107 protein-coding genes, 2 tRNA genes and 1 riboswitch (2 of these 110 cut by a window edge) are annotated in these 110,768 nt (G+C 67.6%); of the genes, 40 read left to right on the top strand and 69 right to left on the bottom strand.

Features of this window, described 5'->3' with window-relative positions; genetic code table 11:
* Together ACSQ9A_RS12640 and xseA are read right to left on the bottom strand one after the other, a co-directional pair.
* Nucleotides 1-287: the 5' portion of a superoxide dismutase gene (locus tag ACSQ9A_RS12640; protein ID WP_093107747.1), read on the bottom strand. 295 nt of this gene lie to the left of the window's left edge; the window shows 287 of its 582 coding nt (coding positions 1-287); it begins with the start codon at nt 285-287; its stop codon lies beyond the left edge, outside the window.
* A gap of 47 nt (nt 288-334) precedes the next feature.
* Nucleotides 335-1,645 (bottom strand): exodeoxyribonuclease VII large subunit, encoded by a 1,311-nt coding sequence (xseA, locus tag ACSQ9A_RS12635; RefSeq protein WP_436303887.1) that lies wholly within the window; start codon nt 1,643-1,645, stop codon nt 335-337.
* A 313-nt stretch (nt 1,646-1,958) separates the two neighbouring features.
* On the opposite strand from xseA, the gene ACSQ9A_RS12630 reads away from it, so the two are divergent.
* The 6 genes from ACSQ9A_RS12630 (at nt 1,959) to adk (ending at nt 5,709) form a co-directional block, all read left to right on the top strand.
* Entirely contained in the window at nt 1,959-2,591 is a 633-nt protein-coding gene (locus ACSQ9A_RS12630) for a MotA/TolQ/ExbB proton channel family protein (RefSeq protein WP_436303886.1), read from the top strand.
* A 5-nt stretch (nt 2,592-2,596) separates the two neighbouring features.
* Nucleotides 2,597-3,022, top strand: a complete 426-nt coding sequence (locus tag ACSQ9A_RS12625) for an ExbD/TolR family protein (protein WP_093107753.1) — start codon at nt 2,597-2,599, stop codon at nt 3,020-3,022.
* A 29-nt stretch (nt 3,023-3,051) separates the two neighbouring features.
* Nucleotides 3,052-3,999 (top strand): tetraacyldisaccharide 4'-kinase, encoded by a 948-nt coding sequence (gene lpxK / locus ACSQ9A_RS12620; RefSeq protein ID WP_436303885.1) that lies wholly within the window; start codon nt 3,052-3,054, stop codon nt 3,997-3,999.
* Nucleotides 3,980-4,162 (top strand): Trm112 family protein, encoded by a 183-nt coding sequence (locus tag ACSQ9A_RS12615; protein WP_093107755.1) that lies wholly within the window; start codon nt 3,980-3,982, stop codon nt 4,160-4,162. The genes lpxK and ACSQ9A_RS12615 overlap by 20 nt, the downstream gene beginning before the upstream one ends.
* A gap of 2 nt (nt 4,163-4,164) precedes the next feature.
* A complete protein-coding gene (gene kdsB, locus ACSQ9A_RS12610) occupies nt 4,165-4,929 on the top strand; it encodes a 3-deoxy-manno-octulosonate cytidylyltransferase (RefSeq protein WP_436303884.1) in 765 nt (254 codons plus the stop codon).
* A gap of 123 nt (nt 4,930-5,052) precedes the next feature.
* Complete coding sequence (adk, locus tag ACSQ9A_RS12605) at nt 5,053-5,709, top strand: adenylate kinase (protein ID WP_093107759.1); 657 nt, start codon at nt 5,053-5,055, stop codon at nt 5,707-5,709.
* On the opposite strand, the gene ACSQ9A_RS12600 is transcribed toward adk, so the two are convergent.
* From ACSQ9A_RS12600 to ACSQ9A_RS12590, 3 genes are read right to left on the bottom strand one after another with little or no spacing between them, the layout of a single operon-like run.
* Nucleotides 5,710-6,183, bottom strand: coding sequence for a DUF6152 family protein (locus ACSQ9A_RS12600; RefSeq protein ID WP_436303883.1), 474 nt, complete (start codon nt 6,181-6,183; stop codon nt 5,710-5,712). It abuts the gene before it with no gap.
* A gap of 21 nt (nt 6,184-6,204) precedes the next feature.
* A complete protein-coding gene (locus ACSQ9A_RS12595; protein WP_436303882.1) occupies nt 6,205-6,621 on the bottom strand; it encodes a hypothetical protein in 417 nt (138 codons plus the stop codon).
* Nucleotides 6,622-6,625: 4 nt separating this feature from the next.
* Nucleotides 6,626-7,621, bottom strand: a complete 996-nt coding sequence (locus ACSQ9A_RS12590; RefSeq protein ID WP_436303881.1) for an asparaginase — start codon at nt 7,619-7,621, stop codon at nt 6,626-6,628.
* Between the two features lie 74 nt (nt 7,622-7,695).
* Here ACSQ9A_RS12590 and lexA point away from each other — a divergent pair, with 74 nt between their 5' ends.
* The 4 genes from lexA (at nt 7,696) to ACSQ9A_RS12570 (ending at nt 11,091) form a co-directional block, all read left to right on the top strand.
* Complete coding sequence (gene lexA, locus ACSQ9A_RS12585) at nt 7,696-8,370, top strand: transcriptional repressor LexA (protein ID WP_093107767.1); 675 nt, start codon at nt 7,696-7,698, stop codon at nt 8,368-8,370.
* A gap of 116 nt (nt 8,371-8,486) precedes the next feature.
* Nucleotides 8,487-8,795, top strand: a complete 309-nt coding sequence (locus tag ACSQ9A_RS12580; protein ID WP_436290523.1) for a hypothetical protein — start codon at nt 8,487-8,489, stop codon at nt 8,793-8,795.
* 119 nt (nt 8,796-8,914) lie between these two features.
* Entirely contained in the window at nt 8,915-9,922 is a 1,008-nt protein-coding gene (locus ACSQ9A_RS12575; RefSeq protein ID WP_436303880.1) for a D-2-hydroxyacid dehydrogenase family protein, read from the top strand.
* Nucleotides 9,919-11,091: an MFS transporter gene (locus ACSQ9A_RS12570; protein WP_436303879.1), complete on the top strand. Its 1,173-nt coding sequence runs from the start codon at nt 9,919-9,921 to the stop codon at nt 11,089-11,091. Before ACSQ9A_RS12575 ends, ACSQ9A_RS12570 begins: the two co-directional genes overlap by 4 nt.
* Here ACSQ9A_RS12570 and ACSQ9A_RS12565 read toward each other — a convergent pair.
* Both ACSQ9A_RS12565 and ACSQ9A_RS12560 read right to left on the bottom strand, forming a co-directional pair.
* Nucleotides 11,081-12,391 carry a type IV pilus assembly protein FimV gene (locus ACSQ9A_RS12565; RefSeq protein ID WP_436303878.1) on the bottom strand — a complete coding sequence of 437 codons (1,311 nt, stop codon included), beginning with the start codon at nt 12,389-12,391 and terminating at the stop codon, nt 11,081-11,083. The two genes, ACSQ9A_RS12570 and ACSQ9A_RS12565, sit on opposite strands and share 11 nt — an antisense overlap.
* A 101-nt stretch (nt 12,392-12,492) precedes the next feature.
* Nucleotides 12,493-13,281, bottom strand: coding sequence for a hypothetical protein (locus tag ACSQ9A_RS12560; RefSeq protein ID WP_436303877.1), 789 nt, complete (start codon nt 13,279-13,281; stop codon nt 12,493-12,495).
* Between the two features lie 83 nt (nt 13,282-13,364).
* On the opposite strand from ACSQ9A_RS12560, the gene ACSQ9A_RS12555 reads away from it, so the two are divergent.
* Genes ACSQ9A_RS12555 through ACSQ9A_RS12535 form a run of 5 tightly spaced genes read left to right on the top strand, consistent with a single transcriptional unit; the run spans nt 13,365 to nt 18,853 of the window.
* Entirely contained in the window at nt 13,365-14,885 is a 1,521-nt protein-coding gene (locus tag ACSQ9A_RS12555; RefSeq protein WP_093107777.1) for a 3-hydroxyacyl-CoA dehydrogenase, read from the top strand.
* Nucleotides 14,886-14,897: 12 nt separating this feature from the next.
* Nucleotides 14,898-15,677 carry an oxepin-CoA hydrolase, alternative type gene (locus tag ACSQ9A_RS12550; protein WP_436303876.1) on the top strand — a complete coding sequence of 260 codons (780 nt, stop codon included), beginning with the start codon at nt 14,898-14,900 and terminating at the stop codon, nt 15,675-15,677.
* A 55-nt stretch (nt 15,678-15,732) separates the two neighbouring features.
* Nucleotides 15,733-16,452 carry a Crp/Fnr family transcriptional regulator gene (locus ACSQ9A_RS12545; RefSeq protein WP_093107781.1) on the top strand — a complete coding sequence of 240 codons (720 nt, stop codon included), beginning with the start codon at nt 15,733-15,735 and terminating at the stop codon, nt 16,450-16,452.
* 14 nt (nt 16,453-16,466) lie between these two features.
* Nucleotides 16,467-17,555 (top strand): phosphotransferase, encoded by a 1,089-nt coding sequence (locus tag ACSQ9A_RS12540; RefSeq protein WP_436303875.1) that lies wholly within the window; start codon nt 16,467-16,469, stop codon nt 17,553-17,555.
* 26 nt (nt 17,556-17,581) lie between these two features.
* The gene (locus tag ACSQ9A_RS12535; protein ID WP_436303874.1) at nt 17,582-18,853 is read left to right on the top strand and encodes an acyl-CoA dehydrogenase family protein; all 1,272 of its coding nucleotides are present in this window, start codon (nt 17,582-17,584) and stop codon (nt 18,851-18,853) included.
* On the opposite strand, the gene ACSQ9A_RS12530 is transcribed toward ACSQ9A_RS12535, so the two are convergent.
* The 5 genes from ACSQ9A_RS12530 to ACSQ9A_RS12510 form a co-directional block, all read right to left on the bottom strand.
* Nucleotides 18,854-19,321: a GNAT family N-acetyltransferase gene (locus ACSQ9A_RS12530; protein ID WP_436306289.1), complete on the bottom strand. Its 468-nt coding sequence runs from the start codon at nt 19,319-19,321 to the stop codon at nt 18,854-18,856. It abuts the gene before it with no gap.
* Between the two features lie 16 nt (nt 19,322-19,337).
* The gene (gene glmM, locus ACSQ9A_RS12525) at nt 19,338-20,672 is read right to left on the bottom strand and encodes a phosphoglucosamine mutase (RefSeq protein ID WP_436303873.1); all 1,335 of its coding nucleotides are present in this window, start codon (nt 20,670-20,672) and stop codon (nt 19,338-19,340) included.
* Entirely contained in the window at nt 20,669-21,529 is an 861-nt protein-coding gene (gene folP, locus ACSQ9A_RS12520) for a dihydropteroate synthase (RefSeq protein WP_436290528.1), read from the bottom strand. The genes glmM and folP overlap by 4 nt, the downstream gene beginning before the upstream one ends.
* 58 nt (nt 21,530-21,587) lie before the next feature.
* Nucleotides 21,588-23,501 (bottom strand): ATP-dependent zinc metalloprotease FtsH, encoded by a 1,914-nt coding sequence (gene ftsH / locus ACSQ9A_RS12515; RefSeq protein WP_093107792.1) that lies wholly within the window; start codon nt 23,499-23,501, stop codon nt 21,588-21,590.
* Between the two features lie 165 nt (nt 23,502-23,666).
* On the bottom strand, nt 23,667-24,335 hold the full coding sequence (locus ACSQ9A_RS12510) for an RlmE family RNA methyltransferase (RefSeq protein WP_093107794.1): 669 nt from the start codon (nt 24,333-24,335) through the stop codon (nt 23,667-23,669).
* A gap of 20 nt (nt 24,336-24,355) precedes the next feature.
* Between ACSQ9A_RS12510 and ACSQ9A_RS12505 the strand changes: the two genes are divergently transcribed.
* Together ACSQ9A_RS12505 and ACSQ9A_RS12500 are read left to right on the top strand one after the other, a co-directional pair.
* Nucleotides 24,356-24,835 (top strand): YhbY family RNA-binding protein, encoded by a 480-nt coding sequence (locus tag ACSQ9A_RS12505; RefSeq protein ID WP_093107796.1) that lies wholly within the window; start codon nt 24,356-24,358, stop codon nt 24,833-24,835.
* Nucleotides 24,836-24,837: 2 nt separating this feature from the next.
* The gene (locus ACSQ9A_RS12500; protein WP_436303871.1) at nt 24,838-25,602 is read left to right on the top strand and encodes a glycosyltransferase; all 765 of its coding nucleotides are present in this window, start codon (nt 24,838-24,840) and stop codon (nt 25,600-25,602) included.
* On the opposite strand, the gene ACSQ9A_RS12495 is transcribed toward ACSQ9A_RS12500, so the two are convergent.
* The 21 genes from ACSQ9A_RS12495 to rpsB all read right to left on the bottom strand — a co-directional run bounded on the left by ACSQ9A_RS12495 (nt 25,603) and on the right by rpsB (nt 47,184).
* The gene (locus ACSQ9A_RS12495; RefSeq protein WP_436303870.1) at nt 25,603-26,016 is read right to left on the bottom strand and encodes a DUF4149 domain-containing protein; all 414 of its coding nucleotides are present in this window, start codon (nt 26,014-26,016) and stop codon (nt 25,603-25,605) included.
* A gap of 8 nt (nt 26,017-26,024) precedes the next feature.
* Nucleotides 26,025-26,504 (bottom strand): transcription elongation factor GreA, encoded by a 480-nt coding sequence (greA, locus tag ACSQ9A_RS12490; RefSeq protein ID WP_436303869.1) that lies wholly within the window; start codon nt 26,502-26,504, stop codon nt 26,025-26,027.
* Nucleotides 26,505-26,570: 66 nt separating this feature from the next.
* Nucleotides 26,571-27,440 (bottom strand): Kdo hydroxylase family protein, encoded by an 870-nt coding sequence (locus ACSQ9A_RS12485; RefSeq protein ID WP_436303868.1) that lies wholly within the window; start codon nt 27,438-27,440, stop codon nt 26,571-26,573.
* Between the two features lie 10 nt (nt 27,441-27,450).
* Complete coding sequence (gene carB / locus ACSQ9A_RS12480) at nt 27,451-30,687, bottom strand: carbamoyl-phosphate synthase large subunit (RefSeq protein WP_436303867.1); 3,237 nt, start codon at nt 30,685-30,687, stop codon at nt 27,451-27,453.
* On the bottom strand, nt 30,680-31,864 hold the full coding sequence (gene carA, locus ACSQ9A_RS12475) for a glutamine-hydrolyzing carbamoyl-phosphate synthase small subunit (RefSeq protein WP_436303866.1): 1,185 nt from the start codon (nt 31,862-31,864) through the stop codon (nt 30,680-30,682). The genes carB and carA overlap by 8 nt, the downstream gene beginning before the upstream one ends.
* A gap of 136 nt (nt 31,865-32,000) precedes the next feature.
* Nucleotides 32,001-32,780: a TrmH family RNA methyltransferase gene (locus ACSQ9A_RS12470; protein WP_436303865.1), complete on the bottom strand. Its 780-nt coding sequence runs from the start codon at nt 32,778-32,780 to the stop codon at nt 32,001-32,003.
* Nucleotides 32,777-33,484 (bottom strand): ribonuclease HII, encoded by a 708-nt coding sequence (gene rnhB, locus ACSQ9A_RS12465; RefSeq protein WP_093107810.1) that lies wholly within the window; start codon nt 33,482-33,484, stop codon nt 32,777-32,779. Before rnhB ends, ACSQ9A_RS12470 begins: the two co-directional genes overlap by 4 nt.
* The gene (lpxB, locus tag ACSQ9A_RS12460) at nt 33,456-34,601 is read right to left on the bottom strand and encodes a lipid-A-disaccharide synthase (RefSeq protein WP_436303864.1); all 1,146 of its coding nucleotides are present in this window, start codon (nt 34,599-34,601) and stop codon (nt 33,456-33,458) included. The genes rnhB and lpxB overlap by 29 nt, the downstream gene beginning before the upstream one ends.
* Nucleotides 34,602-34,609: 8 nt before the next feature.
* On the bottom strand, nt 34,610-35,398 hold the full coding sequence (gene lpxA / locus ACSQ9A_RS12455; protein WP_436303863.1) for an acyl-ACP--UDP-N-acetylglucosamine O-acyltransferase: 789 nt from the start codon (nt 35,396-35,398) through the stop codon (nt 34,610-34,612).
* Nucleotides 35,399-35,411: 13 nt separating this feature from the next.
* Nucleotides 35,412-35,855, bottom strand: coding sequence for a 3-hydroxyacyl-ACP dehydratase FabZ (gene fabZ, locus ACSQ9A_RS12450; RefSeq protein ID WP_093107816.1), 444 nt, complete (start codon nt 35,853-35,855; stop codon nt 35,412-35,414).
* On the bottom strand, nt 35,852-36,838 hold the full coding sequence (gene lpxD, locus ACSQ9A_RS12445) for a UDP-3-O-(3-hydroxymyristoyl)glucosamine N-acyltransferase (protein WP_436303862.1): 987 nt from the start codon (nt 36,836-36,838) through the stop codon (nt 35,852-35,854). Before lpxD ends, fabZ begins: the two co-directional genes overlap by 4 nt.
* A gap of 14 nt (nt 36,839-36,852) precedes the next feature.
* Complete coding sequence (locus ACSQ9A_RS12440) at nt 36,853-37,383, bottom strand: OmpH family outer membrane protein (protein ID WP_093107820.1); 531 nt, start codon at nt 37,381-37,383, stop codon at nt 36,853-36,855.
* Nucleotides 37,383-39,797 (bottom strand): outer membrane protein assembly factor BamA, encoded by a 2,415-nt coding sequence (bamA, locus tag ACSQ9A_RS12435; protein WP_436303861.1) that lies wholly within the window; start codon nt 39,795-39,797, stop codon nt 37,383-37,385. The genes ACSQ9A_RS12440 and bamA overlap by 1 nt, the downstream gene beginning before the upstream one ends.
* A 38-nt stretch (nt 39,798-39,835) precedes the next feature.
* Nucleotides 39,836-41,206, bottom strand: coding sequence for an RIP metalloprotease RseP (rseP, locus tag ACSQ9A_RS12430; protein WP_093109253.1), 1,371 nt, complete (start codon nt 41,204-41,206; stop codon nt 39,836-39,838).
* A gap of 24 nt (nt 41,207-41,230) precedes the next feature.
* Complete coding sequence (gene ispC / locus ACSQ9A_RS12425; RefSeq protein WP_436303860.1) at nt 41,231-42,418, bottom strand: 1-deoxy-D-xylulose-5-phosphate reductoisomerase; 1,188 nt, start codon at nt 42,416-42,418, stop codon at nt 41,231-41,233.
* Nucleotides 42,418-43,263: a phosphatidate cytidylyltransferase gene (locus ACSQ9A_RS12420; RefSeq protein WP_436303859.1), complete on the bottom strand. Its 846-nt coding sequence runs from the start codon at nt 43,261-43,263 to the stop codon at nt 42,418-42,420. Before ACSQ9A_RS12420 ends, ispC begins: the two co-directional genes overlap by 1 nt.
* Nucleotides 43,264-43,267: 4 nt before the next feature.
* Nucleotides 43,268-44,002: a polyprenyl diphosphate synthase gene (gene uppS, locus ACSQ9A_RS12415; RefSeq protein ID WP_093109250.1), complete on the bottom strand. Its 735-nt coding sequence runs from the start codon at nt 44,000-44,002 to the stop codon at nt 43,268-43,270.
* Nucleotides 44,002-44,562 carry a ribosome recycling factor gene (frr, locus tag ACSQ9A_RS12410; RefSeq protein WP_093109249.1) on the bottom strand — a complete coding sequence of 187 codons (561 nt, stop codon included), beginning with the start codon at nt 44,560-44,562 and terminating at the stop codon, nt 44,002-44,004. Before frr ends, uppS begins: the two co-directional genes overlap by 1 nt.
* Before the next feature lie 14 nt (nt 44,563-44,576).
* A complete protein-coding gene (gene pyrH / locus ACSQ9A_RS12405; protein ID WP_093109248.1) occupies nt 44,577-45,299 on the bottom strand; it encodes a UMP kinase in 723 nt (240 codons plus the stop codon).
* A gap of 93 nt (nt 45,300-45,392) precedes the next feature.
* Nucleotides 45,393-46,316 carry a translation elongation factor Ts gene (tsf, locus tag ACSQ9A_RS12400; RefSeq protein WP_436303858.1) on the bottom strand — a complete coding sequence of 308 codons (924 nt, stop codon included), beginning with the start codon at nt 46,314-46,316 and terminating at the stop codon, nt 45,393-45,395.
* Between the two features lie 112 nt (nt 46,317-46,428).
* Nucleotides 46,429-47,184 (bottom strand): 30S ribosomal protein S2, encoded by a 756-nt coding sequence (rpsB, locus tag ACSQ9A_RS12395; protein ID WP_436292547.1) that lies wholly within the window; start codon nt 47,182-47,184, stop codon nt 46,429-46,431.
* Between the two features lie 183 nt (nt 47,185-47,367).
* Here rpsB and ACSQ9A_RS12390 point away from each other — a divergent pair, with 183 nt between their 5' ends.
* From ACSQ9A_RS12390 to ACSQ9A_RS12380, 3 genes are read left to right on the top strand one after another with little or no spacing between them, the layout of a single operon-like run.
* Nucleotides 47,368-48,699, top strand: coding sequence for an amidase (locus ACSQ9A_RS12390; protein WP_436303857.1), 1,332 nt, complete (start codon nt 47,368-47,370; stop codon nt 48,697-48,699).
* Nucleotides 48,700-48,753: 54 nt separating this feature from the next.
* A complete protein-coding gene (locus ACSQ9A_RS12385; RefSeq protein ID WP_436303856.1) occupies nt 48,754-50,010 on the top strand; it encodes a D-amino acid dehydrogenase in 1,257 nt (418 codons plus the stop codon).
* Nucleotides 50,011-50,029: 19 nt separating this feature from the next.
* Nucleotides 50,030-51,478: an NAD(P)H-hydrate dehydratase gene (locus ACSQ9A_RS12380; protein WP_436303854.1), complete on the top strand. Its 1,449-nt coding sequence runs from the start codon at nt 50,030-50,032 to the stop codon at nt 51,476-51,478.
* Between the two features lie 6 nt (nt 51,479-51,484).
* On the opposite strand, the gene ACSQ9A_RS12375 is transcribed toward ACSQ9A_RS12380, so the two are convergent.
* Together ACSQ9A_RS12375 and rnr are read right to left on the bottom strand one after the other, a co-directional pair.
* Nucleotides 51,485-52,246 (bottom strand): SDR family oxidoreductase, encoded by a 762-nt coding sequence (locus tag ACSQ9A_RS12375; RefSeq protein WP_093109242.1) that lies wholly within the window; start codon nt 52,244-52,246, stop codon nt 51,485-51,487.
* A 13-nt stretch (nt 52,247-52,259) separates the two neighbouring features.
* Nucleotides 52,260-54,515, bottom strand: coding sequence for a ribonuclease R (gene rnr, locus ACSQ9A_RS12370; RefSeq protein WP_170855681.1), 2,256 nt, complete (start codon nt 54,513-54,515; stop codon nt 52,260-52,262).
* 92 nt (nt 54,516-54,607) lie between these two features.
* Between rnr and ACSQ9A_RS12365 the strand changes: the two genes are divergently transcribed.
* Nucleotides 54,608-54,692: transfer RNA gene (locus ACSQ9A_RS12365), tRNA-Leu, on the top strand.
* A gap of 82 nt (nt 54,693-54,774) precedes the next feature.
* Here ACSQ9A_RS12365 and rimO read toward each other — a convergent pair.
* The 5 genes from rimO to ACSQ9A_RS12340 form a co-directional block, all read right to left on the bottom strand.
* The gene (gene rimO / locus ACSQ9A_RS12360; RefSeq protein WP_436303853.1) at nt 54,775-56,181 is read right to left on the bottom strand and encodes a 30S ribosomal protein S12 methylthiotransferase RimO; all 1,407 of its coding nucleotides are present in this window, start codon (nt 56,179-56,181) and stop codon (nt 54,775-54,777) included.
* A 39-nt stretch (nt 56,182-56,220) separates the two neighbouring features.
* Nucleotides 56,221-56,757 carry a polyhydroxyalkanoate synthesis repressor PhaR gene (gene phaR, locus ACSQ9A_RS12355; protein WP_436303852.1) on the bottom strand — a complete coding sequence of 179 codons (537 nt, stop codon included), beginning with the start codon at nt 56,755-56,757 and terminating at the stop codon, nt 56,221-56,223.
* A gap of 95 nt (nt 56,758-56,852) precedes the next feature.
* Nucleotides 56,853-57,221, bottom strand: coding sequence for a hypothetical protein (locus tag ACSQ9A_RS12350; RefSeq protein WP_093109239.1), 369 nt, complete (start codon nt 57,219-57,221; stop codon nt 56,853-56,855).
* 179 nt (nt 57,222-57,400) lie between these two features.
* Nucleotides 57,401-57,477 (bottom strand) — tRNA-Val (locus ACSQ9A_RS12345).
* Between the two features lie 51 nt (nt 57,478-57,528).
* Nucleotides 57,529-59,760, bottom strand: a complete 2,232-nt coding sequence (locus tag ACSQ9A_RS12340) for a RelA/SpoT family protein (protein WP_436292542.1) — start codon at nt 59,758-59,760, stop codon at nt 57,529-57,531.
* Nucleotides 59,761-59,875: 115 nt separating this feature from the next.
* Between ACSQ9A_RS12340 and ACSQ9A_RS12335 the strand changes: the two genes are divergently transcribed.
* Nucleotides 59,876-60,646 (top strand): 3-hydroxybutyrate dehydrogenase, encoded by a 771-nt coding sequence (locus ACSQ9A_RS12335; protein ID WP_436303851.1) that lies wholly within the window; start codon nt 59,876-59,878, stop codon nt 60,644-60,646.
* Nucleotides 60,647-60,738: 92 nt separating this feature from the next.
* Here ACSQ9A_RS12335 and ACSQ9A_RS12330 read toward each other — a convergent pair whose 3' ends face one another.
* Nucleotides 60,739-61,410 (bottom strand): SIMPL domain-containing protein, encoded by a 672-nt coding sequence (locus ACSQ9A_RS12330; protein ID WP_436292554.1) that lies wholly within the window; start codon nt 61,408-61,410, stop codon nt 60,739-60,741.
* A 104-nt stretch (nt 61,411-61,514) separates the two neighbouring features.
* Nucleotides 61,515-61,859 (bottom strand): hypothetical protein, encoded by a 345-nt coding sequence (locus ACSQ9A_RS12325; protein WP_436303850.1) that lies wholly within the window; start codon nt 61,857-61,859, stop codon nt 61,515-61,517.
* A 171-nt stretch (nt 61,860-62,030) separates the two neighbouring features.
* On the opposite strand from ACSQ9A_RS12325, the gene ompR reads away from it, so the two are divergent.
* Together ompR and ACSQ9A_RS12315 are read left to right on the top strand one after the other, a co-directional pair.
* Entirely contained in the window at nt 62,031-62,762 is a 732-nt protein-coding gene (gene ompR / locus ACSQ9A_RS12320) for an osmolarity response regulator transcription factor OmpR (RefSeq protein WP_028250078.1), read from the top strand.
* An 82-nt stretch (nt 62,763-62,844) separates the two neighbouring features.
* Nucleotides 62,845-64,260 carry a sensor histidine kinase gene (locus tag ACSQ9A_RS12315; protein WP_093109265.1) on the top strand — a complete coding sequence of 472 codons (1,416 nt, stop codon included), beginning with the start codon at nt 62,845-62,847 and terminating at the stop codon, nt 64,258-64,260.
* Here ACSQ9A_RS12315 and ispF read toward each other — a convergent pair.
* Both ispF and ispD read right to left on the bottom strand, forming a co-directional pair.
* Complete coding sequence (gene ispF, locus ACSQ9A_RS12310; protein WP_093109235.1) at nt 64,251-64,736, bottom strand: 2-C-methyl-D-erythritol 2,4-cyclodiphosphate synthase; 486 nt, start codon at nt 64,734-64,736, stop codon at nt 64,251-64,253. The genes ACSQ9A_RS12315 and ispF overlap by 10 nt on opposite strands.
* Complete coding sequence (gene ispD, locus ACSQ9A_RS12305; protein ID WP_093109234.1) at nt 64,733-65,446, bottom strand: 2-C-methyl-D-erythritol 4-phosphate cytidylyltransferase; 714 nt, start codon at nt 65,444-65,446, stop codon at nt 64,733-64,735. The genes ispF and ispD overlap by 4 nt, the downstream gene beginning before the upstream one ends.
* A gap of 102 nt (nt 65,447-65,548) precedes the next feature.
* Here ispD and mfd point away from each other — a divergent pair, with 102 nt between their 5' ends.
* The 6 genes from mfd to ACSQ9A_RS12275 all read left to right on the top strand — a co-directional run bounded on the left by mfd (nt 65,549) and on the right by ACSQ9A_RS12275 (nt 73,957).
* On the top strand, nt 65,549-69,079 hold the full coding sequence (gene mfd / locus ACSQ9A_RS12300) for a transcription-repair coupling factor (RefSeq protein WP_436303849.1): 3,531 nt from the start codon (nt 65,549-65,551) through the stop codon (nt 69,077-69,079).
* Nucleotides 69,076-69,789, top strand: coding sequence for a phosphoserine phosphatase SerB (gene serB, locus ACSQ9A_RS12295; protein ID WP_436303848.1), 714 nt, complete (start codon nt 69,076-69,078; stop codon nt 69,787-69,789). The genes mfd and serB overlap by 4 nt, the downstream gene beginning before the upstream one ends.
* A gap of 123 nt (nt 69,790-69,912) precedes the next feature.
* Entirely contained in the window at nt 69,913-70,884 is a 972-nt protein-coding gene (locus ACSQ9A_RS12290; protein WP_436303847.1) for a Bug family tripartite tricarboxylate transporter substrate binding protein, read from the top strand.
* Between the two features lie 22 nt (nt 70,885-70,906).
* Nucleotides 70,907-71,374, top strand: a complete 468-nt coding sequence (locus ACSQ9A_RS12285) for a tripartite tricarboxylate transporter TctB family protein (protein ID WP_436292538.1) — start codon at nt 70,907-70,909, stop codon at nt 71,372-71,374.
* 7 nt (nt 71,375-71,381) lie between these two features.
* Nucleotides 71,382-72,887: a tripartite tricarboxylate transporter permease gene (locus tag ACSQ9A_RS12280; protein ID WP_436306288.1), complete on the top strand. Its 1,506-nt coding sequence runs from the start codon at nt 71,382-71,384 to the stop codon at nt 72,885-72,887.
* A gap of 5 nt (nt 72,888-72,892) precedes the next feature.
* On the top strand, nt 72,893-73,957 hold the full coding sequence (locus ACSQ9A_RS12275; protein ID WP_436303846.1) for an Ldh family oxidoreductase: 1,065 nt from the start codon (nt 72,893-72,895) through the stop codon (nt 73,955-73,957).
* Nucleotides 73,958-73,961: 4 nt separating this feature from the next.
* On the opposite strand, the gene ACSQ9A_RS12270 is transcribed toward ACSQ9A_RS12275, so the two are convergent.
* Nucleotides 73,962-75,149: a PLP-dependent aminotransferase family protein gene (locus ACSQ9A_RS12270; RefSeq protein WP_436303845.1), complete on the bottom strand. Its 1,188-nt coding sequence runs from the start codon at nt 75,147-75,149 to the stop codon at nt 73,962-73,964.
* Between the two features lie 75 nt (nt 75,150-75,224).
* Here ACSQ9A_RS12270 and nth point away from each other — a divergent pair, with 75 nt between their 5' ends.
* A complete protein-coding gene (gene nth, locus ACSQ9A_RS12265; RefSeq protein WP_436303844.1) occupies nt 75,225-75,863 on the top strand; it encodes an endonuclease III in 639 nt (212 codons plus the stop codon).
* Here nth and ACSQ9A_RS12260 read toward each other — a convergent pair whose 3' ends face one another.
* Genes ACSQ9A_RS12260 through ACSQ9A_RS12245 form a run of 4 tightly spaced genes read right to left on the bottom strand, consistent with a single transcriptional unit; the run spans nt 75,864 to nt 79,715 of the window.
* A complete protein-coding gene (locus ACSQ9A_RS12260) occupies nt 75,864-76,415 on the bottom strand; it encodes a histidine phosphatase family protein (RefSeq protein WP_436303843.1) in 552 nt (183 codons plus the stop codon).
* On the bottom strand, nt 76,412-77,206 hold the full coding sequence (locus tag ACSQ9A_RS12255; protein WP_436303842.1) for an adenosylcobinamide-GDP ribazoletransferase: 795 nt from the start codon (nt 77,204-77,206) through the stop codon (nt 76,412-76,414). The genes ACSQ9A_RS12260 and ACSQ9A_RS12255 overlap by 4 nt, the downstream gene beginning before the upstream one ends.
* Nucleotides 77,203-78,246, bottom strand: coding sequence for a nicotinate-nucleotide--dimethylbenzimidazole phosphoribosyltransferase (gene cobT / locus ACSQ9A_RS12250; protein WP_436303841.1), 1,044 nt, complete (start codon nt 78,244-78,246; stop codon nt 77,203-77,205). Before cobT ends, ACSQ9A_RS12255 begins: the two co-directional genes overlap by 4 nt.
* Entirely contained in the window at nt 78,243-79,715 is a 1,473-nt protein-coding gene (locus tag ACSQ9A_RS12245; RefSeq protein ID WP_436303840.1) for a cobyric acid synthase, read from the bottom strand. The genes cobT and ACSQ9A_RS12245 overlap by 4 nt, the downstream gene beginning before the upstream one ends.
* A gap of 144 nt (nt 79,716-79,859) precedes the next feature.
* Between ACSQ9A_RS12245 and ACSQ9A_RS12240 the strand changes: the two genes are divergently transcribed.
* The gene (locus ACSQ9A_RS12240; RefSeq protein WP_093109221.1) at nt 79,860-80,093 is read left to right on the top strand and encodes a hypothetical protein; all 234 of its coding nucleotides are present in this window, start codon (nt 79,860-79,862) and stop codon (nt 80,091-80,093) included.
* Nucleotides 80,094-80,095: 2 nt separating this feature from the next.
* Here ACSQ9A_RS12240 and ACSQ9A_RS12235 read toward each other — a convergent pair whose 3' ends face one another.
* From ACSQ9A_RS12235 to ACSQ9A_RS12220, 4 genes are all read right to left on the bottom strand, one after another.
* Entirely contained in the window at nt 80,096-81,580 is a 1,485-nt protein-coding gene (locus tag ACSQ9A_RS12235) for an efflux transporter outer membrane subunit (RefSeq protein ID WP_436303839.1), read from the bottom strand.
* A gap of 42 nt (nt 81,581-81,622) precedes the next feature.
* Nucleotides 81,623-84,892: an efflux RND transporter permease subunit gene (locus ACSQ9A_RS12230; RefSeq protein ID WP_436303838.1), complete on the bottom strand. Its 3,270-nt coding sequence runs from the start codon at nt 84,890-84,892 to the stop codon at nt 81,623-81,625.
* Nucleotides 84,893-84,919: 27 nt separating this feature from the next.
* Nucleotides 84,920-86,158 carry an efflux RND transporter periplasmic adaptor subunit gene (locus ACSQ9A_RS12225; RefSeq protein WP_093109218.1) on the bottom strand — a complete coding sequence of 413 codons (1,239 nt, stop codon included), beginning with the start codon at nt 86,156-86,158 and terminating at the stop codon, nt 84,920-84,922.
* 141 nt (nt 86,159-86,299) lie between these two features.
* Nucleotides 86,300-87,172 (bottom strand): alpha/beta hydrolase fold domain-containing protein, encoded by an 873-nt coding sequence (locus tag ACSQ9A_RS12220; protein WP_093109217.1) that lies wholly within the window; start codon nt 87,170-87,172, stop codon nt 86,300-86,302.
* 168 nt (nt 87,173-87,340) lie between these two features.
* On the opposite strand from ACSQ9A_RS12220, the gene ACSQ9A_RS12215 reads away from it, so the two are divergent.
* On the top strand, nt 87,341-88,255 hold the full coding sequence (locus ACSQ9A_RS12215) for a LysR family transcriptional regulator (RefSeq protein WP_436303837.1): 915 nt from the start codon (nt 87,341-87,343) through the stop codon (nt 88,253-88,255).
* Between the two features lie 3 nt (nt 88,256-88,258).
* Here ACSQ9A_RS12215 and ACSQ9A_RS12210 read toward each other — a convergent pair whose 3' ends face one another.
* From ACSQ9A_RS12210 to ACSQ9A_RS12175, 8 genes are read right to left on the bottom strand one after another with little or no spacing between them, the layout of a single operon-like run.
* A complete protein-coding gene (locus ACSQ9A_RS12210) occupies nt 88,259-89,254 on the bottom strand; it encodes an aminotransferase class I/II-fold pyridoxal phosphate-dependent enzyme (protein WP_436303836.1) in 996 nt (331 codons plus the stop codon).
* Nucleotides 89,251-90,207: an adenosylcobinamide-phosphate synthase CbiB gene (gene cbiB, locus ACSQ9A_RS12205; protein ID WP_436303835.1), complete on the bottom strand. Its 957-nt coding sequence runs from the start codon at nt 90,205-90,207 to the stop codon at nt 89,251-89,253. Before cbiB ends, ACSQ9A_RS12210 begins: the two co-directional genes overlap by 4 nt.
* Before the next feature lie 9 nt (nt 90,208-90,216).
* Nucleotides 90,217-90,786, bottom strand: coding sequence for a cob(I)yrinic acid a,c-diamide adenosyltransferase (gene cobO, locus ACSQ9A_RS12200; RefSeq protein ID WP_093109213.1), 570 nt, complete (start codon nt 90,784-90,786; stop codon nt 90,217-90,219).
* Nucleotides 90,787-90,806: 20 nt separating this feature from the next.
* Entirely contained in the window at nt 90,807-91,595 is a 789-nt protein-coding gene (locus ACSQ9A_RS12195) for an ABC transporter ATP-binding protein (RefSeq protein ID WP_436303834.1), read from the bottom strand.
* Nucleotides 91,595-92,554 (bottom strand): FecCD family ABC transporter permease, encoded by a 960-nt coding sequence (locus ACSQ9A_RS12190; RefSeq protein ID WP_244503956.1) that lies wholly within the window; start codon nt 92,552-92,554, stop codon nt 91,595-91,597. The genes ACSQ9A_RS12195 and ACSQ9A_RS12190 overlap by 1 nt, the downstream gene beginning before the upstream one ends.
* Nucleotides 92,555-92,595: 41 nt before the next feature.
* Complete coding sequence (locus ACSQ9A_RS12185) at nt 92,596-93,456, bottom strand: ABC transporter substrate-binding protein (RefSeq protein ID WP_093109210.1); 861 nt, start codon at nt 93,454-93,456, stop codon at nt 92,596-92,598.
* Entirely contained in the window at nt 93,453-94,025 is a 573-nt protein-coding gene (cobU, locus tag ACSQ9A_RS12180; protein ID WP_436303833.1) for a bifunctional adenosylcobinamide kinase/adenosylcobinamide-phosphate guanylyltransferase, read from the bottom strand. The genes ACSQ9A_RS12185 and cobU overlap by 4 nt, the downstream gene beginning before the upstream one ends.
* Nucleotides 94,022-95,899 (bottom strand): TonB-dependent receptor domain-containing protein, encoded by a 1,878-nt coding sequence (locus ACSQ9A_RS12175; protein ID WP_436292528.1) that lies wholly within the window; start codon nt 95,897-95,899, stop codon nt 94,022-94,024. The genes cobU and ACSQ9A_RS12175 overlap by 4 nt, the downstream gene beginning before the upstream one ends.
* Before the next feature lie 80 nt (nt 95,900-95,979).
* A riboswitch (cobalamin riboswitch) is annotated at nt 95,980-96,217 on the bottom strand.
* Nucleotides 96,218-96,256: 39 nt separating this feature from the next.
* Between ACSQ9A_RS12175 and ACSQ9A_RS12170 the strand changes: the two genes are divergently transcribed.
* The 5 genes from ACSQ9A_RS12170 to ACSQ9A_RS12150 all read left to right on the top strand — a co-directional run bounded on the left by ACSQ9A_RS12170 (nt 96,257) and on the right by ACSQ9A_RS12150 (nt 100,303).
* Nucleotides 96,257-96,481: a DUF904 domain-containing protein gene (locus tag ACSQ9A_RS12170; protein ID WP_093109208.1), complete on the top strand. Its 225-nt coding sequence runs from the start codon at nt 96,257-96,259 to the stop codon at nt 96,479-96,481.
* Entirely contained in the window at nt 96,481-96,816 is a 336-nt protein-coding gene (locus ACSQ9A_RS12165; RefSeq protein WP_093109207.1) for a cell division protein ZapA, read from the top strand. Before ACSQ9A_RS12170 ends, ACSQ9A_RS12165 begins: the two co-directional genes overlap by 1 nt.
* 276 nt (nt 96,817-97,092) lie before the next feature.
* The gene (locus ACSQ9A_RS12160; RefSeq protein ID WP_436303832.1) at nt 97,093-97,908 is read left to right on the top strand and encodes a sulfite exporter TauE/SafE family protein; all 816 of its coding nucleotides are present in this window, start codon (nt 97,093-97,095) and stop codon (nt 97,906-97,908) included.
* Nucleotides 97,909-98,031: 123 nt separating this feature from the next.
* Nucleotides 98,032-98,457, top strand: coding sequence for a universal stress protein (locus tag ACSQ9A_RS12155; RefSeq protein ID WP_093109205.1), 426 nt, complete (start codon nt 98,032-98,034; stop codon nt 98,455-98,457).
* A gap of 154 nt (nt 98,458-98,611) precedes the next feature.
* A complete protein-coding gene (locus tag ACSQ9A_RS12150; RefSeq protein WP_436303831.1) occupies nt 98,612-100,303 on the top strand; it encodes an esterase/lipase family protein in 1,692 nt (563 codons plus the stop codon).
* 13 nt (nt 100,304-100,316) lie between these two features.
* Here ACSQ9A_RS12150 and ACSQ9A_RS12145 read toward each other — a convergent pair whose 3' ends face one another.
* The gene (locus ACSQ9A_RS12145; RefSeq protein ID WP_436303830.1) at nt 100,317-101,282 is read right to left on the bottom strand and encodes a helix-turn-helix domain-containing protein; all 966 of its coding nucleotides are present in this window, start codon (nt 101,280-101,282) and stop codon (nt 100,317-100,319) included.
* Between the two features lie 97 nt (nt 101,283-101,379).
* Between ACSQ9A_RS12145 and ACSQ9A_RS12140 the strand changes: the two genes are divergently transcribed.
* The gene (locus ACSQ9A_RS12140) at nt 101,380-101,763 is read left to right on the top strand and encodes a VOC family protein (RefSeq protein WP_436303829.1); all 384 of its coding nucleotides are present in this window, start codon (nt 101,380-101,382) and stop codon (nt 101,761-101,763) included.
* Here ACSQ9A_RS12140 and ACSQ9A_RS12135 read toward each other — a convergent pair.
* The 7 genes from ACSQ9A_RS12135 to ACSQ9A_RS12105 form a co-directional block, all read right to left on the bottom strand.
* Complete coding sequence (locus ACSQ9A_RS12135) at nt 101,760-103,310, bottom strand: malonate--CoA ligase (protein ID WP_436303828.1); 1,551 nt, start codon at nt 103,308-103,310, stop codon at nt 101,760-101,762. The genes ACSQ9A_RS12140 and ACSQ9A_RS12135 overlap by 4 nt on opposite strands.
* Before the next feature lie 2 nt (nt 103,311-103,312).
* On the bottom strand, nt 103,313-104,071 hold the full coding sequence (locus tag ACSQ9A_RS12130; protein ID WP_436303827.1) for an enoyl-CoA hydratase/isomerase family protein: 759 nt from the start codon (nt 104,069-104,071) through the stop codon (nt 103,313-103,315).
* Nucleotides 104,068-105,054 carry a Bug family tripartite tricarboxylate transporter substrate binding protein gene (locus ACSQ9A_RS12125; protein WP_436303826.1) on the bottom strand — a complete coding sequence of 329 codons (987 nt, stop codon included), beginning with the start codon at nt 105,052-105,054 and terminating at the stop codon, nt 104,068-104,070. The genes ACSQ9A_RS12130 and ACSQ9A_RS12125 overlap by 4 nt, the downstream gene beginning before the upstream one ends.
* 36 nt (nt 105,055-105,090) lie before the next feature.
* The gene (locus ACSQ9A_RS12120; RefSeq protein WP_436303825.1) at nt 105,091-106,569 is read right to left on the bottom strand and encodes a malonyl-CoA decarboxylase; all 1,479 of its coding nucleotides are present in this window, start codon (nt 106,567-106,569) and stop codon (nt 105,091-105,093) included.
* On the bottom strand, nt 106,566-107,234 hold the full coding sequence (locus tag ACSQ9A_RS12115) for a GntR family transcriptional regulator (RefSeq protein ID WP_436303824.1): 669 nt from the start codon (nt 107,232-107,234) through the stop codon (nt 106,566-106,568). Before ACSQ9A_RS12115 ends, ACSQ9A_RS12120 begins: the two co-directional genes overlap by 4 nt.
* Nucleotides 107,235-107,356: 122 nt before the next feature.
* The gene (gene lgt / locus ACSQ9A_RS12110) at nt 107,357-108,187 is read right to left on the bottom strand and encodes a prolipoprotein diacylglyceryl transferase (RefSeq protein ID WP_093109196.1); all 831 of its coding nucleotides are present in this window, start codon (nt 108,185-108,187) and stop codon (nt 107,357-107,359) included.
* Nucleotides 108,188-108,191: 4 nt separating this feature from the next.
* On the bottom strand, nt 108,192-109,142 hold the full coding sequence (locus tag ACSQ9A_RS12105) for a LysR family transcriptional regulator (protein ID WP_436303823.1): 951 nt from the start codon (nt 109,140-109,142) through the stop codon (nt 108,192-108,194).
* Nucleotides 109,143-109,237: 95 nt separating this feature from the next.
* Between ACSQ9A_RS12105 and ilvD the strand changes: the two genes are divergently transcribed.
* On the top strand, nt 109,238-110,768 hold the 5' portion of the coding sequence (gene ilvD / locus ACSQ9A_RS12100; RefSeq protein ID WP_436292522.1) for a dihydroxy-acid dehydratase. 164 nt of this gene lie beyond the right edge of the window; 1,531 of the gene's 1,695 nt are visible here — the first part of the coding sequence; it begins with the start codon at nt 109,238-109,240; its stop codon lies beyond the right edge, outside the window.

The raw sequence follows: 110,768 nt of genomic DNA, 5'->3' as shown, positions 1-110,768 counted from the left end.
GCCTTGGCCAGCGCGCCGGTGGGCTCGCCGCCGCCCGCGGGCTTCATGCAGTTCCAGAAGAAGGTGTGGTTCCAGATCTGGGCGGCGTTGTTGTAGATGCCGCCGCTGGACTTCTTGACGATCTCCTCCAGCGGCAGGCTCTCGAACTCGGTGCCCTTTTGCAGGTTGTTCAGGTTCACCACATAGGCGTTGTGGTGCTTGCCGTAGTGGTACTCCAGCGTTTCCTTCGAATACTCCGGCGCCAGGGCGTCCAGCGCGTACGGCAGGGGTGGGAGGACGTGTTCCATGTCTTTTCTCGCGGGTTGGTTGTGGGACGAAGCATTCTAGAAAGGAATCACGTGGCTCGCGTCGGACGCCGTCCCGTCGTACCCGTTCGATTGACCGTCATGTCGACCGTGCCGTCGGCGAGGCGCGCGCGCACCGCGTCGCCGGGTGTCAGGCCTCGCACGCTGGTGACGGCCTGTCCCTGTTCGTTCGTGAGCCATGCGTAGCCGCGCTGCAAGACCAGCGCCGGATCCAGCAGTTGCAGGCGCAGAGCAGCCCGTTCGAGCCGTTCCTTGCGCTGAACCAGGGCACGCGTGAACTTGAGCGGCAACTCGGCCTGCAACGCCTGCTGCGCTTGCGCGAGCCGCTGCGTCCTCGAGAGCACGGCGTAGTGCAGTCGTTGCGCATGGTGAGCCAGGCGCAGTTGCTGGCGCGTCACCAGCGTCGAGGGGCGCCCCAGCCGACCCGCGGCCAGATCGAGGCGCTGGCTCAAGACATCGAGGCGCGCGGAAATCGCGTCGCGCAGCCGCTCTTCGAGCAGATCGAGCGCGCCAAGCCACAGATCGCGCGGCGCAGCGACGAGTTCGGCCGCGGCGGTCGGCGTCGGTGCGCGCAGGTCGGCACAGAAGTCGGCGATGGTGAAGTCGGTTTCGTGGCCGACGCCGCTGATCACCGGCACCGGGCTCTGCACGATCGTGCGCGCCAGCGACTCGTCGTTGAAGGCCCAGAGATCCTCGATCGAGCCGCCGCCGCGCACCAGCAGGATCAAGTCGACCCTCGGCTGCAGCGCGTAGAGCGACTGCAGCGAGCGCACCAGCTCCGCCGGCGCACCGGCGCCCTGCACCGCGGCCGGCGCCAGCACCACGGGAATGTGCGGCACGCGGCGGCGCAATGCGCTGACGACGTCGTGCAAGGCTGCTGCGCCGAGCGAGGTCACGACACCGATCGCGCGTGGCATGGCCGGAAGCGGCCGCTTGCGGGCGGGATCGAAAAGGCCCTCGGCCTCCAGCTTCGCCTTGCGCTGCAGGAACTGCTCGAACAGCGCGCCCTGCCCGGCTCGACGCAGGCTTTCGACCACCAGTTGAAGGTCGCCGCGCGGCTCGTACACCGCCAATCGGCCGCGCACCTCGACCTGGTCGCCGTCGCGCGGCGAGAAATCGAGCAGGCCTGCGGCGCGCCGGAACATTGCGCACCGCAACTGGCCGGATTCGTCTTTCAGTGCAAAGTAGCAATGGCCGCTGGCCGCACGCGAGAAGCCGGAAATCTCGCCGCGCACCGCGACCGGATTGAAGCGCGCATCGAGCGCATCGGCCACGGCGCGACACAGTGCACCCACGGCCCAGACCCGCGGTCCCGCCGGAATTGCTTCACGCTCGCTCATGTCGAGGCGGTGTTACAGATGAACAGTCGTCCACAAGCGGGGCGGCGGTCTCCCGGCCGCACGAGGCATCCGCACGACACCCACGACTCCACGTACAAGCCATTGATTTGATTGAAAAAAGTGCTGCTCAAAATTCAGTCGATCCAGCGGAAAGCCCGCCGCGTGTGGCTCCAGATAAGTTGCTCCGCGGGTTAGCCACAAAGTTATCCACAGAAACTGTGCGTCTGAACCTACAGCGAATACAAATCGGAACAATGCTTCGCGCCGGTGGATAATCGCCGCGCATTTGCAGTCCACGGGGCCGGAGGAATACTTGTTTTCGATCATAGTTGCTGCGGGCTGGCCGATCTGGCCGCTGCTCGCTTGTTCGGTGATTGCGCTCGCGCTCGTCATCGAGAGATTCACCAGCCTGAAGACCTCCAAGGTCCTGCCGCCCAAGCTCCTCGACGAGGCCATCACGGTCTCGCGCGCTGCGGTCCCGGGCCCGGACGTGGTGACCAAGCTGGAAAGAAACTCGGGGCTCGGCGAGGTGCTGGCCGCCGGCTTCCGCACTTTGAACTCCAACCCCCTTTCGACCGAAGACGACCTGCGCGCGTCGATGGAATCGGCCGGCCGCGTGGTTGCGCATCGGCTCGAACGCTACCTGCCGGCGCTCGCAACCATCGCGTCGGCGGCCCCGCTGCTCGGGCTGCTGGGCACGGTGATCGGCATGATCGAGATCTTCGGTTCCCAGTCGCCCAGCAACGGCGCGGTCGGCACCGGCAACCCGGCGCAGCTGGCGCACGGCATCTCCGTGGCGCTCTACAACACGGCCTTCGGGCTGATCGTGGCGATCCCGGCTCTGATCTTCTGGCGCTATTTCCGCAGTCGGGTCGACGAGTACCTGCTGAACCTGGAGCTCGCCGGCGAACGTTTTGCGCGTCACCTGAACACGCTGCGATCATGAAACGAATGCATTTCAGCCACGGCTCGCGCGAGGAGCCGGAGATCAACCTGATCCCGTTCATCGACGTGCTGCTGGTCGTGCTGATCTTCCTGATGCTCTCGACCACCTACAGCAAGTTCACCGAGATGCAGTTGCGCCTTCCGGTGGCCGACGTGGAGGCCCAGCGCGACTATCCGAAGGAAGTGATCGTCGCCGTCTCCGCCGACGGACGCTATTCGATCAACAAGACCCAGTTGCCCGACCGCAGCGTGGAGACGGTGGCCGCAGCGCTGAGCGCCGCGGCGAACGGCGGCAAGGACAGCGTCGTGATCATCAGCGCCGACGCCAGCGCCGCCCATCAGTCCGTGATCACGGTGATGGAAGGCGCGCGGCGCGCGGGCCTCATGCAAATCACCTTCGCCACGCAGTCGGCCGCGCAGGCGGGACGCTAGTGCTGCAGCGGGCCTGGCTTCAGCGCGGAATGCTCGCGCGGCTGCTGTGGCCTCTCTCGCTGCTCTATGGCGCTTTGGCCGCAGTCCGGCGCGCGCTCTATCGCCGAGGCATCCTTCAGTCCGAGCGCGTCGGCGTGCCGGTGATCGTGGTCGGCAACGTCATCGCCGGCGGTTCCGGCAAGACGCCTGTCGTGATGGCGGTCGTGCGACACCTCCAAGCCCGCGGAATGAAGGTCGGCGTGGTATCGCGCGGCTACGGGCGAGCGACCGACGATTGCCGCGCGGTACAGGACGACAGCGATCCGCGCGAGGTCGGCGACGAGCCGGCGCTGATTCGCCGCTCGACCGCGGTGCCGGTCTTCGTGGCGCGGCGGCGTGCCGAAGCGGCGCGTGCCCTGCTCGCTCTTCACCCGGACACGCAGCTCATCGTGAGCGACGATGGCCTGCAGCACCTTGCGCTGGCGCGCGACCTCGAGATCTGCGTCTTCGACGACCGCGGAACGGGCAATGGCTGGCTGCTGCCGGCCGGCCCCCTGCGCGAGCATTGGCCGCGCCGCTGCGACCTGGTGATCCACACCGGCGCGCGACCCGCCTTCGCCGGCTTCACGGCACGACGTGCGCTGGCCGACCATGCGCTGCGCCTCGATGGCACGCCGGTCCCGCTCGCATCCCTGGCCGCCCGGGCGCTGGTCGCGGTTGCCGCGATTGCAAAGCCCGAGGCTTTCTTCCAGATGCTGCACGAACGCGCCCTGGTACCGCAGCAGTGCATTGCGTTGCCGGATCACCACGATTTCAGCGACTGGACCCCGCCGCCCGGCAGCGCCTACACGCTGATCTGCACCGAGAAGGACGCGGTGAAGCTGTGGCGCCGAGCCCCCGATGCGCTGGCGCTGCCGCTGGTGTTCGAACCCGAGCCGGCCTTCTTCGAAGCGCTCGACGCAAAGCTATCATCGCTCGATGGACACCAAGCTGCTTGAACTGCTCGTCTGCCCCGTGACCAAGGGGCCGCTCACGTGGAATGCCGAGAAGCAGGAACTCGCCTCGCGCAGCGCCCGCCTCGCCTATCCGGTGCGCGATGGCATCCCGGTGCTGCTCGAAACCGAGGCGCGCACGCTTTCCGACGAAGAGCTGGGACTTTGACCTTGCCTTTCGCCGTCCTGATCCCGGCTCGGCTCGCGTCCACACGATTGCCCGGCAAGCCCCTGGCCGACATTGCCGGCCTGCCGATGGTGGTGCGCGTCGCACAGCGCGCCCTGCAATCGAGCGCCGAGCGCGTGGTGGTGGCCGCCGACGACGCGCGCATCGTCGCCGCTTGCGAGGCACACGGTGTCCAGGCCCTGCTCACGCGCACCGACCACGCGAGCGGCAGCGATCGCCTCGCCGAGGCCTGCGCGCAGCTCGGTCTGGCCGACGACGCGATCGTGGTTAACGTCCAGGGCGACGAGCCGCTGATCGACCCGGCATTGATTGACGCCGTGGCCCACACGCTGGCCTCGCATCCCGACGCAGCGATGAGCACGGCCGCGCACGCGATCGAATCCCTCGAAGATTTCCTCAATCCGAACGTCGTGAAAGCCGTGCTCGACGCACAGGGCAATGCGCTCTACTTCAGTCGCGCACCGATTCCCTGGTGGCGCGACGGCTTCGCGAAAGGCGGCGTGACGGCGCTGCCGCAGTCACCCGCAGCGCTGCGCCATATCGGCATCTACGGCTACCGCGCCGGCTTCGTACGGCAGTTTCCCAGCCTGCCGCCGGCACCGGTCGAAGCCACGGAGGCACTGGAGCAGCTGCGCGCACTGTGGCACGGGCACCGCATCGCCGTGCACGTGAGCGCCCATGCGCCCGGGCCGGGCATCGACACGCCGGAAGATCTGGAACGCGTCCGCGCACTGCTCTCCAACGCCTGATTTCGTCCCCGCGCAGGCCAAGTCGGCCGCGGAGCGCGTGCTATCCTCGACGCAACTCCGCCCTGCGATCTCCCTCGTGAAACGCATGGCGCGACAGAAATCGAAGAACCGTCCGAGGACACCATGAGACTGATTTTGTTGGGCGCCCCCGGGGCAGGCAAAGGCACGCAGGCAGCCTTCATTTGCCAGAAATACGGCATTCCTCAAATCTCGACCGGCGACATGCTGCGCGCCGCCGTCAAGGCCGGCACACCGCTCGGGCTCCAGGCCAAGGCCGTGATGGATGCCGGCGCCCTGGTGAGTGACGACCTGATCATCAACCTCGTCAAGGAACGCATCGCGTTGCCGGACTGCACCCAGGGCTTTCTGTTCGACGGCTTCCCGCGCACCATTCCGCAAGCCGAGGCCATGCGCTCGGCGGGCGTCAAGATCGACTACGTGCTCGAGATCGACGTGCCTTTTGCCGACATCATCGAACGCATGAGCGGGCGCCGCTCGCATCCGGCGTCGGGGCGCATCTACCACGTCAAGTTCAACCCGCCGAAGACCGAAGGCAAGGACGACCTCACGGGCGAAGACCTGATCCAGCGCGAGGACGACAAGGAAGAAACCGTGCGCAAGCGGCTCGAGGTCTACAGCCAGCAGACCCGGCCGTTGGTCGACTACTACTCGGCCTGGGCCAAGGCGGACCCGGCCGCAGCGCCGAAGTACCGCGCCATCAGCGGCGTCGGCACGGTCGACGAGATCACTCAGCGCGCGCTGGGCGCCCTCGGCAGCTGATCAGGCCGGGCTGGAGCGCAGCCCGTAGACCTTGCCGTCGGCGAACAGGTATTCGACGCGCATCACCGGCTCGCCCTTTTCTTCCTTGAAGGTGAAGCCCACTGCCGAGATGGTCGCGCCGGACTTGATCTCCGAAACCTTCCAGGCCTCCATTCGCGTCAGCGGCGCGAGTTCGAGCGTCCACTGGCGATCGGCGCGGCGCGGCGCGGTCGCCTTGGCAAGAAGTCCGGGGCCATCGACCGGCGCGCTCTGCGCGGGCGGCTGTCGCGTTGCGAGGTCTGCCGGCACCTTGAGACCCGGCGGAACCTCGATCACCAGCTCGGCATGCGGGTTCTGCCAACGCGCGCGCACGACCTTACCTTCCAGGTAGAGCGGACGCTCCTGGTCGAAGCTGCTCCAGCCGTGGTGCGCCCAGGCGAACGGCGCCGCGACGGGAAGGGATGCGGCGGCGATGACGATGCTGCGACGTTTCATCGGAAAAACTCCTTCTTCTCTTCAGTACGCGATCCAGCGGCCGCAGAACACGACGGCCAGCCAGATCGCAGTGGCCAACAACATCTGTACCCGCGCCAGCGCATCGAGTTTGCGCAAGGACCTTCGCGCGTGGAACCAGCCCGCGTTGCATCCGGCGGCCAGCAACAATCCCATCTTGATCACGAAGGCCCGGTTGGCGAGCAGTTCGGCCGGCTGGGTCGCGAACATCAGCGAGCCGCTGGCCGCCGCCAGCGTGAAGCCGCAGAGCGCGATCGACAGCGACAGCCTGGCCATCGCCTGCACCGGCAAGGCAGCCGCACGTCCGAACACCCGCAGCTCGAGCGCCACGAGATTGCCGAGCAGGAGTGCGATGCCGATGATGTGCACCGCCTCCAGCGCCGGATAGGCCCACGAGTGCGATTGCAGAGCGCTGAACATGGCCTCAATCGGCGGCCGGCTGATCTGCCATCAGCTCCAGCACCAGCGCGATGCGCGCCTTGACGGGAGTCAGTGCGCCCGCGTCACGCAAGAGTGCATTCGGCGCCGGCAGGATGCGGCCCTGCGTGCATCGCGTGGCGCGCACGACCGCGATGCCGGCAGCCTGCGCCCGCAGCGCGGCTTCTTCCAGCGCACGGTGCAAGGTGCCGTTGCCGGTGGCCGCGAGCACCAGGCCCTCTACCGGCTCGGCGGCGCCGGACTGGCGCTCGCGAATCAGTGTGTCGATCAGGCTGCCGCGCGCCTCCGCATGACTCATCACGATTTCCACATGGGGCCAGCGGGCGGCATTCGTCATCCGTTCGAAGAGCTCGCGCGCATCTTGTTGCGGCGATACCGGCCAGCTTCGGAGGCCGCGCACCGCGCCCTCCTCCACATAGGCCACCGGTCCCGCATCGCCGGAGTCGAAGGCGTCGAGCCGGTAGGTGTGGACCTTCTGGACGTCGAAGGCGCTGTGCACCGTGCCCGCGCAGACGGCCACCACGCCCAGCGCGCCGGGGCTGGACGCGACCGCAATCGCATCGCGCACGTTCTGCGGGCCGTCTGGCGACAGCGCGGTCGCGGGCCGCATCGCGCAGGTCAGGACCACCGGCTTCGACGGAGCCAGCACCGACTGCAGGAAGAAGGCTGTTTCCTCCAGCGTGTCGGTGCCATGGGTGATCACGAGGCCCGCTACGTCGGGCTCGGCGAGCCAATGGGCGCAGCGCTCGGCCAGCGTACGCCAGATCGCAAAGCCCATGTCCTTGCTGTCAATCTGCGCCACTTGCTCGGCCGCGAGTGCGATGCCTTCGGGCGCCTCGATGCCGCCCAGCAGTTCCGTCACGCCTACTTGCCCGGCCGTGTAGCCGATGTTGTCGCCGGCCGCCGTAGCGCGGCCGGCGATGGTGCCGCCGGTGCCCAGAACGATCACGCGGCGCTTGCCTTCTCGAAGGGTATCGACCATGTCTTGCCAAACTTCCGGAAACTGGTTAAAAATACAGGTACTGGATATTCAGCCAGTGCCGCAAGGAGTCATCAATGCAGTTCGCCGTCAAGCTTACCGCCCGCCAGCAGCAGATTCTGGACTTGATCCAGAGCGCCATCGCACGCACCGGCGCCCCGCCCACGCGTGCCGAGATCGCCGCCGAACTGGGCTTCAAGTCGGCCAATGCGGCCGAAGAACATTTGCAGGCCCTGGCACGCAAAGGCGTGATCGAACTCGTGAGCGGCACCTCGCGCGGCATCCGCCTCAAGGGCGACGCACTGCGCTCGCTGAACGAATCGCGCAACAACCAATTCTCCCTGTCGCTGCCCGGCATGGCCCAGCTCGCGCTGCCGCTGATCGGCCGTGTGGCTGCAGGCTCGCCCATCCTCGCGCAGGAGCACGTCGACCAGACCTACTACGTCGAGAACACCCTGTTCCAGCGCCAGCCCGACTATCTGCTCAAGGTGCGTGGCATGTCCATGCGCGACGCCGGCATCATGGATGGCGACCTGCTGGCGGTGCAAGCCACCAAGGAAGCCCGCAACGGCCAGATCGTGGTGGCCCGGCTGGGCGACGAAGTCACGGTCAAGCGCCTCAAGCGCAACAAGCAGGTCATCGAGCTGCATGCCGAAAACCCCGACTACCCCACCATCGTCGTTCAGCCCGGCGAGCCTTTCGAGATCGAAGGCTTGGCCGTAGGCCTGATCCGCAACACGATGCTCATGTAGGGGGTCCAAACCCCGGCCGCGACAGGTGGCGGGCGTATGGCCGAGGGCCATCACCCTGTAGCAGCCGATGAAAGCAATCCTGCCTGTGTTCAACCTCTGACTTTTCTGGAGTTCACATGGGAATCGCTCTTCTCAGCCTTGCTGATCTGTTCATGCCGCTGCAATCGCTGGCCGATCGCTGGATGCCTTCGCGCCGCAGGCGTTCGTCCGGCCTTCGCTATGTCGGCATTCGGCCCAGCTGTGCCTCTGCACCCGCGCCGACGCGTCCCCTGCGCGTGGTGCGCACGGTCGATGCGCAGCGCCCCGGCCAGAACGCGGGCCGCGTCGTGATCTCGGGCCGCATGGCGGACGTCTGCGCCGAACTCGATCGGCTGGCCGCCCTGGAAGCGGCGGACACCGTGCCGCGCGCCAGCCGCCTGCATTGAGCGAGGCGATGCCGATCGGCAATTGAAGCCGTACCGAGCCTGGGTTATCCCCGGGCAGCGTGCGCCTGTGGAACGCAGGGCACGGAGTACGCGGATGGTGCGAGGCACAATGGCATGCCATGAACATTGTGATCCTCGACGACTACCAGGACGCGGTGCGCAAGCTGCGCTGCGCTTCCAAGCTCGACGCGTACGCGGCCAAGGTCTACACCAACACGGTCAAAGGCATCGGGCAGCTCTCGGTGCGGCTCAAGGATGCCGACGTGATCGTGCTGATCCGTGAACGCACACAGATCTCTCGCCAGCTGATCGAGAAGCTCCCCAAGCTCAAGCTCATCTCGCAGACCGGCCGGGTCGGCAGCCACATCGACGTGCATGCGTGCACCGAGCAAGGCATCGCGGTGGCCGAAGGCACGGGCTCGCCGCTGGCGCCGGCCGAACTCACCTGGGCGCTGATCATGACGGCGATGCGCCGCTTGCCGCAGTACATCAGCAACCTCAAGCATGGCGCCTGGCAGCAGTCGGGGCTCAAGTCGGCTTCGATGCCTCCCAATTTCGGGCTCGGCTCGGTGCTCAAGGGCAAGACGCTTTGCATCTGGGGCTATGGGCGCATCGGCCAGCTGGTCGCACGCTATGGGCAGGCCTTCGGCATGCAGGTGGTGATCTGGGGCCGCGAGGAGAGCTGCGCCAGGGCACGGTCCGACGGCTTTCAGGTGGCACCGAACCGGGACATCTTTTTCAGCGTGGCCGACGTGCTGTCGATCCATCTGCGGCTGGCGGAGGAAACACGGGGCCTGGTCACCCTCGAGGATCTGTCGCGCATGAAGCCCACCGCACTGTTCGTCAACACCTCGCGCGCCGAGCTGGTCGAACAGGACGCGCTGCTCGCAGCCCTCAACCGCGGCCGGCCCGGGCTGGCGGCCGTCGACGTGTTCGAGAGCGAGCCGCCGCTGCAAGGCCATGCGCTGCTGCGCCTGGAGAACTGCATCTGCACCCCGCACATCGGCTACGTCGAGCAGGACAGCTACGAGATGTACTTCGGCCAGGCCTTCGACAACGTCGTCAGCTTCATCAAGGGCAACCCCACCAACATCGTGAATCCGGGCGCACTGCAGGTCCGCCGTTGAAACAGCCTGCGCTGCCGGCAGCTTTGTGGGCCCTGCTGGCGGGCAACTTCGTGATCGGGACGGGCGTGATGGTGGTGCCCGGCACGCTCAACGAACTCAGCACCTCGCTGCAAGTCAGCGCGGCTACCGCCGGCCAGTTGATCACCGCGGCGGCCGTCGTGATGTGCCTCGGCGCTCCCTTGCTGGCGGCCGTGGTCGCGGGCTGGGACCGCCGGGTGCTGCTCGCCTGCACCATGCTGTGGTATGCGGCAGGGCATCTTCTCGCGACGCTGATGCCGAACTTCGGCGGGCTGCTGGTGGTGCGCATGCTGACGGTCGTCGCGCCCGCGATCTTCACGCCGCAGGCGGCCGCCTGCGTGGGTCTGCTGGTGCCGCCCGAGCAGCGGGGCCGCGCCGTCACCTTCGTTTTTCTGGGATGGTCCATGGCCTCGGTGCTGGGCCTTCCGCTCGGCACGCTGATCGGCGGTCATTTCGGCTGGCGCACCGCGTTCGCGACGATCGCGCTCCTGTCGATCCTCAGCGCAGCCTGGATCTGGCGCAAGCTCCCATCGGGCATCCGGCCGGCCGCGCTGTCGCGCGCGGCCTGGGCCCAGGTGCTCAAGAGTCCGCTGCTGATGGGCGTCGTCTCCGTCACCGCGCTGCAAGGCACGGGCCAGTTCGTTCTGTTCAGCTATTTCGCACCCGTCCTCAAGCAAGTGCTGGGCGCGGACGCCACGGCACTGGGCCTGATGTGGGGCTGGTTCGGCGTCTGCGGCCTGCTCGGCAACATGCTCGTGAGCCGGTACATCGACCGCATGGGCGCCTCGCAGATGGTGCTGCTCACGACCTCGCTGATCGCGCTGAGCCTTCTTCTGTGGCCTCTGGGCGTGACGCTCGCGGGGCTGGCGCTGATCATCGTGCCCTGGGGCTTCGGCTGCTTCGCCACCAACTCGGCTCAGCAGGCACGCCTGGTCTCGATGGCGCCCGCGCTCGCGCCGGGCTCGGTGGCGCTCAACAGTTCCGGCATCTACGTGGGGCAAGCGGTGGGTGCCGCAGCCGGAGGCTGGCTGCTGGCCCATGACGCGATCGCCTGGATGAGCTGGGCGGGCCTGGCGATGGTGCTCTGCGCGCTGGCGCTCAGCCTGGCCGTCGACCGGGCGCAACGCCGCGCCCCGGCGTTCAGCGCTTGACCGGCTTGGGAGCTATCTCCGCCTCGGTGGCCGGATCGAAGAGCTCGAAATCGATCACGTGGGGATCGCTGGACGGTGCGGGCGGCGGCTTCGGCGTTTCGATCGGCGCTCGCATGGTTTCGAAGGCCGTCTTGTCGAATTCGGCGAGGTCCAGGTCGATGTCGGGCTTGGCGCGCGGCACCGGTGCGGCGCCTGCGGGAGGCGCCGGAAGCGGCGCATCCGGCACCAGCACGGTCTCATGGTGCAGGTGGTCGTCGATGGCGCCGTAGATCGAGGGGGGCAGCGTCGGGGCGTACTCGACGGCCTCGGGCGCGCTCTCGCGATCGAGCGGCGCAGGCGTCGTGGCCAGCTGGTCGTGGCCGAAGGTATCGACGAAGGAGTGCGGCGTGACGGGCGCAGGCGGTGCGCTGTTCGGATCGATCACTTCCTTGGCCACGGAATAGAGCAGCAGCAGCTCCTGGTAGGCCGCCAGGTCGAAGGCCTCGTCCTCGTGCGCGCCGGGCTTGCGGAATATCAGCTCCTCGATCAGCGCCAGGGTGCCCGGCGCAGGCCACTGCGATTCGATGCGCGCGAGGGTGCTGCGATAGTGTTCGAGACCCTTGCCCGTCTCGTTGAAATTCTCGAACGCCGGGACGTCGGCGTTGAAGGCCCGTTCGAATTCCTCCGCCAGGCGCGCATAGTCCTCCTTGCGCCCCAGCGAATGAAAAATCCGCAGCAGGTCCAGGTAGGCCAACGCGCTGGTGCCGGGATTGGTGGCGATGTGTTCGCGCAGCACCGCGATTGCCTGGTCGTGCTGGCCGAGCGAAAGGAAGAAGTCCGACTGCTGCTGCACGTCGAACAGCTCTTCGGTGTTGACCGGCCGCACCGGCGCGCCATCGGGCGTGCGTGCCGGCTGGGGTTCGGAATCGCCGAAGCCGCTGTCGTCGTCGGGCTCCAGGGCTGCAAAGGTCGCCGCGCCGAAGCTGGTGGCGTTCGCGCTGCGCCGCGGCGGCGGTACGGAGTCGACGTCCGGCTCCTCGTCGAGCAGTGCGCGCAAGGAACTCGGCCGCGTGGGACCGCCCTCGCCCTTCGACGGCGTCTCGCCCCACCAGGCCGGCGCTGCGGCTCGGCGCGCCATGCGCCACAGCAGCACGATCGCCACCAGCGCGATCAGCAACAGGGCGATCAGCGCGTAGACCAGTGGATTGCGGTAGCGGCTGTCGTGCGCCTGCGCGAGCTCGCTGCGCATCTCGAGCAAGGTGCGCTGGTTCTGCGCCGTCTGCTCGCGCAGCGCGGCCAGCGTGGCTTCCAGCGCTTGCATGCGTTGGGCCTCGCGCTGCGCCGCTTCGGGGTCGATGTTGAGCGCGCGCCACTCGGCGGCGGCCGCGGCGCGGCGCGCGAGGTCTTCGCTGGCCGGCAGCGTCAGTTGCGGGCTTGTCTTGAGGCCGGGCTGCGCGACGGGAACCGGTTCCAGCGTTTCGAGTTGGAGCCGGGATCCACCGGCGACGGCCCCGCGCCTCGGCTCAGTGGCTGCGACCGTCGGGACGGTGCGCGGCGCGGCCGCACGCGGTGTGGCGGGCGGTTGCGCCGCGGCGGCCCGGCGCGGCGCGGGCGCAGAGGCAGCGCTGGGACGCGGCGACGACCCGTCGGCGTCGCGCGCGTGCGCGCGGCGGGCGCCGCTGCGGTGCTGCGCCGCGCCGGCGCTGCGGTCGGGCCTTCGAGGCCGGACGATGCGCCCCCTGCCGCAGCACGCGATGGCGCGCGCGCGGGCGCTCGCGCCGGGGTCTCGGACGATGCCCTTGCACCCGAAGGCGGCGCAAGGACGGGCAGCGCGGGTTCGGACGGAACGTCGGCCAGCAGCACATAGCTGCGCGTCGACTTCGTATCGCAGCCGGCACGCACGTTCACATTGACCACGGGTTCGTCCACGGCGACGGTGGAACGGATATGGATGCGCGGGCTGCTGGCCTTCGGCCCCGGCTCCAGCGATACAGTCAGGCTCCGATCGGCAATGCGGGTGTCCCCCTGCACGACCTCGGCTTCGAGGCACAACGCGCCCCCATCTTCGGCAGCATCCAGCGAAAGCGGAATCACCACATCCAGCGGCTTGCCGATCCAGACAGCCCCTTGGGGCCGCCCGATCGTCAAGGCAGGCGAGTCAAGTGCGAGCCCGAATAGAAAGAGGGCCGCCGCCAGGCGTGGGAGTTGCAAAATGGTTCGAAAAAAGTAATCGAAAGTAGACATATTCTGGCATGGGCATCCGTGCCAGCCATCCTCAGAGAGACAATTATCAAATGACTGTGAACTTTTCCAATGTGGGCATCATCGGTGCCGGTGCCATGGGGCGCGGCATCGCGCAGATCGCCGCGCAGGCCGGGAGCGAGGTCCTGCTGCTCGACAGCTTCGAGGGCGCCGCGGTCCGCGGACGCGATGCCATCCTCGCCCAGTGGCAGAAGCAGCACGAGAAGGGAAAACTGGACGAGGCGCAGCGCGATGCACTGTCCGCTCGTGTCCGCGCCGTCGAATCGGTCCAGGCGCTCGCCGGCTGCGAGCTGGTGATCGAAGCCGTGGTCGAAGACCTCGAGGTCAAGCGCAAGCTGTTCAGCGAACTCGAAGCGGTGGTCGCGCCCTCGGCCGTGCTGGCGACCAACACCTCATCGCTCTCGGTCACCGCCATCGCCGCGGTGATGGCGCATCCGCAGCGCATGGCGGGCTTTCATTTCTTCAACCCGGTGCCCCTGATGAAGGTGGTCGAGGTCGTGGCCGGCTTCAAGACCGAGGCCGAGGTTTGCCGCCGGCTCGCGGGCTACGCCGCGCAGATGGGCCACAGCGCTGTGCAGGCCAAGGACACGCCCGGCTTCATCGTCAACCACGCGGGACGCGGCTACGGCACCGAGGCGCTGCGCATCGCCGGGGAAGGCGTGGCGGACTTCGCCACCATCGACCGCATCCTCAAGGACCAGGCGGGTTTTCGCCTCGGGCCTTTCGAGCTGCTCGATCTGACGGCGCTCGATGTTTCCCATCCGGTGATGGAGTCGATCTACCGCCAGTACTACGAGGAGCCGCGCTTTCGGCCCAGCGTGATCACCGCGCAGCGGCTCGCAGCGGGTGCGCTCGGTCGCAAGACCGGCGAAGGCTTCTATCGCTATGTCGACGGTGCGGCGCAGTTGCCCACCGAAGCGCCGGTGCCGACGGTCGACGCCGCCCCGGCCGTCTGGGTCTCGCCCCGCGCAGCACGGCGGCCCGATTTGCTGCGGCTCGTGCATGCGCTGGGCGCGCAGCTCGAAAGCGGCGCCACGCCCTCGCCCGCCGCATTGATCCTGGTCGCACCGCTGGGCTTCGACGTCACGACCGTCGCCGCCGTCGAACGGCTCGATGCGACGCGCACGGTCGGCATCGACCTGATGGTGGACGATGCAGCCACCAAGCGCCGCGTGCTGGCCACCAATCCCGCGACGCGGCGCGACGTGCGCGATGCGGCCCATGCGCTTTTCGCGCGCGACGGCAAGGCGGTAAGCGTGATCCGCGACAGCGGCGGCTTCGTCACCCAGCGCGTGATAGGCACCATCGTGAACATCGCCGCCGACATGTGCCAGCAGCGCGTCTGTTCGCCCGCCGACCTCGACGTCGCCGTTCGGTTGGGCCTCGGCTACCCTCAGGGTCCGCTGGCGATGGGCGACCTGTACGGGCCGACGAATGTGCTGGAAGTGCTCTTCAACCTCCAGACCGTGTATGGCGATCCCCGTTACCGCCCGAGCCCGTGGCTGCGCCGTCGTGGCGCACTGGGCCTGAGCCTCACGCATGAAGAAGAGTAAGAGACACCGACCATGACCGCAGAACTGAAAAGCACGAGCGAAGGACAGACCTTGGTGCTCACGCTCTCCAACCCCTCGCAGCGCAATGCGCTGGGCCCCGAGATGTACGCGGCCGGCATCGAGGCGCTCAGCGGCGCCGAGAACAGCGACGAGATCCGAAGTGTCGTGCTCGTGGGCGAAGGCGCATGGTTCTGCGCCGGCGGCTCCTTGCAGCGCCTTTCGGCCAATCGCGAGCGCGAGCCCGCAGTGCAGGCCGAGAGCATCGAGTCGCTGCACAACTGGATCGATTCGATCCGCACCTTTCCCAAGCCGGTGATCGCGGCCGTCGAGGGCGCCGCGGCCGGCGCCGGCTTCTCGCTCGCCGCGGCCTGCGACTTCATCGTCGCCGCGCGCGATGCAGTATTCGCCGCCTCGTACAGCACCGTCGCGTTGTCGCCGGACGGCGGCTTGAGCTGGCATCTCGCGCAGGCACTGCCTCGGCAGCTCGCGAGCGAATGGCTCATGCTCGGAGGGCGCATCGAGGCACAGCGCCTGCATGCGCTCGGCCTGGTGAATGAGATCACCGAGAGCGGCCAGGCCTTGAGTGCGGCGCTCGCGCTGGCGAACCGCCTCAACGCACGCGCGCCCAACTCGCTGGCCAGCATCAAGGAGCTGCTGAGCGAGGCGCGAGGCGCAACACTGGCTTCGCAGCTGTCGCAGGAACGCGACCACTTCGTGCGCAACCTGCACCACCGCAACGCCGGCATCGGGATCGCCGCTTTCCTCGCCAAGGAAACGCCGCGCTACGAGTAGCGGCACGTCGCTCTCGCGACAACCCTCAGCTTTTCAGTCACGCACAGGACAGTCCATGGACGACCCCATTCTTACCATCGAAGAACGTGAAGCGATCAATGGTGGTCGCTGGTTCTCTTCTCTTTCTCCATCGCTTCGTCACGACATCCTCCGATGTGCTTTCGTCAAACGCTACAAGGACGGCGAGCTGATCGCTGCACGCGGCGACCCGCCCGAGCAGTGGATCGCTTGCGCCAAGGGCGCGGTGCGCGTGAGTTCGACGGCGGTCTCGGGCAAGCAGGTCACGCTGACCTATGTGGAGCCGGGCATCTGGTTCGGCGACGTGGCGATGTTCGACGGCGACCGGCGAACCCACGACGCCTACGCGCATGGCGAGACCACGATCCTTTGCGTGGCGCGCGCCGATTTCCAGAAGATCCTGTCGAACCATGTCGAGCTTTACGAGGCACTGATGCGCCTGCAGGCGCGCCGCATCCGCCAGCTCTTCGGGCTGGTCGAGGATCTCAACACGCTGCCCTTGCGCGCCAGGCTCGCCAAGCAGCTCATCCACCTGGTTCGCAGCTACGGCGTGCCGAACCTGGCGGACGGCAGCCAGATGCGCATCGGGCTGCACCTGGCGCAGGAAGAGCTGGCGCAGCTGCTCGGTGCCTCACGCCAGCGCGTGAACCAGGAGCTCAAGGCCATGGAGCGCGAGGATGCGATCCGCATCGAGCCGGGCGGCCTGGTGGTGCTGGACCGCGCGGCGCTGATGCGCATTTCCGAAGCCGATCAATAAAAGACAGCAGAGACATGACCCAGGACTTCGACAACTTCGTCGGCACCCGCGCCGTATCCAAGCAGCACGTCTTCGACGTCGATGCGCTGACCGCCTGGCTCAACAAGAACCTGGACGGCTTCAAGGGGCCGCTCACGGTCGAAATGTTCAAGGGCGGCCAATCCAACCCGACCTACAAGCTGGTCACGCCGACGCAAAGCTACGTGATGCGCGCCAAGCCCGGCCCGGTCGCCAAGCTGCTGCCTTCGGCCCATGCGGTCGAGCGCGAGTTCAAGGTCATGAGCGGCCTGGCCGGCACCGGCGTGCCGGTGCCGCGGATGTACCGCCTGTGCGAAGACGAAGCCGTTATCGGCCGCGCCTTCTACGTCATGGAATTCATGGCCGGGCGCGTGCTGTGGGACCAGTCGCTGCCGGGCATGAGCAATGCCGAGCGGGCCGCCGTCTACGACGAGATGAACCGCGTCATCGCGGCGCTCCACACCGTGAAGTTCGCCGAGCGCGGCCTGGCCGACTACGGCAAGCCCGGCAACTATTTCGAGCGCCAGATCGGCCGCTGGAGCAAACAGTACGTGGCCTCGATCACGCAGCCCATCCCCGAAATGGACCGCCTGATGGAATGGCTGCCCGCCCACATCCCGGCCAGCGCGCGCGACGAGAAGATGACCTCGATCGTGCACGGCGACTACCGGCTCGACAACCTGATGTTCCACGCCACCGAGCCGCGCGCGATCGCCGTGCTCGACTGGGAACTGTCGACGCTGGGCCATCCGCTGGCCGATTTCAGCTACCACTGCATGTCGTGGCACATCGCGCCGGGTTCGTTCCGCGGCATCGGCGGCCTCGACCTGAAGAGCCTGGGCATCCCGACCGAGAGCGAATACATCCGCAAGTACTGCGACCGCACCGGCATCACGACGCCCGAGGCGCTCGCGACCGACTGGAACTTCTACCAGGCCTACAACCTGTTCCGCATGGCCGCGATCCTGCAGGGCATCGCCAAGCGGGTCGAGGCCGGTACCGCGTCGAGCGAGCAAGCTGTGGCCTCGGGCCGCGGTGCGCGACCGATGGCCGAGATGGCCTGGCAATTCGCACAACGGGCCTGAGCCTTCCCCATTTCAAAGGAGACCCCATGGATTTCGAATATTCGGCCAAGACCAAGGACTTGCAGAAGCGCGTCACCGCTTTCATGGAAGACCACATCTACCCGGCGGAAGCCGAGTACGCGGCCGAATTGGCCGCCAACAGCGCGGCCGGCAAGCGCTGGACCGCGCTCAAGACGGTCGAGAAGCTCAAGCAGAAGGCGAAGACCAAGGGCCTTTGGAACCTGTTCCTGCCGGTCGACAGCGCCGCTGCCTCGGGCTACGAAGGCGCCGGCCTCACCAACCAGGAATACGCGCCGCTGGCCGAGATCATGGGCCGCGTGCCATGGGCCAGCGAGGCCTTCAATTGCTCGGCGCCCGACACCGGCAACATGGAAACCATTGCGCGCTACGGCTCGGACGAGATCAAGGCGCGCTGGCTCAAGCCGCTGCTGGAAGGCGAGATCCGCTCGGCCTTCGCGATGACCGAACCGGAGGTCGCGTCGAGCGACGCCACCAACATCGCCACGCGCGTCGAACGGCAGGGCGACGAGTACGTCATCAACGGCCACAAGTGGTGGATCTCGGGCGCGGCCGATCCGCGCTGCGCGGTCTTCATCACCATGGGCAAGAGCGACCCGGAGGCGCCGCGCCACTCGCAGCAAAGCATGATCGTGGTGCCGGCCGATGCCAAGGGCATCCGCATCGTGCGCCCGCTCAACGTGATGGGCTACGACGACGCGCCGCACGGCCACGTCGAGATGTACTTCGAGAACGTTCGCGTGCCGGCCGGCAACATGCTGCTCGGCGAAGGCCGCGGCTTCGAGATCGCGCAGGGCCGCCTCGGCCCGGGACGCATCCACCACTGCATGCGCCTGATCGGCCTGGCCGAACGCGCCCTGGAGTTGATGTGCAAGCGCGCCTCGTCCCGCATCGCCTTCGGCAAGGCCGTCGCCTCGCAGACCGTGACGCAGGAACGCATCGCCGAGGCGCGCTGCAAGATCGACATGGCACGCCTGCTCACGCTGAAGGCCGCATGGCTGATGGACGTGGCCGGCAACAAGGTCGCCAAGAACGAGATCGCGATGATCAAGGTGGTCGCGCCGAGCATGGCTTGCCAGGTGATCGACTGGGCCATGCAGGTGCACGGCGGCGGCGGCATGTCCGACGACTTCCCGCTCGCCTACGCCTATGTCGGCGCGCGCGCCCTGCGCTTCGCCGACGGTCCGGACGAAGTGCACCGCAATGCGATCGCCAAGTGGGAGCTGGGCAAGTACGCCCCCGGCAAGGGCGACAGCGACATGCCCGTCACGCGCTTCTGATCAGAGCTTCTTCTGCAGGAACAGGGCCGAGCCGAAGGCCGGGTCGAGCTGGTAGCCGGCAAAGCCTTCACGCTCGTAGGCGCGCAGCGCGCTGCGGTTGCCTGAGAGCACCTCGAGCGTGAGCTTGCAGGCGCCACGCGCGCGAGCCTCTTCCTCGACACGCGCCAGCATGCGCTGCGTGACCCGCTGGCCGCGGTGGCTGGCCAGCACGACCACATCGTGCACATTGACCAGCGGCTTGCAGGCAAAGGTCGAGAAGCCTTCGATGCAGTTGACGAGGCCGATCGGCTGCGCTGCGTCGTAGGCCAGCACGCTGAAGGCCTGCGGCCGCGCGGCCAGCGCCTCGGGCAGTTCATCCAGGACCTGGGACGCCAGCGGCGTGCCGCCGCCGGCGGGATCGCGCGCATAGCTGTCCAGCAGCTCGACCAGCGCACGCGCATGCGCCGGGTTGCGGTAATCGGCGAGCATGACGTCGATCACGCGTTCAACCCGCTTCGACGGCCGCCACCAGGCGTCTTGCACAGGCCTCGGCCTGCGCTGCGTCGCGCGCCTCGACCATCACGCGCAGCAGCGGCTCGGTGCCGCTGGCGCGGATCAGCACGCGGCCTGCATCGCCCAGTTCGGCCTCGGCGCGCCGGGTTTCGGCCGCCAGCGCCTGGTTGGCTTTCCAGTCCTGCCCCTCGGCCAATCGGACATTGATGAGCGTCTGCGGAAAGAGCGTGACATCGGCCAGCAGCTCGTCCACGCGTTTGCCGCTGCGCTGGCAGGCCTGCAGCACCTGCAGCGCACTCACGATGCCATCGCCCGTCGTGTGGCGATCGAGCGCGAGCAGGTGGCCGGAGCCCTCGCCTCCGAGCAGCCAACGGCGCTTTTCCAGCTCTTCCAGCACATAGCGGTCGCCCACGCGCGTGCGCACGAACTCGATGCCCTGCTTGCGCAGCGCAACTTCGACCGCCTTGTTGGTCATCAGCGTGCCGACCACGCCAGAAGGTTTCTCGCCGCGCGCGATGCGCTCCATCGCCATCAGGTAGAGCAGTTCGTCGCCGTTGAACAGGCGCCCGCTCGCGTCCACCAGCTGCAGGCGGTCGGCATCGCCGTCGAGCGCAATGCCGTAGTGCGCGCCCTGCGCCCGGACCGCATCGATCAGCGCCTGGGGATGCGTGGCGCCGAAGCCCTTGTTGATGTTTAGGCCGTCGGGCGCGCAGCCGATGCTGATCACGTCCGCACCGAGCTCATGGAACACTTGCGGTGCCACCTGGTAGGCAGCGCCGTGGGCACCGTCGACCACCAGCTTCAGACCGCGCAGCGTCAGGTCGTTGGCAAAGGTGCTCTTGCAGAATTCGATGTAGCGGCCCGGCGCATCGTTGAGCCGGCGCGCCTTGCCGAGCTGTGCCGAATCGGCCCAGACGGGCGGCTCTTCGAGCGCGGCTTCGACCGCCAGCTCCCATTCGTCGCTGAGCTTGGTGCCATGTGCGCTGAAGAACTTGATGCCGTTGTCCGGATAGGCGTTGTGGCTGGCGCTGATCACGACACCCAGGCTGGCCCGCTGTGCGCGCGTCAGGTAGGCCACGCCCGGTGTCGGCAGTGGCCCCAGCAGCACCACGTCGACGCCGGCCGAGTTGAAGCCCGATTCGAGCGCCGACTCCAGCATGTAGCCCGAGATGCGCGTGTCCTTGCCGATCAGCACGGTCGGGCGCGCCTCCGTCTTCTTGAGCACGCGGCCGACGGCATGCGCGAGCCGCAGCACGAAGTCGGGCGTGATCGGCGCCTGGCCGACCGTGCCGCGGATGCCGTCGGTGCCGAAGTATTTTCTTGTCATGGATGTGGCTCCTGCAGTGCTTGTTGTTGTCGTTTCATCGCGCGCCATACGGCCAGCGCGGCGACCGTTTCGCGCACATCATGCACGCGCAGGATCGATGCGCCGCGCTCGACGGCCAAGACCGCCGCCGCCACGCTGGGCACCATGCGCTCGGCCGCCGATTCGATGCCGGTGACGGCGCCGAGCGAGGACTTGCGCGACCAACCGATCAAGAGCGGCCAGCCGGCGGCGAGCAGCTCCTGCTGGCGTGCGAGCAAGGCGAAATTCTGCGCCACGGTCTTGCCGAAACCGATGCCCGGGTCGAGCACGATGCGATCCGAACCGACGCCCAACGCCAGCAGTTCCTTCGCACCCTGCGTCAGGAAGGCACGCACCGCGGGGAGCACGTCGCCCTCCATGGGGGCCGCCTGCATGGTCTGCGGGTCGCGGTGCATGTGCATCAGGCAGACACCGCACGAGGGATGCGCTGCCACGGCCTGCCGTGCGCCGAGTTGCCGCAGCGCCCACACGTCGTTGACGATGTCGGCACCGAGCTCCAGCACCGCGCGCATCACCTCGGGTTTGTAGGTATCGACCGAGACCGGCACGCCCAACTTCACCGCCTCGCTCACCACCGGCAGCACGCGATCCAGTTCCTCCGCCAGCGGTACGGCAGGACTTCCGGGCCTCGTGGACTCGCCGCCGATGTCGAGGATGTCGGCGCCCTCTTCCACCAGTTGAACGCAATGCCGCACCGCGGCTTCGGTCGAGGCATGGGCGCCGCCGTCGGAAAAGGAATCGGGCGTGACGTTGACGATGCCCATCACGCGCGGCTGCGCGAGGTCGATGGCAAAGCGCGTCGTGCGCCAGATCGTCATACGCCCTTCCAAAGAAAAAACGGGGCCAGAGGCCCCGTCGATAGCCAAAGCATCATGCTCAAGCCGCTGTCGGCGCCGGATCCGGGTTCACCGCCGGCGTACCGCCGCTGCCGCCGCCCGAGGGCGGGATGCGCGGCGTCCAGTCCTTGGGCGGACGCGGTGCGCGGCCGGCCATGATGTCGTCGAGCTGCTCGGTGTCGATGGTTTCCCATTCGAGCAGCGCCTTGGCCATGGCGTGCATCTTGTCGCTGTTCTCCTCGATCAGGCGGCGCGCCAGGGCGTACTGCTCGTCGATGATGCGGCGCACCTCGGCATCGACCTTCTGCATGGTCGACTCGCTCATGTTGGTGGTCTTGGTGACCGAGCGGCCGAGGAAGACTTCGCCCTCGTTCTCGGCGTAGACCATCGGGCCCAGCGATTCGGTCATGCCGTAGCGCATCACCATGTCGCGCGCGATCTGCGTGGCACGCTCGAAGTCGTTGCTGGCGCCGGTGGTCATCTGGTGCATGAACACTTCTTCGGCGATACGGCCGCCGAACAGCATGCTGATCTGGTTCAGCATGTACTCGCGGTCGTAGCTGTAGCGGTCCTGCGCCGGCAGGCTCATCGTCACGCCCAGCGCGCGGCCGCGCGGAATGATGGTGACCTTGTGGACCGGGTCGCACTTGGGCAGCAGCTTGCCGATCAGCGCGTGGCCGGACTCGTGGTAGGCCGTGTTGCGACGCTCTTCCTCGGGCATGACCATGCTCTTGCGCTCGGGGCCCATGAAGATCTTGTCCTTGGCCTTCTCGAAGTCCTGCATCTCGACCACGCGCGCATTGCGGCGCGCAGCCATCAGCGCGGCCTCGTTGCACAGGTTGGCCAAGTCGGCGCCCGACATGCCCGGGGTGCCGCGCGCGATGATGCTCGGGTTCACGTCCTGGCCGAGCGGCACCTTGCGCATGTGCACGTTGAGGATCTGCTCGCGGCCGCGGATGTCCGGCAGCGTCACGTAGACTTGGCGGTCGAAACGGCCCGGGCGCAGCAGCGCGGCGTCCAGGATGTCAGGGCGGTTGGTCGCAGCGACCACGATCACGCCGAGATTGGTTTCGAAACCGTCCATCTCGACCAGCATCTGGTTGAGCGTCTGCTCGCGCTCGTCGTTGCCGCCGCCCAGGCCCGCACCGCGCTGGCGACCGACGGCGTCGATTTCGTCGATGAAGATGATGCAGGGGGCGTTCTTCTTGGCGTTCTCGAACATGTCGCGCACACGGGCCGCGCCCACGCCGACGAACATCTCGACAAAGTCCGAACCGGAAATCGAGAAGAACGGCACCTTGGCCTCGCCGGCGATGCCCTTGGCCAGCAAGGTCTTGCCGGTGCCGGGCGGCCCGACCAGCAGCAGGCCGCGCGGGATGCGGCCGCCGAGCTTCTGGAACTTGGCCGGGTCCTTCAGGAAGTCGACGACCTCCTTCACTTCCTCCTTGGCCTCGTCGCAGCCTGCGACGTCGGCGAAGGTGACCTGGTTGTTGTTTTCGTCGAGCATGCGCGCCTTGCTCTTGCCGAAGCTGAAGGCGCCGCCCTTGCCGCCGCCCTGCATCTGGCGCATGAAATAGACCCAGACGCCGATCAGCAGCAGCATCGGACCCCAGCTCACCAGCAGCGTCATGAGGAGCGAGCCCTCTTCGCGCGGCTTGACGTCGAACTTGACGTTATTGGCGATCAGGTCGCCGACCAGGCCGCGGTCGAGGTAGGTGGCCGTCGTGCGGATCTTGCGGTCGTCATTGGTGATCGCGACGATCTCGCTGCCGCCCTGGCCTTCCTGGATGGTCGCGCTCTTGATGCGGTTGCTGCGGACTTCCTCGAGGAAGTCGGAGTAACCGACATTGCCGGCGCCGGCGACGCCGCGGGTGTCGAACTGCTTGAACACAGTGAACAACACCATCGCAATGACGAGCCAGACGGCAACTTTGGAAAACCACTGATTGTTCAAACGAAGCTCCAGTCGAAAGCGCGTGACACGAAAAACAAAAAACGCGCTAGGGCACGCAATTGGCACCCATTTTAGGCTTTTCAACCTGCGAAATGCCGGAATTTCCCTATAGCAGCCATAGGACGCGCACGGTTTTGGAGGCAAATGCCGGCCGGCGCCCGGGTATCAATTCGTATCGACGTTCTTGAGCCCGATGCCCACCATGAAGGTCTCCGACGATTTGTCGCGCGAAGCCTTGGGTTTCAAGGGCTTTACCACCCGGAAGTTGCTCTTGAACAGCTGCGTCAGCTCGCTGTAGCCGCTGCCGTGGAAAAGTTTGGCGACCAGTGCGCCTTCAGGCTTCATGTGGTGGCGCGCGAAGTCGATTGCAAGCTCGATCAGATGCGCGACGCGGGCTGCGTCGGCCGAGGCGATGCCCGACAGGTTGGGCGCCATGTCGGACACGACGACGTCGGCGAGCCGGCCGTCCATGGCCTGCGCAAGCCGCTCCAGCACTTCGGCCTCGCGGAAGTCGCCCTGCAGGAAGGTCACGCCCTCGATCGGCTCCATCGGCAGGATGTCGAGCGCGATGATGATGCCGTCCAGCTCGCCGGCCGCTGCCCCGCTCGGCGACAGCCTGCGCCGCACATACTGGCTCCAGGCGCCGGGCGTCGAGCCCAGGTCGACCACCAGTTGCCCCGGCCGGATCAGGCCCAGCGTCTCGTCGATTTCCTTGAGCTTGTAGGCCGCGCGGGCCCGGTATCCCTCCCGCGTGGCCAGCTTCACGTAGGGGTCGTTGATGTGGTCATGCAGCCACGCCTTGTTGAGCTTCTTGGCTTTGGGTTTGGGATTCATTGACGCTCGATAATACGGGGATGCCCGCCATTCAACTTACCCCTGCGCAGCGCAAGGTGCACCGCTCCGAAGCGCACCATCTGGACCCGATCGTCATGATCGGCGGCGACGGGCTGACGCCGGCCGTCAAGAAGGAAGCCGATGCCGCGCTCAAGGCCCACGGCCTGATCAAGGTGCGCGTTTTCTCCGACGACCGCCCGGCCCGCGAAGCCATGCTGCAAACCCTGGCCGAGGACCTGAACGCGGCGCCGATCCAGCACATCGGCAAGCTGCTCGTGCTCTGGCGCCCCATCCCCGAAAAAGCGCGCGAGATCGACGAGGACCGCATGCCGGGTCCGCGCGACGTCAAGGTGATCAAGTACAGCAAGCGCGGAGGACAGCGCCCGGAGATCAAGACGCTTCGGGTGCTCGGCAACCAGCGGCTGACGCCCGGCGGCACCATCAAGCGTGCCAAGGCCAAGAAGCCGCTGTCGGTCAAGAAGCGTCGCCAGGCGGACTGAGGATGCCGATCGAGCCAACGGCAGCGCCGCAGCGTCACATCCTCTGCATGAAATGGGGCACGAAATACGGGCCCGACTACGTCAACCGCCTCTACGCGATGGTGCGTCGCCACCTGAGCGGCGACTTCAACTTCGTCTGCCTGACCGACGACAGCCAGGGCATCCGAAGCGAGGTGCAGTGCTTTCCGATCCCGCCGCTGGACCTCGAGCTCAAGCCGGGACAGGTCGACCGCGCCTGGAAGAAGCTGACCACCTTCGAACGGGACCTCTACGGCCTGCGCGGCCGGGCGCTGTTCATCGATCTCGACGTGGTCGTCGTGGGCAGCCTGGACGCCTTTTTCGAGCATCCCGGCGAGTTCCTGATCATTCACGACTACGCCCGTCCCTGGCGGCGCCGGCGCATCACGGGCAATTCGTCGGTGTACCGCTTCGAGCTCGGCGCACATCCCGACGTGCTGGCGCATTTCCGCGAGAACATGGATGCGGTGCAGGCCGAGTACCGCAACGAGCAGACCTACCTGTCGGATTTTCTCTACCACCAGGGCAAGCTGGCCTACTGGCCGGCCGAGTGGTGTCCGAGCTTCAAGTACCACGGCATTCCGACCTGGCCCACCAACTACTGGCGCGAGCCCTTCGTGCCCGAAGGCGCGCGCATCATGGTCTTCCACGGGGAATGCAATCCGCCCGACGCGCTGGCCGGGCGGCGCAACCGGCGCTTCCGCTTCATCCGGCCGGCGCGCTGGATCACCAGCTTCTGGAAGGCCTGATCAGTCGGGGCGGCGCCCCATGCGCCAGAGCAGCACTCCGGCGCAGAGCCACTGGCCGAGGTACATGGCACTGCCGAGCGAGTGCCAGAGCCCGAGGTTCTCCCGCGCCAGGATGCGGGGCGCGACGGCGTATTCCTGCAGCAGCGCCAGCAGCAGTGCCACGACGATCCAGGCAACGGCGACGCGTGACGATCGATCCACGCGGTCTTGGATCTTCGACCTGAAATAGGTCAGGAGCGCCAGTCCGCAGGCCAACGCAACCCAGCTCTGGGCCGCGAACAGCCGTCCCGCGAAATTGCCCGCCATGGCCGGATTCCCGAGCTTGGCGAACAGCATCGGCACGACCAGGAAGCCGATCGTCGTCAGGCTGCCCCACCAGAGGGCTGCCAAAAGCAGCGCGACGCGGTCCTTCACCCGTGAATTCAGAGGTAGCTGACGCCGACGATCTCGTAGCGCTTCACCCCGCCCGGTGCCTGCACCTCGGCGGTATCGCCCTCTTCCTTGCCGATCAGCGCGCGCGCGATCGGGCTGGAGACGTTGATGAGGCCGAGCTTCAGGTCGGCTTCGTCCTCGCCGACGATCTGGTACTTGACCGCGTCGCCGCTGTCTTCATCTTCCAGTTCGACTGTCGAACCGAAAACGACCTTGCCGCCCGCATCGAGGTCGGAGGGATCGATGACCTGGGCGTTCGAGAGCATGCCCTCGATCTGCTTGATGCGGCCTTCGATCCAGCCTTGGCGCTCCTTGGCGGCGTCGTAGTCTGCGTTCTCGCTGAGGTCGCCCTGGGCGCGGGCCTCGGCGATCGCCGTGATGATGGCGGGCCGCTCGACGGACTTCAGGCGTTGCAGCTCGTCACGAAGTTTCTCCGCACCGCGCTTGGTAATCGGAATGGTGGTGGCCATGTTTTGTCTCTCCAGAAAGCGAAACCGCCGAACGCTGCCGTTCGGCGGTTCATGGAAGGAAAAAGATCAGACGAGTTGACGTCCGGTCAGCCGGCTCAGGATGGCGAGCGGGCTCGAATCGGGATTGTATTGCCTTGCGGCGGGCAGGTGCAGCGTCTGCTCGAGCATGTACTGGCCGGACATCACGGCATGCGAGGTCTGGTCCGAGAAGCACACCCATACCGATCCGGCCGGGAACGGCACGGTTTGCTGCTGCGCGTTCTTCTGGTACTCCAGGTCGGACTTCATGCCGTCGTGCAGTTGCAGCATCAGATGGTCGTATTCGCTGCGCAAGGACTTGGTGACGCGCAGCGCCCGCAGCATGCGGGCCTGCCAGCGCGAGTAAGGCTTGGCACGCGGCAGGAAGCGCTTGGCCACGGTCTCGAAGGGCTCACCGACCCGCCAGACGCGCGGCGCGCCCTCGGGATTGACATTGGTGAACACACGCAGGATGCGCTCGCCGTAGTTGGGGCGCGACGGGAACGAGTCGATGTGCAGCCGCCGGTCGTCGGCCCGCCACGACTGGACGCGTGTTTCCACCTGCGCCGGGCGGTAGCTGGTCGGCGCCAGCCGCAGGGCCGGCGTGTAGTGCGGCAGCAATCCGTGGATCAGCTGCTGCGACTGCGCACGAAAACGCCCGACCATTGCCGCCACGGCCTGCTGCACGCCCTCGTCGCCCGCCACGCCCTTCAGGCGCCCTTCGGCATCCAGACTGATGTTGCGGACGCCTGGCGACAGCACCGCGGGCGAGAACAAGGCCCGTTCTTCAGGCCGCAGCTCGAAGGGGAGCCGCGGGAAATACAGCACCTTGCCAGCCTCGAGCGCGGCGATCCACGCATCGTTCGGCGCAGCGCCGTTCCAGTCGGCCAGGTCGAGCTCGACGAGCTGCGTTTCCATGGACAACTCTTCAGGCGAGCGCGAACTGCGCGAGTTGCGCGTGCATTTCCTGGATCGAGATCACGTCGAGTTCGTCCATGTGCCGCATGCCTTCGACCGCGGCTTCGGCGCCGAAGATGGTGGTGAAGGTGGTCACGCGGGCCAGCAGCGCCGAGGTGCGGATCTGGCGCGAGTCGGTGATCGCGTTGCGGCGCTCTTCCACCGTGTTGATGACCAGCGCGATCTCGTTGTTCTTGATCATGTCGACGATGTGCGGGCGACCCTCGGTCACCTTGTTCACCACGGCGCAGGCGATGCCCGCCGCGTTGATGGCGGCGGCGGTGCCCTTGGTCGCGATCAGTTCGAAGCCCAGCGCAGCCAGGCCACGCGCCACTTCCACCGCGCGTGCCTTGTCGTTGTTCTTGACCGAGATGAACACCTTGCCCGACTTCGGCAGATGCGTGCCGGCGCCGAGTTGCGACTTCACGAACGCCTCGCCGAAGGTCTTGCCCACGCCCATCACTTCGCCAGTCGACTTCATCTCCGGGCCGAGGATGGTGTCCACGCCGGGGAACTTGACGAAGGGGAACACCGCCTCCTTGACGCTGAAGTACGGCGGCGTGACTTCGCGCGTGACGCCCTGCGAAACCAGCGACTGGCCCGCCATGCAGCGCGCCGCCACCTTGGCCAGCTGGATGCCGGTGGCCTTGCTCACGTAGGGCACCGTGCGCGAGGCGCGCGGATTCACTTCGAGCACGTAGATGACGTCCCGTCCGTCCTTTTCCTGGATCGCGAACTGCACGTTCATGAGGCCGACGACATTGAGCGCCTTGGCCATGGCGGCGCTTTGCCGCTTGAGCTCGGCCACGGTATCGGCCTTGAGGCTGTAGGGCGGCAACGAGCAGGCGGAGTCGCCGGAGTGCACACCGGCCTGTTCGATGTGCTCCATCACGCCGCCGATCAGGGTGTTGCCCTCGGCATCGCGCAAGCAGTCGACATCGCATTCCACGGCGTCGTTCAGGAAGCGGTCCAGCAGCACCGGCGAATCGTTGCTGACCTTGACGGCTTCGCGCATGTAGCGTTCGAGGTCGCGCTGCTCGTGCACGATCTCCATCGCGCGGCCGCCGAGCACATAGCTGGGGCGCACCACCAGCGGATAGCCCAGTTGGGCGGCTTTCTCGAGCGCTTCCGCCTCGGTGCGCGCGGTCGCGTTCGGCGGCTGGCGCAGCTGGAGCTCATTCAGCAGCTTCTGGAAACGCTCGCGATCTTCGGCCGCGTCGATCATGTCGGGGCTGGTGCCGATGATCGGCACGCCGTTGGCTTCGAGGTCGAGCGCGAGCTTGAGCGGCGTCTGGCCGCCGTACTGCACGATCACGCCGGTCGGCTTTTCCTTGTCGACGATCTCGAGCACGTCCTCGAGCGTGAGCGGCTCGAAGTAGAGGCGGTCGCTGGTGTCGTAGTCGGTCGAGACGGTCTCCGGATTGCAGTTGACCATGATGGTCTCGTAGCCGTCCTCGCGCATCGCGAGTGCCGCATGCACGCAGCAGTAGTCGAACTCGATGCCCTGGCCGATGCGGTTGGGGCCGCCGCCGAGCACCATGATCTTCTTCTTGTCCGTCGGCGCGGCTTCGCACTCGTCCTCGTAGGTCGAGTACATGTAGGCGGTGTTGGTCGCGAACTCGGCCGCACAGGTGTCGACGCGCTTGTAGACCGGGCGCACGCCGAGCGCGCGCCGCTTCTCGCGGACCGCGGTGTCGGTGGTCCTGAGCTGCCTGGCGAGACGGCGGTCCGAGAAGCCCTTCTTCTTCAGCGCGAGCAGGGTGCTCTTGTCGATGTCGTCCAGCGACTTGGTTTCGAGCTCGAGCTCGATCTTCACGATCTCCTCGATCTGCACCAGGAACCAGGGGTCGATCTTGGTCAGCGCGAACACTTCGTCGACGGAGAGGCCCATGGCGAAGGCATCGCCGACGTACCAGATGCGGTCGGGGCCGGGCTCGCCGAGCTCTTTTTCGAGCACTTCGCGGTCCTGCGTCTTCTCGTTGAGCCCGTCGACGCCGACCTCCAGCCCACGCAGCGCCTTCTGGAACGACTCCTGGAAGGTGCGGCCCATGGCCATCACCTCGCCCACCGATTTCATCTGCGTGGTCAGGCGCGAGTCGGCCTGCGGAAACTTCTCGAAGGCGAAACGCGGGATCTTCGTGACCACGTAGTCGATGCTGGGCTCGAAGCTCGCCGGCGTGGCGCCGCCGGTGATCTCGTTGCGCAGCTCGTCGAGCGTATAGCCCACGGCCAGCTTGGCCGCGACCTTGGCGATCGGGAAGCCTGTGGCCTTGGAAGCCAGCGCGGAGGAGCGCGAGACGCGCGGGTTCATCTCGATCACGACCATGCGGCCGTCCTTCGGATTGATCGAGAACTGCACGTTGGAGCCGCCGGTGTCGACGCCGATCTCGCGCAGAACGGCCAGCGAGGCGTTGCGCAGGATCTGGTATTCCTTGTCCGACAGGGTCTGGGCAGGGGCGACCGTGATCGAGTCGCCGGTGTGCACGCCCATCGGGTCCAGGTTTTCGATCGAGCAGACGATGATGCAGTTGTCCGCCTTGTCGCGCACCACCTCCATCTCGTACTCTTTCCAGCCGAGCAGCGACTCCTCGATCAGCAGCTCGTTGGTCGGCGAGGCTTCGAGGCCGCGCTTGCAGATGGTCTCGAACTCTTCCGGGTTGTAGGCGATGCCGCCGCCGGTGCCGCCGAGCGTGAAGCTGGGGCGGATCACCACCGGGAAGCCGACCGTCTTCTGCACCGCCCAGGCTTCGTCGAGCGAGTGGGCGATGCCCGAGCGCGCCGAACCCAGGCCGATCTTGGTCATCGCGTCCTTGAACTTCAGCCGGTCTTCGGCTTTGTCGATCGCCTCGGGCGTGGCGCCGATCAGCTCCACCTTGTACTTGTCGAGCACGCCGTTGCGCCAGAGGTCGAGCGCGCAGTTGAGCGCGGTCTGCCCGCCCATGGTCGGCAGGATGGCGTCGGGGCGTTCCTTGACGATGATTTTTTCGACCGTCTGCCAGGTGATCGGCTCGATGTAGATCACGTCGGCCGTGGCCGGGTCGGTCATGATCGTCGCGGGGTTGCTGTTGATCAGGATGACCTTGTAGCCCTCCTCGCGCAGTGCCTTGCAGGCCTGCACGCCGGAGTAGTCGAACTCGCAGGCCTGGCCGATGATGATCGGGCCGGCGCCGATGATGAGAACGCTCTGGAGGTCGGTGCGCTTAGGCATTCTTCTGTCCTTCTTTGTGACTTTGCATGAGTGCCGTGAAGCGGTCGAACAGGTAGCCGATGTCGTGAGGCCCGGGCGAGGCCTCCGGATGGCCCTGGAAGCAGAAGGCCGGCTTGTCGGTGCGTGCCAGGCCTTGCAGCGTGTTGTCGAACAGGCTGATGTGGGTGGGCCGCAGGTTGGCGGGCAGCGTCTTCTCGTCTACCGCGAAGCCGTGGTTCTGGCTCGTGATGCTCACGCGGCCGTTGTCCAGGTCTTTCACGGGATGGTTGGCGCCGTGATGGCCGAACTTCATCTTGAAGGTCTTCGCGCCGGAGGCGAGCGCCATGATCTGGTGGCCCAGGCAGATGCCGAAGACCGGAATGCCGGTTTCGATCAGTTCGCGCGTGGCCTCGATGGCGTAGTCGCAGGGCTCGGGGTCGCCCGGGCCGTTGGCCAGGAAGATGCCGTCCGGACGCAGCTTGAGCACGTCGGCCGCCGGCGTCTGTGCCGGCACTACCGTGATGCGTGCGCCGCGCTGGGCGATCATGCGCAGGATGTTCTTCTTGACGCCGTAGTCGAAGGCCACGACGTGGAACTTGGGCGTGATCTGCACGCCGTATCCGGCACCGAGTTTCCACTCGGTCTGCGTCCACTCGTAGGTCTCCTCGACCGACACCACCTTGGCCAGGTCGAGCCCGGACATGCTGGGTACGGCCCGGGCAGCGGCCACGGCCTTGTCGATCAGCGCCTGCGTCACGGCCTCGCCCGCAGCGAGGCCGAGGATGCAGCCGTTCTGGGCGCCGTTCGTGCGCAGATGGCGCGTGAGCTTGCGCGTGTCGATGTTCGCGATGGCGACCGTGTTGCCGCGCACCAGGTAGTCGGTCAGCGTGGCCGTCTTGCGGAAGTTGGACGCGACCAGCGGCAGGTCCTTGATGATCAGGCCAGCGGCATGGATCTTGTCGGACTCGATGTCTTCCTCGTTGACGCCGTAGTTGCCGATGTGCGGATACGTGAGCGTCACGATCTGCTGGCAATAGCTCGGGTCGGTCAGGATTTCCTGGTAACCGGTCATGGCGGTGTTGAACACCACTTCGCCAGTGGTGGCGCCTTGGGCGCCGATCGAGTTGCCGAGAAAGACCGTGCCGTCTGCAAGCGCCAGGATGGCGGGCGGGAAATTTCCCTTGAGAGACAAAAGCACTGGGATCTCCGGATGGATGACGCCCAAAGCGAACCCAAGAAGTGACTTTGGGCTGCGACTTTCGTCGAGGAGTTGGCTTGCGTGCGCTGTGGGCGGGGTGTGAGCGGGAAAGCCCTTGATTATAGCCGGCGCGGGCTTATCCCTTGGCCGCGGCGGCACTCGCATGCAGGCAGATCGCCGCCGCCGCCGCGACGTTGAGCGACTCCTCGCCGCCCGGCTGCGCAATGCGCACGTGCCGGGCGGCGCGCGTCTCCAGAATGGCGGAAACGCCCTGCCCTTCGTGCCCCATCAACCAGGCGCACGGGTACGGCAGCTGCGTGCGATGCAGCCAGTCGCCGCGGTGCGAACTGGTGGCGATCCAGGGCACAGTCAGCGCATCCAGCATCTGGATGTCCGCGCCCTCGATCAGCTGCAGCCCGAAATGCGCACCCATGCCGGCACGCAGCACCTTGGGCGCCCATAGCGCGGCGGTGCCCTTGAGCGCGATCACCTGGCCGAAGCCGAAGGCCGCCGCGCTGCGCAGGATGGAGCCGACATTGCCGGCATCCTGGAGGCGATCGAGCACCACGGTGGGCGCATCGGGGGTGACCGCCGGCGACGCCGGCAGTTCGAGTACGAAGCCCATCGGCGCGGGCGACTCCAGACCGCTCACGCCGGCGAGCAAGGCATCGGCCAGCACCACGGTCTTGGCCGCCGCCCCGCTCCATTCGGAGCGCGCCGAAGGCCACAGCGACTCGGCAAAGACCGCCACGGCCGGCCGGACGCCGCGCTCGCGCGCGGCGCGGCACAGGTGATCGCCTTCGAGCCAGACCCGGCCCGCCTTGCGGTAGGCACCCGGGTCGTGCGCCAGCTTGCGCAATTCCTTCAGGAGCGGGTTGTCCCGCGACGTGATGTGGCTGACCTCGTCCGCGGTCATGGGGCGATCCGCACCTCGATCTGGGTCGTTTCCGCGACCATTTCGCTCAACATCGCCGCCGTCATGGGCTCCGTCTGCCCCGTCGCGCGTGCGAGTACGGCAGCGACCGGGCTGAAGGATCTGCGGTGATGCACGCAAGCGCCGTGGCGCAACAGCGCCTCCAGGTGCTCTGGCGTGCCATAGCCCTTGTGGCCCGCGAAGCCATAGTGCGGGAATTCGGCGTGCAGTTCCTGGCAGAGCCGGTCACGGTGCACCTTGGCCAGGATCGAGGCGGCCGAGATCGCCTTCACGCGCGCGTCGCCGCCGACGACGGCCTCGGCCAGCACGTCCAGCCTGGGCAGCCGGTTGCCGTCGACCAGCACCTTTGCCGGCTTCAGCCGCAGGCCCTCGACCGCGCGCCGCATGGCCAGCATCGTCGCCTGGAGGATGTTGTGGGTGTCGATCTCCTCCACGCTGGCCTGCGCCACCGAGCAGCACAGCGCCTTGGCCAGGATCTGGTCGTTCAGGCGCTCGCGCTGCAGCGCGGTCAGGGTCTTCGAATCGGCCAGGCCACGGATCGGCCGCTCGTCGTCGAGGATCACGGCCGCGGCAACGACCGGGCCGGCCAGCGGGCCGCGGCCGGCCTCGTCGACGCCGGCCAGGAGCCCGGGAGCGTCCCAAGCGAGCGTGGCCTGCTCAGCCTTCAAGAACTTTCTGGATCGCATCGGCGCACAGTGTCGGCGTATCGCGCTGCAATTCGACATGCAGCGTGCAAAAACGTTGTTGCAAGGCGTGAACCTTGTCCGGCGAGGCAAGCCAGGCGAGCGTCGCGTCGGCCATCGCCTGGGGCGTCGCCGCCTCCTGCAGCAGTTCGGGCACGACGAATTCGCCGCACAGGATGTTCGGCAGACCCACCCAGGGCTGCAGCTGCTTGCGGCGCATGAGCGCCCACGAAAGCTTGTTCATGTTGTAGGCGATCACCATCGGCCGCTTGAACAGCGCGGCTTCGAGCGTCGCGGTCCCGCTGGCGATCAGGGTGGCGTCGCAGGCCGCGAGCGCGGCGTGCGAACGGCCGTCGAGCAGTTTCACGCGGCCGGCCATGCCGCTGGCCTGCAGCAGTTGCTCGACCTCGTCCCGGAGGCCCGGCAGCACGGGCGCGATGAACTGAAGTTCAGGCCGCTCGCGCAGCATCAGCGTGGCCGCTTCGAAAAAGCCTGCGGCGAGGTAGCGGATCTCCGAGCGCCGGCTGCCCGGCAGCAAGGCGACGACCGGCGCTTCCGCGTCCAATCCCAGCGCGGCGCGTGCGCCCGCCTGGTCGGGCGTCATCGGGATCACGTTGGCGATCGGATGGCCAACGTAGCTTGCTGCGATCCCGTGTTCGGCCAGCAGCGCGGGCTCGAACGGAAAGATGCACAGCACATGATCGGCCGCTGTGCGCAGCTTCTCCGCGCGTTCCGGGCGCCAGGCCCAGATCGAGGGGCAGACGAAATGCGCCGTCTTCGTGCCGCTGGCCCGCAACGCGGCTTCGAGGTCCAGATTGAAGTCCGGCGCATCGACGCCAATGAAGAGTTCGGGCCGGTCAAGCAGCAGCCGGGCACGGAGCCGGCGCCGGATGCCGGCGATTTCGGCGTAGTGGCGCAGCACCTCGACATAGCCGCGCACCGCCAGTTTTTCCTGCGGCCACCAGCTCTCGAAGCCGCGCGCCAACATCTGCGGGCCGCCGATGCCGACGGCCTTCATGGCCGGCCAGCGCGAGAGCAAGCCGTCGAGCAGCAGCCCGGCCAGCAGGTCGCCCGAGGGCTCGCCCGCGACCAGCGCAAACTGTCGCTGTACCTCCGACATGCGGTGCCCTAGCGCGCGATGCCGCGCGTGGCGCTGGACAGGAAGCCGCTCATCATCGCGACATCGGCGGCCGATTCGGGTACTTCGATGGCCAGGGCCTCGATGGCGGCACGGGCCTCCTCGAGCGTCTTGCCCTGACGGTACAGCAGCCGGTGCATCTGCTTGACGGCCGCGATCCGTGCCGCGGAGAAATCGCGGCGGCGCAAGCCGACCACATTGAAGCCGCGCACCGCCAGCGGATTGCCGTCGACCAGCATGAAAGGCGGCACGTCCTGCGCCACCGCGCTGGCGAAACCGATCATCGCGTGGGCACCGACCGAGACGAACTGGTGGATGCCGGTCAGCCCGCCCACCGTCACCCAGTCCGCCAGGTGCACGTGGCCCGCCAGCGTCGTGTTGTTGGCGAGCGTGGTGTGGTCGTCGACACGGCAGTCGTGCGCGATGTGCGTGTAGGCCATGATCCAGTTGTCGCTGCCCACACGCGTCACGCCGCCGGCCCCCGGCACGCCGATGTTGAAGGTGCAGAACTCGCGGATCGTGTTGCGCTCGCCGATCACGAGTTCGGTCGGTTCGCCCGCGTACTTCTTGTCCTGCGGAACGGCGCCCAGCGATGCGAACTGGAAGATGCGGTTGTCGCGGCCGATGGTAGTGCGCCCCTCGATCACGCAATGCGCGCCGATCGTGGTGCCGGCGCCGACCCGCACATGCGGACCGATCACGGCATAGGGGCCGACGCTGACCGTCGGGTCGAGTTCGGCCTTGGGGTCGACGATGGCCGTCGGATGAACCTGCGTCATGCCTCGAGCACGATCAATTGATCTGGCGCATGGCGCACATCAAGGTGGCCTCGCAAGCCAGCTCGCTGCCGACCAGCGCGCGCCCTTTGAACTTCGAGATGCCGGCCTTCATGCGCTCGATCTCGACCTCGAGCGTCAGCTGGTCGCCCGGCTCCACCGGACGCTTGAAGCGCGCGCCGTCGATGGCCGCGAAGTAGTACACGGTGTTGTCGTCCGGCACGATGTCCAGCGAATGGAAGGACAGCAGGGCCGCGGCCTGCGCCATCGCCTCGAGCATCAGCACGCCGGGCATCACCGGCCGGTGCGGGAAGTGGCCGTTGAAGAACGGCTCGTTCATGGTCACGTTCTTGAGCGCGGTGATGCGCTTGCCCTTTTCCATCGCGAGCACGCGGTCTACCAGCAGGAAGGGGTAGCGGTGCGGCAGCAGTTTGAGGATCTGATGGATGTCGAGCGTCATGATTTTCTGTCTTGCACCACCGGTTTTTCAAGCGCCTTCAGGCGCTCGCGCAGAGCGTGCAGTTGTTTGAGCGTGGCGGCGTTTTTCTCCCAGACGGCATTGTCGTCGATGGGAAACACGCCGGTGTACTGGCCGGGCTTGAGAATGGACCGGGTCACCACCGTCGCGGCCGAAATGTGCACCCCATCGGCCAGCTTCAGGTGGCCGAGCACGATCGCGCCGCCGCCGATGGTGCAGTTCGCACCGATGTCCGCGCTGCCCGCCACGCCGACGCAGCCCGCCATGGCGGTGTGCTTGCCGACGCGGACGTTGTGGCCGATCTGGATCAGGTTGTCGAGCTTGACGCCGTCTTCGATCACGGTGTCTTCGAGCGCACCGCGATCGATGCAGGTGTTGGCGCCTATCTCCACGTCGTCGCCGATGCGTACCGCGCCGAGCTGCTCGATCTTGACCCAGGCGCCCTCGTGCGGCGCGAGCCCGAAGCCGTCGGCCCCGATCACGACGCCCGGATGCAGCAGGCAACGCGCGCCGATGACGCAGTCCTCGCTCACCGTCACCCTGGACTTCAGCACCGTTTCTGCGCCGATGCGCGCGCCACGCTCGACGACGCACAGTGCGCCGATACGCGCGCTGGGGTCAATCTGCGCGCCGGGGTCGATCACCGCGCTGGGATGGATGCGCGCGCTGTCTGGCCTGGCATGAGATTGCTTCCAGAGCTGGGTCAGACGCGCGAAATAGAGGTAGGGGTCGGCCGTCACGATGAACGACCCGCGCTGGGCCGCCAGCTCCCGCATGGCAGGCGACACGATGACGCAGCCTGCTTGCGAGGCAGTGAGCTCCTTGCGGTACTTGGGATGGCTCAGGAAACTGAGCGCGTCGGCCTGCGCCGTCGCCAACGGCGCAAGCCGCTCGATCGACAGCGCGGGGTCACCCTGCAGTTCGCCCCCGAGGGCCTCAACGATTGCGCCTAGCCGCAGTGCCACGCCGGTTCGCTGCGCTATTTGCCGCCGGCAGAAGTGGACGCATTCAGCGCCTTGATCACCTTCTCGGTGATGTCGTGCTTCGGATTGATGTAGATCGCTTCCTGCAGGATCGCGTCGTACTTCTCGGCCTCTGCCACCTGCTTGACCACGCGGTTGGCGCGTTCGTAGACCTGCTGCAGCTCTTCGTTCTTGCGCGCGTTGAGGTCTTCCTGGAATTCGCGGCGGCGGCGCTGGAAGTCACGGTCCTGGTCGACCAGGGCACGCTGACGGGCCACGCGCTGGCTCTCGGACAGGGTCGGCGCCTCGCGCTCGAACTTTTCGGAAGCAGCCTTGAGGGCTTCGCCCTGCCCCGTCAGGTCCTTCTCGCGCTTCAGGAACTCGGACTCGAGCTTCGCCTGCGCGGCCTTGGCAGGCTGCGCTTCACGCAACACGCGATCGGGATTGACGAAACCGATGCGGAAAGTTTCCTGCGCGTGCGCGAGCCCGCCCGCGAGGGCGAAAGCGGGGATCAGCAGCGCACCGGCGGCGCGAAGCAATGGATTCATTAGAAAGAGGTTCCGATCTGGAATTGCAGGCGTTGAATTCTATCCTTCGGGATCGGATGCAGCGGGTCGGTCAGGTCTTCATCCTGCTGCCTGACCGGGATGGCGTAAGCCAGGCGCAGCGGCCCCAGCGGCGAGATCCAGCTGATGCCCAGGCCCACCGAGGCGCGGAGCTTCTTCGCCGCCTTCCACTGGGCGTCGGTCGAGAAGGCATCGCGCGTGCCGAACACGTTGCCGATGTCGAAGAAGCCGTAGAGGCGCAGCGTGCGGTCGTTGCCGGCGCCCGGGAACGGCGTGCTGAGTTCGGCGTTGAAGATCGCCTTCTTGGTGCCGCCCAGCGCCGCGCCTTCGGTCTGCCCCAGCAGCGGCACGTCGCGGGGCCCCAGCGAGTTCTGCTCGAAGCCGCGGACCGACCCCAGGCCACCCGCGTAGAAGTTCTTGAAGATCGGGTACGACTTGCCGCCGTATTCCTTGCCATAGCCGAGCTCGCCGTTGATCGCAAAGGTGTACTGCTTGCTGATCGGAAAGAACTGCTGATACTGGTAGTTGGTCTTCAGGTACTTCATGTCGCCGCCCACGCCCACCTCGAGGTTGGCGCGCTGCAGGCGTCCGCGGGTCGGCAGCAGCGCGCTGTCGCGGTCGTCGCGCGACCAGCCGATGGTCAACGGCACGCCCCAGACGCTGTCGTTGGTACAGCCGGTGACAAGACCCGCGGCACTGGTGCTGCAACCGAAGTACCTCCGGTACGACTGCGGTGTCAGGAAGGCGACGTTGCCGCCCGGGTCGAAGCGGTAGCGTTCCAATCCGATGCCGAAGAAGACCGTGTCGACTTCGCTGAACGGCACGCCGAATTTAATGGTGGCGCCTTCATTGACCAGCCGGTAGTCGCCGTCGACGCTGTAGTAGGGCCGCGTGGTCGTGTGGTAGATGCCGAAGGTGCGCGAGATGCCGTCCTTGGTGAAGTAGGGATCGGTGGTCGTCAGCGAGAGCGCCCGGTTGTATTTGCTGGTGTTGACCTGAAGGCCGAGGTAGTTGCCGGAGCCGAAAACATTCTCCTGCGCGATACCGAAGGTGAACGACACCTTCTCGGCACTGGAAAAACCTGCGCCCAGTTGCAGCGTACCGGTCGGCTTCTCGGCCACGTTGATCGTCAGGTCGACCTGGTCCGGCGAGCCCGGCACCTCCTGCGTCTCCACATTCACCTCGGTGAAGAAGCCCAGGCGGTCCACCCGGTCGCGCGACAGCTTGATCTTGTCGCCGTCGTACCAGGACGCCTCGTACTGGCGGAACTCGCGCCGGATCACCTCGTCACGCGTGCGGTTGTTGCCCCCGATGGCCACCCGCCGCACGTACACCCGCCGCGAGGGCTCCGCCTTCAGCGTCAGCGACACACGGTTGTTGGTGCGGTCGATCTCGGGCTCCGCCTGCACGCGCGCGAACGCGTAGCCGAAGGTGCCGAAGTAGTCGGTGAAGGCCTTGGTGGTCTCCGTCACCTGCTCGCCGTTGTAGGGCTCCCCGGGCTGGATCGTCACCAGCGACTTGAACTCCTCCTCGCGCCCGAGGTAGTTGCCCTCCATCTTGACCCCGGCCACCACGAACTTCTCGCCCTCGGTGAGGTTCACCGTGATCGCGAGGTCCTGGCGGTCCGGCGAGATCGCCACTTGCGTGGAGTCGATGCGGAACTCCAGGTAGCCGCGCGTGATGTAGTAGGAGCGCAGCGTCTCCAGGTCGGCGTTGAGCTTGGCGCGCGAGTACTGGTTGCTCTTGGTGTACCAGCTCATCCAGCCGCCCGCGTCCTGGTCGAAGAGATCCAGCAGCGTGCCTTCGCTGAAGGCCTTGTTGCCCACGATGCGCACTTCGCGGATGCGCGCGGCCTCGCCTTCGGTGACGGTGAAGGTCAGGTTGACGCGGTTGCGCTCGATCGGCGTGACGGTGGTGACGACCTGGGCGTTGTACAGGCTGCGGCTGACGTACTGGCGCTTGAGCTCCTGCTCGGCGCGGTCGGCCAGGGCCTTGTCGTAGGGGCGGCCGTCGGCCAGGCCGACCTCGCGCAGCGCCTTCTGCAGCGCGGCTTTGTCGAACTCCTTGGTGCCCACGAAGTCGACGTCGGCGATGGTGGGGCGCTCCTCGACGATCACCACCAGCACGTTGCCGCTGACGTCGATGCGCACGTCCTTGAACAGGCCCAGGTCGAACAGCGCGCGGATGGCAGCCGTGCCGCGCTCGTCGCTGTAGGTGTCGCCCACGCGCAACGGCAGCGAGGCGAAGATGGTGCCGGGCTCCACGCGTTGCAGGCCTTCGACCCGGATGTCGCGTACCGTGAAGGGCTCGACGGCCCAGGCGGCCGTGGCGGCGAGTGCACTGGCGACCACCGCGGCAACGCTGCGCAGGCGAAAGCGACTGAATTTATTGTTCATCTGTGAATTGAGCCGGCGCGGAAAGGGCCAGCAGAAAGTTAACCAAAGAGTCGAGTCACATCGTTGAAGAGTGCGATCGACATCATGACCAGCAGCAACGCGACACCCCCGCGTTGGAACCGTTCCATCCATGCATCGGAGACGCTCTTGCCGGTCAGGCCCTCCCAAAGATAATACATCAGGTGCCCCCCATCGAGGACCGGCAGCGGCATGAGGTTCAACACGCCGAGACTCACGCTGATGAGGGCGAGGAACACCAGGTATTGCGTGAGACCCATGCTGGCGGACTTGCCCGCGTAGTCGGCGATCGTCAGCGGTCCGCTCAGGTTCTTGATCGAGGCTTCGCCGATCAGCATCTTGCCCATCATGCGCACGGTGAGCGTCGACACCTCCCAGGTGCGGACCACGCCGCGCCAGACGCCGTCGACCACGCCCAGCCGCACCGTTACCATCTCGGGTGGCGCACCGACATAGGCACCGACACGGCCGACCTTGGCCGCAGCTTCGTCGCGCACCTCCGGCGTGACTTCGACGCGGAGCATCTGACCGTCGCGCTCGATCTCCCAGGTCTGCGTGCGCGGCTGGCCACCCTCGACCGAGGCGCGGATCACGTCGCGCAATTGCTGGCCGTCGACGATGGCCGTGCTGCCGACCGAGCGCACCACATCGCCGCGGCGCAGGCCCGAGCGCTCCGCCGCGCCGCCTGCCATCACCTCGCCGATCTCGGGGCGCGTCAGCGGTGCGACGACGCCGATCTTGCGGAACATCTGCGCGTCGGCATCCTTGGCCTCGATGCGGCTCAACGGCAGCACGATCTCGCGCGCAGGCCGCGCGCCCTCCCCTGCGATCTCGAGCGTCAGATCGCGGCCGTCGAGCGCTCCGCGCGTCATGCGCCAGCGCAGGTCTTCAAAGGACTGCACAGGCTCCAGGTCGCCGTCGAAGCCGGCGCGCGCGACGTGCTCGCCGCCGCGCAAACCGGCCTGCTCGGCCAGCGAAGCGGCCACCGGCTGGCCCAGCTTCGCGACAGGCTCTTCGACGCCGATCCAGTTGACCGCGGTGTAGAGCACGACGGCCAGCAGGAGATTGGCGATCGGACCGGCGGCGACGATGGCAGCGCGCGAACGCAGCGGCTGGGTGTTGAAGGCGCGGTGCCGCTCTTCGGGCGCCACGGGCCCTTCGCGTTCGTCGAGCATCTTCACGTAGCCGCCGAGCGGGAACGCGGCGATCACGAACTCCGTGTCCTGCCCCGGGTGCTGGCGCTTGGGCTGCCAGCGATACAGCGTCTTGCCGAAGCCGACCGAAAAGCGCAGCACCTTGACCCCGCATGCAACCGCCACCCGATAGTGGCCGTACTCGTGCACCGCGATCAGCAAGCCGAGCGCGACGATGAAGGCAACGACTGTGAGCATGGAGACCCCCGGGGTATGGAAAAGTCAGGCTGCGAAGCGAAGCGCTGCGGCGTTGGCAGCAGCCCGGGCGCTGGCATCCAGTGCCAGCAGGTCGGCCAGCGATGCTGGGTTGGAGGGCTGCACCGCATCCAAAGTTTCCAGGTTCACCGCATGGATACGATCGAAGCGCAAGCGGTGATGCAGGAATGCTTCGACCGCCACCTCGTTGGCCGCATTGAGCACAGCGGTCGTGCCCGGCGCTGCGCGCAACGCCTGCCATGCGAGTCCCAGGCCGGGAAAGAGCTGGGCATCGGGCGCATCGAAAGTCAGCGCCGCCATCCGCCGGAAATCGAGCCGGGCGGCACCGCTTTGGATGCGCTCGGGCCAGGCCAGCCCGACGGCGATGGGCACCCGCATGTCGGGCGTGCCGAGCTGCGCGATCACCGAGGCGTCGGTGAATTGCACCATCGAATGCACCACGCTCTGCGGGTGGATCACGACCTCGATCTGCTCGGGCGCCACGCCGAACAGGTGGCGCGCCTCAATCACCTCGAGGGCCTTGTTCATCATGGTGGCGGAATCCACCGAGATCTTGCGGCCCATGACCCAGTTCGGGTGCGCGCAGGCCTGCTCGGGCGTCACGGCACCGAGCGTGTCCGGCGAGCGCGTGCGGAACGGGCCGCCGGAGGCGGTCAGGATGATCTTGTCAATGCGCCGCGGCCAGGTGGCCGGGTCTTCCGGCAGCGACTGGAAGATCGCCGAGTGCTCGCTGTCGATGGGCAGCAGCGTCGCCCCGCCCTCGCGCACCGTGCGCATGAACAGCTCGCCACCGACCACCAGGGCCTCCTTGTTGGCGAGCAGCAGCCGCTTGCCGGCGCGAGCGGCTGCGAGGCAGGGCCCGAGCCCGGCCGCGCCGACGATGGCGGCCATCACGGCATCGCATTCCTCGTGCGAGGCGATCGTCTCGATGGCGTCCGCTCCCTGGAGCACGCGCGTGGACAGGCCGCTCTGTTTCAGCTTTTCGGCCAGCAGCCGGGCATGCGGCGGGCTCGCCATGACCGCAAACTTCGGCGAGAACTGCACGCACTGGGCCAGCAGCTCGTCGACCTTGGTTGCAGCCGACAGCGCGAACACCTCGAAGCGCTCGGGATGCCGGGCGATCACGTCGAGCGTACTGACGCCGACCGAGCCGGTCGAACCGAGCACCGTGATGCGTTGCCTAGGGTATGTCATCACAGGAAGGCCAACATCATGGCAATAGGAAGCGTCGGCAGCAAGGCATCGACGCGGTCGAGCACGCCGCCGTGGCCCGGCAGCAGGGTGCTGCTGTCCTTGGCGCCCGCGCTGCGCTTGATCAGCGACTCGACCAGATCGCCCACCACGCTCATCGCCGCCAGAAAGACCACACCGACCAGCAGCAGCCACCATCCGCGCTCGGCCAGCCGCGTGTAGAGGCTGGCCACCGCGGGCTGGGCGGCCGCGTCGGCCCAGACCCAGGCCAGAGCCAGAACCAGGACGCCGGCCATGCCGCCCCAGACACCCTCCCAGCTCTTGCCGGGACTGATGGCCGGCGCGAGCTTGTTGCGCGTGAACCTGAGTCCGAATGCGCGCCCCGCGAAGTACGCAAAGATGTCGGCCACCCACACCAGCACGAGGATCGACAGCAGGAAGTTGATGCCGACCATCCGTGCCTTGACCGCGGCCAGCCACGCGACCCAAAGCACCAGCAGCCCGCCGACCAGGCGCAGACCCCTCGGCACGCGCGGCCAGCCGGGCACTGCGACGCGCAGCAGCGCAGCCCCGCCGAGCACCCAGGCGGCGCTGGCGAAGATCCAGACAGGCAGCAGCGACTGATCGAGCAGCCCCAGCCACCAGGACAGCGCGCAAAGCACGAGCGTCTCCAGCCCCAGGAACAGCGACACTCTCGACCCGTAGCCGTTGAGCCGCCCCCACTCCCAGGCCGCGGCTGCGATCAGCGCCAGCATCACGCAGGCAAAGGGCACATGCGACGGATAGAAAAGCGCCGGCAGCAGGATCGCCAGCAGGACGATCGCAGTGATGATGCGTTGTTTGAGCATTCGCTCAGGCTGCCTGCGGATCGCGCCATGCGTTGCCCGCGACCTGCGCGGAAGTCTGGCCGAAGCGGCGCTCGCGGCGCTGGAAGGCAGCAATGGCTTCGTCGAGGGCGGCCTCGTCGAATTCGGGCCAGAGGCGGTCGCTGAAGAACAGCTCGGCATAGGCGCTCTGCCACAGCAGGAAATTCGACAGCCGCTGCTCGCCGCCGGTACGGATGAACAGATCGGGGTCGGGCACGTGCGACAGCGCCATCGCCGCATCGAGGTTGGCCTCGGTCAGCGGCTCGCCGCGCGCGGCAAGCTGGGCCGCTGCGCGGGCGATATCCCAGCGGCCGCCGTAGTTGAAGCAGACGTTGAGCACCAGCCGGGTATTGTGGGCCGTCGCTGCCTCCGCCTGCAGCAGGCCGGCGGCGATTTTCTCGGACAGGCCGCCGCGCTCGCCGATGAAATGCAGCCGTACGCCGTCATGGCTCAACTTCGGTACTTCGCGGCCAAGCGCACCGACCATCAGATCCATCAGCCCCGACACTTCCTCGACGGGACGGTTCCAGTTCTCGGAGGAGAAGGCGAACACGGTGAGAACCGCGACGCCGCGGTCGACGCAGGCCTTGACGCAACGGCGCAAGGATTCGACGCCCTGCTTGTGCCCCGCGACGCGCGGCAGAAAGCGGCGCGTGGCCCAGCGGCCATTGCCATCCATGACGATGGCAATGTGGTGGGGCATGGCAGGTGATGTCGTCATCAGACGGCCATGATCTCCGCTTCCTTGGCCGCCACCAGCCGGTCGATCTCGCCGATGTGGCGATCGGTCACCTTCTGGATCTCGGCCTCGGCCCGCTTCTGATCGTCTTCGGATGCCAGCTTGTCCTTGACCAGCTTCTTGATCGCATCATTGGCGTCCCGGCGCAGGTTGCGGGTCGCGATCTTGGCGGTCTCGCCCTCGTTGCGCACCAGCTTGGTCATTTCCTTGCGGCGCTCTTCGCTCATCGGCGGCAGCGGCACGCGGATCAGGTCACCCATCGACGCGGGATTCAGGCCCAGATCGCTTTCGCGAATGGCCTTTTCGATCTTGGCGCCCATGCCCTTTTCCCAGGGCTGGACGCTGATGGTGCGCGAATCGAGCAGCGAAACGTTCGCTACCTGAGACAGCGGCACCGAGGAGCCGTAGTAATCGACGTGGACCGAGTCCAGCAGCGCGGGATTGGCGCGGCCGGTGCGGATCTTGGTCAGGTTGTTCTGGAATGCGGCGAGCGACTGATTCATCTTGGCGTCGGTCGCATCGCGGATTTCGGCAATGGTCATCTTCTTGGTCCTCTTCAGGCATGCACCAGCGTGCCTTCGTCCTCGCCCATCACGACGCGCTTGAGCGCACCGTTCTTGAAGATCGAGAACACCTTGATCGGCAGGTTCTGGTCGCGGCACAGCGCGAAGGCCGTGGCGTCCATGATGCCGAGATTCTGCGCGATGGCTTCGTCGAAGCTCAAGCGGGCGTAGCGTGTCGCGCTCAGGTCCTTCTTGGGGTCTGCGGTATAGACGCCGTCGACCTTGGTGGCCTTGAGCACCAGCTCCGCGCCGATCTCGGCGCCGCGCAGCGCCGCAGCCGTGTCGGTCGTGAAGAAGGGGTTGCCGGTGCCGGCCGCAAAAATCACGACCTTGCCCTCTTCGAGGTACTGCAGCGCCTTGGGGCGAACGTAGGGCTCCACGACCTGCTCGATCGCGATGGCCGACATCACGCGGGCGATCAAGCCCTGCTTGTTCATCGCGTCGGCCAGCGCCAGCGCGTTCATGACGGTCGCCAGCATGCCCATGTAGTCGGCCGTGGCGCGATCCATGCCCACCGAGCCGCCGGCGACGCCGCGGAAGATGTTGCCGCCGCCGATCACGACGGCAACCTCGACGCCCATGTTCACCACCTCGGCCACTTCGCCGACCATGCGCACGATGGTCGCCCGGTTGATGCCGAAGGCGTCGTCACCCATCAATGCCTCGCCCGACAGCTTCAACAAGATTCGCTTGTGGGCTGGTCGGGCGTCGGACATGGGTGGGTTCCTTTGGAGTTGGCGGGGCGAGTGTAAAACGTGATTGCGAAAAAGCGGCAGCGCGCGGTGCGCGCCGTCGCCTGGGGGCGGCACTCAGGCTGCCGCTTTGGCCGCAGCGACCTGCGCCGCCACTTCGGCCGCGAAGTCGTCGACCTTCTTCTCGATGCCTTCGCCGACCACATAGAGCGTGAAGCCCTTGATCGAGGTGTTCGCCGCCTTGAGCATCTGCTCCACGGTCTGCTTGTCGTTCTTCACGAAAGCCTGGTTGTGCAGCGAGACTTCCTTCAGGTACTTCTGAACCCCGCCTTCGATGCGCTTGGTCACGATGTCGGCCGGCTGCGGCTTCTTGCCTTCGGCTTCGGCGGCCTTGCGGTCTTCCTCGGCCTTGCCGGCGGCGACCGCGCGCTCTTTCTCGATCAGATCGGCCGGCACGTCGGCGCTGGAGATGGCCACCGGCTTCATCGCGGCGATGTGCATCGCAACGTCCTTGGCCGAGGTGTCGTCGCCCTCGAACTCGACCATCACGCCGATGCGCGTGCCGTGCAGGTACGAGGCCAGCTTGCCGTTGCCGGCGAAGCGCTTGAAGCGGCGGAAGCTCATGTTCTCGCCGATCTTGCCGACCAGGCCCTTGCGCACGTCTTCCAGCGTCGGGCCGAAGCCGTCCTGCTCGTAGGGCAGCGCACCCAGCGCAGCCAGGTCGGCCGGGTTGTGCTTGGCGACCAGCATCGCCGCGGCATTGGCCAAGGCCAGGAAGCTGTCGTTCTTGGTGACGAAGTCGGTTTCGCAGTTGATCTCGATCATGGCGCCGGCGTCGCCTTCGACGAAAGCCGTGACCACGCCTTCGGCGGTGATGCGGCCCGAGGCCTTGCCGGCCTTGTTGCCGAGCTTGATGCGCAGCAGCTCTTCGGCCTTGTCCATGTTGCCGTCGGCCTCGGTCAGCGCCTTCTTGCACTCCATCATCGGGGCGTCGGTCTTTGCGCGCAGTTCGCCGACCATGCTTGCGGTGATTGTTGCCATGTCGTTTCTCCGTTCGGTTTGTCAGTTGCGGCGGCCCGCACCGGGCGCCGCGAAAATCAAGTTAAAAAAAAGGGGCAACAAAGCCCCTTCTTCAGGCTCGGGCGAGCGCCGATCAGGCGGAAGCGCCCTCTTCGACTTCGACGAATTCATCGCCGCTGCCTTCGGCCACGGCCTTCACCACGTCGCTGACCGCGCTGGCGCGGCCTTCGATGATCGCGTCGGCGATGCCGCGGGCGTACAGCGTGACGGCCTTGGACGAGTCGTCATTGCCCGGGATCACGTAGTCGATGCCTTCAGGCGAGTGGTTGGAATCGACCACGCCGATCAGCGGGATGCCGAGCTTCTTGGCTTCGGCCACGGCGATCTTGTGGAAGCCCACGTCGATCACGAAGATGGCGTCGGGGAGCGCAGCCATGTCCTGGATGCCGCCGATGTCCTTCTCGAGCTTCTCGATCTCGCGGGTGAAGGTGAGCTGTTCTTTCTTGCTCAGGCTGTCGAGGCCGGCTTCCTGCTGGGCCTTCATGTCCTTCAGGCGCTTGATCGAGGTCTTGACGGTCTTGAAGTTGGTCAGCATGCCGCCGAGCCAGCGGGTGTCGACAAAGGGCACGCCGGCGCGGCGCGCTTCGGCCGCCACGATCTCGCGGGCCTGGCGCTTGGTGCCGACCATCAGGATGGTGCCGCGGTTGGCGGTGAGCTGTTTGGCGTACTTCATCGCTTCCTGGAACATCGGAAGCGACTTTTCCAGGTTGATGATGTGAATCTTGTTGCGATGGCCGAAGATGTACGGGGCCATCTTGGGGTTCCAGAAGCGCGTTTGGTGACCGAAATGGACACCGGCTTCCAGCATTTCGCGCATGGTCGTCGACATAGAAATAACTCCAAAGGTTGGGTCTAAAATCCAGCCCGTTTTGCGCTCCTCCGAAAGAGGCTCACAACACCTTGAATGGACTGGTTTGCGGATGCATCTCGCCTCGGGAAAATGCCCATGGCGAAACCCAAAGAGTATAGCACGCACCTTCCCATCGCCCTCTCTCTGTAGCCACCCTCACCCATGCGCCCTGACCTGCACGCCACCCGCCTCGCCCTGCTGGCGGGCGCTTCCGATGCGCGCACCGAAATGGAGCATTCGATTGCGCAGGCCCAGTCTCCGGGCTGCCGGCACGTTTTCACGCGCACCCTGTTCGACGAGGCGCGCCACGCCGCCGCGTCCGCGAGCCCGCAGCAACGCCTGGCCGGCCTGGCCTTTTCCGTCAAGGACTTGTTCGACCTGGCTGGCCAGCCGACGCCGGCCGGTTCGATCGTGCTGTCCCATGCGGCGGCAGCCAAGGCGGATGCCCCCGCGGTCGCGCGCCTGCGCGCCGCCGGCGGCGCACTCGTCGGCCGAACCAACATGACCGAGTTCGCCTTCTCGGGCGTGGGCATCAATCCGCACCATGGCACGCCCGCCAACGCGAGCGATGCCGCCACGCCGCGTATTCCAGGCGGCTCGTCCTCGGGAGCGGCGGTTTCGGTGGCGAGCGGCGCGGTCTTCATCGGGCTGGGCTCCGACACCGGCGGCTCGATCCGCATCCCGGCCGCGCTCAACGGCATCGTCGGCTTCAAGAACACGGCGCGGCTGGTGCCGGCAGACGGCGCCCTGCCGCTGTCGACCACGCTCGACACCGTCTGCGCCATGACGCGCTCGGTGCGAGATGCGATCACCGCGCATGAGATCCTCGCCGCCCGGCGCGTCACCGCCGGCACGGCACCGCTGTCCGCCTACCGGCTGGCGGTGGTCAAGGATCTCTTCTTCGACGAGATCGAGCCCGCGGTGGCAAGCGCCTTCGAACGGGCGCTCCGGACGCTGCGCGCAGCCGGCGCCCGCATCGACGAGATCGCGCTGCCCGAGCTGGCCGATCTGCGCTCGATCAACGCCACCGGCGGCTTCTCTGCGGCCGAAGCCTATGCCTGGCACCGCCTGCTGCTGGAGCGCAGCGGCGCCGGCTACGACCCTCGGGTGGCGCAGCGCATCCTCAAGGGCGCGACCATGAAGGCGCACGAGTACATCGACCTGGTCCACGCGCGCCGGGACTGGATCGCCCGCATGGAACGGGCGCTCGCGCCCTTCGACGCACTGCTCTCGCCCACCGTGCCGATCACCGCGCCGGCCATCGCCAGCGTGGCGCCCGGCGAAGAACGCGACGAGGCCTTTTTCCGCATCAACGCGCTGCTGCTGCGCAACCCGTCGGTCGTCAACATGCTCGACGGCTGTGCGATCTCGCTGCCTTGCCACGTCGAGGGCGAACTGCCCGTCGGCCTCATGCTTTGGCATGGCGCCCTACACGACGACGCGCTGCTCGCGATCGCGTTGCAGACCGAACGCGAGTTACAACAGCAGCACTAGCGGCCGCGCGCCTCGCAGGCAGGCACCGGCACATACTTCACCGCAAAGAATCGAATGAAAATCGCGATCGTGGGCGCCGGAATCATCGGCGTCACCACAGCCTGGGAGCTGGCGTCGGACGGGCACGAAGTGGTCGTGTTCGAGCGCCGCGGCGCCGCCGCGGAGGAATCCAGTTTTGCCAATGCCGGCGTAGTCGCACCCGGCTATGTCACGCCCTGGGCCGGCCCGGGCATGCGCGGCAAGGTGCTTCGCTCGCTGCTCTCCACGCACGGCGCCATCAAGCTGCGCTGGCCGCTGTCGCGGCGCGACCTGTCCTGGATGGCGCACTGGCAGCGCGCCTGCAAGCTCGAAACCTACTTGAGCAACCGCGCGCGCATGCAGCGCCTGGCCTTCTACAGTCGCACGCGGCTGCACGAGATCACCGAGGCCCGCGAGCTCAGCTACGAGCGCGCCGACGGCTACCTGGTGCTGCTGCGTTCCAAGCGCGAGAAGAAGCTCGTGCAGGCCGGCCTGGAGGTGCTGCGCGCGGCGGGCAGCAGCTTCCGCGAGGTGGATGCGGACGAGGCCCGCAAGATCGAGCCCGCGCTCAGCGCCGACACCCCGCTCGCCGGCGCCATTCACCTGCCCGAGGACGAGGTCGCCAATTGCCGGCAGTTCGCACTGCTGCTCAAGTGGGAGGCCGAGGCGCTGGGCGCCCAGTTTCATTTCAACTGCGACCTCGCGCCGCTGAAGCGCGCGGCGCCGACCGAGCTCTCGCTGGCGAGCGGCTCGGAGGGCCATCGCTTCGACGCGGTCGTGGTGTGCGCCGGCGTGGCTTCGGCCAACCTGCTGCGGCCGCTGGGCCTGCGCATTCCGCTCGCGCCGGTCTACGGCCATTCGATCAGCGCCAACATCCGCGAACCGCTCAACGCTCCGCGCAGCGCCGTGATGGACGAGCGCTACAAGGTGGCGATCTCCCGCCTCGGCCTGCGCGTGCGGGTGGCCGGAAGCGCCGAACTCGGCGGTTCGCTCGACGCGATGCACCCCACCGCACTGCAGACGCTCTACAAGGTGCTGCAGGACTGGTTTCCGGGTGCCGTCACCCTGCAGGCCGGCGTCCAGCAATGGAAAGGGGCACGGCCGATGCTGCCGGACGGTCCGCCCATCATCGGCCCGAGCGGTATACCCGGCGTGTGGCTCAATCTCGGCCATGGTTCGAGCGGCTGGGCCTTGTCGTGCGGCAGCGCGCGCGTTCTGGCGGACGTGATGGGCGGCCGGGACGCTGGTGTCGACCTCGAAGGCTTGGGTATCGAACGCCTGCTGCAACACTGAAGGCGAAGCGTCCACGGCCATGCAGCGCATTACCGCCGCCACCACCGCCGACTTGTTCGACGTCGCCGCCTCGCGCCGGATCGAACAAGCGGCCGCGGCTGTGCTGCCGCCGCACACGCTGATGCAGCGCGCGGGGTTGGCGGTCGCACGCCTGGCCATGGCGATGGCGCCCGACGCGCGCACGATCTGGGTCGCCTGCGGGCCTGGCAACAACGGCGGCGATGGCTTCGAAGCGGCAGCGCAGCTGCAGCAACGCGGCTTCACGGCGGTCGTTACACGGATCGGCGACGACAGCCGGCTGCCGGCCGACGCGCGCGCTTCGCTGCAACGTGCGCGCGATGCCGGCGTGCGCTTCGCGGATGCGCCGCCGCAGCACGCCGAGCTCGCCATCGATGCGCTGCTGGGGATCGGGGCCGCGCGCCCGCCCAAAGGCTTGATGGCCGACTGGCTGCGGCGCATGCACACCGGCCCCGCGGCCGTGCTCAGCGTCGATACGCCCTCGGGCCTGAATGCAGACACCGGCATGCTGTCGATGGATTTCCCCGTGCCTTCCACTGCCGTCCGGCGCGCCTGCCTGAGCCTGCTGACGCTCAAGCCCGGCCCCTTCACGGCCCAGGGTCGCGATGCAGCCGGCGATGTGTGGTTCGACGACCTGGGCATCGCGCCGGCTGCCGAGCGCGCCACCGCCCGCTTGGCCGGCGCGCCGCCCGAACAGCCGCGACGGCACGCTTCACACAAGGGAAGCTACGGCGACGTGGCGGTGATCGGCGGCGCGCCCGGCATGGCCGGTGCCGCACTGCTGGCGGCGTCCGCAGCCCTGAATGCCGGCGCCGGACGCGTGTTCGTCGCCCCACTCGACACCCAGCTCGCCATGCTCGACGCCGTGCAGCCCGAGCTGATGTTCCGGCGTCCTGAAGCGCTGGACTTGAGCGCCATGACGGTCGTTTGCGGCTGCGGCGGCGGCTCGGCGGTACGCGATCTTCTAGCGCGAGTGATGGAGACGGCCCATGCGCTGGTGCTCGATGCCGACGCGCTCAATGCCATCGCAGTCGAAGACGCCTTGCAGACCCTGCTCATTGCACGCACGCAGGCAGCCCGTGCGACGGTGCTCACGCCGCATCCTCTGGAGGCCGCGCGACTGTTGAATGTGAACGCGATCGAGGTGCAAGGCGACCGACTGCGTGCAGCGCATCGGCTCGTGGAGCGCTTCGGCGCGACGGTCGTCCTCAAGGGCTCGGGCACGGTCGTGGCCGCAGCGGGCATCACGCCCGTGATCAACACCACCGGCAATGCCCGGCTCGCCACCGCGGGCACGGGCGACGTGCTGGCCGGCATGATCGGCGCCGCGCTGGCTGCCGGTCGGCCGGCGATGGCCGCGGCCTGCGAGGCGGTATGGCGGCACGGCCACATCGCCGATCGACGGCCTGCCGAAAGCCCCCTCACCGCCAGCGCACTGGCGCGCGGTTGAGCGCGTCTATCCGCGCCCCACGAAGGGCATCTTGGTAGCCATCACCGTGTGGAACAGCACGTTGGCCTCCAAGGGCAGGTTCGCCATGTAGAGCACCGACTGGCCGACGATGGACACGTCCATCACCGGCTCGATCGCGATCTCGCCGTTGGCCTGCGGAACGCCCTTGGCCATGCGCGCGGCCAGCTCGGTCAGCGCATTGCCGACATCGATCTGTCCGACCGCGATGTCGTGCTTGCGCCCGTCGAGCGATGCCGTCTTGGTGAGGCCTTCCACCGCGTGCTTGGTCGCGGTATAGGCGATCGAGTTGGGCCGCGGCGAGGTGGCGGAGATCGAGCCGTTGTTGATGATGCGGCCGCCCCGCGGCGTCTGTGCCTTCATCGTGCGGAAGGCCTGCTGGATGCAATAGAACATCCCATTCAGGTTGATGTCGACCACGCCTCGCCACTGCTCCGGCGTCCAGTCCTCGAAGGGGCCGGGCGGATTGCCGACGCCCGCGTTGTTGAACAGCAGGTCGACGCGGCCGAAGCGCTCCACCGCGGCAGCGAACAAGGCCTGCACCGACTCCGGATTGGCCACGTCGGTAGGCACCGGGAACGCGCGCGCGCCGGCGCCAGAAGCATCGGCCACATCCTCAAGCGGCTCGAGCCGGCGGCCGGCCAGCACCACGCTCCAGCCGTCGGCCAGCAACGCGAGTGCGGCGGCGCGGCCGATGCCGGTGCCTGCGCCCGTGACGACCGCGATGCGGTTCTTCTTCTCTGTGCTCATCTTCGTTTCTCCTTCAGCGGCGCGGCTTGCGCCCTTTCATCTTGTTGGCCGCCTTCTTGACGGCCGACCGGAAGGCCTGCATGGCCGATTGCGGCGCGGCTGCAGCGACCCGGTCGCCGCGTTCGACGGCGGCCTCGGGCTTCTTGCTGCGCGCACTGCGCTTGGCCGATGCCTTGGCCGGCACGCCGCCGGTGGCGACGCCCTTGTCCTTCATGGCACGCGTGCCCAACTCCTCGCCTTCGCGCACCAGGCGGAAATCGATCTTGCGGCCGTCGAGATCGACGCGGCTCACCTGCACCCGCACCCGCGTGCCGATCGCATAGCGGATGCCCGTGCGCTCGCCGCGCAATTCCTGCCTCTGCTCGTCGAACTTGAAGTATTCGCCGCCGAGTTCGGTGATGTGAACCAGGCCTTCGACGTACATTGCGTCGAGCGTGACGAAGATGCCGAAGGTGGTGGCCGCCGTGACCACGCCGCCGTATTCCTCGCCGAGGTGTTCGCGCATGTACTTGCACTTGAGCCAGGCTTCCACGTCGCGGCTGGCTTCGTCGGCGCGCCGCTCGTTGGCGCTGCAGTGCAGGCCCGCAGCTTCCCACGCCAACACCTCCTTGCTGGGCGCCACAGTGGCCTTCTGCGGTTTGGCCGTGGGCGCCTTCACGCGCAACGCCAGCCGCTTGGCGAGCTTGGCATGCGCCTCGCCCGGCGTCGGCAGCATCGGCAGCTGGTACTTGGTCTTGCCGAGGATGGCCTTGATCACGCGATGCACCAGCAGATCGGGATAACGCCGGATCGGGCTCGTGAAGTGCGTGTAGGCCTCGTAGGCCAAACCGAAATGGCCGCTGTTGATTGGCGTGTAGATGGCCTGCTGCATCGAACGCAGCAGCATGGTGTGGATCTGCTGCGCGTCAGGACGCTCCTTCGTCGCCTCGGCGATGGCCTGGAACTCGCCGGGCTTCGGATCGTCCGTGATCGAAAGCCCGACGCCCATCGCCTTCAGGTAGCCGCGCAGGATCTCCTTCTTCTCGGGGGTGGGTCCTTCGTGCACGCGGTACAGGCCCGGATGCTTGCCTTCGGCGATGAAGTCCGCGCTGCAGACATTGGCGGCCAGCATGGCCTCCTCGATCAGGCGGTGCGCTTCGTTGCGCGTGCGCGGCACGATCTTCTCGATGCGGCCGGCATCGTCGCAAATGATCTGCGTCTCGGTGGTCTCGAAGTCGACCGCGCCGCGCTTCGAACGCTGGTTGAGCAGCGCGCGATAGACGTCGTGCAGGTTCAGCAGGTCCTTCACGCGATCCTTGCGCTTCGCCGCTTCCGGGCCGCGCGTGTTGCCGAGGATGGCGGCCACCTCGGTGTAGGTGAAGCGCGCATGGCTCCACATCACCGCCGGGTAGAACTGATAGGCGTAGATCTCGCCGTCGGCCGCGACCAGCATGTCGCAGACCATGCACAGGCGCTCGACCTCGGGGTTGAGCGAGCACAGCCCGTTCGACAGCTTCTCGGGCAGCATCGGGATCACGCGGCGCGGGAAGTAGACGCTGGTGGCGCGGTCGTAGGCATCGATGTCGATCGCGGAGCCGGTCTGCACATAGGAACTGACATCGGCGATCGCGACCAGCAGGCGCCAGCCCTTGCCGCGGCCCACCTTGGCCGGCTCGCAGTACACCGCATCGTCGAAGTCGCGCGCATCCTCGCCGTCGATGGTGACCAGGGGCACGTCGGTCAGGTCGATGCGGCCCTTCTTGTCGGCCGCTCGCACCTTGTCGGGCAACGCCTTGGCTTCGGCCAGGCAGGCTTCGGAAAACTCGTGCGGCACGCCGTACTTGCGCACCGCGATCTCGATCTCCATGCCGGGGTCGTCGATCTCGCCCAGCACTTCCTTCACGCGGCCGACGGGTTGGCCGAACAACGCCGGCGGCTCGGTCAGTTGCACGACAACCACCTGGCCGACCTTGGCCGTGCCGGTGGCGCCCTTGGGAATCAGAACGTCCTGACCGTAGCGCTTGTCTTCCGGCGCGACGAGCCAGATGCCGCCTTCATGCAGCAGGCGCCCGATGATCGGCTGCTCGGGCCGCTCGATGATCTCGACCACGCGCCCCTCGGGACGACCGCGGCGGTCCTGGCGCACGACGCGCGCCTTGACGCGGTCCTTGTGCAGCACCGCGCGCATCTCGTTGGGGGGCAGATAGATGTCGGCTTCGCCGTCGTCGCGCTGCACAAAACCGTGTCCATCGCGATGGCCTTGCACCGTGCCTTCAACCTCGTCCAGCAGTCCGCTGGGGTGGCTTAAATTTTTGATATGATCTCTCTCTTTCCTGAAATTCAAAACCTGTTGCGAAGGACTAGTTCCCAAGCAGCATGTGGGCCCAGATGGCGGAATTGGTAGACGCACTAGTTTCAGGTACTAGCGAGTAACATCGTGGAGGTTCGAGTCCTCTTCTGGGCACCAAGTTTAGATAATCCCTCTCGGGGTTCCTCGATTCAAGCCACCGGTTTCCGGTGGCTTTTTTCTTGTCCGTCTGCGGCATCTATTAGACAGGCAGCGCGATCAGGTCGTGGCCCTCGGCGCCGACGATGCGGGCCCGGGTGAATTCGCCGACCTTCAAGGTCTTGCTGATCTTCTCGGGCGGCAGCAGCCGCACGATGCCGTCGATCTCGGGCGCGTCGGCGTAGCTCCGACCCACGCCACCTTTGCGCCCCATGCCGGGCGCCGAATCCACCAGCACCTGCATCGTCGCGCCGATGCGCCTTTGCAGCTTCGCGATCGACACCGCTTCGGCCACTTCCATGAAGCGTGCACGCCGTGCCTCGCGCTCGGCCTCGGGCAGCATGCCCGGAATCTCGTTGGCGGCTGCGCCCTGCACCGGGCTGTAGGCAAAGCAGCCGGCGCGGTCGATCTCCGCCTCGCGGATGAAGGCGAGCAGGTGCTCGAACTCCTTTTCCGTCTCGCCGGGAAAGCCCGCGATGAAGGTGCTGCGGATCACGAGCTCGGGACACACCTCGCGCCAGCGCGCGATGCGCTCCAGGTTCTTCTCGCCGCTCGCGGGCCGCTTCATGCGCTTGAGCACGTCGGGATGGCTGTGCTGCAGCGGCACGTCGAGGTAGGGCAGCACCTGGCCGCTCGCCATCAGCGGGATGACTTCGTCGACGCTGGGATACGGATACACATAGTGCAGGCGCACCCAGGCGCCATAGGGCTCGGCGATTTCGCCCAAGGTACGCACCAGTTCGAGCATGCGCGTCTTGACCGGCTTGCCGTCCCAGAAGCCGGTACGGTACTTCACGTCCACGCCATAGGCCGAGGTGTCCTGGCTGATCACCAGCAGTTCCTTGACGCCGCCTTCGAACAACGCCTTGGCTTCGCCCAACACGTCGCCGACCGGCCGCGAGACGAGATCGCCGCGCATCGAGGGAATGATGCAGAAGGTACAGCGGTGATTGCAGCCCTCGCTGATCTTCAGGTATGCATAGTGCCTCGGCGTCAGCTTCAGCCCTGCGATGCCAAAGGCCTGCGGCACCAAGTCGACAAAGGGGTCGTGCGGCTTCGGCAGATTCGCGTGCACCGCATCCATCACCTCCTGCGTCGCATGCGGGCCGGTGACGGCCAGCACACTGGGATGCATTTGGCGCACCAGGTTGCCGCCCTCCTCGCCCGTCTTGGCGCCCAGGCATCCCGTCACGATCACGCGGCCGTTGCCGGCCAGCGCCTCGCCGATGGTGTCGAGGCTCTCCTTGACCGCGTCGTCGATGAAGCCGCAGGTGTTGACGATCACGAGGTCGGCGCCCTCGAAAGTCTTGGAGGTCTGATAGCCCTCGGCGCTCAGTTGGGTGAGGATCAGTTCGGAATCGGTCAGCGCCTTGGGGCAGCCGAGGCTCACGAAGCCGACTTTGGGGGCGGCCGGCGCGGCAATTCGTTCAGGGGAGGCAACTTCGCTCATATCCCCCTATTGTCCCAGCTATCGGGCTCCGCGCCCGATCTAGGGCCGCTTGATGCCAAAGGCGCCCAGAACCTGCTCCGTGTTCTTCTGCATCTGGTCCTGCATCTGCAGGAACACGTGCTTCGATTGTTCGACGTAACTGCCCATCAGGCCCTGCAGCATCGGGGACTGCATGGTCATGAACCGGGCCCACATCTCGGGCGTCAGGTTCTGCGCCTTTTCGGCCAATTGCGCCTGCACCTCCGTCATGGCCTGGATGTTCTTCTCGAGATAGGGGCCCATGTAGCTCTGCATGGCCTGGCCGTAGAAGCGGATGATGTTGGCCAGCACCTGTTCGGTGAACATCGGCGCGCCGCCGGCCTCTTCTTCGAGAATGATCTGCAAGAGGATGCTGCGCGTGAGGTCGTCGCCGCTCTTGGCGTCGCGCACCACGAAGGGCGCCTTGTCCATCACCAGTTGCTTGACTTCGGCGAGCGTGATGTAGGTGGAGGTTTCCGTGTCGTAGAGCCTTCGGTTCGGATACTTCTTGATCACCCGCTGTACCGGTTTGGCACCGGCGGATTTCTTGCTCTGCACTACGGACTCCTTCAAGTTTTCACGCCAGGGGCGCGCGAACAAATTCTAGGGAGCGGTTTTGCTGCACCGCGCCAAGGTTTACCCTGACGGGAGCGTCAGTCCAGCGAAGTGGTGTATTCCGCGCCGCACACCTTGCAGACGGCCGATTCGGGGCGCTCTTCGTTACTTTCGCGAAAGTGCAAGGGGCTCTTGACGCCGTTGAAAACCCAGCAACGCGGGCAATGCTCCTGGCCGGCCAGCGGCAGATAGCCTCGGGCCCGCTGTTCGGCACGCTCCCGCGTGACCGGAGCGCCCTGCCGCACCGTGCGCGCGACGTCTTCCGCAGCCATGGTGCCGGCCCGGCCGTTGGCGCGATCGTTGAGTCCGTAGACCACGCGTGCGAATTCGAGCGGAGCCTGCCGCAACAGAGCGGCGAGACGAAGCTCCTCGAGTGCCGGGTCGCTCTCAGCCGCTGGCGTGTTCATCGGTTCCCTGAGTCAAGTGCTTTGGAGATGGCGGACGGCCAAGTTACCACAACTGACGGCGTATCCGCCAGTCGACGAAGGCAGTAGGCCTTGCGTTGAGGACGCAGGAAACCGGGGGATGCGAGACCTGGAAGCGCAGGCAGCCGTTGGTTGAGCGGATGCTGCGATCAGGGAAAAATTGGTAGGCGCGATTGGACTCGAACCAACGACCCCCACCATGTCAAGGTGGTGCTCTAACCAGCTGAGCTACGCGCCTAAGGATGTGTCCGAGAAGCCGAGATTGTAGCAGGCCGCGAGGCCGCTTTTTTCAGCGACGACGGGCAGAACGCACACCGGCCACCGCGGCCACCACGTTGAGCACCTGTGCGAGCCGCGCGGCATCGGCGATCTCGATCGTGAAAGTCATCCATGCGGTGCCCTTGACGGACTGGGTCTGCACGCCGATCACGTTCATCTTCTCGCGCGCGAACACATCGGAAATATCGCGCAGCAAGCCCTGGCGATCAGCGGCTTCGACCGCCACGTCGACCGCGTAGACCGAGCCCGCATCGGCCTTCTGCTCGCCCCACTCGACATCGATCACGCGCTCGGCATCGCGCATGGCCATCATGCGGAAGCTGCTGCAGTCCGCACGGTGGATGCTGACGCCGTGGCCTCGAGTCACGAAGCCGCGGATCGCATCGGGCGGCGCCGGCTTGCAGCACTTGGCAAGCTGCGTCATCAGCGAGGAGACGCCGACCACCAGCACGCCGCCCTTGCCCGCGTTGCCACCGGCGCGTGCCTTCTTGATGATCACACCGTCGTCCGGACCGGGCGCGGGCTCCGGAGGACGCAGCAGCATCTCGATGTTGCGCAGCGAGAACTCGTCCTTGCCCACCACTTCGAACAGGTTGTCGGCCGACTTGAAGCCCAGCTGCGAAGCGAGGTCGTCGAGCTTCAGCGCGGTCTTGCCTTCGCGCTGCAGTACCTTCTCGACCGCCTCGCGGCCGCGCGCCACCGTCTCGTGCGTGATCTGCGCGTTGAACCAGGCCCGCACCTTTGCGCGTGCGCGATGGCTCGCGAGGTAGCCCAGCTCCGCATTGAGCCAGTCGCGCGAGGGGCCGCCTTCCTTGGCCGCGATGATCTCCACCGTCTGCCCGTTCTGCAGCGGCGTGTTGAGCGGCACCATCGCGCCGTCGACGCGCGCGCCGCGGCAGCGGTGGCCCAGGCTCGTGTGCACCGTGTAGGCGAAGTCGACCGCTGTCGCGCCCTGTGGCAATTCGACGATCGCCGCGTCGGGCGTCAGCACGTAGATGCGGTCGTCGAACAGGCCCTGCCCCTGCGAGCCACCGGACAGGTCGCGCTCCCAGGCCAGCAGTTGGCGCAGCACCGCGATCTTGGCGTCGTACTCGCCGCTCGCCCAGACGCCGGCATAGCCCTTGTGGCCCGCTTCCTTGTAGGCCCAGTGCGCAGCCACGCCGTGCTCGGCGTGGTCGTGCATCTCCTCGGTGCGGATCTGGATCTCGATCGGCTTGCCGGCCTGGCCGTCGACCACTTCGCGCACCACCGTGTGCAACGACTGGTAGCCGTTGGGCTTGGGCCGCGCGATGTAGTCGTCGAACTCCTCGTCGATCGGCTGGAAGTGCGAATGCACCCAGGCCAGCGCCGCATAGCAATCCTTGACGTCCGCCACCACCACGCGCAGCGCCATGATGTCGAAGACCTGCGCGAAGTCGAGCGACTTGCCGCGCATCTTCTTCACGATGCTGTAGATGTTCTTCGGCCGGCCCTGCACGGTCGCCTTGACGCCCTCCTCGGCCAGCTCCCGTTCGAGGCGCGCACGCAACTGTTCGACGTAGCCTTCGCGCTCGACGCGCTTCTCGTCGAGCAGCCGCGCGATGACCTTGTAGGTCTCGGGCTCGAGAAAACGGAAGGACAGGTCCTCGATCTCCCACTTGACCTGCCAGATGCCGAGCCGGTTCGCGAGCGGCGCGAATACCTGCAGGGATTCGCGCGCCACGCCTTCCGGCACGGGCTGCTTGACTGAAGCCGCGTGGCGCAGCGTCTGCAGGCGCGAAGCCAGCCGCAGCATCACGACCCGCAGATCACGAGAGAACGCAAGCAGCATCTTGCGCACGTTCTCCGTCTGCGTGCCCGCGCCATCCGCCAGGTGCGCGCTGGCCGTCGCCGAACGCGCCTGCTTCTGCACATGCACGAGCTTGGTGGTTTCCACCGCGAGCGCCGCGAAGTTGTCGCCGAACACCTTGGCGATCACTTCCTGCGGCCGGTTCAGGTGCTGGCACGAGTAGACCAGGTAGCTGGCCGCCTGCATCGCCTCCGATCCGCCCATGGCCGCGACGATCGCGGCCACCGCATCGGCATGCGCGAGCGTGTTCTCGCCGGTGTCCAGCGTTTCGTCGGCGATCAGCGGCTCGGCGAAGGCGCGTGCGCGCGCGAGCATGTTCTCGACCACCGGCGTGCGATCGGCCGTCGCTGCCGACAGCGGATAGTCGACCACCGCGGAGCCGGACAACGAGAGATTGGGCTGTTCGCGCTTCACTCGGTCGCTCCCTCCCGGGCAGCGTATTGGAGAGCAGGCTCGATCATGAAACAGAAGAAGTCGCGATGAAGATAATTGTCTCGTTGCATCCTAATTCATCCGGAGATTGACCATCATGCTCAAAGGCAAAACCGCGCTTGTCACGGGGTCCACCAGTGGCATCGGCCTCGGTATCGCGAAGGCGCTGGCGCAACAGGGCGCCAACATCGTGCTCAACGGTTTCGGCGATGCCGACAAGCCCAAGGCCGAGGTCGAAGCGCTCGGCGTGAGGGTCGCCTATCACGGCGCCGACATGAGCCAGCCGGCACAGATCGAAGAGATGATGAAGTTCGCGGCTGAAAAGTTCGGCCGCGTCGACATCCTCGTCAATAACGCCGGCATCCAGCACGTCGCGAAGGTCGAGGACTTCCCGGTGGAGCGCTGGGATGCCGTGATCGCGATCAACCTTACAAGCGCCTTCCACACCACCCGCCTCGCCGTGCCCGCCATGCGCGAAGCCAACTGGGGCCGCATCATCAACATCGCCTCGGCGCACGGTCTCGTGGCCTCGGCCCAGAAATCCGCATACGTGGCCGCCAAGCACGGCATCGTCGGCCTCACCAAGGCCGTGGCGCTCGAAACCGCGACCACCGGCATCACGAGCAATGCGATCTGCCCGGGCTGGGTGCTGACGCCGCTGGTTCAGAAGCAGATCGACGACCGTTCTGCGCGCGAAGGCATTTCGGTCACGCAGGCGCAGAACGATCTGCTGGGCGAAAAGCAGCCTTCGCTGCAGTTCACCACGGTGGAACAACTGGGCGGGCTCGCGGTATTTCTTTGCTCGCCCGCTGCCGACCAGGTGCGCGGCGTCGCGTGGCAAGTCGACGGCGGCTGGACCGCGCAGTAGTACAGCCCCCGGCATTTCATTCCGCTTCGCTGCGTGTAACTCCACCCCGAGGGGGAGGCTCGGCCGCCTTGGGGCGGCCCGGCGGCGGCCGACTATTTCAACTGCACCGAGCCCGAAACGTTGACGACGACGCTGGTCTTGCCGGCCTCGACCGGCACCGCCGCGTCGTAGTTCATCTTCGACGAAGCCTCCACGGCCATCATGCGCGGCCGGATCGGCCCGCCCTGATTGGCGTTGACCGACACTTCGCGCAAGGTGTAGCCGCCGAAGCCGAAGCCCTTGGCCAACTCGCCGGCCTTCTGCTTGAAGTTCTCGATCGCGATCGTTTGCGCCTCGGCCTCCACCTTGGCGCGCTGCTCGCGGCTCAGGCCGAAACCGATGCCGCCCACCGTGAGCGTGGAGACGCGACCCGCGGTCTGCGTGATGCGCGGAAAGTCCTTGCCTTCCAGCACCAGCTCGGTGGTGCCCTGCCAGCCGGTGATCTTGCCGTCGCGCGTGTAGCGCGGCACGAGGCTGAAATTGCCGGTGCGCACATCGAGCTGGCCGGGTTGCGCATTCTTGCGCGCCTCCGCCAGCGCCGCGTCGAGCGCAGTCTTCAGCTGTGCCTGCACCGTTGCGGCGTCGGCCGCATCGCGCGTGGTGCTGAGCGTCATGCTCAGCAGGTCCTGCTGCACTTCGACCGTTCCCGTGGCCGACAGCTGCAGCACGTTCTGCGGCGGCGCCCAGGGCGCGCTCTGGGCCAAGGCGGCGCCGGCGCTCGTCATCAACACGGCACACGCCGCGATCCGTCTGACATTCTTATTGTTCAAAGCAAGAGAACCCGAGTGGAGAAAAAGAGAAAAAGCGTCGCGCCCCCGAGGGGCGCCGCTCACGGGCGCTGGCTGCGCGGCGCCACCCTGCCGGCCGACGAGGGCGTGGGCGCCATCCGCTCAGCCGGCTGCGATTCTGCCGAGTGGACGATCTCCTGTCGCGGCGTCCATTGCTGGCGCACCTGCTGCCGCAACTCGGCCAGTTCGGCGGCGGTCAGGCGGCGTCCGGCCGCCGCTTCCTGACGCCGCACCTCCTCGCGCTTGGCGGCCCGGTGAGCCTCCACCGCATCACGCACCTCGTTGCGCCGCAGGTCGCTCACCCGCAGGAATCCCCAGGGTTCGGCCGCGGCGGGAACCGAAAGGCAGGCGAGCAAGACAGACAACGGGAGAACAGTCGATTTCATGATGCTGAGTCGGGGACCAAAGTCACTGTGCCACCGCCGGGCATGGCATAGATATCTGGAAGGCGAGCGCCCGCAAGTTTTGTAACTTAGTGTCAAAGCATTGTGAAAAGCGGCTCAATGGGGTCTCAACGGCTTCAGAATTGGCGTTGTTACAAATTCAGCGTTGTAGAAATGAATCAAGCTCCCGCCCGCACAGACAAGATCGTCATCGTCGACGACGACGCCCGCATCCGCGACCTGCTGCGCCGCTACCTGACCCAGGAGGGTTTCGAGGTCATCGTTGCGGAAGACGGCAAGGCCCTCAACCGCATACTTTTGCGCGACACGGTCGACCTGATCGTGCTCGATCTGATGATGCCCGGCGAGGACGGCCTCTCGGTCTGCCGCCGCCTTCGCGCCGCCAACGACCGCACCCCGATCATCATGCTGACCGCCAAGGGCGAGGACGTGGACCGCATCGTCGGCCTCGAGGTCGGCGCCGACGACTACCTCGGCAAGCCCTTCAATCCGCGCGAACTGCTGGCACGCGTGCATGCGGTGCTGCGCCGCCGGCCGCCGCTCGAGGCGCCTGGCGCGCCCTCGACCGACAACGAAACCGTGAATTTCGGCCCCTTCAGCTTCGACCTCGGCTCGCGCACGCTCAAGAAGGACGGCGAGGAACTCTCGCTGACCACCGGCGAGTTCGCCATGCTCAAGGCGCTGGTGCGGCATCCGCGGCAGCCGCTGTCGCGCGAAAAACTGGCCCAGCTGGCGCGCGGCCGCGAGTTCGAACCCTTCGACCGCAGCCTGGACGTGCAGATCTCGCGCCTGCGCAAGCTGGTCGAATCCGATGCCGCGGCGCCGCGCTACATCCAGACGGTATGGGGCGTCGGCTACGTGTTCGTGCCGGACGGCACGACCTGAAGCGCTGACGCTCGTGGCCGCCACCATCGGCCCCAAGACGACACAGCCGAGCCCTTTCGGCGAAGACGGTCCCCAGGTCACCTTGCCGAGCCCGCTGGAGGGCCTTGGCCAGTCCAGGCGCCGCCCCAGGCTGCAGCTCGGCCTCAGCCTCTTCTGGCGCACCTTCTTCCTGCTGGTGCTGCTCCTGATCGGCTGCACGGTCGCCTGGCTGCAGACCTTCCGCGCGCTCGAGTACGAGCCGCGCGCCATCCAGACCGCGCACCAGATCGCCTCGCTGGTGAACCTGACGCGGGCGGCGCTGGTGTATTCCGACGCCATCACGCGCGTGTCGCTGATCAAGACCCTGGCCGACCAGGAAGGCGTGCGCATCCTGCCGCGCGAGCCGAACGACCGTTTCGTCCCCTACACCACCGGCGCGCTCGACCAGCGCGTGACCGAAGAGCTGATCGACCGGCTCGGCGAAGGCACGACGGTGGCCAGCCGCGTCAACGACGAGCCCGGCCTCTGGATCGGCTTCACCATCGAGAGCGACATGTACTGGCTGCTGCTCGATCCCACGCGCTTCACGCGGCTGGGCGGGCGCACCTGGCTGGTCTGGCTGGTCACGACGATGATGCTGTCGCTGGCCGGCGCGGCGCTGATCACGCGCCTCATCAACCTGCCGCTCAAGCAGCTGTCGCGAGCCACGATGCAGGTGCGCGAGGGCGAATACGAGGCGCACCGGCTCGACGAACGCGCGCGCACCAACGAAATCCGGGCGGTCAACGTCGGCTTCAACCGCATGGCCGACCAGCTCGCCAAGATCGAGCAGGACCGCGCCGTGATGCTAGCCGGCATCTCGCACGACCTGCGCACGCCGCTGGCGCGCCTTCGACTCGAAACCGAGATGAGCGTGACCGACGAGGACGCGCGCGACCACATGGCGGCCGACATCGCGCAGCTCGATGCCATCATCGACAAGTTCCTCGACTACGCGCGCCCCGACCACGTCGACTTCAAGCCGGTGCTGCTGCGCGACGTGATCGATGCCTGTACCTACGCGGTGCAGGACCACGAGGACATCCGCATCACGGTGGACGTGCCGGCCGACCTGCGCGTGATGGCCGACGAGGTCGAGCTCCAGCGCGTGATCTCGAACCTGATCGAGAACGCGCGGCGCTACGGCAAGACACCGTCCACCGGCGTCGCCGATGTCGCGATCCAGGCGCAAGCGCACAACGACGCCGTGCTCATCAAGGTGCGCGACCACGGCGCCGGCGTCGCGCCCGCCCTGCTGTCGCAGCTGAGCAAGCCCTTCTTCCGCGGCGACGTGGCACGCACCTCGGCTGCGGGCGCCGGACTGGGCCTGTCGATCGTGACAAAAAACATCGAGCGCATGGGCGGTACCTTCGCGCTGACCAGCACGCCGGGCCGCGGCCTCGCGGCCCACATCCGCATGCCGCGAGCCGCTGCGGTCAAGCCCGAAGCCTCGGCCGCGGCCAACAACCCTCAGCGGTGAAGCAGCGCGACGGCGCGCGCTTCCATCGCCCGGCCTTCACCCACCGGCCCGAGCTTCTCGGCGGTCTTCGCCTTGACATTGACCTGGTCGACCGAGATCTCGAGCGCGGCGGCGATGCGCGCGCACATGGCCGGGATGTGCGGCGCGAGCTTGGGCGCCTGCGCGATCACGGTGCTGTCGACGTTGCCGATCTGCCAGCCCGCCGCACGCACGCGGCGCGCGGCCTCGGCCAGCAGCGTGGCGGAATCGGCGCCGCGGAACTGCGGATCGGTGTCGGGAAAGTGCCGGCCGATGTCGCCGAGCCCAGCCGCGCCGAGCAGCGCATCGGTGATCGCGTGCAGCAGCACGTCGGCATCCGAATGGCCGAGCAGGCCGGTGCTGTGGGGTACCTCGACGCCGCCCAGGATCAGCTTGCGGCCTGCCACCAGCTGGTGGACGTCCCAGCCCTCGCCGACGCGAACATTGAAAGCAGTCATGGTTTTACTGAGCGCCGGCTGTGCAGAAGCGCCTCGGCCAGCGCGAAGTCCTCGGCATAGGTCAGCTTGAAATTCTGCGCGCTGCCCGGCACGAGGAGCGGCGTGAGCCCGACCGCCTCGATGGCGCCGGCCTCGTCGGTCACCGCATCGCCGGCGCGCTCCAGCGCATCGAGCAGCATGCCGATGCGGAACATCTGCGGCGTCTGGGCCAGCCACTTGTCGGCGCGGGTCAGGGTGCTCGCCACGCGGCCCTCGGGCGAAGCGACCTTGAGCGTGTCCGGCAGGCGGTGCGCCAGCAGGCCACCGACGGCGTCGTGTTCGCAGGCCGCAATCAGGGCCTCGATCTGCGTCGGCGTGACCAGACAGCGCGCGGCATCGTGCACCAACACCCAGTCGTGCGGGCCGGCGCCGAGCTGGCGCAAGGCCATGAGGCCATTGCGCACGGTGGCGGCGCGTGTCGCGCCGCCCACATGCAGCAGATGTTCTCCCTCGGCCGGGAAACGCGGCAGCGCCGCAGAAACCTCGCGATCTTCGGGCGACACCACCAGCGCAATGCCCGCAAAGCGCCCCGCAAGCGCGCGGAAGGCATCGAGGGTGTGGCGCACCATCGGCCGGCCGGCGATGCGCTGGTACTGCTTGGGGCCCGTGCCGCCCGCACGGCTGCCGGAGCCCGCACAGGGGATCAACACGAAAAGACGGGAAGCGATCATGGGGTCCGCCAACCTGCAACGGCAAAAAGGCAGCCATTCTAGAATCGGCCTTCACACCCCTCGCCGGCCGGCGCGGGGTGTTCTGCATTTCTCCAACACTTCATGGACCTCCCCCAACTCACCGCAGGCAAGCGCTTCACGCTGCCGCGCCCCCCGCTTTCGGCCGATGCGCTGCTGCTGGCACAACTGGCCGAACGCGAGAAGGCGGCAGGCCGCGCCACCGCCGTCTTCACCGCCGACGCAAACGACGCGCAGCGCCTGATCGACGAAATCGCCTTCTTCGCGCCCGAGTTGCGCTGCGCCCTCTTCCCGGACTGGGAGACGCTGCCCTACGACAACTTCTCGCCGCACCAGGACCTGATCAGCGAACGGCTCGCCACCCTCTGGCGCATCAGCCAGAAAGAGGCCGACGTGGTGCTGGTGCCCGCGACCACGGCGCTCTACCGGCTGGCGCCGCCCGCCTTCCTGGCCGGCTACACCTTCCATTTCAAGAGCGGGCAGAAGCTCGAGGAGTCCAAGCTAAAGGCCCAGCTCACGCTGGCCGGCTACAGCCACGTGACGCAGGTCGTGAGCCCCGGCGAGTACGCGGTGCGCGGCGGGCTGATCGACCTGTTCCCGATGGGTTCGCCAATGCCCTTCCGCGTCGACCTGTTCGACGACGAGATCGACTCGATCCGCAACTTCGACCCCGACACCCAGCGCAGCCTCTACCCGGTGCCCGAGGTGCGCCTGCTCCCGGGCCGCGAGTTCCCGATGGACGACGATGCCCGCGCGCGCTTTCGCAGCCGTTGGCGCGAACTGCTCGAGGGCGACCCGACGCGCAGCCGCATCTACAAGGACATGGGCAACGGCGTCGCCACTGCCGGCATCGAGTACTACCTGCCGCTCTTTTTCGAAGAGACCGCAACGGTGTTCGACTACCTCGGCGCAGACACCACGGTGGTGCTGCACGGCGAACTCGAACCCGCCTTTCAGCATTTCTGGCAGGACACAGGCGAGCGCTACCGGCTGGTGCGCGGCGATCCGGAACGGCCGGCGCTGCCACCGGAGGCGCTGTTCCTCAATGCGGAGCAGTTCTATCAACGGGCGAAACCGCTGGCGCAGCTGGCGATCAGATCCACCACCGTTCGCCCTGAGCTTGTCGAAGGGCTCGCCCCGGCTTCGACAAGCTCAGCCCGAACGGACTATGTCGAATTCGACCACTTGCCGCCCTTCGCCGTCGTCCGCGGCGCCGACGACCCGCTGGTCAAGCTCAAGGAGCACATCCGCACGACGCCGCACCGCGTGCTGCTGATCGCCGAGAGCGACGGCCGGCGCGAGAGCCTGCTCGACTTCCTGCGCGCCAGCGGCGTGAGCCCGCCCGCTTTCGACTCACTGGCCGAGTTCGAATCCTCGCCCGACGAGAAGATCGGCATCGCGACCGGAGCGCTGGTCGCCGGCTTCGCCTGGCGCGAACAGGGCATCGACTTCGTCACCGAGACCGAGCTCTTCGCCACCGCGCCGGCCACCCGTCGCCGCAACAAGAAGCAGGAGCAGGTCAGCGACGTCGAGGCGCTGATCAAGGACCTGAGCGAGCTCGCGATCGGCGACCCGGTGGTGCATTCGGCCCATGGCATCGGGCGCTACCGCGGCCTGATGCACATGGACCTGGGCCAGGGCACCGACGCCGACGGCAAGCCGCTGCTGCAGGAGATGCTGCACCTGGAGTACGCCGACAAGGCCACGCTCTACGTGCCGGTCTCGCAGCTGCACCTGATCAGCCGCTACACCGGCGTCAGCGCGGAAGAAGCGCCGCTGCACAAGCTGGGCTCCGGCCAATGGGAAAAGGCCAAGCGCAAGGCCGCCGAGCAGGTGCGCGACTCCGCCGCCGAGCTGCTCAACATCTACGCCCGCCGTGCGGCGCGCGAAGGCCATGCCTTCCGTTTCTCGGCCGCCGACTACGAGGTGTTCGCGAACGACTTCGGCTTCGACGAAACCGCCGACCAGAAGGCCGCCATCCATGCGGTCATCCACGACATGATCTCGCCGCAGCCGATGGACCGGCTGGTCTGCGGCGACGTCGGCTTCGGCAAGACCGAGGTCGCATTGCGCGCCGCCTTCATCGCGGTCACCGGCGGCAAGCAGGTCGCCTTCCTCGCGCCCACCACGCTGCTCGCCGAGCAGCACTACCAGACGCTGATGGACCGCTTCGCCAAGTGGCCGGTCAAGGTGGCCGAGATGAGCCGCTTCCGCTCGACCAAGGAGATCAATGCGGCCGCCAAGGGCCTGGCCGACGGCAGCGTGGACATCGTGATCGGCACGCACAAGCTGCTCTCGCAATCGGTCAAGTTCAAGAACCTGGGCCTCTTGATCATCGACGAGGAACACCGCTTCGGCGTGCGGCACAAGGAGGCGATGAAGGCCATGCGCGCCGAGGTCGACGTGCTCACGCTCACGGCCACGCCGATCCCACGCACGCTGGGCATGGCGCTCGAGGGCCTGCGAGACCTCAGCGTGATCGCCACCGCGCCGCAGCGGCGGCTCGCGATCAAGACCTTCGTTCGCAACGAGGGCACGGGCGTGATCCGCGAGGCCGTGCTGCGCGAGCTCAAGCGCGGCGGGCAGGTCTACTTCCTGCACAACGAGGTCGAGACTATCGAGAACCGGCGCCAGAAGCTCGAACAGATCCTGCCCGAGGCGCGCATCGCCGTCGCCCACGGCCAGATGCCCGAGCGCGAACTGGAGCGCGTGATGCGCGACTTCGTGGCCCAGCGCTACAACCTGCTCTTGTGCTCGACCATCATCGAGACCGGCATCGACGTGCCGAGCGCCAACACCATCGTGATGAGCCGCGCCGACAAGTTCGGCCTGGCCCAGCTGCACCAGCTGCGCGGCCGGGTCGGCCGCAGCCATCACCAGGCCTACGCCTACCTGATGGTGCCCGACACCGAGGGCCTCACCAAGCAGGCGGCGCAGCGCCTCGACGCCATCCAGCAGATGGAAGAGCTCGGCTCCGGCTTCTATCTCGCGATGCACGACCTCGAGATCCGCGGTGCCGGCGAAGTGCTGGGCGAGAACCAGAGCGGCAACATGATGGAGATCGGCTTCCAGCTCTACAACGAGATGCTGGCCGAAGCGGTTCGCTCGCTCAAGGCCGGCCAGGAGCCCGACCTGCTCGCGCCGCTGTCGGTGATCACCGAGATCAACCTGCATGCGCCCGCGCTGCTGCCCGAGGACTACTGCGGCGACGTCCACCTGCGCCTATCCTTCTACAAGAAGCTCGCGACCGCGAAGACCTCCGACCAGATCGACACGCTGCTGGAAGAAATCGTCGACCGCTTCGGCAAACTGCCGCCGCAGGCGCAGACGCTGATCGACGTGCACCGGCTGCGCGTGCTGGCGCGGCCCTACGGCGTGGTCAAGGTCGACGCCGCGCCGGGCGTGATCCACATCACCTTCAAGAAGGACCCGCCGATCGACTCCATGAACATCATCGCCCTGATCCAGAAGAACAAGCACATCAAGCTCGCAGGCAACGAAAAGCTGCGCATCGAACGCGAGCTCAAGGAGCCCAAGGACCGTGCTCAGATGGTGCGCGACGTGCTGCGCAGCCTCGGACAACCCAAAACACAACAGGAAGCGGCAGTCGCATGAGCGCCATCAAGGAAATCTCCCCCGGCCTCCTCGTGCGCGGCATCACGCTGCCGCTCGCGCTGGCCGACTTCAAGCTGATCGCCTTCGACATGGACTCGACGCTGATCAACATCGAGTGCATCGACGAGATCGCCGATGCGGTGGGCAAGAAGGCCGAGGTCGCGGCCATCACCGAGGCCACGATGCGTGGCGAGATCAAGGACTTCAAGGAGAGCCTGCGTCGCCGCGTCGCACTGCTGCAAGGCGTGCCGGTCGATGCGCTGCAACAGGTGTACGACCAGCGCCTGCAGCTCAACCCCGGCGCAGCCGAGCTGGTCGCAGCCTGCAAGGCGGCGGGCCTCAGGGTGCTGCTGGTCTCAGGCGGCTTCACCTTCTTCGCCAACCGCGTGAAGGACCGGCTGGGCATCGACTTCGCGCGTTCCAACCTGCTCGACGAGGCCGACGGCAAGCTCACCGGTCGCGTGGTGATGCAGTCCTGGGGCGACATCTGCGACGGCGCCGAGAAGCGCCGCACGCTGCTCGAAGTCGCCTCCCTGCTCGGCATCTCGCCGGGCGAGGCCATCGCCGTGGGCGACGGCGCCAACGACCTGCCGATGATGGCCGAGGCCGGTCTTTCCGTGGCCTATCACGCCAAGCCCAAGGTGCGCGAGCAGGCCATGGTCGCCATCAACGACGGCGGGCTCGACCGGCTCTTGGAAGTGCTGCGCTGAGGTGCTGCCCGAAACCGGTTTCCCCCTACGGCAAAAGCGGCTTGCGATGTCCTAGGGTTATCTTCAGTTTCGCGGCCGGCGCCTTGGGTGCTTGAATGACCTTCCAACAACGAAGGAGACGAGATGAAGCGCCGCCAGTCCCTCGCTGCCATGGGTGCAGCCGTTGCCACCGTGGTTTTTCCCGGGCTCGCCCATGCAGCCTATCCCGAGCGCCCGATCACGCTGATCGTGCCTTGGGGCGCCGGCGGCGGCACCGATGCCGTGGCCCGCATCATCGCGGCCGAACTCGAGAAGGAACTCAAGCAGCCGATCAACGTGGTCAACCGCACCGGCGGCAGCGGCGTGGTCGGCCACCAGGCGATCGCCTCGGCCGCGCCCGACGGCTACACCCTGGGCATCATCACGGTCGAGATCGGCATGATGCATCACGCGGGCCTGACCCAGCTCTCGGGCGCCGACTACACGCCGCTCGCGCTGATGAACTTCGATGCCAACGCGATCTTCGTGCGCACCGATTCGCCGATCAAGAGCGCCAAGGAACTGCTCGATGCCGCGCGCGCCGCCCCCGGCAAGCTGAAGGCCAGCGGCACCGGCCAGGGCGGCATCTGGCATCTGGGCCTGGCGCAATGGCTGGTCGACAACAAGCTGCCCGGCAATGCGATCGCCTGGGTGCCCAGCCAGGGCGCCGCACCGGGCCTGCAGGATCTGATGGCCGGCGGCGTCGACGTGGTGTCGTGTTCGCTGCCCGAGGCGCGCTCGCTGATCGACGCCGACAAGGTGCGGCCGCTGATCCTGCTGGGCTCCAAGCCCGACGGCATCTTTCCCAAGGTGCCGCTCTACACCGACGCTTCAGGGAAGATGTGGAACGCTGGCGCCTGGCGCGGCATCGCGGCACCCAAGGGGCTGCCCAAGGACATGACCGACCGCCTGGCCGGAACGCTCAAGAAGATCTTCGACGGCAAGGGCTACCAGGACTTCCTCGCCTCGCGCGGCTTCGGCGCGCTCTACGCCGACCGGGGCGAATTCGGCAAGTTCATGGCCGAGAAGGACGCCAGCTTCGGCGTCGCGATGAAGGCAGTGGGCATCGCCAAATAGACGCTAGACGCGACCCGGTCCGATGCGCATTCATGACAGCCTGATCGGCGGCGTGCTGCTGGCGCTGGCCCTGGCCGTGCTCTGGCACATCCAGGGCTTTCCGCCCGCCTCCGGCCAGAACTACGGCCCGGCCGTGTTTCCGGGACTCGTCGCCTGCGGCCTTGCGCTGTCGTCGGCGGTGCTGATGTGGCAAGGCCTGCGGGCGCACCAGCCGTGGCTTCGGCTCGGCGAGGGCATGCGTTCCCCGCGCCATCTGGCGGCCTTCGTGCTCGCCATCGCCGGCATGGTGTTCTACATCCTGCTGTCGGAGAAGCTGGGCTTCGTGCTGTGCAGCGTGCTGGTGCTCTTCGTGCTGCAGTGGGCATGCGGCGTGCGGCCGCGCATGGCCATACCCGTGGCCATCGTCGCGACGCTGGTCATCCACGCCTGTTTCTACAAGCTGCTCAAGGTGCCCTTGCCCTGGGGTCTGCTGCAGCGCTGGGCATGGTGAGGGGCGACTGATGGATTCCGTTCTGCTCGCCGTACAGATGGTCGCCACGCCGACCGTGCTGGTCGTGATGCTGCTGTCGGGCCTGTTCGGCATGTTCGTCGGCGCCGTGCCGGGGCTCACCGCCACCATGGCCACGGCCCTGCTTGTGCCCATCACCTTCTTCCTGCCGCCGGTGCCCGCCATCGCGGCGATCGTCACCGCCACCGCGATGGCGATCTTCGCGGGCGACATTCCCGGCGCGCTGCTGCGCATTCCGGGCACGCCGGCCTCGGCCGCCTACACCGACGAGTCCTACGCGATGACGCGCAAGGGCCAGGGCGAGACCGCGCTCGGCATCGGCCTGGTGTTCTCGTGCATCGGCGGCCTGTTCGGCACCGCGGTGCTGATCGTCGCAGCGCCGGCGCTGGCCGAGGTCGCGATCAAGTTCAGCTCCTTCGAATATTTCTGGCTCGTCGTGCTGGGCCTGACCTGCGCGGTCTTCATCACCAGCGACACGCCGCTCAAGGGCCTCATCACGCTCTTTCTCGGCCTGCTGATGGGCTGCGTCGGGCTGGAGAACCCCGCGGGCCATCCGCGCTTCACTTTCGGCAGTGCGGACCTGCTGGGCGGCCTGAGCCTGATCCCGGCCATGATCGGCATGTTCGCCATCTCCGAGATCCTGCGTTTCACAGTGACCACGGACCACATCGGCAGCTTCAGCAAGCAGATCGGCTCCGTCTTCGCCGGCATGGGCGGCCTGATGAGGAAGTACGCCAAGCAGACCCTGCGCGGCAGCGCGCTGGGCACGGCCGTCGGCATCCTGCCCGGCGCCGGCGCCGACATCGCGGCCTGGATGTCCTTCGCGATGAGCAAGAAGCTCTCGAAGGAGCCCGAGAAGTTCGGCACCGGGCATCCCGAAGGGCTGGTCGAGGCCGGCGCCGCGAACAACAGCGCCCTCGCCGGCGCCTGGGTTCCGGCGCTGGTGTTCGGCATTCCGGGCGATTCGATCACGGCCATCGTGATCGGCGTGCTCTACATGAAGAACATGAACCCCGGGCCGATGATCTTCATGAACAACCCGCACAGCGTCTATGCGGTGTTCATCGTCTTCATCCTCGCCAACCTGCTCATGCTGCCGCTGGGCTGGGCCTGCATCAAGGCCTCGGCGCGCATCCTGCGCCTGCCGCGCAACGTGCTGATGCCGATCATCCTGGTGTTCTGCCTGGTGGGTTCCTTCGCCATCAACAACGCGCTCTTCGACCTCTGGATCCTGCTGGGCTTCGGCGTCGCGGCCTGGTTGCTGGAAGAAAACGGCTTCCCCGTCGCGCCCGCCATCCTCGGCATGCTGCTGGGCAAGATGCTCGAAGAGAATTTCATCACCTCGATGATCAAGTCCGACGGCAGCTGGCTGCCCTTCGTCGAGCGGCCGATCGCCGCCGGCCTGGCGATCTTCACGCTCTTCGTCTGGGTTGGTTCCGGCGCCATGGCCTGGCGGCGCCAGCGGCATCGGATGCGACTCGCCGCAGCCACCTGAAACCCATGAACGACACATCCATCCGCTACGACGCCGCCGCCCTCACCCGATTCGCCGCGCAACTGCTGCAGCACGCCGGCCTGGCGGAAGCCATGGCGCATACGGTGGCCGACACGCTGGTGCAAGGCGACCTGCTGGGCCACGACACGCACGGCCTCGCGCTCTTGGCCGGCTATGTGAGAGAACTCGAGGCCGGCACGATGACGCGCGATGGCGCACCGGTCGTCGTTTCAGACCGTCCCGCTGCAGTCCTGTGGGACGGCCAGCGCCTGCCCGGTCCCTGGCTGGTGCACCAGGGCCTGGACCTGCTGGTGGCGCGCGTGCGGGCGCTGGGCACCGCCTCGCTCGTGATCCGCCGCAGCCACCACATCGCCTGCCTGGCGGTCTACCTGCTGCGCGCGCTCGAGGAAGACATGCTGCTGGTGCTCGCCTGCTCCGACCCGAACGCCGCCAGCGTCGCGCCCTTCGGCGGCACGCAGGCGGTGTTCACGCCCAATCCGCTGGCGCTGGGCTTTCCTCTCAGCGAAGGCGGCGTGATGGTCGACATCTCGGCCTCCATCACCACCAACGGCATGAGCAACCGCAAGCACAAGGCCGGCGAGCTGTTCGACGAGGAATGGCTGATCGATGCGCAGGGCCGCCCGAGCAGGGACCCCGCGGTGCTGTTCGCCCAGCCGCCCGGCACGCTGCTGCCGGTGGGCGGCCTGAGCCACGGCCACAAGGGCTATGGGCTGGCGCTGCTGGTGGAGGCGCTGACCGCCGGCCTCGCAGGCCATGGCCGCGCCGACGCGCGCGAAGGCTGGGGCGCGACCGTGCACCTCACGCTGCACGATCTGCAGGCCTTCGGCGGCAAGGCGGAGTTCCTCCGGCAGATGGACCATTTGGCCATGCAGTGCCGCGGCAATGCGCCGATCGATGCGGCCAGGCCGGTGCGCGTGCCCGGAGAACGCGGGCTGCAGCGGCGCGCCGAGCAGCTCGACCAGGGCGTGCGCCTGCACCCGTCGATCGCGCCCTCGCTCGAGGACGCCGGGCAGCGCTACGGCCTGAAGCTCGCCGACGCGCTGCGGTGAGGGCTCAGAGCGCGGCGCCGAGGCGCGCGATGCCCTCTTCGATTTTCTCGACGTTGGCAGTCGCAAAGCTCAGGCGCAGCGTCGCGACATCGGGCTTCTCGGCAAAGAACGGCGCGCCCGGCACGAAGGCCACCAGCTTCTCGATCGCGCGCTGGGCCAGCACATTGGCATCGGCCAGCTTGCCGTTGGCGCCCGTGAGCCGGGCCCAGAAGAACAGGCCGCCGCCCGGCTGCTCGAAGGCGATCGCGTCGCCGAGTTCGCGTTTCAGTGCCGCGCCCATGGCCTGGGCGCGCTCGCCATAGACCTTGCGCACGTGCGCCAGCGTGTCCGGCATGCGGCCGCTCTTCAGATACTGCGCGGCTGTCGCCTGCGCGAAGGTGCTGGTGTGCGCATCGCTGAACTGCTTGCACATGGTGGCCTTCGCGAGCAGCTCCGCCGGCGCGATCATCCAGCCGATGCGCAGGCCCGGGCTCAGTACCTTGCTGAGGCTGCCGCAATGCGCCACCAGCTCGCGGCTGCCCGGCACTTCCTTCGTGAGCGACATGATCGAGGGCGGCGGCGCCTTGCCGAAGTACAGGTCGCCGTACGGGTCGTCCTCCACCATCAGCGTCTGGTACTTCACCGCCAGCTCCAGCACCTTCCTGCGCCGCGCCAGGCTCAGCATGGCGCCGCTCGGGTTGCCGAAGGTCGGAATCAGGTAGACGAACTTGGGCTTGTGCTCGGCGATCAGCTGCTCGAGCTTGTCGACGTCGACGCCGTCGGCATCGATCGGTGCGCTGATCAGTTGCGCACCGTAGAGGCGGAAGCACTGGATGGTGGCGAGGAAGGTCGGGCCTTCGACGATCACCTTGTCGCCGGGCGAGATCAGGGTCTTGCCGAGCAGGTCCAGCGCCTGCTGGCTGCCGGTGGTCACGATCAGGCCTTCGGGCGCGACCTCGACGCCCTTGCCCTTCATGAAGGCGCTCAACTGCGTGCGCATCGGCTCGTAGCCCTCGGTCGCGCCGTACTGCAAGGCACCGCCCGGCTCCTCGGCCAGCGCCCTGGCACTCGCTTCCTTCAAGCCCTCGACGTCGAACATCGCGCTGTCGGGAAAACCGCCCGCGAAGCTGATGATGCCGGGCTTGCCCAGGAGCTTGAAGAGTTCGCGGATGGCGGAGGTTTCGACGTTGTCGAGGCGGGTGGCGAATTGCATGAGAACCTTCTGCGGATGAGGTGACGCCCGCCATTGTCGCAAGTTCACCGGCCCCGGCCTACACTGCCCGCCACGATGAAAAAAAACGAGATCGAGCCCTTCTTCGCCACCCTGCAGGCAGCCAACCCCGAGCCCGAAACCGAACTCGAATACGCGACCCCCTTCGAGCTGCTGGCCGCCGTGCTGCTGTCGGCGCAGGCCACCGATGTCGGCGTCAACAAGGCGACGCGCAAGCTGTTCCCGGTCGCGAACACGCCGCAGGCGATCCTCGACCTCGGCATCGAAGGCCTTGAGGGCTACATTAAGACCATCGGCCTCTACCGCAGCAAGGCCAAGCACCTGATGGAGGCCTGCCGCATGCTGGTCGAACAGCACGGCGGAGCGGTTCCGCGCACGCGCGCCGAGCTGGAGGCGCTGCCGGGCGTGGGCCGCAAGACCGCCAACGTCGTGCTCAACGTGGCCTTCGGCGAGCCGACGATGGCGGTGGACACGCACATCTTTCGCGTCGGCAACCGCACCGGGCTGGCGCCGGGCAAGACGCCGCTCGAAGTCGAACAGAAGCTCATGAAGCGGGTCCCGGCCGAGTTCCGGCTGCATGCGCATCACTGGCTGATCCTGCACGGACGCTATGTCTGCGTGGCGCGCAAGCCGATGTGCTGGAAGTGCGCGGTCGCGCCGTACTGCGACTACAAGCCGAAGACGCCGGCGCCCTGATCAGGGCAGCTCGACGGTCAGGTATTCGCCGAAGGCGATGCTCTGCGCGGGCCACTGGTCGGCGCGCTCAGCGCAGCGCACGCCTTCTCGCAGCAGCCAGACGGCGCGGATCACGCCGGCATGCGTGATCCACAGCGCATCGCGGCCGGTGTCGCGCCACGCGTCGAAAGCTTCGCCGACCCGCTGCATGAACGCGCGCGTGCTTTCGCCGCTGCCGCCAGCGCGCGCGTCGGCGAAGCTGCGGGTCCAGGCATCGAACTCGGCGCGCTCGATGCTCGACCAGCTGCGGCCTTCCCACGAACCGAAGTCCATCTCGGCGATGCGCGCATCTGTGCGAAGCGCGAGGCCGGGTCGAAGCGCGGCAATCGCCTGCGCCAATCCGGCGCAGCGCTGCAAGGGAGAGCAGACGATGTCGATGCCTTCGGCGAGCTGCGGCGCAATGCGTTCGGCCAGCGTGCGCATCGCTTCGGGCGGCACCGCCACGTCGGTGCGGCCATAGCACAGGCCGGCCGCGGCGTCGGTCTGCGCGTGGCGCACGAGCCCGAGCTTCATGCCTGCCAGGCGAGCGCCAGGTAGATCGCGAGCTCGCAGACTTGCTGCGTCGCGCCGAGGCCGTCGCCGGTGAAGCCCTGCAGCCGGCGCCGCAGCAGCGCAGCCATGTACAGCGCGCCGAGCAGGCACGCGAGCAGGCTTGCGACGCCCTGCAGCGGCGGATGTGCCAGCAACAGCAGTGCTATGGCCGGCAACGCATACAGCACGCCCACCAGCAAGGCCCCGCCGCCGATCGCATCGGCCAGGGGCTTGGCCTTGCTCGCGCCTTGGTCGCCGACATAGGGGAGCCCGCGGATCAGGAACAGGGGCGCCAGCCGCGACAGCACATGCGCGCCGAGCAGCGCGGTGGCGACCGCCATCGCGCCCTGCCCCACCAGCACGACGAGCAGCGCGATCTTCAAGCCCAGCGCCAGCACCAGTGCAACGGCACCGAAGGCGCCGATGCGCGAGTCCTTCATGATCTCCAGGGCTCGCGCGCGATCGGCCGAGCCGCCGAGGCCGTCGGCCACGTCGGCCAGGCCGTCCTCGTGAAAGGCGCCGGTCATCCATACCGTCGCAGCCGTGGACAGCAGCGCCGCAACGGCAGCACCTGCCACGCCGGGCAGCCCCGCCTGCGCGAGCAGGAACACGCCGGCGCCCACCGCGCCGACCAGCCAGCCCACGCCCGGAAAATGCGCGGCGCTCGCGCGCAGCATCGCCGGGCTGAAGCCCACCCACCCGGCCAACCGCCCGGTGACCGGCACGCGCGTGAAGAACTGCAAGGCCAGCAGGAAGTGGCGCACGCCGTTCATCCCTTGTCCTGCTGCGAAACGCCGGCCGACTCGAAGCTCGCCATGTCGCGCAGGATGCGGCACGCGGATTCGAGCAAGGGCCAGGCGAGCGCTGCGCCGGAGCCTTCGCCGAGGCGCAGGTCCAGGCGCAGCAGCGCTTCGAGGCCTAGCGAATTCAAAAGCAGCCGATGACCCGGTTCGGCCGATTCGTGCGCCGCCACGCAGCGCTGCACGACGTGGGGCTGCAGCGCCTGCGCCACCAGCACCGCGGTGCTCGCGATGAAGCCGTCGACCACGATCACGCGCCGTTCGTGCGCGGCCTGCAGCACGGCGCCGACCAGGGTGGCGATCTCGAAGCCACCGAAGGCCGCGAGCGCGGCCAGCGGCGTGCCGGCATCGGCATGCAGCGCGAGCACTTCGCGCAGCAGCCGGCGCTTGCGCGCCAGGCCGTCGGCATCGAGGCCCGTGCCGCTGCCGGTGCAGGCATCGATGTCCAGGCCCGTGAGCCGCGCCAGCAGCAGCGATGCAGCCGAGGTATTGCCGATGCCCATCTCGCCCAGCAGCAGCGCATTGCCCGGCAGCTCGCGCACGAGCGCGATGCCATTGGCGATCGCCTCATCGCGCTGCGCTGCGCTCATCGCCGGGCCGGTCGATGCATCGGCGGTGCCCGGTGCGACCTTGCGGATCGACAAGCCTGCGCGCGGCGCAAAGTCATGCCGCACACCGCAATCCACCACAGTCAGCGCCAGGCCGTGCTGGCGCGCGAGCACGCTGACCGCCGCGCCGCCGGCCAGGAAGTTCTCGACCATCTGCCAGGTCACGTCGCTCGGATAGGCCGACACGCCGCGCGCCGCCAAGCCGTGATCGCCCGCGCAGACCAGCATCTGCGGCGCCTGGAGCACCGGCGATTCGCTGCCGAGGATCAGGCCCAGCCGCAAGGCCAGCGCCTCCAGCCGGCCCAAGGCGCCGAGCGGCTTGGTCTTGTTGTCGATCCGATGTTGAAGTCGCGCAGCAAGCGCGGCGTCGTCGAGTTTCGGGGCGGTGGGGAGTTCAAGCGTCATTCGATCAGGGAGCGCAGCACGCCCGCTTCAAAGTGGGAATCGATGTGGTCGGCCAGTCCGTCGAACACGCTGTCCAGCGTGCGCGCGGTCGCGCCGAAGAGCGCATGCAGCGCGGCCGGGTCTTCGAACAGGCCGTGCAGGTAGAGCCCGAGCACGTTGCCGGCGGCGTTCTGCCAGGCCAGCTCGTCGGGCATCACTGGCATCGCGTGATCGCCGGCGGCAGCCATCGCGGCATGGGGCGCGGTTTGGCCATGATGGATTTCGTAGCCACGCACCGCGACATCGGAGAGCGCGGCCCAGGGGCCGGTCAGTTCGGCAAAGCGGGCCTCGCGCGGTTGCACGGTCTTGTCGGCCGCGAACACGGTGACCAGCGGCAGCAGGCCGAGGCCGGGGCCATTGCCGTCGACGCCATGCGGATCGATCAGCGCCTCGCCCAGCATCTGCAGCCCGCCGCAGATGCCGAGCACCGCGCCGCCACGTCCTGCATGCGCAGCCACCGCGCGGTCCAGGCCCTGCGCCCGCAGCCAGGCCAGGTCGCCGCTGGTGTTCTTGGAGCCGGGCAGCACGATCCAGTCGGCGCCGGCCACGTCGGCCGGGCTGCGCGCCCAGCGCAGTCGCACGCCGGCGATGTTCTTCAGCGGCTGGAATTCGTCGAGGTTGCTGATGCGCGGATAGGCGATGACGGCGATGGTGCGCGTGACTTCGCCGCTGGCCGTGCTGCGGTCGTCAAAAACGCCGTCCTCCTCGGGCAGGCCATGCTGCCACCTCATCGGCAAGGTCGCCACGGTCTGTATGCCGGTGAGCTCTTCGAGCTGCTGCGGCGCGGGCGCGAGCAGCGTCGCATCGCCGCGGAACTTGTTGAGCACGAAGCCCTTGATCAAGGCCCTGTCGGCCTCCGGCATCAGCGCCCAGGTGCCGTAGAGATGGGCGAAGGCGCCGCCGCGGTCGATGTCGGTCACCAGCAGGCAGCGCGCATCGGCATGCCGCGCCACGCGCAGGTTGACGATGTCGCTCGCCATCAGGTTGATCTCGGCCGGCGAACCGGCGCCTTCGATCACCACCACCTCGTTCTCGGCCCGCAGTTCGTCGAGCGCGTGTGCGATCTGCGGCCAGACGCGTTCGCTGCGCCCGCGCCAGGGCAGCAACGACAGCTCGGCACTCACGCGGCCCATCAGCACCACCTGGCTGTGCGTGTCGCGCTCGGGCTTGAGCAGCAGCGGGTTCATGCGCACATCGGGCTCGGCGCGCGCCGCCAGTGCCTGGAAATATTGCGCACTGCCGATCTCGCCGCCGGCGACCACGCGTGCGTTATTGCTCATGTTCTGCGCCTTGAACGGCGCCACCTCGAGGCCTTGGCGCGCATACCAGCGGCACAGCGCGGTCGCCAGCCAGCTCTTGCCGGCACCGCTGGTGGTGCCGAGGACCATGACGCAGCGGGCTCGGCCGCTTCGTCCCACACTTGTAATCATCGGTGGATTGTCCGCTACGGCCCGAGCCATTCGGAGCGCTCGCGAAGTCTTTCACGCTTCGGCGCATTGCATTCGGACGTGCCTGCGTCAAACACCTCGTTTGCTCCGTAGCCTCCTCCCATCAACAAATGAGGGAGTGGATTGATGCCCGCGATACGCGACATGGCGCTCACGGTGGAGGAGCGCGAGAAAGGAAAATTCTTCTGGGTGCTGATCGAAGCTTTTGACAACGACACGGGCGACGCGCTGCACTATCGGCACTTCAAGTCGGCCGCGACGCCGCAAGCAAGCTATTCGAGCGCATTGGCGCTGGGGGCCACCGCGCTGCGCCGGCTGGCCGATGCGCAGCCGGCGTCCGCACCGGACGCCGGCTCCTAGACTCAGCGCGTCGCAATTTGCGCCGGTGCTTCCGGCGTCGCAGCGCCCGTGGTCTGCGGCGTTTCCCAGCTGCCGCCCAGCGCACGCACCAACCCGACCGTGGCCTGGTACTGCGCCGAGCGCACCTGCAGCGCCTGGCGGCGGTTCTGCAGTTCCTGGCGGCGCGCATCGAGCAGGTCGAGCTGGCTGACCAGCCCGTTGCGGTAGCGTGAATCGGACAGCGTGGTGGCCCGGCTCGCCGAAGCGACCGCCCTTCCCTGCACGCCCGACTGCTGCTCGAGGATGCGCAGCGACGAGAGCTGGTCCTCCACGTCCTTGAAGGCACCCAGCACCTGCGCGCGGTAGTTGGCGAGCGCGCCGTCCAGCTGTGCGTTCGCGCTCTGCACTCCGGCTTCGCGGCGTCCACCGTCGAACAAGGGCAGCGAAAGCAATGCCCCGATGCCCCAGGACCGCGCCGACCACTTGAACAGGTCGCTGACGTCCGAGGAGGCGTAGCCGCCGCCGCCCGTGAGCGAAATGCTCGGGAACCACGCGGTCTGCGCGACGCCGACGCGGGACTGTGCAGCGAACACGGCCTTCTGCGCGGCCGAGATGTCGGGCCGGCGCGTCAGCACCGTCGCCGGCACGCCGGCCGGAATGGTGGGCAAGGCGGTCGACCAGTCCTGCGTCTCCAGCGCGAAGCTCGACGCCGTCTCGCCGGTCAGCACCGCCAGCGCGTGCTCCAGTTCCGCGCGGCGCCGGTCCAGCGTCAGCGCTTCGGATTCGGTGGCTGCCACTTCGGTTTCGACACGCACCACGTCGAGTTCGGCGAGATCGCCGGCCTGGTTGCGGCGCTGCACCAGCCGCAGGGTGTCGCGGTAGGCGCCGACGGTTTCGCGCACCAGCGCGCGCTCGGCATCGAGCGCGCGCAGCGAGAGGTAGGTCTGGGCCGTCTCGGCCTGGACCAGCAGGCGCGTGCTTTGCAGCAGGCCTTCGCGCGATTCGGCATCGAGCCGCGCCGCGTCGCTGGCACGCGAGAGGCGGCCGAAGAGATCGATCTCGTAGGAGAAATCGACGCCGGCCGTGATCAGCGTGGAGGGCCTGTTGCTCTGGTTGCGATCCAGGCCGGCCTGCCGGCTGGCACCCGCGCCCAAACCGATCTGCGGTGCGCGGTCGGCATCGGTGCTGCGCAGCACGGCGCGCGCCTCGGCCAGGCGCGCGGCGGCGGACTGGATGCTGGTGTTGTTGGCAGCGGCCCGTTCGACGAGCTTGTCGAGCACCGGGTCGTTGAAGGCGCGCCACCATTCGCCGCGCGGCTGCGACTCGGCCGGCTGCGCGCGCGTCCACGTGCCCTCGGCCTGCGGCGCGGCCTGCTCCTTGAACTGGGCCGGCGTGTTGAAGGCCGGCAGCTCCGCCGGCGCGGTCGCGCAGCCGACCAGGACCAGTGCGGCGACCAGCGGCAGCAGCGCGGCGCGCCAGGGGCGGAAGAGTTTCGAATCGGATTTCATGATCGACTTTCTTGAAGGAGGCCGCGAGGGCCTTGATCCCGTTTATTCATGCAACTTGAGCGGCGAAGCCGGTGCAGGCTGCAGGCCCCCGCCGCCGCCCGCCGCATGCGGTGCCGCCGCCGGGTGGTCGGCCGAGACGAAGCTGTCGTCCAGATGCGGCACCTCGCCATGCAGCTTGAGCGGCCTGTTGCCCGTCAGGCGCCGCAGCACGACGTAGAACACCGGCGTCAGGAACAGGCCAAAGGCGGTCACGCCGATCATTCCGGCGAACACCGCCACGCCCATGGCCGAGCGCATCTCCGAACCGGCGCCGGTCGCCAGCACCAGCGGCAGCACCCCCATCACGAAGGCCAGCGAGGTCATCAGGATCGGGCGCAGGCGCAGCCGGCTGGCTTCGATCGCGGCCTGGAGCGGAGTGCGCCCGGCGAACTCGAGCTCGCGCGCGAACTCCACGATCAGGATCGCGTTCTTCGCACTCAAGCCCACCAGCACGATCAGCCCGATCTGCGTGAAGACGTTGTTGTCACCCCCCGAGATCCATACGCCGGTCATCGCCGCGAGCAGGCCCATCGGCACGATCAGGATGATCGACAGCGGCAGCGTGAGGCTTTCATACTGCGCGGCCAGCACCAGGAACACCAGCAGGATGGCGAGCGGGAACACCAGCACCGCCGAATTGCCCGCCAGGATTTCCTGGTAGGTCAGCTCGGTCCACTCGTAGCTGACGCCCTTGGGCAGCGTCTCGGCCGCGATGCGTTCGATCACGTCCTGCGCCTGGCCCGAGGAGAAGCCGGGCGCCGGGCCGCCGTTGATGTCGGCCGAGAGATAGCCGTTGTAGCGCATCGCGCGTTCCGGTCCGAAGCTGGAATTCACCTTCATCAGCGCCGAGAGCGGCACCATCTCGCCCGAGTTCGAGCGCACCTTCAGCAGGCCCACGTCTTCGGCACGTGCGCGGTACGGCGCATCGGCCTGCACCCGCACCGAGTACGTGCGGCCGAACTTGTTGAAGTCGTTCGCGTACAGGCTGCCGAGGTAGATCTGCATGGTGTCGAAGATGTCCGTCACCGGCACGCCGAGCTGGCGCGCCTTGGTGCGGTCGATGTCGGCATAGAGCTGCGGCACGTTGACCTGCCAGCTGGTGAACATGCCGGTGAGCTCGGGCGCCTGCCGCGCCTTCGTCATGAAGGCCTTCACCGCCGCGTCCATCTGCTCGTAGCCGACCGAGCCGCGATCCTCCAGCTGCAGCTTGAAGCCGCCCGTGGTGCCCAGGCCCGCCACCGGCGGCGGCGGGAACATCACGATGAAGGCGTCCTGGATGCCTGCGAACTGCTGGTTGAGCTGGCCCGCCACCGCGCCGCCGCTCTGGTCGGCGTGCTGGCGCTCGGCAAAGGGCTTGAGCGTCGCGAACACGATGCCCGAGTTCGAACTGTTGGTGAAGCCGTTGATCGACAGGCCGGGGAACGCGATCGCGTCTTCGACGTTCGGGTTCTTCTTGGTGATCTCGCCCATGCGATGGATCACTTCTTCGGTGCGGTCCAGCGTGGCGCCGTCGGGCAGCTGCGCGAAGCCGATCAGGTACTGCTTGTCCTGCGCCGGCACGAAGCCGCTCGGCACCGCCTTGAAGAGGCCGAAGGTCACGCCGACGAGCGCGAGGTAGATCACCAGCATCAGCGTCTTGCGCGAGATGACGGTCTTGACGCCGCCGCTGTAGGCTTCCGCGCCGCGGTGGAAGAAGCGGTTGAAGCCGCGGAACAGCCAGCCGAAGACCCGGTCCATGCCGCGCGTCAGCGCGTCCTTGGGCTGGTCGTGCCCGCGCAGCAGCAGCGCGGCGAGCGCCGGCGACAGCGTCAGCGAGTTGATCGCGGAGATCACGGTCGAGATCGCGATGGTCACCGCGAACTGGCGATAGAACTGCCCGGTGAGGCCGCTGATGAAGGCCAGCGGCACGAACACGGCCACCAGCACCAGCGCGATCGCGATGATCGGCCCGGACACCTCGCGCATGGCTCGATACGTCGCCTCGCGCGGCGTGAGCCCGGCCTCGATGTTGCGCTCCACGTTCTCGACCACCACGATCGCGTCGTCGACCACGATGCCGATCGCCAGCACCAGCCCGAAGAGCGACAGCGCGTTGATCGAGAAGCCCAGCACATGCAGCACGGCGAAGGTGCCGATCACCGACACCGGCACCGCGAGCAGCGGAATGATGGAGGCGCGCCAGGTCTGCAGGAACAGGATCACCACCAGCACCACCAGCGCGATGGCTTCGAGCAGCGTGTGCACCACCGATTCGATGGAGGCGCGCACGAACTGCGTCGGGTCGTAGGCGATGCGGTATTCCACGCCCTCGGGCATGGTCTTGTTGATCTCTGCCATCGTCTTGCGGACGTTGGAAGAGATGTCGAGCGCGTTGGAGCCCGGCGCCTGGAACACGCCCATGCCGACCGCCGCGTCGTTGTTGAGCAGCGAGCGCAGCGAATAGTCGGCCGCGCCGAGTTCGAGCCTGCCGATGTCGCGCAGCCGGGTCACGGCACCGTCGGCGCCGCTCTTGACGATGATGTCGCCGAACTCCTCTTCGCTCTGCAGCCGCCCCTGGGCGTTGATGGACAACTGCATGTCCACGCCCGGCAGGCCAGGCGATGCGCCGACCACGCCGGCCGCCGCCTGGATGTTCTGGCCGCGGATCGCAGCCACCACGTCGCTGGCGGAGAGGCCGCGCTGCGCGACCTTCTGCGGGTCAAGCCAGACGCGCATCGAGTAGTCGCCGCCGCCGAAGATCTGCACCTGGCCCACGCCCTCGATGCGCGCCAGCCGGTCCTTGACGTTGAGCACCGCGTAGTTGCGCAGGTAGGTCATGTCATAGCGGTCGTTGGGCGACACCAGGTGCACCACCATCGTGAGGTCGGGCGCGCTCTTGACCGTGGTCACGCCGAGACGGCGCACTTCCTCGGGCAGCCGCGGCTCGGCCTGCGAGACGCGGTTCTGCACCAGTTGCTGCGCCTTGTCGGGGTCGGTGCCGAGCTTGAAGGTGACGGTCAGCGTCATCACGCCGTCGGTGGTCGCCTGGCTGCCCATGTAGAGCATGCCCTCGACGCCGTTGATCTGCTCCTCGATCGGCGTCGCCACCGTCTCGGCGATCACCTTCGGATTGGCGCCCGGGTACTGGGCGCGCACCACCACCGAGGGCGGTGCGACCTCGGGGTACTCGGAGATCGGCAGCCCGCGCAGCGCGATCAGGCCGGCGATCAGCATCAGGAGCGACAGCACCCCCGCGAAGATCGGCCGGTCGATAAAGAACTTGGATAGATTCATGATGATTCTCTAGAGAGCGCCCTGTGCTCAGGACTTCGCGGCAGCCGCCACGCGCTGCGGCTGGACCTCGGCCTTGGCGTCCATGGTGACTGCCTGCGGTGCCACCAGCGCGCCGGGGCGCACGTGCTGCAAGCCGTTGACCACGACGCGTTCGCCGGCCTTCAGGCCCTTGGTGACGACACGCAGGCCGTTGACCGATGCGCCCAGCGTGACTTCGCGGTACACGGTCTTGTTGTCGGCGTCGACGACCATCACGAACTTCTTGTTCTGGTCGGTGCCGACCGCGCGTTCGTTGACCAGCACCGCGCTCTCGCTGCGGGCCTGGCCCATGCGGATGCGGGCGAACTGGCCGGGGATCAGTGCACCGTCCTTGTTGTCGAAGGCGGCACGCACGCGCACCGTGCCGCTCCTGGCGTCGACCTGGTTGTCGATCAGCTGCAGCTTGCCTTCGTAGGGGGTGCCTTCGAGGCCGGCGGTGCCCATCTGCACCGGGATGCCTTCGATCTTGTTGCGCGCACTGGCGCCGCCGGGCAGATCCTTCAGCGCCTTGACCACGACCTGCTCGTCGGCGTCGAAGCTCGCGTAGATCGGGCTCACCGACACCAGCGTGGTGAGCACCGGCGCGCCGGGGCCGGCCGCGACCAGGTTGCCCACCGTCACTTCGATCTTGCCGATGCGCCCGGCCACCGGCGCGCGCACCTGGGTGTAGCCCAGGTTCAGGCGTGCGCTTTGCAGCGAAGCCTGCGCCGCGCGCAGGTTGGCCTCGGCCTCGCGGCCGGCGTTGACGCGCTCGTCGAGCTCGCGCTGGGCAATGGCCTTCTCTTCCCACAGGCGGCGTGCGCGCTCCTGCTCGCTGCGCGTGAAGGACACGCGCGCCTGGGCCGAGGCCACTTGCGCTTCGGCGCGCTCCACTTCGGCCGCATAGGGCGCGGGGTCGATCGTGATCAGCAGGTCGCCCTGCTTGACCAGCGAGCCTTCGCGGAAATGGGCCGCCTGCACGGCGCCGGCCACGCGGGAGCGCACGTCGACCCGCTCGACCGCCTCGAGCCGGCCCGAGAACTCGTCCCAGGTGTTGACGTCGGTCGCGGCCACCGTGGCCACCGACACCGGCGTGGCGCGCGGGGCGTCGGCCGCGGGCGCATTGTTGGCCTCGGCCTTGAAGCTCGGCAAGCCGAGCGCGGCGCAGGCGATCGCGACCGCTGCGGTGATGCCGGTCACGGCGGGCCAGAGGCGGCGGCGGTTCTGGTTAGACAGCTTGCTTTGCATGATGAACGTCCTTTTGAATGACTTTGGGAATGCAACGGCCCAACCGGCGTCGTGACACAGGAGGGCGATATCCGGCACCGCCGGCAAGGCCTGCGGACCGAGGAGATTCGAAAAACGGGTTACCGGCGTGGCCGGCTGGGCCTAGACCGGGGGAGGCACCGGCGGCGCCGTGGCAGCGAAAAATGCGCGCATGTGCTCACCGACTGTCTCCGGACACGCGCAATCGCCATAGGCGGGGTCGTACAACTCGTCCGGACACTTCGCGGCCGAGGGCAGCACGCCCCGGGTCACCGAAATGCCCGCATCCTGCAGCCGCTGCGCGAAGCGCAGGGCTTCGTCGCGCATCGCATCGTCCTCGCCGACCAGCACCAGCGTGGGCGCCAATTCGGCCAGCCGCAGCGAGGCGCCCGGCACCGCATAGGGGTGCGTCGCGTTCATCGGGCGGCTCAGGTACTCCTGCCAGCCGGTCGCCCAGCGGCACTTCACGGCGTCGCTCGTCGCCTTGCGCAGCGATTGCGTACCGGCGCAGGGGTCCAACATCGGCGACAGCAGGATCTGGCCCGCCAGCGGCGGATGCGCGCGATCCCGCGCCATCAGCGCCACCGCGGCCGCCACGTTGCCACCGGCTTCCTCGCCGGCCAGGTAGACGCGGGCGCCCTTGCCTGCCAGCTTGACGCGCTGCTTGTAGAGCCACTCCAGCGCCGCGAAGCCGACCTCGATGGGTTCGGGGAAAGGTGCCAGCGGATAGGCCAGCGAGACCACCACCGCACCGGCGCCGGCCAGCAGGCGGGCCACGTTGCGGCCGAAGTCCAGATCGCCGCTGATGAAAGTGCCGCCATGGAAGTGCAGCACCAGCGGCACCGCCGCACCCTTGGCCCGTTGGCCATAGAGGCGCGCTTCGACCGGCTCGCGGCCGGGTAGCGGGATGCTGATGTCGGTTTCGGCGCCTTGCACAACGGCTCCCGCCGGGGCCTTGGCGGCTTCAGCAGAACGCGGAGTGGGACGGGATGACATGAGCGGCCTCGGTGAGTGGACGATGGGTTGAATATTACGACCCGGATTGGCTGCTGCAACGAGCTGTTGGCCCCTACTCTGTTTCCAATTGGCTAACAATCAGCTAAGAAGCGGCATGTGAGAATCCGCACCCCGGTGGAAACACCGGGTTTTCCAGGAGCAGCATAAATGGACCAGATCCAGGCCATGCGGATCTTTGTCCGCGTCGTAGAAGCCGGCACCTTCACAAGAGCAGCAGACTCCCTTGGCCTGCCCAAGGGCACGGTCACCAAGCAGATCCAGGCGCTGGAATCGCGCCTGCACGTCAAACTGCTCAACCGCACCACGCGCCGGGTGACGGTCACGCCCGACGGCGCGGCCTACTTCGAGCGCACCGCGCGCCTCCTGAACGACTTCGACGAGATCGAGGCCAGCATGACCAATGCGCAGGCCAACCCGACCGGGCGGCTGCGCATCGACGTGGGCACTTCGACGGCGCGGATGATCATCCTGCCGGCGCTGGCGAGCTTCTGCGACCGCTATCCCGACATCCAGGTCGACCTGGGCGTGAGCGACCGCCCGGTCGACCTGATCAGCGACAACGTGGACTGCGTGATCCGGGCCGGCGACCTGACCGACCAGTCCCTGGTGGCGCGGCGCATCGGCACGCTGGAATTCGTGACCGTGGCCTCGCCGGCCTACCTCAAGCGCTACGGCGTGCCGCAGCATCCGACGGACATCGAGAAGCGCCATCATCTCGTGAGCTTTTTCGCCGGCGGCACGCGCCGCGTCTACCCGCACGAGTTCCACAAGGGCGACGAGCACATCGAGATGTCGGGTCCCTACCGGGTCTCGGTCAACGAAAGCAACGCCCACCTGGCGGCGGTGCTCGGCGGCTTCGGCATCTCGCAGTGCATCACCTTCATGACGGAATCCCACCTGGCCAACGGCGAGCTGATCGAGATCCTGCCGGACTGGACGCGGCCGCCGCTGCCGGTGCACGTGGTCTATCCGCCGAACCGCCACCTGAGCGCCAAGGTGCGGGTCTTCGTCGACTGGGCGGCCGATCTGTTCCAGAAGAATCCGCGGCTGCAGCGGCGCTGAGCCTCAGGGTCGCGCCGCCGGCCATGCGCGTTGCAGCGCCGACTGGCTGGCCGGCGGCAGCACGCCGAGCCGCACGTGGTCCGGCAGGCCGAAGGAGCGGGTGTCGCGCAGCTGGATGCCTGCATCACGGAGCGCTGCGGCACGCGGCGCATAAGGCACATCCGGCCGCGCGCAGAAATAGTTGGCGACGCTGGGCAGGCAGGTCCAGCCCAGCGCGGCGCACAGGGCCTCTTGCTCGCGTTTCCACGCGCGCAATGTGTCCAGGCTGTGCCGGAGCCAGCCCTGCGCTTCGGCGCCGGTCCAGGCGGTGAGCAGCGCGACACCGTGCGCTCCCAGCGGCCAGGATGGCGCGAGGCGGCCGAGGCGCGCGATCATCGCGCCCGCATCCCGGGGCGCGATCGCGTAGGCGGCGCGGATGCCGGTGAGGCCCAGCGCCTTGTTCGGCGTCCACAGTTGCCAGACGCGATCCTTCTGCGCCGGGCTCAGCCCCAGGCTGCCTTCGAGCCGCAAGGGCTCATAGGCGAGGTCGAGCACGCAGGTGCCTTTCGAGGGCAGCGGCGCATCGATCAGGGCCTGCAAGCCGTTCTGGGCTTGGCCGAATGGGCTGGACGGATCGCAGCACCAGGCTAGGTCGGCACCGGCTGCCGGCGCGGGCTCGAAGCCCCACGCGCCGGCGGTCCGCTGGTAATCGCCATAGCTGTGCGGCGGCATCCAGACGCCACGGCCGCCTTGCTGCGCCACCGCGGCCGTGATGCGCCCGATGAATTCGCTCGCGCTCGCGGCGATCACGATGCGCTCGGCGTCAACACCATGGAAGCGGGCGAGCCCTTCACACAGCGCGGTGTAGCGCGGATCGGGATAGCGGCGCGCGTCCGCTTGCTGCAGCGCGGCCAGCGCCGATGGACAAGGGCCGCAGGCATTGGCGTTGGTGGAGAAATCGTGCGGCGCCGCGCCGCGGGCGTCCGGGCCGCCGTGCAGAGGTTCGTCGAAGGAAGTCATACAGCCAGCCCGAGGATCGATGCCGATGCGACAAGGGCCAGCAGCACGACGACCCTGGCCGCCAACGATGCGGCGCGTTGCGTGTCCGCCGCGCAGGCCGCGCGTCCCGCTTCGTTCAAGGTGTAGACGCCGGGCTTGGCGAGCCGTACGCCGAGGCAGAGCGCCATCGCGGCCATGGGCCAGCCGCTGTTGGGGGATGGGGTATGGCGGGCTTCGCGGGCGGTGGCGGGCAGAGCCCCCACCCCAGCCCTCTCCCGCTCGCGGGAGAGGGCGCAAGACGAGAGGAGCAGAAAGGCGGTGAAGCGCGCAGGCAGCCACGACAGCACATCGTCGGCGCGCGCGGCCCACTTGCCGGCCCATTCCCAGACGCGGCCTTGGCGCACGCCGCGATAGCCCCACATCGCATCGGCGGTGTTGGCGAAACGATAGAGCGCGGCCCCGGGCAGGCCTAAGAGCACGAACCAGAACACCGGCGCGACCACCGAGTCGTTGAGGTTCTCGGCCAACGATTCGATCGCGCTCTCGCGCACCTCGGCTTCGTTCAGCGCATGAACATCGCGGCTGACCAAATGCGCCAGTCGGTCGCGGCCGGCATCGAGCGAGCCGGCCAGCGCCGCTTCGACGGCCAGGACCTCGTCGCGCAGCATGCGCCAGGCGAACAGCGGCTTGAGCGCCAGACCCAGAAACAGTACCTCCGCCCAGCCCGGGATGCGCGCGGCGGCGACCGCGACCGTCCACGCGGCCAGCAGGACCGTGGCAGCGCCGGCCCACCAAGCGAGCGCTCCCGCGGCGAAGCGCGCGAGATCCGGTGAGCGCGCCGCTTCGGCCGGCGGTGCGATGCGCCGCCCCGCCCAGCCCAGGTAGCAGCCGATCCAGACCACGGGATGCCAACGCGCGGCCGGTTCGCCCAACCATCGATCGATGGCGAGCGCGACCCAAAGCGCGGCCACCATCGTCAAGCTCTAGTCCTCGATGCCTCGTTGCGCCGGAATACCGGCCTTGAACGCATGCTTGACCATCTGCATCTCGGTCACCGTATCGGCCAACTCGACGATCTCGGGCGGGCAGCGGCGCCCGGTCAGCACCACGTGGACTTCGCGCGGCCGCGTGCGCAGCGTCTCCAGCACGCCTTCGAGCGGCAGCCAGCCGTAGATCAGCGGATAGGTGATCTCGTCGAGCACCACGAGGAAATGCTCGCCCGAGAGGATCGCCGCCCTCGCCTTCTCCCAGCCGTCGCGCGCAAGCTGCGCCGAGCGTTCGAGATCCTGACTCTTCCAGCTGAAGCCGTCGCCCAGCCCTTCGATCGGGATGCCGATCTGCTCGAACATCCGATGCTCGCCGAAGCGCGCGCTCGGCACCTTCATGAACTGGAAGATCTTCACGGCCTTGCCGCGGCCGTGCGCGCGCAGCGCGAGGCCGAAGGCCGCGGTGCTCTTGCCCTTGCCGTCGCCGGTGTTGACGATCACGAGGCCGCGGCGCTCGCCCTCGGGCTTCTCGTAGGGCTTGTCGCTGGGTGGGGTTTCGATCTGCATGGGAGTTCCCGGTTGAGTGTTCAGTGCGGTACGGCCAGCCACTGGTTGGCCACGCGATGCACAGTGACGCGGCCGTCGAACACCGCTTCGAGCGCCTGGTGCGTCGCTGCATCGTCGCAGCGGCCATGGTGCAGCACGCGGCCCTTGGCCATCACCACCATCGCATCGGCCGCCAGCGCGGCATTGAGTTCGTGCAGCACGCTGACCACCGTCCTGCCTTCGGCCACCAGCGCACGGGCGCTCGCCATCCAGTCGGCCTGGTGCGGCGGATCGAGGTTGGCGAGCGGTTCGTCCATCAGCAGCAGTTCGGCTTCGACGGCCAGTGCACGCGCCAGCAGCACGCGCTGGCGTTCGCCGCCCGACAGCTGGCCGAGCGGCCGCCCGCCCCACTCCCAGGCCTGGGTGCTGCGCAGCGCGCGCTCGACGGCCGCGCGATCGGCATCGCTGGGCGCGGCGAGCCAGCGCTGGTGCGGCAGGCGCCCGAGCATGGCGACGTCGTAGACCATCAGGTCGTCGGCAGAGCCTTCGCCCGCGCCGCCCTGGCCGAGCCACGACAGCCGCCGCGCGCGCGCACGGCCGGAGATGGCATCGAGCGGCTGCCCGAACAGGCGCACCTCGCCGCGATGGGGCAGCAGGCCGGCCAGCACCTTGAGCAAGGTGGACTTGCCCGCGCCATTGGGACCGACGATGCTGGTCCAGCGGCCGGCCGCGAGCGCGAGATCGATGCCATGCAGCACCTCGGTCTGGCCCAGCGTCGCGCTGACCTGCCTTGCCTCGAGCGCGATGCCGCGCGCGACCACCCGCTCCATCAGAAGCCTCCCCGCGCGCTGCGCCGATGCATGAGCCACAGCAGATAGCTGCCTCCGAGCACTGCGGTCAGCACGCCGACCGGCAGCTCCTGCGGCGCGATCAGCCAGCGCGCCAGCAGGTCGGCCGCCATCAGCAGCAGGCCGCCCATCGCGGTCGACAGCACGATCAGGCGCGCATGCGTGGTCTTCACGGCCGAGCGCACCAGGTGCGGCGCCGCCAGGCCGACGAAAGCGATGAGCCCGGTCTGCGCCACCGCGGTGCCGGTGGCAAGCGCGAGCACCGCCACCAGCGCGGCGCGCATCGCGCCCAGCGGCAAGCCCAGGCTGCTGGCCGTGGCCTCGCCGAGCGCCAGCCCGTCGAGCACCGGCGCCAGCGCCCAGCCCAGCAGCAGGCAGACGAGGCCGAGCGCGCCCATCACGCCGCAGGCGCTCCAGCCGACCAGGCCCGTGCTGCCGAGCATGAAACCCTGGATCGCCTGCAGGATGTCGGCCGAAGCGATGGTGATCAGGTCCTTGGCGGCGCCGAGCACCACGCCGACGATCACGCCGGCCAGCAGCAGCCGGAGCGTCTGCTGCACGCCGCGCGCCAGCATCAGGGTGAGCAGCACCGCCAGCACGGCCCCCAGAAAGGCCGCGCCGGTCAGGCCCAGGCGCACCACCCATTGCGTGCTGGCCGCCGAGACGCCGAACAGCGACAGCGCCACGGCCATGCCGAGCGAGGCGCCCGAAGCACTGCCCAGCAGATAAGGGTCGGCCAGGGGATTGCGAAACAGGCCCTGCGCCACCGCACCCGCGAGGCCGAGCAGCGCGCCGGCGAGCCAGGCGCCCAGCGTGCGCGGCAGGCGGATGTCCCACACGATCTGCAGCGCGACCGGATCGCGGTGCGCCGCGAACACGCTCTCGAAGCCGGTGCTGCCGATGCCTGCGCCCAGCACGATCAGCGCGGCGCTCAGCACCATCAGCCCGATGCCGAGCGAGAGGGCGCGGCGATGCTCGCTCTTCACGCCTTGTCCTGGAGGCACTTCGCCATGAGCTGTGCAGCCTCGCCCATGCGCGGGCCAGGCCGTACCAGCACATCGGATTCGGCAGCCTTGAAGCGGCAGATGCGGCCTTCGCGCACCGCCCGGATGGAAGCCCAGCCCGGCCGCTGCTCGAGTCCCTGCGCGCTGCGCTCGCCGACCATGATCAGGTCGGGATCGGCGCGCACCACGTATTCGGGATTGAGCTTGGGAAAGGGCCCGAGCGAAGCCGGCACGATGTTCTTCACGCCGAGCCGCGCGAGCGTCTCGCCGATGAAAGAGACTTCGCTCGCCGCGTAGGGCGCGCTGTTGATCTCGAAGTACACGCGCCTGTTCTTCGCGCGCGCCGGCAGCGCCTCTGCCGCCGCCGTCACGCTGGCATCGATGGCGCGCCACACGCGTTGCGCATCGCCGATGCCCAGCACCTGGCCGAGCGCGTCGAGCACGCGCTGCACGTCGGCATGGCTCTTCGGTTCGAGCACGATCACTTTGAGACCCAGCGCCTCGAGCCGCTCGGTGACGCGCGAGGACTTGGCCAGGAGCACCACATCGGGCTTGAGCGCCACGATGGCCTCGACGTTCGGATCGATGCCGCCGCCCAGCTGCGGCAGTGCGCGCACGGCATCGGGCCAGTTGGAGTAGCGGTCGACGCCGATCAGCCGCTCGCAGGCGCCCAGCGTGCAGACCGATTCTGTCAGCGAGGGCAGCAGGCTCACGATGCGCTGCGGCGGCCGCGGCAGGTCGACGCGCACGCCGCGCTCGTCGGTCACGACCACGGCATGGGCCGCGACCGTCAGCGCCGCCGCGGCCAGCGCGAGCGCCCACCTGCAAAGCGGATTCATTCGGGTTCTTTCAAACTGAGCGGCAGGCCCGCGGCCATCAGCGTGACGCGCTCGCAGGCCGCCGCCACCTCCTGGTTGAGGCGTCCCAGCGCATCGACGAAGGCGCGCACCTCGCGGCCCATCGGGATCACGCCGAGACCGATCTCGTTGGCGACCAGCACCACCGGGCCGCGCGCTTCGCGCAGGGCACGCAGCAGCGAAGCCTGCACCATCTCCAGCGAAGCGCTGCTTCCGTGAGGCGCGGCCTCGACCGGCATCAGCAGGTTGGTTAGCCACAGCGTGAGGCAATCGACCACCACCAGCGTGTGCGGCGCGCTCAGCCGGGCCAGCGCGGGACCGAGCGCGATCGGCTCCTCGACGGTGGCGAGGCCCGGCACGCGCAGCGCGCGGTCCTCGCGATGCCGGGCGATGCGTTCGCGCATCTCGTCGTCGTGCGCCATCGCGGTCGCGATCAGCACCGCGTGGTGCGCGGGAGAACGCGCAAGCCACTCGGCCGCGCGCCCTTCGGCGCGCCGCGACTTGCCGCTGCGCTGACCGCCGAGGATCAGTTCGCGGCGTGCGATGTTCATTTCGGCTGCCACCGCACCGTCAGGTAGGCAGCGCGCCCGCGCTGGTTGTAGCCATAGGCTGTCTCGTAGGTCACGTCGTTGAGGTTCGTGATGCGCCCCTGCACCGACCAGTCCTTCGCCACCTGGTACTCGGCATAGAGATCGACGGTCGTGTAGTTGCCGAGTCTGCGCGTATTGGCCACGTCGTCAAAGCGGCGCCCCACATGCAGCGCCGAGCCGCCGAACTTCCAGGGGCCGACGGCGTAGTCGATGCCCAGTGAAACGGTGTTCTTCGCGCGGCGCGGCAGCAGCTTGCCGGTACCCTCGTTGCGCGGGTCCAGCGAGTCCAGGTTCGCATGCACGCCCCAGGGGCCGAACTGGCCGTCGTAGCCCAGCGTCCAGCCCTCGATGCGAGCGCGGAGTATGTTCTCGGGCCGGGTGGTGTTGGTGATGAAGCCGCGGATCTTGTTGTCGTAGCGCACCAGCTTCACGCTCTGGCCGTCCTGGCTCCAGGTGATGCCGACGTCGGTGTTCTTGCCCTCTTCCGGCTGCAGCGCCGCGTTGCCGAAGTTGGGGAAGTAGAGCTGGTTGAACGAAGGCGCGACGAAGCTGGTGCCGTGCGACGCGTTGACGCGCCAGTTCGGCGTGATCCGGTAGCCGTAGCCGGCGAACCAGGTGTTGCTGTCGCCGAACTGCGAATTGCGGTCGTGCCGCGCATCGACCTGCCAGCTGTGGGCGCCCGCGCTGCCGTTGAGGCCGACGAAGGCCGAGTCGATGTCGCGCTTGGTCACTGTGTACGCGGTGTCGCTGTTCACCTCCTGCACGCGGCGTTCCAAGCCGGCGACCACGGTGCCGATCGGCGTCGCGATGTCGTTCTGCCAGAGGTACTGGTCCTGCGTGGTCTCGAACAGGCCCGGCAGCGTGGCGGCGACGATGGAGCGCGTGTAGTCGCGGCTCTGTGCGTAGCGCAGCTGCGTCGACCAGTTCTGCATCACCTTGCCGCGCGCGCCGATGTACGCGGTCTGGGTGCGCACAACGGCGCGGGTGTCGCGATTGGGGCCGTCGTCGAAATGGTTCAGGCCTTCCGAGTACAGCAGGCCGCTGTCGATCTTCCAGTCTGGATTGATCTGGTAGCCCAGCGACGCGTTGAGGGCGCTCTGCATGAAAGGATCACGGTCCGGGTTGAAGTTGCCGAACTGCACCTTGCGGTTGGTCGCGGAGAAGCTCTTGTCGATCGTGCGCTGCGCGTCGAGCGAGTACGTGAAGGGCCCCGAGGCGCCGGTGAAGCCGCCGGTGATCTGCTTGTAGCCTTCGCTGCCGATGGTGCTCGACGCGCGCGGGCTGAACGAGTCCTCGCCCGGCTTGGCCTTGCGCGTGAAGATCTGCACCACACCGCCCACGCCGTCGCTGCCGTAGAGCGCCGAGGCCGGCCCCTTGACCACTTCGATACGTTCGATCATCTCGACCGGGATGTTGTCCCACGAGGGCGTGCCGGCTGTGGCGGAGCCATAGCGCACGCCGTCGATCAGCAGGATCGTGTGGCGCGCTTCGGTGCCGCGGATGAATACGCTGCTGACCTTGCCCGCACCGCCGTTGGCGGACATCTGAACCCCCGCGACACGCGCCAGCAGTTCGGGCAGCGTGCGGCTGGCCTGGCGTTCGATCTGCGCGCGATCGATGACCACCGTGTCCGACACCAGCTCGTCGGCACGCGTGGGCGTGCGGGTCGCGGTCACCACCGTTTCGGGCAATGCCGGGGCTGCAGCTTGTGCGAAGGCGAGCGCGGGCATGCCCAGCAACGCGGCAACCGAAAGGGAAATGGCGCTGGGGCGTGCCAGCGGACGCGACGAAGCACGCCCGGCGGCGCGTGCGGAAGAAACGCAGGTTGTCATCATGGGAAACACAAGAGATCAATGTCCGTCACCGGCTTCCCCGCCGGTGCTTGGACGTCATGACCGCCTCATGCTTCACGCATGCGGCAGCCGCCTCGTTGGCCGGTATCCGGGCTGGCAGCGCGCCCCCGTCGCCTTCCCAGGCGCCTGTTTCAGGGCGCCCAGTGGCTTCTTGACGAGGGTGGCATCGGAAAGACGCCGTCTGCTTGACCGTTGCGGGGGCAGCGCAGGCTGGCTCGGCCCGAGGGGGCTTCGACTCCTGCTTCCCGTTGAACTGCGCCGCGTGAACCGCGGCGCGAGCACCAACGCGCGGGATTTTAAGTGCGAAAGCGCGCTCGCCGGAAACTACAATCGCCCCCCATGCCTGCACCGAGCCGTATTGAACAGATCGCCGAGCGCGTCGAACGTTTGCTTGTGCGCCACGAAGAAGTGCAGCGCACCAATGCGTTGCTGCAAGACCAGGTGAACGCGCTCACGCGCGAACGCGATGCGCTCAAGTCGCGGCTGGCCGCGGCACGCACGCGGCTCGATGCGCTGCTCGAACAGCTGCCGGCAGAACCCTCTCAAGACGCTCCCTCCTCCTGATGAAACAAGTCGAAGTCCAGATCATGGGCCAGAGCTACCTGCTCGGCTGCCCCGAAGGCGGCGAGCCGCAGCTGCGCGAAGCCGTCGAGCGTGTCGATGCCGCAATGTGCAAGATCCGCGATGCGGGCAAGGTAAAGGCGCGCGACCGCATCGCAGTGCTGGCCTCGCTGAACCTCGCCTTCGACCTGGCCCAGCGCGAAGCGACGATCGCGGCGCCTGCCGCGCCAGCGGCCGCCCCTGCGGCGGGTCCCGATGCAGCGGCCGACGATGCCCGTGCCGCACAACTGATCCAGCGCCTCGACCAGGCCCTCGCCGGCGACGACCATTTGCTGTGACGGACTACATGCGCTCGTCATTGCGGGCGTAAAATCCACTCCGTCTGCGGTGCGTGTCGGGCTTAATATTTCCTTGTTCCAATGCTCTACGGAGCAGGGCTTGGTATATCGCTTGGCGGGTGTGATCATCTCGCGTCAGATGAACCCGAAGCCTTGCTGCCCTCGCCCACCTGAACCCTGGTTCAGGATGCGAGTCCGGCCTCACTCGCAGACACCTTTTTTGGACGGCCACGGCCCCGTATTCGGGGCCGTGGCTTTTTTCAGAGGCCTCCTTTCATGACGATCGCCCCCCTGCTGGTCGCCGAACTCGCCGTGCTCGGCGTCGGTACCGGTTTTCTCGCCGGCCTGCTCGGCATCGGCGGCGGCATGTTGATGGTGCCTTTCATCACGATCATCCTGGGCCATCGCGGCGTGCCGGCCGACCTGGCGGTGAAGATGGCGATCGCAACCTCCATGTCGACCATCATGTTCACGTCCATCTCGAGCGTGCTCGCGCACCACAGGCGCGGCGCCGTGCGCTGGGACATCGTGAAAAGGCTGTCGCCCGGCATCGTGATCGGCAGCCTGGTCGGCAGTCTCGGCGTGTTCGCTCTGCTCAAGGGCTCGGCGCTCGCCGTCTTCTTTGCGCTCTTCGTCGGTTTCTCGGCAACGCAGATGTTCCTGAACCGCAAGCCCAAGCCGACGCGACAGATGCCCGGCACCGCGGGCCAGCTCGCGGGCGGCGGCGCGATCGGCTTCCTCTCGGGCCTGGTCGGCGCCGGCGGCGGCTTCATCAGCGTCCCCTTCATGACCTGGTGCAATGTCGCAATCCACAACGCGGTCGCCACCAGCGCCGCTTTGGGCTTTCCGATCGCGGTGGCCAACGTGCTCGGCTACGCGGCCAGCGGCCAATCGGTGCAGGACCTGCCGGCCGGCTCGATCGGCTACATCTGGCTGCCTGCGCTGGCCGTGATCGCGGTCTGCAGCTTCCTCACTGCGCCGCTCGGCGCGAAAGCCGCGCACAGCCTGCCGGTGTCGAAGCTCAAGCGCGTGTTCGCAAGCATCCTCTACGTGCTGGCGGCCTACATGCTCTGGAAGGGCTTGCGCGGCTGAGCGCAAGGCCCCCTGCATCCACTCGGCTTCTACTCGGCTTCTCTGTACGTGCGCGGCACCTCGCCGTATAACCTTGCCATGCGGCGCTTTCGCCGCAGGTTGCAAGAGAACGAGAGGCAGTGCATGAAGATCCTGATCGCCGTCGACGGCAGTTCCCATACGCAGAAAGCGCTCGACTACCTGGCCGCCCATCGCGGCATGTTCGTCGACGGCCATGCGCTGATCGTGGTGCACGTGTGCAGCGGCCTGCCCGGCCATGCGGTCCGCCATCTCAGCAAGGATGTGGTGCAGGACTACTACACGGAAGAAAACGCCAAGGTGCTCGAGCCCGTCAAGGCTTTCTTCGCGAAGCACGACATCGGCAACTACCGCGCCGAGCCGCGCCACGGCCACGCCGCCGAAGAGATCCTGAAGGCCGCGACCGCGGGCGGCGCCGAGCTGATCGTGATGGGCACCCACGGCCACGGCATCTTCGGCCGCGCCCTCATGGGCTCGGTGGCGACCAAGGTCGTTTCGGAGACCGACATTTCGGTGCTGCTGGTGCAGTAGGGCCGCGCCGCTGCGCCGGCAACCGGCGCCCGGCGCATATCCATCGCTCTACACCAAACGAGTGATGTCGCGCACGAGGTGACGGGCATATAAACGCCCGGTATCGCGGCGCCGGTGAAGAACTCGTACGGACTGCCCGCGCCAGGAGAATCGCATGGCCAATCCGCACGCGCCGTACCACCCCATCATCTATGTTCGCGGCTTCGCCGGCACGCAGAGCGAGATCGAGGCCACGGTGGCAGACCCTTTCATGGGTTTCAACATCGGCAGCACGAAGTCTCGCCGTATCTGGGACGGCACCATGCGCCGGTACTTCTTCGAGTCGCCGCTCGTCCGCCTGAAGGACGAGATCATCTGGCGACGCACCGCCACCGGCCGAGAGCGCTCGGACCAGTGGTACGACGATGTCTACGTGAACGGCGAAGACCTGACCGCACCGGATCCCGACGACAAGACCAAGCCGCTGCGCTCCGACATCACGCTGCCCTACCAGTCGATCGCGATCCTGCGCTACTACGATGACGCCTCCAACGAGTTCGGCGACGGGCAGCCGCATCCGATCACCCATTTCGCGCAGAACCTCGGCGAGCTCATCCTGCGCATGCGCACCCTCGTCTGCAGGAAGAACGGCAAGCATCCGATCCTGGGCGACCCGCTCGACAACGGCGTGGAGGAAAAGGACTTCAAGATCTACCTGGTCGCGCATTCGATGGGCGGCCTGGTATGCCGCGCCTTCCTGCAGAACGACACGCTGGGCACTCAGGAGGCCCGGGATGCCGTCGACAAGCTGTTCACCTACGCCACGCCGCACAACGGCATCGACCTCAGGGTGGTGCGTAATGTGCCCGGCTGGGGCGCACTCGGCGAAGCCACCAACTTCAACCGGGACACCATGAAGTCCTACCTGAAGCTCGCCCCGACTGCGACGGACGTCTCGGAACTCACGCACTTTCCTGCCGAACGCGTGTTCAATCTGGTCGGCTCGAATCCCGCCGACTATCTGGCGCTCCAGGGACTTTCATCGTGGGCCGTGGGCGACGCGAGCGACGGCCTCGTCCGGATGGACAACGCAACGACCTTCGGCATGGTCGGGCCCGAAGAAGGTCCCCGGCTGCGCGTCGACTCTCCGCGCGCGTTCGTGTTCCGCAGTCATTCGGGCCACTACGGCATCGTCAATTCCGAGGAGGGCTACCAGAACCTCACGCGCTTTCTCTTCGGCTCGGTGCGGACCGACGGAATACTCGACATCGAAGAAGTCGCCCTGCCCGAAGAGGTGGAGGCGAAGAGAAAAAGCGGCCACGCGGTCCGCGCCTCCTACCGCTTCGAGATCGTCGCGACCCTGCGCAGAAGCCAGTGGCAGCTGCACCGCAGGGTGGTGCGCGAGAACTCCGCGATTCAGCGAAAGTTCGACGACCTCTTTCCCGATCAAGGCCCCGGCATCGCGCGCAAGGCAGCCCAGGCGGCGAGCCCCCACCTGTTCTCGATCTTCCTCGATCCGACCCGGGCCAGCCCCGACCTGGGCAATTCGATCGCGTTCGCATTCGACCTCAACGTGCTGGTGCCCGACTACGAAGTCGACGGCGTGCTCTGGCTGAACAAGCACTTCGAGGGCGGCTTTCTCTATCGCGACCAGATCCTCGTGGAGGCCGTTCCGGATCCTGCAGCGGCCGGAGGCTGGCGGCTGCAATACGGCTTTCAGAGCCAGACACCCAATGTGGCCGCAATTCCGGCGCCTGTCAGCCCGCAGGCCGGCGCGCTGACATTCAAGATTCCCGTCGTCTCGCCGCCCGGAACCACCCCCGGCATCAAGGCTCAGCTGAGGATCGAGATGCGCACCTGGGCATGACGGCGGGGCGCCGTCACTGCCGGCCGCCGCCCAGCCGCCATTCGCGCGGCGCGCAACCGAAGCGTTCGCGGAATGCGCGGCTGAAATGCGCCGCATCGTTGAAGCCGCGGCCATAGGCGATCTCGCTCACGGTGCGGCCGGCCAGGCGGGGTTCCAGCAGGTCGCGGCTGCAGGCCTCGAGGCGACGCTCCCAGATGTACTGCGCAGGCGTGAGCGGCTCGCTCTTGAACACGCGGTGGATCTGGCTCGCCGACAGGCCGAGTTCGGCCGCGAGGCTGCCGACCGAGAGCCCGGCATCGCCAAGTTGTGCGTCGATGCGGCGCTTGATGCGCGCGAGATGGAAGGCGGTCAGGTTGCTGAGGCTCGGCGAGCGGGCCGCGGGCAGCGTCTGCAGGCCGGCCACGAGGATGCTGAGCACGCCGTTCGCAACCGCCAGCGCAGAGGCCGGTTGCAGCGCATCGATGTCCTCGCGCAGCGTGCCGATCATGTTGATCAGCAGGTGGCCCGCGCCCTCGCGGCCGGACACCGCCGTGGCCGTCAGCGCTTCTGTGTCGCGCAGCTCGCTGCGCAGGCGCTCGCCGGGGAGCTTGAGCACGATCTGCTCGAAGGCGTCGTCGAAGAAGAGCTGGTAGGGCCGCGTGCTGTCGTAGAGCGCGAAGTCGCCCACCGCCAGCACGGCATCGCGCCCGTCCTGCCGCACCACGCCATGGCCGCGGGTCTGGATACCGACCAGGAAATAGTCGTCGGAAGAGCGCGCGATGTGGCCCGGCGTGCGCATGACGCTTTGCGCGCCCGAGCGCACCACCGAGACGTCGAGGGCCGGCAGCGTGTGCTGGCGGATGCTGCCTTCGAAGTCGCCCGGCGGGCCGTTGCGCACCGGATCGCAACCGAGCTGCACATAGATGTTGCAGATCATGTCGGTCCAGTACGCGAGCCGCTGATCGCGCGGCACGGCGTCGGTGCTGAGCAGGCGGTTCACGAGTCCTCCGAGGATGCGGGGCGAGAGGCGAAAACTTACGTCGAAAGCAGCTTGCATGCCACAGCGCTAACCCGCGCCCGGCGCTACCATCCACCGCATGGCCATCCAGCTCAATCACACGATCGTCCGGGCCCGCGATCCACGGGCATCCGCGGTGTTCCTGGCAGAGATCCTCGGCCGCGGTGCGCCCGTTCCCTTCGGCCCCTTCCAGGGCGTCGAGGTCGACAACGGCGTCACCCTCGACTACATGCAGGTCGAGGGCGACATCCCATGGCAGCACCTGGCCTTTCTTGTGAGCGAGGCCGAGTTCGACCAGATCTTCGGCCGCATCCGCGAACGCGGCCTGTCCTACTGGGCCGACCCGGGCCACCGCCATGCCGGCGAGATCAACCACGGCGACGGCGGCCGCGGCGTCTACTGGAACGATCCCGACGGCCACAACCTCGAGATCCTCACGCGGCCCTACGGCAGCGGCAGCTAGACGAACAAGCCCTTGTGCTGCTCGCGCAACAGGGCCTTCTGCACCTTGCCCATCGCATTGCGCGGCAGCTCGGAGACGACGAAGCAGCGCTTGGGGATCTTGAAGTTGGCCAGCTTCTTCTTGAGCGCTCCGATGATCGCGTCGCCGTCGAGCGCCGCACCGGGCTTGGGCGTGACGATGGCGACGCCGACCTCGCCGAAATCCGGATGCGGCACGCCCACGAGCGCGCTCTCGGCCACGCCGGCCATTTCGTTGATGTAGCCCTCGATCTCGGCCGGATAGACGTTGTAGCCGCCGCTGATGATCAGGTCCTTGCTGCGGCCTACGATGCTGACGTAGCCGAGCCCGTCGATCTTGCCGACGTCGCCGGTCTTGAAATAGCCGTCGGCGGTGAACTCTTCCTTGGTCTTCTCGGGCATGCGCCAGTAGCCGGCGAACACGTTGGGGCCGGCCACCTCGATGTGGCCGATCTCGTCCGTCGGGCAGGGCTCGCCCGCATCGTCGCGCACGCGCAGCTGGACGCCGGGCAGCGGGAAGCCCACCGTCCCGCCACGCCGCTGGCCCTGCACCGCGCTGTAGGGGTTGGAGCTGAGCATGACGGTCTCGCTCATGCCGTAGCGCTCGAGAATGGTGTGGCCGGTGCGCTCGCGCCAGGCCTCAAAGGTCTCGATCAGCAGTGGCGCCGAGCCCGCGATGAAAAGACGCATGCCGTTGCAGGCCTCGCGCGTCAGCCCCGGCTCGGCCAGCATGCGCACGTAGAGCGTGGGCACGCCCATGAACACGGTCGCCTCGGGCAGCCGGGCCACCACGCGCTTCGGATCGAACTTGTTGAGCCAGATCATCTTGCTGCCGCTGATCAGCGCGCCGTGGATGGCGACGAAGAGGCCGTGCACGTGGAAGATCGGCAGTGCATGGATCAGCACATCGCCCTCCCCCTGCGCGCCGCTGTGCCAGCCCCAGTAGTCCTTCAGCACCTCGGCGTTGGAGCGCAGGTTGCGGTGCGTGAGCATCGCGCCCTTGCTGCGGCCGGTGGTGCCGCTGGTGTAGAGGATGGCGGCGAGGTCGTCGTCCTTCTTCTGCGCGACGGTGTGGCGGTCGCTGCACTGCGCCGCCACTTCGAGCAGCGTGCCGGTGCGGTCGTCATCGAGCGTGAACACGTGGCGGGTACCGGCCGCGGTCGCGATCGGCGCCACCCACGATGCATTCGCGCTGCTGCAGACCACCACCGCCGGCTCGGCGTTGCCGATGAAGTACTCGATCTCGGCGCCGCGGTAGGCGGTGTTGAGCGGCAGGAACACGTAGCCCGCGCGCAGCGTCGCGAGGTAGAGCAGCATGGTCTCGACAGACTTCTCGACCTGCACCGCGATGCGGGCGCCCTTGTCGAGCTTCAGCGCGTCGAGCAGGTTCGCGATCATCGCGCTCGCGCGCTCCAGGTCGCGCCAGGAATAGAACAGGCCGTCGTCGGTCTCGACCGCGATGGCATCGAGATCGGCGGGGAAGGCCGCACGCAGCGCGGCGTAGAGGTTGGCGTTGGTCGTTTCGGTCATGGTCAGAAGACGGGGTTGCGCTTGGCCAGGAAGGCGGCGATGCCCTCGCGGTGTTCGGGCGAATCGGCGTAATCGTAGGCGCTGGCGAGCAGCCGGTCGACCGTGCCGGCGAAGAAGGTCCGCTTGTTGAGGCGCGCAGCCTCCGGCGCCAGCGCGGCGATGCGCTGCGCATGCGCCAGCGCTCCCGCAGCGACCTGCGCATCCGGCAGCACGCTCAGCACAAAGCCAGCGTCGTAGAGGCGGCGCGCATCGTGCACGCCGGCGGCCAGCAGCATGTCGCGCGCCAGCGTGTCGCCGATGGCGACACGCACCAGGGCCGCCTCGCGCGGCGCCATCGGAAAGCCCAGCTTCGCGATCGGCGCGCCGAATTTCGATGATTCGCCGGCCAGGCGGATGTCGCAGCAGCTCGCGATCTCCAGGCCGGCGCCCATGCAGGCGCCCTCGATCTGCGCGACCAGCGGCAGCTCGCAGGCCAGCATGGCGGCCAGCGCGCCCCAGACCTCGTTCTCGTGGAAGTCGCGCAGGCTGGCTTCATCGAAGCGGAAGGAGGGGTACTCGGAGATGTCGCCGCCGGCGCAGAAGGCAGCGCCCTCCCCGCGCACGACGACGCAGCGCGTGGCGTCGTCTTGCGCGAGCTCCTGCTCGAACACGGCGCGCAGTTCGCGCCACATCGCGCGCGACATGGCATTGAGCCGTCCGGGATGGGCCAGCGTCACGAAGGCAAGCGCGCCCTCGCGCTCGAGCCTGACCGAGGCCGTCATTCCAGCTTGGCGCCAGAAGCTTTCACGACGCCGGCCCAGCGCCTGATCTCGGAGTTGACGAAGCTGCCATAGGGCGCCATCACGAGGTTCGGGATCTCGGCGCCGTTGTTGGCCCAGATGGCCTTCAGCTCCTCGGTGGCGAGCGCCTTCTTCATCTCGTCGACGATCTTCGCCTGCACCTCGGCCGGCGTGCCCTTCGGCGTCCACAGGCCGTACCAGGTGGTCACGGTGTAGTCCGGCAGGCCGACCTCGGCTGCGCTGGGCACGTCGGGGAAGGCGGGGTTGCGCTTGGCGCCGGACATCATCAGCGCCTTGATGCGGCCGGCCTTGATGTGCTGCGAGGACGAGCCCAGGCCGTCGAACATGCAGTCGACATTGCCGGCGATCAGGTCCTGCAGCGCCGGACCCGCGCCGCGATAGGGAATGTGGGTGATGAAGGTGCCGGTCTGCAGCTTGAAGAGCTCGCCCGCCAGGTGGTGCGAGGTGCCGGCGCCGGCCGAGGCGTAGTTGAGCTTGCCGGGATTCCTCTTGGCCTCGGCGACGAAGTCCTTGAGCGTGGTCGCGCTCACCCGCTTCGGGTTGATCACCACCACCTGCGGCACGCTGGCCAGCAGCATCAGCGGCACGAAATCCTTCTCGATGTCGTAGTCGAGCTTGGGATAGACCGAGGGCGCGATCGCATGGTGCACCGCCCCCATGAAGAGCGTGTAGCCGTCCGGCTGCGCCTTGGCCGCGATACTCGCGCCCAGGGTGCCGCCGGCGCCGCCGCGGTTGTCGATCACCAGCGTCTGGCCGGCGACCTTGGCGAACTGCGCCGACAAGGGTCGCGCGAAGGCGTCGGTGCCGCCGCCGGCCGGGAAGGGCACCACCATCGTCACCGGCTTGGCGGGCCAGCTGGCCTGGGCGCGTGCGCCCCCGCCCAGAACGGCGGCCGCGGCCGCGGCCAGGCGCAATATGTCGCGCCGCTGGAAGCTTGGGGTCATTGCCTTGTCTCCTTTTGTGATGAACCGTCGGGCGCCTCAGCCCTTGAGAAAAAGATCGTCGACCTCGCCCGACACCGCCACCTTGCCCTGTGCGAGCAGGGCGCGGTGCTTGTCGAGCCGTTTCAGATCGTAGAGGTAGTTGACCATGAGTCCGTAGGATTGCTTCAGCCCCTTGGGCGAGGGATCGCCGGCCCAGTTGAGCCGCTCCACCCGCGCGCCGTTGCCCAGGTGGAAGCGCGCCACCGGATCGACCGGCTTGCCCTCGGCGGTGGCCCGCCCGAGGTACTCGGCGGCGGCATTCATCAGCAGCTGGCGCACCGGCGATTTGGCATCGAGCGCACTCGCCTCCTCGGCCGCCGCCAGCACGCGCTCGGCGGTGGGCGGCAGGGACCCGATCACGCGGCCCAGCTCGGTCGCGCGCTTCTCGTCGAGCCGCTCCAGCAGGGAGCCCGCGTTCTTCGTCAGCCAGCCGCGAAAGCCCGGGACCGGCGACAGCGTCGCGAAGATCTTCAGGCGCGGCATCTCTTTTTGCAGTTCCTCGACCACGCGCTTGATCAGCGAATCGCCGAAGCTCACGCCGCGCAGGCCGTTCTGGGTGTTGCTGATTGAATAGAAGATCGCAGTCGTCGCGCGGTCGTGCTTGACCGGCGCGGCGGCTTCGTCGAGCAGCGGCACGATGCCTTCGCTGATGTGGTCGACCAGCGCGACCTCGACGAAGATCAGCGGCGTGTTGGGCAGCCGCGGGTGGAAGAAGCCGTAGCAGCGGCGATCGCTGTCGAGCCGGTTCTTGACGTCGGCCCAGCTCTTGATGTCGTGCACCGCCTCGTACTGGATCAGCTTCTCGATCAGCGAGGCCGGCGAATCCCAGCTGATGCGGCGCAGGTCCAGAAAGGCGACGTCGAACCAGGTGGAGAACAGGTGCTCGAGCTCGGCATCGAGCGGCAGGAGGCGCCGGTCGCCCTTCAGGTGCGGCAGCAGCTCGGCACGCAGATCAACCAGGAAGCGCATGCCGTCGGGGTCGATGGCGAAGCGCTGCAGCAGCCGCGCGCGCGGCGAGACCAGCGCGCGGCGCAGGTGCACCTCGGCCTGGGCCTCGTCGGGCGTACCCATCGCGGCCCCGTGCCGGTCGCGCGCGCTGCTGACCTTCTGCAGATCGGGCGCGAAGCGTTCGCTCATGAGCAGCCAGACGTCGCGCCGCTCGTCGAGTTCGCGCCCGGCGTACCACTTCACGACCGCATGGGCGCGGCGTCCTGCTTCCACCTCGCTCACGCTCGAGTCGACCACCGCCTGCAACTCGGTGAGCGCGCGCCGCAAGGCACGCGGCGCCAGCGCCTCGCCATGGCGGCGCAGCGTGGCCTCCAGCCGTTCGGCCAGCGGACGCGGGCCGACGGTGGCGGCCGCCTTGGGCGCCGGCTTCGGCTTCGCTTCGGGCACTGCGGGCTTCTTGACTTCGGCGGCATCGCTGCCGGGACGCAGGCGCGAGACGCTGCGGGTGATCCAGTCGCTGGCATTCATGAGATCAGCTTCGCTTTCTGTTGGAGCGCGATGGCCCGCAGGGCTTCGCGCTGGCGGTTCAGGTGGGTGCGCATCGCGGCCTCGGCGCCGTCGCTGTCGCGCGCCTTCAGCGCGGCGAACACCGCGAGATGTTCGGACAGGCTCTGTTCGAGCCGCCCCGGCGCATGCAGTTGCTGCAGGCGCGCGAGCTTGAGGATCTTGCGCAAATCGCCGATCACCTGCGCCAGCCAGCGATTATCGGCCAGCATGATGATCGCCTCGTGGATCGCGAAATTGGTCGCGTAGTACTCGTTGATGCGCTTGGCGCGTGCGTGCTTCGCGAGCTTGTCGTGCATGGCTTCGAGTGCCAGCAGCTCGGCATCGCTGGCGTTGCGTGCCGCCTGCCAGGCGCAGCGCCCTTCGAGCAGCGCGATGACGGGAAAGATGTCGTCCAGGTCGCGCTGCGTGACCTCGGCCACGAAGCAGCCGCGCCGCGGCTCGTGCCGCAGCAGGCCCTCGGCCGTCAGCACCTTGAGCGCCTCGCGCAGCGGCGTGCGCGAGATCGCAAGCCGCTCGCACACTGGCGCCTCGTCGACGAAGCTGCCCGGCGCCAGCGTGCCGGCGAAGATCTCCTCGCGCAGCGTGGCGGCGACTTCGTGGTGCAGCGAGTTGTGGACCAGGCGCATGGCGGATGAAAGATCGGGAGCTTCGTCGGTGATTTTCGGTAATTACACGTAATTATGAGAACTCGGACGCAAGAAGGCAAAGCATCTCTGCCTCCGGAGATACCCTGGCGCCCGCGGCGCGCTCAGCCGCGTGCCACTGCTGCGGCTGAGCGCGCCGCGGGTGCACTGGCATAGAGCCAGATGCCGAACACGATCATCGGCACGCAAAGCCACTGCCCCATGCTCATGTTGAGCGCCAGGAGGCCCAGGAAGTCGTCGGGCTCGCGGAAGTATTCGGCGATGAAGCGCATCAGCCCGTAGCCGATCAGGAACACCGCCGACACGCGCCGCTCGCGCCGTTCCTTGCGTGCATAGAGCCAGAGGATCGCGAACAGCAGCAGGCCTTCGAGCAGGAACTGGTAGACCTGCGAGGGGTGGCGCGGCAGCATCGATCCGCTCTGCGGAAACACCATGCCCCATGGGAGGTCGGGGCTGCTGAAGCGCCCCCACAGCTCGCCGTTGATGAAATTGCCCACCCGCCCGGCCGCCAGCCCGGTGGGCACGCAGGGCGCCACGAAATCCATCACCTGCCAGTACGGCCGCGCACGCGAACGTGCGAACCACAGCATCGAGGCGATCACGCCGAGCAGCCCGCCGTGGAAGCTCATGCCGCCCTGCCAGACGAAGAATATCTCCAGCGGGTGCGTGAGGTAGTAGCCGGGCTTGTAGAACAGGCAATAGCCGAGCCGGCCGCCGACGATCACGCCCATGACGCCGAGGAACAGGATGTCCTCCAGGTCCTTGCGGGTCCAGGCGCCCGGTCCGGTGATGGAACGGAAGGGCTCGTGCCGCAGCCGGCGCGTACCGAGGAAGTAGAACAGCGCGAAGGCGGCCAGATAGGTCAGGCCATACCAATGGATGGCGATCGGCCCGAGCTGCAGGGCGACGGGATTGATCTGCGGGTACGTGAGCATCGGCCTATTGTGCCCACGGATGTGACAGTCCCTGCTCCTGGACGAATCGCACGAAGCGGGCGAGCGCCGGGTTGTCGGTGTGGCCGGGCCAGACCAGGCTGGTCTCGCAGCCGGGCAAGACGGCGGTCTTTCGCCGTCCAGTGGGCGCGAACTCGGTCGCAGCGCGGTAGACCACGCCGGCGCGCCGGAACTGCGTCACGCTCTCCGGCACCCAGGCCACGCCGAGTCCGCCCCACACCAGGTTCACGATGGTCTGCATCTGGATCGCTTCCTGCGCAACCCGCGGCGCCAGGCCGGCCGCGTGGTAGAGCCCGAAGATCGCGTCGTGCAGCGAGGGCACGATGCGACGCGGAAAGATCACCAGCGGCTCGGCCAGCACCTCGGCCAGCGGCAGCTTCGGCATCCGGGCCAGGGGATGCTTCGCCGGCAACGCCAGCACCAGCGGCTCCTCGGACACCGCGAGCCGCTCCAGGCCGGGCGGCGCGAAACCGGGCGAATGCAGCATCAGGCCGGCATCGATCTCGCCGCGGGCGAAGGCTTCGAGCTGCACGTCGCCGGTGGCCTCGACCAGTTCCAGCGCGACCTCGGGGCAGCTCACGCGGAATTCGCGCACCCAGGCCGGCAGCCGCTCGAACCCGATGGTCGAGACGAAGGCGAGCCGCACGCGCCCCACTTCACCGGCCGCCGCCGCCTTCGCCCGCACGGGCAGCGCCTGCGCGCGCGCCAGCAGCTCGCGCACCTCGGGCAAGAGCGCCTCGCCCGCGGGCGTGAGCGCGACCCGGCGCCGGGTGCGGTCGAACAGCCGCACGCCCAGCGTTTTTTCGAGCTGCGCGATGGCCTGCGTGACGGGCGGCTGCGTCATGTGCAGGCGCGCGGCGGCGCGGCCGAAATGCAGCTCCTCGGCCACCGCGAGGAACTGGCGCCAGGCGCGCAAGTCGATCCAGGCTTCTTTCATATGCCGAGCATATCAATCGGGCTTGAAATTCGGATTGGAACCAATCAGTCAATCGTCCGATACTTGCCTTCCCCCGATTCAAGACCAGAGACACCATGGCCACCCAGACGATCAAGATCAACGCCCGCAGCGCCAACATCACCGAAGGCAAGTCGCGCGCGCCCAACCGCTCGATGTTCTACGCGATGGGCTACGAGGAAGGCGATTTCAAGAAGCCGATGGTCGGCGTGGCCAACGGCCACAGCACCATCACGCCGTGCAACTCGGGCCTGCAGAAGCTGGCCGACGCCGCGATCGCCGGCATCGAGGAAGCCGGCGGCAACGCGCAGGTCTTCGGCACGCCGACCATTTCCGACGGCATGGCCATGGGCACCGAAGGCATGAAGTACTCGCTGGTGAGCCGCGAGGTCATCTCCGACTGCATCGAGACCTGCGTCGGCGGCCAGTGGATGGACGGCGTGCTGGTGGTCGGCGGTTGCGACAAGAACATGCCCGGCGGCCTGATGGGCATGCTGCGCGCCAACGTGCCGGCGATCTATGTCTACGGCGGCACCATCCTGCCGGGCCGCTACAAGGGCCAGGACCTCAACATCGTGAGCGTGTTCGAGGCGGTCGGCCAGAACGCCGCCGGCAACATGAGCGACGAGGACCTGAAGGAAATCGAGAAGCGCGCGATCCCCGGCACCGGCTCCTGCGGCGGCATGTACACGGCCAACACCATGAGTTCGGCCTTCGAGGCGCTCGGCATCTCGCTGCCCTACTCCTCGACCATGGCCAACCCGCACGACGAGAAGGCCAACTCGGCCAAGGAATCGGCCAAGGTGCTGATCGAGGCCATCAAGAAGGACATCAAGCCGCGCGACATCGTGACCAAGAAGGCGATCGAGAACGCGGTGGCCGTGATCATGGCCACCGGCGGCTCCACCAACGCGGTGCTGCACTTCCTCGCCATCGCGCACGCGGCGGGCGTGGAATGGTCGATCGACGACTTCGAGCGCATCCGCAAGAAGGTGCCGGTGCTGTGCGACCTCAAGCCCAGCGGCAAGTACCTCGCGGTCGACCTGCACCAGGCCGGCGGCATCCCGCAGGTGATGAAGATCCTGCTGAACGCGGGTTTGCTGCACGGCGACTGCATCACGATCACCGGCCAGACCATCGCCGAGGTGCTGAAGGACGTGCCCGACCAGCCGCGTGCCGACCAGGACGTGATCCGCCCGATCACGAATCCGATGTACGCCGAGGGCCACCTGGCCATCCTCAAGGGCAACCTCTCGCCCGAGGGCGCGGTGGCCAAGATCACCGGCCTCAAGAACCCGGTCATCACCGGCCCGGCGCGCGTGTTCGACGACGAGCAGTCGGCGCTCCAGGCCATCCTCGACGGCAAAATCAAGGCCGGCGACGTGATGGTGCTGCGCTACCTCGGCCCCAAGGGCGGCCCCGGCATGCCGGAGATGCTGGCGCCCACCGGCGCGCTGATCGGCGCCGGCCTCGGCGAAAGCGTGGGCCTCATCACCGACGGCCGCTTCTCGGGCGGCACCTGGGGCATGGTGGTCGGCCACGTGGCGCCCGAGGCTGCGGCCGGCGGCACCATCGCCTTCGTCAACGAGGGCGACTCGATCACCATCG

Source organism: Variovorax sp. LjRoot290 (assembly GCF_964253985.1).
In the GTDB taxonomy this organism is placed as follows: Bacteria; Pseudomonadota; Gammaproteobacteria; order Burkholderiales; family Burkholderiaceae_C; genus Variovorax.
The sequence above is the reverse complement of the archived record's forward strand: the minus strand, read 5'-3'. Positions and strand labels throughout refer to the sequence as shown.

Excerpts from the sequence above, each read along its gene's own strand:
- xseA (WP_436303887.1), bottom strand. The coding sequence starts at position 1,645 with ATGAGCGAGCGTGAAGCAATTCCGGCGGGACCGCGGGTCTGGGCCGTG.
- ACSQ9A_RS12625 (WP_093107753.1), top strand. The coding sequence starts at position 2,597 with ATGCATTTCAGCCACGGCTCGCGCGAGGAGCCGGAGATCAACCTGATC.
- lpxK (WP_436303885.1), top strand. The coding sequence starts at position 3,052 with ATGCTCGCGCGGCTGCTGTGGCCTCTCTCGCTGCTCTATGGCGCTTTG.
- ACSQ9A_RS12615 (WP_093107755.1), top strand. The coding sequence starts at position 3,980 with ATGGACACCAAGCTGCTTGAACTGCTCGTCTGCCCCGTGACCAAGGGG.
- adk (WP_093107759.1), top strand. The coding sequence starts at position 5,053 with ATGAGACTGATTTTGTTGGGCGCCCCCGGGGCAGGCAAAGGCACGCAG.
- ACSQ9A_RS12600 (WP_436303883.1), bottom strand. The coding sequence starts at position 6,183 with ATGAAACGTCGCAGCATCGTCATCGCCGCCGCATCCCTTCCCGTCGCG.
- ACSQ9A_RS12595 (WP_436303882.1), bottom strand. The coding sequence starts at position 6,621 with ATGTTCAGCGCTCTGCAATCGCACTCGTGGGCCTATCCGGCGCTGGAG.
- ACSQ9A_RS12590 (WP_436303881.1), bottom strand. The coding sequence starts at position 7,621 with ATGGTCGATACCCTTCGAGAAGGCAAGCGCCGCGTGATCGTTCTGGGC.
- lexA (WP_093107767.1), top strand. The coding sequence starts at position 7,696 with ATGCAGTTCGCCGTCAAGCTTACCGCCCGCCAGCAGCAGATTCTGGAC.
- ACSQ9A_RS12580 (WP_436290523.1), top strand. The coding sequence starts at position 8,487 with ATGGGAATCGCTCTTCTCAGCCTTGCTGATCTGTTCATGCCGCTGCAA.
- ACSQ9A_RS12575 (WP_436303880.1), top strand. The coding sequence starts at position 8,915 with ATGAACATTGTGATCCTCGACGACTACCAGGACGCGGTGCGCAAGCTG.
- ACSQ9A_RS12565 (WP_436303878.1), bottom strand. The coding sequence starts at position 12,391 with ATGCAAGCGCTGGAAGCCACGCTGGCCGCGCTGCGCGAGCAGACGGCG.
- ACSQ9A_RS12555 (WP_093107777.1), top strand. The coding sequence starts at position 13,365 with ATGACTGTGAACTTTTCCAATGTGGGCATCATCGGTGCCGGTGCCATG.
- ACSQ9A_RS12550 (WP_436303876.1), top strand. The coding sequence starts at position 14,898 with ATGACCGCAGAACTGAAAAGCACGAGCGAAGGACAGACCTTGGTGCTC.
- ACSQ9A_RS12545 (WP_093107781.1), top strand. The coding sequence starts at position 15,733 with ATGGACGACCCCATTCTTACCATCGAAGAACGTGAAGCGATCAATGGT.
- ACSQ9A_RS12540 (WP_436303875.1), top strand. The coding sequence starts at position 16,467 with ATGACCCAGGACTTCGACAACTTCGTCGGCACCCGCGCCGTATCCAAG.
- ACSQ9A_RS12535 (WP_436303874.1), top strand. The coding sequence starts at position 17,582 with ATGGATTTCGAATATTCGGCCAAGACCAAGGACTTGCAGAAGCGCGTC.
- ACSQ9A_RS12530 (WP_436306289.1), bottom strand. The coding sequence starts at position 19,321 with ATGCTCGCCGATTACCGCAACCCGGCGCATGCGCGTGCGCTGGTCGAG.
- glmM (WP_436303873.1), bottom strand. The coding sequence starts at position 20,672 with ATGACAAGAAAATACTTCGGCACCGACGGCATCCGCGGCACGGTCGGC.
- folP (WP_436290528.1), bottom strand. The coding sequence starts at position 21,529 with ATGACGATCTGGCGCACGACGCGCTTTGCCATCGACCTCGCGCAGCCG.
- ACSQ9A_RS12510 (WP_093107794.1), bottom strand. The coding sequence starts at position 24,335 with ATGAATCCCAAACCCAAAGCCAAGAAGCTCAACAAGGCGTGGCTGCAT.
- ACSQ9A_RS12505 (WP_093107796.1), top strand. The coding sequence starts at position 24,356 with ATGCCCGCCATTCAACTTACCCCTGCGCAGCGCAAGGTGCACCGCTCC.
- ACSQ9A_RS12500 (WP_436303871.1), top strand. The coding sequence starts at position 24,838 with ATGCCGATCGAGCCAACGGCAGCGCCGCAGCGTCACATCCTCTGCATG.
- greA (WP_436303869.1), bottom strand. The coding sequence starts at position 26,504 with ATGGCCACCACCATTCCGATTACCAAGCGCGGTGCGGAGAAACTTCGT.
- ACSQ9A_RS12485 (WP_436303868.1), bottom strand. The coding sequence starts at position 27,440 with ATGGAAACGCAGCTCGTCGAGCTCGACCTGGCCGACTGGAACGGCGCT.
- carB (WP_436303867.1), bottom strand. The coding sequence starts at position 30,687 with ATGCCTAAGCGCACCGACCTCCAGAGCGTTCTCATCATCGGCGCCGGC.
- ACSQ9A_RS12470 (WP_436303865.1), bottom strand. The coding sequence starts at position 32,780 with ATGACCGCGGACGAGGTCAGCCACATCACGTCGCGGGACAACCCGCTC.
- rnhB (WP_093107810.1), bottom strand. The coding sequence starts at position 33,484 with ATGCGATCCAGAAAGTTCTTGAAGGCTGAGCAGGCCACGCTCGCTTGG.
- lpxB (WP_436303864.1), bottom strand. The coding sequence starts at position 34,601 with ATGTCGGAGGTACAGCGACAGTTTGCGCTGGTCGCGGGCGAGCCCTCG.
- lpxA (WP_436303863.1), bottom strand. The coding sequence starts at position 35,398 with ATGACGCAGGTTCATCCGACGGCCATCGTCGACCCCAAGGCCGAACTC.
- fabZ (WP_093107816.1), bottom strand. The coding sequence starts at position 35,855 with ATGACGCTCGACATCCATCAGATCCTCAAACTGCTGCCGCACCGCTAC.
- ACSQ9A_RS12440 (WP_093107820.1), bottom strand. The coding sequence starts at position 37,383 with ATGAATCCATTGCTTCGCGCCGCCGGTGCGCTGCTGATCCCCGCTTTC.
- bamA (WP_436303861.1), bottom strand. The coding sequence starts at position 39,797 with ATGAACAATAAATTCAGTCGCTTTCGCCTGCGCAGCGTTGCCGCGGTG.
- rseP (WP_093109253.1), bottom strand. The coding sequence starts at position 41,206 with ATGCTCACAGTCGTTGCCTTCATCGTCGCGCTCGGCTTGCTGATCGCG.
- ispC (WP_436303860.1), bottom strand. The coding sequence starts at position 42,418 with ATGACATACCCTAGGCAACGCATCACGGTGCTCGGTTCGACCGGCTCG.
- ACSQ9A_RS12420 (WP_436303859.1), bottom strand. The coding sequence starts at position 43,263 with ATGCTCAAACAACGCATCATCACTGCGATCGTCCTGCTGGCGATCCTG.
- uppS (WP_093109250.1), bottom strand. The coding sequence starts at position 44,002 with ATGACGACATCACCTGCCATGCCCCACCACATTGCCATCGTCATGGAT.
- frr (WP_093109249.1), bottom strand. The coding sequence starts at position 44,562 with ATGACCATTGCCGAAATCCGCGATGCGACCGACGCCAAGATGAATCAG.
- pyrH (WP_093109248.1), bottom strand. The coding sequence starts at position 45,299 with ATGTCCGACGCCCGACCAGCCCACAAGCGAATCTTGTTGAAGCTGTCG.
- tsf (WP_436303858.1), bottom strand. The coding sequence starts at position 46,316 with ATGGCAACAATCACCGCAAGCATGGTCGGCGAACTGCGCGCAAAGACC.
- rpsB (WP_436292547.1), bottom strand. The coding sequence starts at position 47,184 with ATGTCGACGACCATGCGCGAAATGCTGGAAGCCGGTGTCCATTTCGGT.
- ACSQ9A_RS12390 (WP_436303857.1), top strand. The coding sequence starts at position 47,368 with ATGCGCCCTGACCTGCACGCCACCCGCCTCGCCCTGCTGGCGGGCGCT.
- ACSQ9A_RS12385 (WP_436303856.1), top strand. The coding sequence starts at position 48,754 with ATGAAAATCGCGATCGTGGGCGCCGGAATCATCGGCGTCACCACAGCC.
- ACSQ9A_RS12380 (WP_436303854.1), top strand. The coding sequence starts at position 50,030 with ATGCAGCGCATTACCGCCGCCACCACCGCCGACTTGTTCGACGTCGCC.
- ACSQ9A_RS12375 (WP_093109242.1), bottom strand. The coding sequence starts at position 52,246 with ATGAGCACAGAGAAGAAGAACCGCATCGCGGTCGTCACGGGCGCAGGC.
- rimO (WP_436303853.1), bottom strand. The coding sequence starts at position 56,181 with ATGAGCGAAGTTGCCTCCCCTGAACGAATTGCCGCGCCGGCCGCCCCC.
- ACSQ9A_RS12350 (WP_093109239.1), bottom strand. The coding sequence starts at position 57,221 with ATGAACACGCCAGCGGCTGAGAGCGACCCGGCACTCGAGGAGCTTCGT.
- ACSQ9A_RS12335 (WP_436303851.1), top strand. The coding sequence starts at position 59,876 with ATGCTCAAAGGCAAAACCGCGCTTGTCACGGGGTCCACCAGTGGCATC.
- ACSQ9A_RS12330 (WP_436292554.1), bottom strand. The coding sequence starts at position 61,410 with ATGACGAGCGCCGGCGCCGCCTTGGCCCAGAGCGCGCCCTGGGCGCCG.
- ACSQ9A_RS12325 (WP_436303850.1), bottom strand. The coding sequence starts at position 61,859 with ATGAAATCGACTGTTCTCCCGTTGTCTGTCTTGCTCGCCTGCCTTTCG.
- ompR (WP_028250078.1), top strand. The coding sequence starts at position 62,031 with ATGAATCAAGCTCCCGCCCGCACAGACAAGATCGTCATCGTCGACGAC.
- ispF (WP_093109235.1), bottom strand. The coding sequence starts at position 64,736 with ATGACTGCTTTCAATGTTCGCGTCGGCGAGGGCTGGGACGTCCACCAG.
- ispD (WP_093109234.1), bottom strand. The coding sequence starts at position 65,446 with ATGATCGCTTCCCGTCTTTTCGTGTTGATCCCCTGTGCGGGCTCCGGC.
- mfd (WP_436303849.1), top strand. The coding sequence starts at position 65,549 with ATGGACCTCCCCCAACTCACCGCAGGCAAGCGCTTCACGCTGCCGCGC.
- serB (WP_436303848.1), top strand. The coding sequence starts at position 69,076 with ATGAGCGCCATCAAGGAAATCTCCCCCGGCCTCCTCGTGCGCGGCATC.
- ACSQ9A_RS12290 (WP_436303847.1), top strand. The coding sequence starts at position 69,913 with ATGAAGCGCCGCCAGTCCCTCGCTGCCATGGGTGCAGCCGTTGCCACC.
- ACSQ9A_RS12285 (WP_436292538.1), top strand. The coding sequence starts at position 70,907 with ATGCGCATTCATGACAGCCTGATCGGCGGCGTGCTGCTGGCGCTGGCC.
- ACSQ9A_RS12275 (WP_436303846.1), top strand. The coding sequence starts at position 72,893 with ATGAACGACACATCCATCCGCTACGACGCCGCCGCCCTCACCCGATTC.
- ACSQ9A_RS12270 (WP_436303845.1), bottom strand. The coding sequence starts at position 75,149 with ATGCAATTCGCCACCCGCCTCGACAACGTCGAAACCTCCGCCATCCGC.
- nth (WP_436303844.1), top strand. The coding sequence starts at position 75,225 with ATGAAAAAAAACGAGATCGAGCCCTTCTTCGCCACCCTGCAGGCAGCC.
- ACSQ9A_RS12260 (WP_436303843.1), bottom strand. The coding sequence starts at position 76,415 with ATGAAGCTCGGGCTCGTGCGCCACGCGCAGACCGACGCCGCGGCCGGC.
- ACSQ9A_RS12255 (WP_436303842.1), bottom strand. The coding sequence starts at position 77,206 with ATGAACGGCGTGCGCCACTTCCTGCTGGCCTTGCAGTTCTTCACGCGC.
- cobT (WP_436303841.1), bottom strand. The coding sequence starts at position 78,246 with ATGACGCTTGAACTCCCCACCGCCCCGAAACTCGACGACGCCGCGCTT.
- ACSQ9A_RS12245 (WP_436303840.1), bottom strand. The coding sequence starts at position 79,715 with ATGATTACAAGTGTGGGACGAAGCGGCCGAGCCCGCTGCGTCATGGTC.
- ACSQ9A_RS12240 (WP_093109221.1), top strand. The coding sequence starts at position 79,860 with ATGCCCGCGATACGCGACATGGCGCTCACGGTGGAGGAGCGCGAGAAA.
- ACSQ9A_RS12235 (WP_436303839.1), bottom strand. The coding sequence starts at position 81,580 with ATGAAATCCGATTCGAAACTCTTCCGCCCCTGGCGCGCCGCGCTGCTG.
- ACSQ9A_RS12230 (WP_436303838.1), bottom strand. The coding sequence starts at position 84,892 with ATGAATCTATCCAAGTTCTTTATCGACCGGCCGATCTTCGCGGGGGTG.
- ACSQ9A_RS12225 (WP_093109218.1), bottom strand. The coding sequence starts at position 86,158 with ATGCAAAGCAAGCTGTCTAACCAGAACCGCCGCCGCCTCTGGCCCGCC.
- ACSQ9A_RS12220 (WP_093109217.1), bottom strand. The coding sequence starts at position 87,172 with ATGTCATCCCGTCCCACTCCGCGTTCTGCTGAAGCCGCCAAGGCCCCG.
- ACSQ9A_RS12215 (WP_436303837.1), top strand. The coding sequence starts at position 87,341 with ATGGACCAGATCCAGGCCATGCGGATCTTTGTCCGCGTCGTAGAAGCC.
- ACSQ9A_RS12210 (WP_436303836.1), bottom strand. The coding sequence starts at position 89,254 with ATGACTTCCTTCGACGAACCTCTGCACGGCGGCCCGGACGCCCGCGGC.
- cbiB (WP_436303835.1), bottom strand. The coding sequence starts at position 90,207 with ATGGTGGCCGCGCTTTGGGTCGCGCTCGCCATCGATCGATGGTTGGGC.
- cobO (WP_093109213.1), bottom strand. The coding sequence starts at position 90,786 with ATGCAGATCGAAACCCCACCCAGCGACAAGCCCTACGAGAAGCCCGAG.
- ACSQ9A_RS12195 (WP_436303834.1), bottom strand. The coding sequence starts at position 91,595 with ATGGAGCGGGTGGTCGCGCGCGGCATCGCGCTCGAGGCAAGGCAGGTC.
- ACSQ9A_RS12190 (WP_244503956.1), bottom strand. The coding sequence starts at position 92,554 with ATGGTGCTGAGCGCCGCGCTGATCGTGCTGGGCGCAGGCATCGGCAGC.
- ACSQ9A_RS12185 (WP_093109210.1), bottom strand. The coding sequence starts at position 93,456 with ATGAATCCGCTTTGCAGGTGGGCGCTCGCGCTGGCCGCGGCGGCGCTG.
- cobU (WP_436303833.1), bottom strand. The coding sequence starts at position 94,025 with ATGAACATCGCACGCCGCGAACTGATCCTCGGCGGTCAGCGCAGCGGC.
- ACSQ9A_RS12175 (WP_436292528.1), bottom strand. The coding sequence starts at position 95,899 with ATGATGACAACCTGCGTTTCTTCCGCACGCGCCGCCGGGCGTGCTTCG.
- ACSQ9A_RS12170 (WP_093109208.1), top strand. The coding sequence starts at position 96,257 with ATGCCTGCACCGAGCCGTATTGAACAGATCGCCGAGCGCGTCGAACGT.
- ACSQ9A_RS12165 (WP_093109207.1), top strand. The coding sequence starts at position 96,481 with ATGAAACAAGTCGAAGTCCAGATCATGGGCCAGAGCTACCTGCTCGGC.
- ACSQ9A_RS12160 (WP_436303832.1), top strand. The coding sequence starts at position 97,093 with ATGACGATCGCCCCCCTGCTGGTCGCCGAACTCGCCGTGCTCGGCGTC.
- ACSQ9A_RS12155 (WP_093109205.1), top strand. The coding sequence starts at position 98,032 with ATGAAGATCCTGATCGCCGTCGACGGCAGTTCCCATACGCAGAAAGCG.
- ACSQ9A_RS12150 (WP_436303831.1), top strand. The coding sequence starts at position 98,612 with ATGGCCAATCCGCACGCGCCGTACCACCCCATCATCTATGTTCGCGGC.
- ACSQ9A_RS12140 (WP_436303829.1), top strand. The coding sequence starts at position 101,380 with ATGGCCATCCAGCTCAATCACACGATCGTCCGGGCCCGCGATCCACGG.
- ACSQ9A_RS12135 (WP_436303828.1), bottom strand. The coding sequence starts at position 103,310 with ATGACCGAAACGACCAACGCCAACCTCTACGCCGCGCTGCGTGCGGCC.
- ACSQ9A_RS12130 (WP_436303827.1), bottom strand. The coding sequence starts at position 104,071 with ATGACGGCCTCGGTCAGGCTCGAGCGCGAGGGCGCGCTTGCCTTCGTG.
- ACSQ9A_RS12125 (WP_436303826.1), bottom strand. The coding sequence starts at position 105,054 with ATGACCCCAAGCTTCCAGCGGCGCGACATATTGCGCCTGGCCGCGGCC.
- ACSQ9A_RS12120 (WP_436303825.1), bottom strand. The coding sequence starts at position 106,569 with ATGAATGCCAGCGACTGGATCACCCGCAGCGTCTCGCGCCTGCGTCCC.
- ACSQ9A_RS12115 (WP_436303824.1), bottom strand. The coding sequence starts at position 107,234 with ATGCGCCTGGTCCACAACTCGCTGCACCACGAAGTCGCCGCCACGCTG.
- lgt (WP_093109196.1), bottom strand. The coding sequence starts at position 108,187 with ATGCTCACGTACCCGCAGATCAATCCCGTCGCCCTGCAGCTCGGGCCG.
- ACSQ9A_RS12105 (WP_436303823.1), bottom strand. The coding sequence starts at position 109,142 with ATGAAAGAAGCCTGGATCGACTTGCGCGCCTGGCGCCAGTTCCTCGCG.